This window comes from Streptomyces sp. NPDC101194 (assembly GCF_044767885.1).
Taxonomy (GTDB): Bacteria; Actinomycetota; Actinomycetes; order Streptomycetales; family Streptomycetaceae; genus Streptomyces.
Genome location: NZ_JBIWOS010000001.1, coordinates 1,357,069 through 1,457,432 on the forward strand (window position 1 = coordinate 1,357,069; position 100,364 = coordinate 1,457,432).

General features: G+C 71.1%; 98 protein-coding genes, 4 pseudogenes and 1 riboswitch. Of the genes and pseudogenes, 50 read left to right on the top strand and 52 right to left on the bottom strand.

Features of this window, described 5'->3' with window-relative positions; all coding sequences use genetic code 11:
- Positions 1-48: 48 nt before the first annotated feature.
- The 3 genes from ACIRP2_RS06010 to ACIRP2_RS06020 all read right to left on the bottom strand — a co-directional run bounded on the left by ACIRP2_RS06010 (position 49) and on the right by ACIRP2_RS06020 (position 2,847).
- Positions 49-1,500, bottom strand: a complete 1,452-nt coding sequence (locus tag ACIRP2_RS06010) for a penicillin-binding transpeptidase domain-containing protein (RefSeq protein ID WP_404246918.1) — start codon at positions 1,498-1,500, stop codon at positions 49-51.
- Between the two features lie 100 nt (positions 1,501-1,600).
- Positions 1,601-2,074, bottom strand: coding sequence for a GNAT family N-acetyltransferase (locus ACIRP2_RS06015; protein ID WP_404246920.1), 474 nt, complete (start codon positions 2,072-2,074; stop codon positions 1,601-1,603).
- 2 nt (positions 2,075-2,076) lie between these two features.
- Positions 2,077-2,847, bottom strand: a complete 771-nt coding sequence (locus ACIRP2_RS06020) for an IclR family transcriptional regulator (protein ID WP_402284590.1) — start codon at positions 2,845-2,847, stop codon at positions 2,077-2,079.
- Between the two features lie 172 nt (positions 2,848-3,019).
- Between ACIRP2_RS06020 and ACIRP2_RS06025 the strand changes: the two genes are divergently transcribed.
- From ACIRP2_RS06025 to ACIRP2_RS06040, 4 genes are all read left to right on the top strand, one after another.
- The gene (locus ACIRP2_RS06025; protein WP_404246922.1) at positions 3,020-4,534 is read left to right on the top strand and encodes an aldehyde dehydrogenase (NADP(+)); all 1,515 of its coding nucleotides are present in this window, start codon (positions 3,020-3,022) and stop codon (positions 4,532-4,534) included.
- Positions 4,531-5,142: a DUF1349 domain-containing protein gene (locus ACIRP2_RS06030; protein ID WP_404246924.1), complete on the top strand. Its 612-nt coding sequence runs from the start codon at positions 4,531-4,533 to the stop codon at positions 5,140-5,142. The genes ACIRP2_RS06025 and ACIRP2_RS06030 overlap by 4 nt, the downstream gene beginning before the upstream one ends.
- 108 nt (positions 5,143-5,250) lie before the next feature.
- Positions 5,251-5,622 carry a hypothetical protein gene (locus ACIRP2_RS06035; protein ID WP_404246926.1) on the top strand — a complete coding sequence of 124 codons (372 nt, stop codon included), beginning with the start codon at positions 5,251-5,253 and terminating at the stop codon, positions 5,620-5,622.
- A gap of 218 nt (positions 5,623-5,840) precedes the next feature.
- Positions 5,841-6,794: an immunity 49 family protein gene (locus ACIRP2_RS06040; RefSeq protein ID WP_404246928.1), complete on the top strand. Its 954-nt coding sequence runs from the start codon at positions 5,841-5,843 to the stop codon at positions 6,792-6,794.
- A 51-nt stretch (positions 6,795-6,845) separates the two neighbouring features.
- Here the strand turns inward: ACIRP2_RS06040 and ACIRP2_RS06045 are convergent, their stop codons facing one another.
- The 4 genes from ACIRP2_RS06045 to ACIRP2_RS06060 all read right to left on the bottom strand — a co-directional run bounded on the left by ACIRP2_RS06045 (position 6,846) and on the right by ACIRP2_RS06060 (position 8,576).
- Positions 6,846-7,406 carry a GNAT family N-acetyltransferase gene (locus tag ACIRP2_RS06045; protein WP_404246930.1) on the bottom strand — a complete coding sequence of 187 codons (561 nt, stop codon included), beginning with the start codon at positions 7,404-7,406 and terminating at the stop codon, positions 6,846-6,848.
- A 113-nt stretch (positions 7,407-7,519) separates the two neighbouring features.
- Complete coding sequence (locus tag ACIRP2_RS06050; protein ID WP_404246932.1) at positions 7,520-7,726, bottom strand: DUF397 domain-containing protein; 207 nt, start codon at positions 7,724-7,726, stop codon at positions 7,520-7,522.
- Positions 7,723-8,295 carry a DUF5753 domain-containing protein gene (locus ACIRP2_RS06055; protein WP_404246934.1) on the bottom strand — a complete coding sequence of 191 codons (573 nt, stop codon included), beginning with the start codon at positions 8,293-8,295 and terminating at the stop codon, positions 7,723-7,725. The genes ACIRP2_RS06050 and ACIRP2_RS06055 overlap by 4 nt, the downstream gene beginning before the upstream one ends.
- Positions 8,292-8,576 (bottom strand): multiprotein-bridging factor 1 family protein, encoded by a 285-nt coding sequence (locus ACIRP2_RS06060; RefSeq protein ID WP_404246936.1) that lies wholly within the window; start codon positions 8,574-8,576, stop codon positions 8,292-8,294. The genes ACIRP2_RS06055 and ACIRP2_RS06060 overlap by 4 nt, the downstream gene beginning before the upstream one ends.
- Positions 8,577-8,727: 151 nt before the next feature.
- Here ACIRP2_RS06060 and ACIRP2_RS06065 point away from each other — a divergent pair, with 151 nt between their 5' ends.
- The 5 genes from ACIRP2_RS06065 to ACIRP2_RS06085 all read left to right on the top strand — a co-directional run bounded on the left by ACIRP2_RS06065 (position 8,728) and on the right by ACIRP2_RS06085 (position 12,528).
- Positions 8,728-9,216, top strand: coding sequence for an ATP-binding protein (locus ACIRP2_RS06065; protein WP_404246938.1), 489 nt, complete (start codon positions 8,728-8,730; stop codon positions 9,214-9,216).
- A gap of 125 nt (positions 9,217-9,341) precedes the next feature.
- Positions 9,342-9,971: an exonuclease domain-containing protein gene (locus ACIRP2_RS06070; protein WP_404246940.1), complete on the top strand. Its 630-nt coding sequence runs from the start codon at positions 9,342-9,344 to the stop codon at positions 9,969-9,971.
- Positions 9,972-10,275: 304 nt separating this feature from the next.
- Positions 10,276-11,007 (top strand): hypothetical protein, encoded by a 732-nt coding sequence (locus ACIRP2_RS06075; protein WP_404246942.1) that lies wholly within the window; start codon positions 10,276-10,278, stop codon positions 11,005-11,007.
- Between the two features lie 284 nt (positions 11,008-11,291).
- On the top strand, positions 11,292-12,074 hold the full coding sequence (locus ACIRP2_RS06080) for a class I SAM-dependent methyltransferase (protein ID WP_404246944.1): 783 nt from the start codon (positions 11,292-11,294) through the stop codon (positions 12,072-12,074).
- Between the two features lie 76 nt (positions 12,075-12,150).
- On the top strand, positions 12,151-12,528 hold the full coding sequence (locus tag ACIRP2_RS06085; RefSeq protein WP_404246946.1) for a nuclear transport factor 2 family protein: 378 nt from the start codon (positions 12,151-12,153) through the stop codon (positions 12,526-12,528).
- A gap of 183 nt (positions 12,529-12,711) precedes the next feature.
- On the opposite strand, the pseudogene ACIRP2_RS06090 reads toward ACIRP2_RS06085, so the two are convergent.
- From ACIRP2_RS06090 to ACIRP2_RS06100, 3 genes and pseudogenes are all read right to left on the bottom strand, one after another.
- Positions 12,712-13,697, bottom strand: a pseudogene (locus tag ACIRP2_RS06090) (IS630 family transposase).
- A gap of 170 nt (positions 13,698-13,867) precedes the next feature.
- The gene (locus ACIRP2_RS06095; RefSeq protein ID WP_404246948.1) at positions 13,868-14,167 is read right to left on the bottom strand and encodes a DUF6342 family protein; all 300 of its coding nucleotides are present in this window, start codon (positions 14,165-14,167) and stop codon (positions 13,868-13,870) included.
- 233 nt (positions 14,168-14,400) lie between these two features.
- Positions 14,401-14,574: pseudogene (locus ACIRP2_RS06100) on the bottom strand (IS5/IS1182 family transposase); the annotation flags it as partial.
- A 372-nt stretch (positions 14,575-14,946) separates the two neighbouring features.
- Between ACIRP2_RS06100 and ACIRP2_RS06105 the strand changes: the two are divergent.
- The 4 genes from ACIRP2_RS06105 (at position 14,947) to ACIRP2_RS06120 (ending at position 17,756) form a co-directional block, all read left to right on the top strand.
- Positions 14,947-15,090, top strand: coding sequence for a hypothetical protein (locus tag ACIRP2_RS06105; RefSeq protein ID WP_404246950.1), 144 nt, complete (start codon positions 14,947-14,949; stop codon positions 15,088-15,090).
- Complete coding sequence (locus ACIRP2_RS06110) at positions 15,087-15,638, top strand: hypothetical protein (RefSeq protein ID WP_404246952.1); 552 nt, start codon at positions 15,087-15,089, stop codon at positions 15,636-15,638. Before ACIRP2_RS06105 ends, ACIRP2_RS06110 begins: the two co-directional genes overlap by 4 nt.
- A gap of 91 nt (positions 15,639-15,729) precedes the next feature.
- Entirely contained in the window at positions 15,730-16,449 is a 720-nt protein-coding gene (locus ACIRP2_RS06115) for a DsbA family oxidoreductase (RefSeq protein ID WP_404246954.1), read from the top strand.
- Between the two features lie 245 nt (positions 16,450-16,694).
- Positions 16,695-17,756 (top strand): aminotransferase class V-fold PLP-dependent enzyme, encoded by a 1,062-nt coding sequence (locus ACIRP2_RS06120; RefSeq protein ID WP_404246956.1) that lies wholly within the window; start codon positions 16,695-16,697, stop codon positions 17,754-17,756.
- A gap of 21 nt (positions 17,757-17,777) precedes the next feature.
- On the opposite strand, the gene ACIRP2_RS06125 is transcribed toward ACIRP2_RS06120, so the two are convergent.
- Positions 17,778-18,263, bottom strand: a complete 486-nt coding sequence (locus ACIRP2_RS06125; protein ID WP_404246957.1) for a MarR family winged helix-turn-helix transcriptional regulator — start codon at positions 18,261-18,263, stop codon at positions 17,778-17,780.
- 169 nt (positions 18,264-18,432) lie between these two features.
- Here ACIRP2_RS06125 and ACIRP2_RS06130 point away from each other — a divergent pair, with 169 nt between their 5' ends.
- Positions 18,433-19,509, top strand: coding sequence for an alkene reductase (locus tag ACIRP2_RS06130; protein WP_404246959.1), 1,077 nt, complete (start codon positions 18,433-18,435; stop codon positions 19,507-19,509).
- Positions 19,510-19,590: 81 nt separating this feature from the next.
- On the opposite strand, the gene ACIRP2_RS06135 is transcribed toward ACIRP2_RS06130, so the two are convergent.
- The 6 genes from ACIRP2_RS06135 to ACIRP2_RS06160 all read right to left on the bottom strand — a co-directional run bounded on the left by ACIRP2_RS06135 (position 19,591) and on the right by ACIRP2_RS06160 (position 25,486).
- Positions 19,591-20,616, bottom strand: coding sequence for a VOC family protein (locus tag ACIRP2_RS06135; RefSeq protein ID WP_404246961.1), 1,026 nt, complete (start codon positions 20,614-20,616; stop codon positions 19,591-19,593).
- Positions 20,617-20,744: 128 nt separating this feature from the next.
- Positions 20,745-21,638, bottom strand: coding sequence for an ectoine hydroxylase (thpD, locus tag ACIRP2_RS06140; RefSeq protein ID WP_404246963.1), 894 nt, complete (start codon positions 21,636-21,638; stop codon positions 20,745-20,747).
- A 3-nt stretch (positions 21,639-21,641) separates the two neighbouring features.
- Positions 21,642-22,040 (bottom strand): ectoine synthase, encoded by a 399-nt coding sequence (locus ACIRP2_RS06145; RefSeq protein ID WP_404246965.1) that lies wholly within the window; start codon positions 22,038-22,040, stop codon positions 21,642-21,644.
- Between the two features lie 77 nt (positions 22,041-22,117).
- The gene (ectB, locus tag ACIRP2_RS06150; RefSeq protein WP_404246967.1) at positions 22,118-23,386 is read right to left on the bottom strand and encodes a diaminobutyrate--2-oxoglutarate transaminase; all 1,269 of its coding nucleotides are present in this window, start codon (positions 23,384-23,386) and stop codon (positions 22,118-22,120) included.
- Positions 23,387-23,509: 123 nt separating this feature from the next.
- Positions 23,510-23,974 (bottom strand): diaminobutyrate acetyltransferase, encoded by a 465-nt coding sequence (ectA, locus tag ACIRP2_RS06155; RefSeq protein ID WP_404247199.1) that lies wholly within the window; start codon positions 23,972-23,974, stop codon positions 23,510-23,512.
- A 405-nt stretch (positions 23,975-24,379) separates the two neighbouring features.
- A complete protein-coding gene (locus ACIRP2_RS06160; RefSeq protein ID WP_404246969.1) occupies positions 24,380-25,486 on the bottom strand; it encodes a pyridoxal-phosphate-dependent aminotransferase family protein in 1,107 nt (368 codons plus the stop codon).
- A gap of 133 nt (positions 25,487-25,619) precedes the next feature.
- Between ACIRP2_RS06160 and ACIRP2_RS06165 the strand changes: the two genes are divergently transcribed.
- Positions 25,620-26,696, top strand: coding sequence for an amidohydrolase family protein (locus tag ACIRP2_RS06165; RefSeq protein WP_404247201.1), 1,077 nt, complete (start codon positions 25,620-25,622; stop codon positions 26,694-26,696).
- A 332-nt stretch (positions 26,697-27,028) separates the two neighbouring features.
- The gene (locus tag ACIRP2_RS06170; protein ID WP_404246971.1) at positions 27,029-28,066 is read left to right on the top strand and encodes an SCO1860 family LAETG-anchored protein; all 1,038 of its coding nucleotides are present in this window, start codon (positions 27,029-27,031) and stop codon (positions 28,064-28,066) included.
- Positions 28,067-28,167: 101 nt separating this feature from the next.
- On the opposite strand, the pseudogene cobC reads toward ACIRP2_RS06170, so the two are convergent.
- The 6 genes and pseudogenes from cobC to cobM form a co-directional block, all read right to left on the bottom strand.
- Positions 28,168-29,316 (bottom strand): annotated as a pseudogene (gene cobC, locus ACIRP2_RS06175) (Rv2231c family pyridoxal phosphate-dependent protein CobC); the annotation flags it as partial.
- Positions 29,246-30,157, bottom strand: coding sequence for a sirohydrochlorin chelatase (locus ACIRP2_RS06180; protein WP_404246973.1), 912 nt, complete (start codon positions 30,155-30,157; stop codon positions 29,246-29,248). The gene ACIRP2_RS06180 and the pseudogene cobC, both read right to left, overlap by 71 nt.
- Entirely contained in the window at positions 30,154-30,762 is a 609-nt protein-coding gene (locus ACIRP2_RS06185; RefSeq protein WP_404246975.1) for a precorrin-8X methylmutase, read from the bottom strand. Before ACIRP2_RS06185 ends, ACIRP2_RS06180 begins: the two co-directional genes overlap by 4 nt.
- Positions 30,759-32,483: a precorrin-3B C(17)-methyltransferase gene (gene cobJ / locus ACIRP2_RS06190; protein WP_404246977.1), complete on the bottom strand. Its 1,725-nt coding sequence runs from the start codon at positions 32,481-32,483 to the stop codon at positions 30,759-30,761. Before cobJ ends, ACIRP2_RS06185 begins: the two co-directional genes overlap by 4 nt.
- Complete coding sequence (gene cbiE, locus ACIRP2_RS06195; protein ID WP_404246979.1) at positions 32,480-33,739, bottom strand: precorrin-6y C5,15-methyltransferase (decarboxylating) subunit CbiE; 1,260 nt, start codon at positions 33,737-33,739, stop codon at positions 32,480-32,482. Before cbiE ends, cobJ begins: the two co-directional genes overlap by 4 nt.
- On the bottom strand, positions 33,736-34,584 hold the full coding sequence (gene cobM / locus ACIRP2_RS06200; RefSeq protein WP_404246981.1) for a precorrin-4 C(11)-methyltransferase: 849 nt from the start codon (positions 34,582-34,584) through the stop codon (positions 33,736-33,738). The genes cbiE and cobM overlap by 4 nt, the downstream gene beginning before the upstream one ends.
- 112 nt (positions 34,585-34,696) lie before the next feature.
- On the opposite strand from cobM, the gene ACIRP2_RS06205 reads away from it, so the two are divergent.
- Complete coding sequence (locus ACIRP2_RS06205) at positions 34,697-35,419, top strand: ZIP family metal transporter (protein WP_404246983.1); 723 nt, start codon at positions 34,697-34,699, stop codon at positions 35,417-35,419.
- Positions 35,420-35,442: 23 nt separating this feature from the next.
- On the opposite strand, the gene cobI is transcribed toward ACIRP2_RS06205, so the two are convergent.
- The 9 genes from cobI to ACIRP2_RS06250 all read right to left on the bottom strand — a co-directional run bounded on the left by cobI (position 35,443) and on the right by ACIRP2_RS06250 (position 48,462).
- Positions 35,443-36,189 carry a precorrin-2 C(20)-methyltransferase gene (gene cobI / locus ACIRP2_RS06210; RefSeq protein WP_404246985.1) on the bottom strand — a complete coding sequence of 249 codons (747 nt, stop codon included), beginning with the start codon at positions 36,187-36,189 and terminating at the stop codon, positions 35,443-35,445.
- Positions 36,186-37,544 (bottom strand): cobyrinate a,c-diamide synthase, encoded by a 1,359-nt coding sequence (locus ACIRP2_RS06215; protein WP_404246987.1) that lies wholly within the window; start codon positions 37,542-37,544, stop codon positions 36,186-36,188. Before ACIRP2_RS06215 ends, cobI begins: the two co-directional genes overlap by 4 nt.
- A gap of 10 nt (positions 37,545-37,554) precedes the next feature.
- Complete coding sequence (cobO, locus tag ACIRP2_RS06220) at positions 37,555-38,154, bottom strand: cob(I)yrinic acid a,c-diamide adenosyltransferase (RefSeq protein ID WP_404246989.1); 600 nt, start codon at positions 38,152-38,154, stop codon at positions 37,555-37,557.
- Entirely contained in the window at positions 38,154-40,169 is a 2,016-nt protein-coding gene (locus ACIRP2_RS06225; protein ID WP_404246991.1) for a putative cobaltochelatase, read from the bottom strand. Before ACIRP2_RS06225 ends, cobO begins: the two co-directional genes overlap by 1 nt.
- Positions 40,170-40,269: 100 nt before the next feature.
- The gene (gene cobN, locus ACIRP2_RS06230) at positions 40,270-43,947 is read right to left on the bottom strand and encodes a cobaltochelatase subunit CobN (RefSeq protein WP_404246993.1); all 3,678 of its coding nucleotides are present in this window, start codon (positions 43,945-43,947) and stop codon (positions 40,270-40,272) included.
- Positions 43,944-45,485, bottom strand: coding sequence for a cobyric acid synthase (locus ACIRP2_RS06235; RefSeq protein WP_404246995.1), 1,542 nt, complete (start codon positions 45,483-45,485; stop codon positions 43,944-43,946). Before ACIRP2_RS06235 ends, cobN begins: the two co-directional genes overlap by 4 nt.
- Positions 45,482-46,495: a cobalamin biosynthesis protein gene (locus ACIRP2_RS06240; RefSeq protein WP_404246997.1), complete on the bottom strand. Its 1,014-nt coding sequence runs from the start codon at positions 46,493-46,495 to the stop codon at positions 45,482-45,484. Before ACIRP2_RS06240 ends, ACIRP2_RS06235 begins: the two co-directional genes overlap by 4 nt.
- Before the next feature lie 144 nt (positions 46,496-46,639).
- Positions 46,640-46,771, bottom strand: a riboswitch (cobalamin riboswitch).
- Between the two features lie 172 nt (positions 46,772-46,943).
- Positions 46,944-47,174 (bottom strand): hypothetical protein, encoded by a 231-nt coding sequence (locus tag ACIRP2_RS06245; protein WP_404246999.1) that lies wholly within the window; start codon positions 47,172-47,174, stop codon positions 46,944-46,946.
- A 22-nt stretch (positions 47,175-47,196) separates the two neighbouring features.
- Positions 47,197-48,462, bottom strand: coding sequence for an anion permease (locus ACIRP2_RS06250; protein ID WP_404247001.1), 1,266 nt, complete (start codon positions 48,460-48,462; stop codon positions 47,197-47,199).
- 263 nt (positions 48,463-48,725) lie between these two features.
- Here ACIRP2_RS06250 and ACIRP2_RS06255 point away from each other — a divergent pair, with 263 nt between their 5' ends.
- The 3 genes from ACIRP2_RS06255 to ACIRP2_RS06265 all read left to right on the top strand — a co-directional run bounded on the left by ACIRP2_RS06255 (position 48,726) and on the right by ACIRP2_RS06265 (position 52,090).
- A complete protein-coding gene (locus ACIRP2_RS06255) occupies positions 48,726-49,385 on the top strand; it encodes a class II aldolase/adducin family protein (RefSeq protein ID WP_404247003.1) in 660 nt (219 codons plus the stop codon).
- Between the two features lie 81 nt (positions 49,386-49,466).
- On the top strand, positions 49,467-50,594 hold the full coding sequence (locus ACIRP2_RS06260; protein WP_404247005.1) for an alpha/beta hydrolase: 1,128 nt from the start codon (positions 49,467-49,469) through the stop codon (positions 50,592-50,594).
- Positions 50,595-50,779: 185 nt separating this feature from the next.
- Positions 50,780-52,090: a hypothetical protein gene (locus ACIRP2_RS06265; RefSeq protein WP_404247203.1), complete on the top strand. Its 1,311-nt coding sequence runs from the start codon at positions 50,780-50,782 to the stop codon at positions 52,088-52,090.
- Between the two features lie 49 nt (positions 52,091-52,139).
- On the opposite strand, the gene ACIRP2_RS06270 is transcribed toward ACIRP2_RS06265, so the two are convergent.
- Together ACIRP2_RS06270 and ACIRP2_RS06275 are read right to left on the bottom strand one after the other, a co-directional pair.
- The gene (locus ACIRP2_RS06270) at positions 52,140-52,553 is read right to left on the bottom strand and encodes a VOC family protein (RefSeq protein ID WP_404247007.1); all 414 of its coding nucleotides are present in this window, start codon (positions 52,551-52,553) and stop codon (positions 52,140-52,142) included.
- Positions 52,554-52,719: 166 nt separating this feature from the next.
- Positions 52,720-52,899, bottom strand: a pseudogene (locus ACIRP2_RS06275) (neutral zinc metallopeptidase); the annotation flags it as partial.
- A gap of 166 nt (positions 52,900-53,065) precedes the next feature.
- On the opposite strand from ACIRP2_RS06275, the gene ACIRP2_RS06280 reads away from it, so the two are divergent.
- The 3 genes from ACIRP2_RS06280 (at position 53,066) to ACIRP2_RS06290 (ending at position 56,219) form a co-directional block, all read left to right on the top strand.
- On the top strand, positions 53,066-54,664 hold the full coding sequence (locus ACIRP2_RS06280) for an ABC-F family ATP-binding cassette domain-containing protein (protein WP_376210109.1): 1,599 nt from the start codon (positions 53,066-53,068) through the stop codon (positions 54,662-54,664).
- A gap of 342 nt (positions 54,665-55,006) precedes the next feature.
- A complete protein-coding gene (locus ACIRP2_RS06285) occupies positions 55,007-55,228 on the top strand; it encodes a helix-turn-helix domain-containing protein (RefSeq protein WP_018518904.1) in 222 nt (73 codons plus the stop codon).
- A 199-nt stretch (positions 55,229-55,427) separates the two neighbouring features.
- On the top strand, positions 55,428-56,219 hold the full coding sequence (locus ACIRP2_RS06290) for an enoyl-CoA hydratase/isomerase family protein (protein ID WP_404247010.1): 792 nt from the start codon (positions 55,428-55,430) through the stop codon (positions 56,217-56,219).
- A gap of 51 nt (positions 56,220-56,270) precedes the next feature.
- Here ACIRP2_RS06290 and ACIRP2_RS06295 read toward each other — a convergent pair whose 3' ends face one another.
- Entirely contained in the window at positions 56,271-56,975 is a 705-nt protein-coding gene (locus tag ACIRP2_RS06295; protein ID WP_404247012.1) for a hypothetical protein, read from the bottom strand.
- Positions 56,976-57,067: 92 nt separating this feature from the next.
- Here ACIRP2_RS06295 and ACIRP2_RS06300 point away from each other — a divergent pair, with 92 nt between their 5' ends.
- From ACIRP2_RS06300 to amaP, 5 genes are read left to right on the top strand one after another with little or no spacing between them, the layout of a single operon-like run.
- A complete protein-coding gene (locus ACIRP2_RS06300) occupies positions 57,068-57,541 on the top strand; it encodes an Asp23/Gls24 family envelope stress response protein (protein ID WP_376220622.1) in 474 nt (157 codons plus the stop codon).
- A 32-nt stretch (positions 57,542-57,573) separates the two neighbouring features.
- Positions 57,574-57,765, top strand: a complete 192-nt coding sequence (locus tag ACIRP2_RS06305; RefSeq protein ID WP_404247014.1) for a hypothetical protein — start codon at positions 57,574-57,576, stop codon at positions 57,763-57,765.
- Between the two features lie 5 nt (positions 57,766-57,770).
- Entirely contained in the window at positions 57,771-58,124 is a 354-nt protein-coding gene (locus ACIRP2_RS06310) for a hypothetical protein (protein WP_404247016.1), read from the top strand.
- Positions 58,121-58,807, top strand: coding sequence for a DUF6286 domain-containing protein (locus ACIRP2_RS06315; RefSeq protein ID WP_404247018.1), 687 nt, complete (start codon positions 58,121-58,123; stop codon positions 58,805-58,807). The genes ACIRP2_RS06310 and ACIRP2_RS06315 overlap by 4 nt, the downstream gene beginning before the upstream one ends.
- A 5-nt stretch (positions 58,808-58,812) precedes the next feature.
- Positions 58,813-59,391 carry an alkaline shock response membrane anchor protein AmaP gene (amaP, locus tag ACIRP2_RS06320; RefSeq protein ID WP_404247020.1) on the top strand — a complete coding sequence of 193 codons (579 nt, stop codon included), beginning with the start codon at positions 58,813-58,815 and terminating at the stop codon, positions 59,389-59,391.
- 81 nt (positions 59,392-59,472) lie between these two features.
- On the opposite strand, the gene ACIRP2_RS06325 is transcribed toward amaP, so the two are convergent.
- From ACIRP2_RS06325 to ACIRP2_RS06350, 6 genes are all read right to left on the bottom strand, one after another.
- Positions 59,473-60,228 (bottom strand): SDR family oxidoreductase, encoded by a 756-nt coding sequence (locus ACIRP2_RS06325; protein WP_404247022.1) that lies wholly within the window; start codon positions 60,226-60,228, stop codon positions 59,473-59,475.
- 5 nt (positions 60,229-60,233) lie between these two features.
- On the bottom strand, positions 60,234-62,033 hold the full coding sequence (locus ACIRP2_RS06330) for a glycoside hydrolase family 15 protein (protein WP_404247024.1): 1,800 nt from the start codon (positions 62,031-62,033) through the stop codon (positions 60,234-60,236).
- A gap of 113 nt (positions 62,034-62,146) precedes the next feature.
- A complete protein-coding gene (locus ACIRP2_RS06335; RefSeq protein ID WP_404247026.1) occupies positions 62,147-62,971 on the bottom strand; it encodes an SURF1 family protein in 825 nt (274 codons plus the stop codon).
- A gap of 71 nt (positions 62,972-63,042) precedes the next feature.
- Positions 63,043-63,276 carry a hypothetical protein gene (locus ACIRP2_RS06340; protein WP_072482991.1) on the bottom strand — a complete coding sequence of 78 codons (234 nt, stop codon included), beginning with the start codon at positions 63,274-63,276 and terminating at the stop codon, positions 63,043-63,045.
- Positions 63,277-63,339: 63 nt separating this feature from the next.
- Positions 63,340-64,338: a DEDDh family exonuclease gene (locus ACIRP2_RS06345; RefSeq protein WP_404247028.1), complete on the bottom strand. Its 999-nt coding sequence runs from the start codon at positions 64,336-64,338 to the stop codon at positions 63,340-63,342.
- 29 nt (positions 64,339-64,367) lie between these two features.
- Entirely contained in the window at positions 64,368-65,042 is a 675-nt protein-coding gene (locus ACIRP2_RS06350) for a TetR/AcrR family transcriptional regulator (RefSeq protein WP_404247030.1), read from the bottom strand.
- Between the two features lie 227 nt (positions 65,043-65,269).
- On the opposite strand from ACIRP2_RS06350, the gene ACIRP2_RS06355 reads away from it, so the two are divergent.
- The 5 genes from ACIRP2_RS06355 to ACIRP2_RS06375 are packed head-to-tail and all read left to right on the top strand — an operon-like array spanning position 65,270 to position 70,213.
- Positions 65,270-66,070 (top strand): acetoacetate decarboxylase family protein, encoded by an 801-nt coding sequence (locus ACIRP2_RS06355; protein WP_404247032.1) that lies wholly within the window; start codon positions 65,270-65,272, stop codon positions 66,068-66,070.
- Positions 66,067-66,951 carry an SDR family NAD(P)-dependent oxidoreductase gene (locus tag ACIRP2_RS06360; RefSeq protein ID WP_404247034.1) on the top strand — a complete coding sequence of 295 codons (885 nt, stop codon included), beginning with the start codon at positions 66,067-66,069 and terminating at the stop codon, positions 66,949-66,951. The genes ACIRP2_RS06355 and ACIRP2_RS06360 overlap by 4 nt, the downstream gene beginning before the upstream one ends.
- A gap of 10 nt (positions 66,952-66,961) precedes the next feature.
- The gene (locus ACIRP2_RS06365) at positions 66,962-68,239 is read left to right on the top strand and encodes an amidohydrolase family protein (RefSeq protein WP_404247036.1); all 1,278 of its coding nucleotides are present in this window, start codon (positions 66,962-66,964) and stop codon (positions 68,237-68,239) included.
- Positions 68,239-69,474 carry an amidohydrolase family protein gene (locus ACIRP2_RS06370; RefSeq protein WP_404247038.1) on the top strand — a complete coding sequence of 412 codons (1,236 nt, stop codon included), beginning with the start codon at positions 68,239-68,241 and terminating at the stop codon, positions 69,472-69,474. Before ACIRP2_RS06365 ends, ACIRP2_RS06370 begins: the two co-directional genes overlap by 1 nt.
- 25 nt (positions 69,475-69,499) lie before the next feature.
- Positions 69,500-70,213, top strand: a complete 714-nt coding sequence (locus ACIRP2_RS06375; protein ID WP_404247040.1) for a VIT family protein — start codon at positions 69,500-69,502, stop codon at positions 70,211-70,213.
- A gap of 421 nt (positions 70,214-70,634) precedes the next feature.
- Here ACIRP2_RS06375 and ACIRP2_RS06380 read toward each other — a convergent pair whose 3' ends face one another.
- Positions 70,635-71,219, bottom strand: a complete 585-nt coding sequence (locus ACIRP2_RS06380) for a TerD family protein (RefSeq protein ID WP_351083685.1) — start codon at positions 71,217-71,219, stop codon at positions 70,635-70,637.
- A 359-nt stretch (positions 71,220-71,578) separates the two neighbouring features.
- Between ACIRP2_RS06380 and ACIRP2_RS06385 the strand changes: the two genes are divergently transcribed.
- Genes ACIRP2_RS06385 through ACIRP2_RS06395 form a run of 3 tightly spaced genes read left to right on the top strand, consistent with a single transcriptional unit; the run spans position 71,579 to position 74,208 of the window.
- Positions 71,579-72,457, top strand: coding sequence for a sterol desaturase family protein (locus tag ACIRP2_RS06385; RefSeq protein ID WP_404247042.1), 879 nt, complete (start codon positions 71,579-71,581; stop codon positions 72,455-72,457).
- Positions 72,454-73,143, top strand: coding sequence for a lysoplasmalogenase (locus ACIRP2_RS06390; protein WP_404247044.1), 690 nt, complete (start codon positions 72,454-72,456; stop codon positions 73,141-73,143). The genes ACIRP2_RS06385 and ACIRP2_RS06390 overlap by 4 nt, the downstream gene beginning before the upstream one ends.
- 21 nt (positions 73,144-73,164) lie before the next feature.
- The gene (locus ACIRP2_RS06395) at positions 73,165-74,208 is read left to right on the top strand and encodes a zinc-dependent alcohol dehydrogenase family protein (protein WP_404247046.1); all 1,044 of its coding nucleotides are present in this window, start codon (positions 73,165-73,167) and stop codon (positions 74,206-74,208) included.
- On the opposite strand, the gene ACIRP2_RS06400 is transcribed toward ACIRP2_RS06395, so the two are convergent.
- Both ACIRP2_RS06400 and ACIRP2_RS06405 read right to left on the bottom strand, forming a co-directional pair.
- A complete protein-coding gene (locus tag ACIRP2_RS06400; protein WP_404247048.1) occupies positions 74,198-75,616 on the bottom strand; it encodes a CoA transferase in 1,419 nt (472 codons plus the stop codon). The two genes, ACIRP2_RS06395 and ACIRP2_RS06400, sit on opposite strands and share 11 nt — an antisense overlap.
- Positions 75,617-75,739: 123 nt before the next feature.
- Positions 75,740-77,275, bottom strand: a complete 1,536-nt coding sequence (locus ACIRP2_RS06405; protein WP_404247050.1) for a S8 family peptidase — start codon at positions 77,273-77,275, stop codon at positions 75,740-75,742.
- A gap of 324 nt (positions 77,276-77,599) precedes the next feature.
- On the opposite strand from ACIRP2_RS06405, the gene ACIRP2_RS06410 reads away from it, so the two are divergent.
- The 3 genes from ACIRP2_RS06410 (at position 77,600) to moaA (ending at position 80,836) form a co-directional block, all read left to right on the top strand.
- Positions 77,600-77,965 carry a DUF485 domain-containing protein gene (locus tag ACIRP2_RS06410; protein WP_404247052.1) on the top strand — a complete coding sequence of 122 codons (366 nt, stop codon included), beginning with the start codon at positions 77,600-77,602 and terminating at the stop codon, positions 77,963-77,965.
- The gene (locus ACIRP2_RS06415) at positions 77,962-79,602 is read left to right on the top strand and encodes a cation acetate symporter (RefSeq protein WP_404247054.1); all 1,641 of its coding nucleotides are present in this window, start codon (positions 77,962-77,964) and stop codon (positions 79,600-79,602) included. Before ACIRP2_RS06410 ends, ACIRP2_RS06415 begins: the two co-directional genes overlap by 4 nt.
- A 244-nt stretch (positions 79,603-79,846) precedes the next feature.
- Positions 79,847-80,836: a GTP 3',8-cyclase MoaA gene (gene moaA, locus ACIRP2_RS06420; RefSeq protein ID WP_404247056.1), complete on the top strand. Its 990-nt coding sequence runs from the start codon at positions 79,847-79,849 to the stop codon at positions 80,834-80,836.
- A 77-nt stretch (positions 80,837-80,913) separates the two neighbouring features.
- Here the strand turns inward: moaA and ACIRP2_RS06425 are convergent, their stop codons facing one another.
- Positions 80,914-81,171 carry a hypothetical protein gene (locus ACIRP2_RS06425; protein WP_404247058.1) on the bottom strand — a complete coding sequence of 86 codons (258 nt, stop codon included), beginning with the start codon at positions 81,169-81,171 and terminating at the stop codon, positions 80,914-80,916.
- 362 nt (positions 81,172-81,533) lie between these two features.
- Positions 81,534-81,899, bottom strand: coding sequence for a DUF3099 domain-containing protein (locus ACIRP2_RS06430; RefSeq protein ID WP_404247060.1), 366 nt, complete (start codon positions 81,897-81,899; stop codon positions 81,534-81,536).
- 246 nt (positions 81,900-82,145) lie between these two features.
- On the opposite strand from ACIRP2_RS06430, the gene ACIRP2_RS06435 reads away from it, so the two are divergent.
- The gene (locus ACIRP2_RS06435) at positions 82,146-82,421 is read left to right on the top strand and encodes a GlsB/YeaQ/YmgE family stress response membrane protein (RefSeq protein WP_402284655.1); all 276 of its coding nucleotides are present in this window, start codon (positions 82,146-82,148) and stop codon (positions 82,419-82,421) included.
- A gap of 101 nt (positions 82,422-82,522) precedes the next feature.
- Here the strand turns inward: ACIRP2_RS06435 and tyrS are convergent, their stop codons facing one another.
- The 3 genes from tyrS to ACIRP2_RS06450 all read right to left on the bottom strand — a co-directional run bounded on the left by tyrS (position 82,523) and on the right by ACIRP2_RS06450 (position 86,844).
- Positions 82,523-83,788, bottom strand: coding sequence for a tyrosine--tRNA ligase (tyrS, locus tag ACIRP2_RS06440; protein ID WP_404247062.1), 1,266 nt, complete (start codon positions 83,786-83,788; stop codon positions 82,523-82,525).
- 55 nt (positions 83,789-83,843) lie between these two features.
- Positions 83,844-85,238, bottom strand: coding sequence for a metallopeptidase TldD-related protein (locus tag ACIRP2_RS06445; protein ID WP_404247064.1), 1,395 nt, complete (start codon positions 85,236-85,238; stop codon positions 83,844-83,846).
- Positions 85,239-85,320: 82 nt separating this feature from the next.
- Entirely contained in the window at positions 85,321-86,844 is a 1,524-nt protein-coding gene (locus tag ACIRP2_RS06450) for a TldD/PmbA family protein (RefSeq protein ID WP_404247066.1), read from the bottom strand.
- A 479-nt stretch (positions 86,845-87,323) separates the two neighbouring features.
- Here ACIRP2_RS06450 and fabG point away from each other — a divergent pair, with 479 nt between their 5' ends.
- The 3 genes from fabG (at position 87,324) to ACIRP2_RS06465 (ending at position 89,357) form a co-directional block, all read left to right on the top strand.
- On the top strand, positions 87,324-88,043 hold the full coding sequence (fabG, locus tag ACIRP2_RS06455) for a 3-oxoacyl-[acyl-carrier-protein] reductase (protein ID WP_351083715.1): 720 nt from the start codon (positions 87,324-87,326) through the stop codon (positions 88,041-88,043).
- A gap of 5 nt (positions 88,044-88,048) precedes the next feature.
- Positions 88,049-88,816: an enoyl-ACP reductase FabI gene (gene fabI / locus ACIRP2_RS06460; protein ID WP_351083717.1), complete on the top strand. Its 768-nt coding sequence runs from the start codon at positions 88,049-88,051 to the stop codon at positions 88,814-88,816.
- A gap of 163 nt (positions 88,817-88,979) precedes the next feature.
- Entirely contained in the window at positions 88,980-89,357 is a 378-nt protein-coding gene (locus ACIRP2_RS06465; RefSeq protein ID WP_404247069.1) for a hypothetical protein, read from the top strand.
- A 42-nt stretch (positions 89,358-89,399) separates the two neighbouring features.
- Here ACIRP2_RS06465 and ACIRP2_RS06470 read toward each other — a convergent pair whose 3' ends face one another.
- On the bottom strand, positions 89,400-90,074 hold the full coding sequence (locus ACIRP2_RS06470; protein ID WP_376275495.1) for a FadR/GntR family transcriptional regulator: 675 nt from the start codon (positions 90,072-90,074) through the stop codon (positions 89,400-89,402).
- Between the two features lie 187 nt (positions 90,075-90,261).
- Between ACIRP2_RS06470 and ACIRP2_RS06475 the strand changes: the two genes are divergently transcribed.
- The 4 genes from ACIRP2_RS06475 (at position 90,262) to ACIRP2_RS06490 (ending at position 92,650) form a co-directional block, all read left to right on the top strand.
- Positions 90,262-91,566 carry a CynX/NimT family MFS transporter gene (locus ACIRP2_RS06475; protein ID WP_404247071.1) on the top strand — a complete coding sequence of 435 codons (1,305 nt, stop codon included), beginning with the start codon at positions 90,262-90,264 and terminating at the stop codon, positions 91,564-91,566.
- A gap of 26 nt (positions 91,567-91,592) precedes the next feature.
- A complete protein-coding gene (locus ACIRP2_RS06480; RefSeq protein ID WP_361452851.1) occupies positions 91,593-91,703 on the top strand; it encodes an SGM_5486 family transporter-associated protein in 111 nt (36 codons plus the stop codon).
- A gap of 147 nt (positions 91,704-91,850) precedes the next feature.
- Positions 91,851-92,057, top strand: coding sequence for a hypothetical protein (locus ACIRP2_RS06485; protein ID WP_404247073.1), 207 nt, complete (start codon positions 91,851-91,853; stop codon positions 92,055-92,057).
- Between the two features lie 74 nt (positions 92,058-92,131).
- A complete protein-coding gene (locus ACIRP2_RS06490; protein ID WP_361452677.1) occupies positions 92,132-92,650 on the top strand; it encodes a histidine phosphatase family protein in 519 nt (172 codons plus the stop codon).
- Between the two features lie 191 nt (positions 92,651-92,841).
- Here ACIRP2_RS06490 and serB read toward each other — a convergent pair whose 3' ends face one another.
- Complete coding sequence (gene serB / locus ACIRP2_RS06495) at positions 92,842-94,098, bottom strand: phosphoserine phosphatase SerB (RefSeq protein WP_404247075.1); 1,257 nt, start codon at positions 94,096-94,098, stop codon at positions 92,842-92,844.
- Positions 94,099-94,475: 377 nt separating this feature from the next.
- Here serB and ACIRP2_RS06500 point away from each other — a divergent pair, with 377 nt between their 5' ends.
- Complete coding sequence (locus tag ACIRP2_RS06500; RefSeq protein ID WP_404247077.1) at positions 94,476-97,049, top strand: FHA domain-containing protein; 2,574 nt, start codon at positions 94,476-94,478, stop codon at positions 97,047-97,049.
- 114 nt (positions 97,050-97,163) lie between these two features.
- On the opposite strand, the gene ACIRP2_RS06505 is transcribed toward ACIRP2_RS06500, so the two are convergent.
- Positions 97,164-97,925 (bottom strand): transglycosylase SLT domain-containing protein, encoded by a 762-nt coding sequence (locus tag ACIRP2_RS06505; protein WP_404247079.1) that lies wholly within the window; start codon positions 97,923-97,925, stop codon positions 97,164-97,166.
- Positions 97,926-98,387: 462 nt separating this feature from the next.
- On the opposite strand from ACIRP2_RS06505, the gene ACIRP2_RS06510 reads away from it, so the two are divergent.
- Together ACIRP2_RS06510 and ACIRP2_RS06515 are read left to right on the top strand one after the other, a co-directional pair.
- Positions 98,388-99,533 carry a GAF domain-containing sensor histidine kinase gene (locus tag ACIRP2_RS06510; RefSeq protein ID WP_404247081.1) on the top strand — a complete coding sequence of 382 codons (1,146 nt, stop codon included), beginning with the start codon at positions 98,388-98,390 and terminating at the stop codon, positions 99,531-99,533.
- A complete protein-coding gene (locus ACIRP2_RS06515; RefSeq protein ID WP_404247083.1) occupies positions 99,526-100,170 on the top strand; it encodes a response regulator in 645 nt (214 codons plus the stop codon). The genes ACIRP2_RS06510 and ACIRP2_RS06515 overlap by 8 nt, the downstream gene beginning before the upstream one ends.
- The last annotated feature ends 194 nt before the right edge of the window (positions 100,171-100,364 follow it).

Genomic DNA, 100,364 nt, shown 5'->3' on the forward strand with positions numbered 1-100,364 from the left:
GCGGGAGCCGTGGCCGGGCCGGCCACGGCTCCCGCCCCACCCCCTCGCTCAGCCCGCCAGCGCCGCCTTCATCATCTTCTGGGCGATCGGCGCCGCCAGACCGTTGCCGCTGACCTCCGCGCGGGCCGCGCCCGAGTCCTCGACGACGACCGCCACCGCGACCTCCTTGCCGCTGGATTTGTCCTTCGCGTACGAGGTGAACCAGGCGTACGGGGTCTTGCTGTTGCCCACGCCGTTCTGCGCGGTACCCGTCTTGCCGCCCACCTCGGCCCCCGCGATCCTGGCGTTGCTGCCGGTGCCGTCCTCGACGACGGTCACCATCGCGCTGCGCAGCTGCTCCGCGGTCGACTGCGAGACGACGCGCCTGGTGTCCCCGTCCGCGAAGTCCTGCAACGTGTTGCCCTTGGAGTCCGTCACCGCGGACACCATGTGGGGTGCGGCCAGTTCGCCGCCGTTGGCGAGTGCGGCCGAGACCATGGCGATCTGCAGCGGCGTCGCGGTGACCTCGAACTGGCCGATGCCCGACAGGGCCGTCTGCGGCCTGTCCATGCCGGACGGGTAGACGCTCTCGGAGACCCGCACCGGCATGTCGAGCTTCTCGGTGTTGAAGCCGAACTTCTCCGCCATCGCCCTGACCTTGTCCTGGCCGAGGTCGACGGCGACCTTCCCGAAGACGTTGTTGCAGGAGTACTGGAGCGCGGTGCGCAGTGTGGCGTTCTCGCAGGGGGCCGAGGCGCTCTCGTTCTCCAGGTTCCGGGTGGTGTCGGGCAGCGGGTACGGATTGGGGCTGTCCGTGGGTACGTCGACCGAGCTGTACAGCCCGTCCTCCAGCGCCGCGGCCGCCACCACCAGCTTGAACGTCGAACCGGGTGCGAGCGGCTGCCGCAGCGCACGGTTGACCGTCGGCTTGTCCTTGTCGTCCAGCAGCTTCTTCCAGGCGTCGCCGTCCGTCGTCCCGCTGATCTTCGACGGGTCGTACGAGGGGGTGGAGACCACGCCCAGGACCCTGCCGGTCTTCGGATCGATCGCGACCGCCGCGCCCTTGTCGTTGCCGAGCGCCTCGTACGCCGCCTTCTGCACGGCGGGGTCGATCGTGGTCAGGACGTTGCCGGGGGCCGCCTGCTTGCCCGTCACCACGTCCATCGGGTTCTTCAGCCGGTCGTCGGTGCCGTCCAGCACATGGCTGTAGATCCCTTCGAGCTGGGTCGCGCCGTACGCCTGCGAGCTGTAGCCGGTGACGGCCGCGTAGAGCTCGCCCTGCTTGTAGGTGCGCTTGTACGCGAGGTCGCTGCCCACCGTCCTCTTCGATCCGGTGACCGGGTTCCCGGCCACGATGATGTCGCCGAGCGGCTGCGCGTACTGCGCGATGACCTTCCGGCGGTTGTGGTCGTCGTCTGCGAGCGCCTGTGCCTGGTACGCCTGCACCCAGGTCGCCCGAACCAGCAGGGCGAGGACCAGCAGCAGGCAGAAGACCGAGGTGTGCCTGATCGTCTTGTTCATCCCCTGAAGGGACGAGCCGGGTGCAATGCGGAGTTCCCGGTTGTACCCTTTCTCACCCATTCCTCATGATCGGGCGGGGCGTGGTCGACGCGGCCCCGCGTCACCCCGGCAGGGTGAACAGCAGCTCGTCGGTCTCCTCGCCGCGGACGTGCGAGAACCCGTGGTCCTCGCCGGTGACGGCGAACCCGCACTTCTCCAGCACCCGGCGCGAACCGGTGTTGTCGGCCGCGGCCCGTGCGTGCAGCGGGCGTTCCGGTACGGCGTCGAGCAGCGCGCGCAGCGCGGCCGTCGCGAGCCCGCGGCCCCAGTGCGCCCGGTCCATCCAGTAGGTGACCTCGCGGCCGCCCGGCGGCCCGTACACCCCGGCGTTGCCGACCACCACGCCGTCCTCGACCACCGTCCGCATCACGACGGACCCGTCGGCCAGGATCCTGCGCCAATGGGCGTCGAACGCATCCCGGTCGGTGGGGTCCTCGCTGGTGAAGGCCGCCGTCCTCACCGACTCCGGGTCGGACATGAAGGCGAAGAACAGCGGCAGATCCTCGTCGCGCACCTCGCGCAGCGCCACTCGCATGATCAGAGCCTCCGGGTGGCCAGCGTCAGTCGGTCCCGCGCGTCGAACAGCGCGTCCTTCACCATCTGCTCGTGCGCGGGCGTGAGCCGGGCCACCGGCACCGAGCAGCTGATGGCGTCGCGGGCGGGGGTGCGGTACGGGATGGCCACGCCGAAGCAGCGCAGACCGAGGGTGTTCTCCTCGCGGTCCACCGCGTATCCCTGCTCGCGGACGAGGTGCAGCTCCTCGATGAGCTTCTCGCGGTCGGTGATGGTGTGCTCGGTCAGCGCGGGCAGGGTCTCCGGCAGCATCTTGCGGACCTGCTCGTCGCTGTGGGTGGCCAGGAGCGCCTTGCCGAGCGAGGTGGAGTGGGCGGGCAACCGACGGCCCACGCGGGTGAAGGGGCGCAGATAGTGCTGGGACTGCCGGGTGGCGAGGTACACCACGTTCGTGCCGTCGAGGCGGGCCAGGTGGATGGTCTCCGTCGTGTCGTCGGAGAGGCGGTCCAGGGTCGGCCGGGAGGCCGCGACGACCTCGTCGCCGTCGATGTACGAGGTGCCGACCAGCAGGGCGCGTACGCCGATCCCGTACCGTGTGCCCGTCGCGTCGGTCTCCACCCAGCCCAGCTCGACCAGCGTGCGCAGTAGCATGTAGAGGCTCGACTTCGGGTAGCCGACGGCCTCCTGCACCGCCGCGAGCGAATGCATGCCGGGCCGTCCGGCGAAGTATTCGAGCAGTTCCACCGTCCGCACGGCGGATTTCACCTGTGCCCCACCAGACTCGGCAGCCGACATCGCCCTACGCCCCTTCCAACCCACTTACGAAACCCTGCGACTTCTTGACCTCGGCGACTTCTTGCCAACACTGAAGACCCGGAAATAGAGTCGCCCCATATTCACGATCGGGAACTCTGTTCAGAATACCGAACAACTTCTGATGTGTGGCAGCGGAGCGGAAGGAATCACGGTGGCAGCAGCACCAGTCTGGAGCGTCGACCCCCGCACCGGGAACCCGCGCGAGCAGGTTGCGGTGGAGGCTACAGCCGAGGAGGTCGACCGCGCGGTCCGGGCCTCCCACGCAGTACGCGCATCGCTCGCCGACCGCACTTTGCGCGCCGCGTTCCTGCGCGCCGCGGCCGATCTCCTCACGGGGGCCGGGGAGCACGTCATCGAGGCCGCCGACGCGGAGACCGCGCTCGGTCCGGCCCGGCTCACCGGAGAACTCGCCCGCACCGCAGCCCAGTTGAGAGCCTTCGCAGAGGTCGTCGACGAGGGCTCCTTCCTCGACATCCACATCGACCACGAGGACGCCACCCGTACCCCGCCCTGGCCCGACCTGCGCCGCTACAAGATCCCGCTCGGCGTCGTCGCCGTGTACGCGGCCAGCAACTTCCCGCTCGCCTTCTCCGTTCCCGGCGGCGACACCGCCAGCGCACTGGCGGCCGGCTGTCCGGTCGTCGTCAAGGCGCACCCCGACCACCCCGCCACCTCCGAACTGTGCGCCTCCCTCCTGCGCCGGGCGGCGGCGCAGGTCGGCCTGCCCGAGGACGTGCTGATCCTGGTGCACGGCTTCGAGGCGGGCGTCCAACTGATCGAGCACCCGCTCGTCGCCGCCGCCGGTTTCACCGGCTCCGTACGCGGCGGCCGCGCCCTGTTCGACGCGGCGGCGGCCCGTCCGGTACCGATCCCCTTCCACGGTGAGCTGGGCTCCCTCAACCCCGTCGTCGTCACGGAGGCGGCAGCCGCCGAACGCGGCGAGCAGATCGGCGCCGGGCTCGCCGGCTCGATGACCATGGGGGCGGGCCAGTTCTGCACCAAGCCCGGCTTCGTCCTGGCCCCGGCGGGCGAGAGGGGCGAGCGGCTGCTGAAGTCGCTGACCGACGCCGTCAGCGACACCGAGGCCGCGGTACTGCTCGACCACCGGATGCGTGACGCCTTCGTCGCGGGGGTGCGGGAGCGGGCCGAACTCCCCGGTGTGGAGGCCCCGGTCACCCCCGGCGCGGGCGGCGACCACACCGTCTCGGCCGGCTTCCTCACCGTGCCGGCGCACCTCCTCGCCGCACCGGGCCCGCACGACGCGCTTCTGGAGGAGTGCTTCGGGCCGGTCACGGTCGTGGCCCGCTACGACTCCGAGGACGAGATCACCGCCGTCCTCTCCCGGCTCCCCGGCAACCTCACCGCCACCCTCCAGATCGCCACGGACGACGCCGACGCCCCCGGACTTCTCGCGGCCCTCACGCCCCTGGCCGGCCGGGTCCTCGTCAACGGCTGGCCGACCGGCGTCGCCGTCGCCCCCGCCCAGCACCACGGCGGCCCCTACCCCGCCACCACCTCCACGTCCACCTCGGTCGGCGCCACCGCCGTGGAGCGCTGGCTGCGCCCGGTCACCTACCAGACCACCCCCGAGGCCCTGCTCCCCCCGGAGCTCCGTGAGGACAACCCCCTCGATCTGCCCCGTCGAGTGAACGGCCGCCGCGCATGACCTCGCACCTTCCCGAACTCCCCTTCCAGCTGCGCCCGTTCGGCCCCGAAGGTGACTGGACCTACGAGAACGGCACCCTGACCGGCCGGGCCGGAGCCCGCCAGGACCGGTTCGTACCCCCGGGCGGCGAGGCCCTGGATTCCGCGAGCGACGCACCCCGCCTCCTCGGCACCGCGCCACGGGGCGACTTCCAGCTGCTCGCCCGGGTCAGGGTCGACTTCGCCGCGGCCTTCGACGCGGGGGTCCTCTACCTCCACGTCGGGGAACGGGAGTGGGCCAAGATCTGCCTGGAACTCTCCCCGGACCTGCCCACCGTCTGCACGGTCGTCACCCGCGGTCACTCCGACGACGTCAACTCCTTCGTCGTGGACGGCAACAGCTGCTGGCTGCGCCTGAGTCGTACGGGCGACGCGTTCGCCTTCCACGCCTCGTCCGACGGCGAGAAGTGGACCTTCGTCCGCGTCTTCGCCCTCGGCGAGCCGGAGCGCGCGGCCGAGGCGTCGGTCGGCTTCCTGGTCCAGTCGCCGACGGGCGAGGGCTGTGAGGTGTCATTCGACCGGATCGCGTTCCGTGCGACGGGACTTGAGGATCTGCGCGACGGGAGCTGAGTTCTCCCGAACGTTCGTCGATTCGCCGAACGAATGAGCGTGCCTACTCAGCGGAAACGAGTACCGGCCCCCAACCCTCCGGCGTTCGCGGAGGGTTGGGTGGACCACATGAACGCCACACCCGCCCGTGCCGAGGTCCGCACGGCCGACACCCGACCGGTCGACCATGAACGCACGGACCGCAATGTCCGCACGGCCTCCTGGTTCGCCCTGTGCATGCTCGTTCCCGTGCTGATCGGTTGCGGCCTCTTCGTGCTGAGCACAACCCGGGCGTCCGGCTGCGTGACGTACGGCGTGGACTGCGCCCACGTCCCCCAGGGCTGGATCCCCGGGTGTCTCGTGGCGGCGATCGTGCTCGGCATCGCGGCCGTCGCGTGGCCGAGAAGGTGGCTGCCGTTCGTCCACGCACGCGCCTGGCTGTTGCTCCTGCACATCGTGGCGCAGTTCATGACGGCATTGCTGATCCTCAGCTACGCCTGACCTCCCGGTGGTCCGACAGGCCGTCCCGGCCTCGGCGGCTCCGTCCGCGCGGATGCCCGTGCGGTGCTCCGCGGCCTGTGGCCGGGCGACCTGCCGGGCGGCAGCGCCCACTCGACGCCCCTGCTGACGCTCGGATCCCGTGGCCGGAACCGGGCGTTGTCCGAGCCCGCTGGTAGCGTGCCGCGTCCAGCCGGAAGGATCACGGGAGGACGGCAGCTGTGCAGGAAGTGACGCGCCATGAGGTCGGCGGACAGTGGATGGAGCAGGCGCTCGACGACATCCGCCCGCGAACCCGGGGGCGGTGGCACGGGATGCGCTACGACGACGCGTCCCCGGAGAAGTTGCAGGAGATGCGTGACGAACTCCTCGACCACATAGCCGCCCGCACCGTGGCGGAACCGGTGCTCGACGAGCAGGCACACACGGCACTGCGGACCGCGGCGGAGTGCTCCCTGGGAGTGCTGAGCATCGGCTGTTTCCCCGACGGCGACCAGGAGATCGTCTTCCCGCTCATCGACGAGGGGCTCAGCAGCGAGTACATCGCTTTCGGCGACATCGTCGAGCACGCGCCCACGGCCGGGACATGGGTCGAAACGTTTGAGATGTGCCTGGTCAGCGGCCTGGTGCGGGAGTGGCGGCGGGTGATCGGCCTGCTGCTGCGGGACGACTACGCGCCCGCGATCCGAGAGGGAGTGCCGTACTCGAAGCTGACCTCGACGTCGGATCCGGCGGACCTCGCGGCGATGGACGCACTGTGCGGCTACCTGACCGAGTCGCGCGGGCACCTGCCCCGCGACTGGCCCACCGTGACCCTGTGCAAGCCGGACGCCGAAGTGCGCGCCGAGGCGGCCGGGAAGTTGGACGCGGCCGGCCCTTCGACACCGGACCAGCGCCTCCTTCGCGTGCTCCTCGACGACGATCAGCACGCCTTCGAGCAGGCCCTCGTGGCCCGGCTCGTCGAGCACCGGGAGAGTGTGGGTCCCGATCCCGCCCCCAGGACCCTGCTGCCGCTGGGCGCCCTTGCCCTGGCCGCCCTCGCGGTCCAGGTGCATGGGTGGGAGCTGGGCGTCCGGTCCGGCTATCTGCCGCAGGGCATGCTGGGTTCCACGAAGGCGCTGCAGCGGGCGGCGGACTCCGAGGTGAACGACCTGGGGCTCTGGACCGCCAAGTAGGACAGGACCCGGGCCTCGGCCACTCGGCCGGGGCCCCGGACGCGGCGGTGTCTAGCGAGACTGCTCCCAGGCGGTCCGGGTGAGTTCGTACTCCACCTCGCCGTGCTCGGAACCCTCGATCGCGTCCGGCCAGTCCCCGGCGAAGTTCCGGACGAAGGACAGGCCCGACTTCTCCATGACGCGGCGGGAGCGGGTGTTGACGGCCATGGTGTTCGCCGTGACCCGCTCGACCCCCAGTTCCGTGAACCCCTTGTGGATCAGGGCCCCGGAGCCCTCGGTGGCGCAGCCCCGTCCCCATGCCTCACGGTTCAGCCGGTAGCCGAGTTCGACGACGGCAGGGCTGTGCGGCTGCAGCGGCCGGAACTCGAACCAGCCCAGGAAGGTGCCGGTGGCCCTGTCCTGCGCGGCCCAGTAGCCGCGGGCCCCCCAGCAGGGGTGGTCGAGCAGGAGTCGGGGCAGGGTCCGCTCCTGGATCGCCTCACGGCTGGTGGGACGGCCGCCGTTGATGAAACGCATGACCTCGGGGTCGTTGTCCAGTGCGACCAGGTGGTCGGTGTCGGCCGCCGTGAACTCGCGCAGGACGAGCCGGTCGGTCTCCAGGAAGACGGGCATGCCGCGATCTTCACCACGGACGGGTCCGGACCGCCACCGGATTTCCTGTCGACGGGCGAGGCCCGCGGATGAACGCCCGGCGTCGTGCGGCCGGCGCCGGGCGGTCCCTGCGTTCAGGTCCCGGCCGCGTATCGCACGAAGCGCGTCCAGCCGGTGCGGTCGAGTGTCAGGTGGGGGAGAGTTGTGTCCTTGGAGTCGCGGATGCGGATTGTCTGTCCGGTGACGGAAACTTCGACGCACTCGCCGCCCTCGTTGGAGCTGTAGCTGCTCTTGAACCACGAGTTGTCTGCCGGGCTCTGAACGCGGACGTCGGGCTTCATTGGTCTTTCAGCAACCTTTCGATGAGCGCCGAGGACTTGCGCGGTGTGAGTGCTTGGGACCGGATGCATCCGTAGCGTGACGCCAGGACACGGACCTCCTCAGGGTCGGTGATCAGCCGACTGATGTTCTGCACCTCAAGGTAGCCGACCTGGGGTCTGCGCGTCGGAGTGAGGAGGATGAACGGGCCGCCCAGACCTGCGTGTTCAGGGTGGTCCAGGGGCATGACCTGAAGCTCGACGTTGCGCAGCCTGCCCAGCCTGATGAGCTCGACGAGCTGTTCCTCGTGAACGTCCCGTTCGCCGATGGGGCGCCGCAGGACAGCCTCCTCGATGACACAGTTCACCATCGGAACCGGTCGTTTCGTCAGCACCACCTGCCGTGCCAGGCGCGCCGCCACGCGTTGCTCGATCAGATCTTCGTCCAGCAGCGGCTTGCGCATGGCATACAGGGCGCGAGCATGAGCTTCGGTCTGGAACAGGCCGGGTACCGTGTGGTTGCTGTAGTACGAGAGCTCGACGGCATCCGCCTCCAGCTTCGCGTAGTCCTTGAACCACACCGGATGCTTCACCGGGCCCGCGCCTTCGCCCGTGCCACCTCCTCCTTCGCCGCCCGCAGCAGTCCGCCCGCTGCCAGCAAGTCGTCGGCCGCGTCCAGGAATTCGGGCTGCGGCGTCCGGCGCCCCCGTTCCAGCGAACGGATCAGGTCCTCGCTGTACCCGAGCCGGTCGCCCAGCTTGCGCTGGGTGAGGCCGGCCCGCTCGCGCAGCAGCCGGAGCTGGCTGCCGATCACCTGGAACAGGTCCGCGGCCTCCTCCGAGTCGTCGTCACCGATCGCACTGTCCAGCTCCATCGCTGCCCGCCTTCGTTCCATGGGGCCGACCGCGTTCATCGCCCCGGTACGGGGGACAACCGGTACCGGTCGCCGTAGGTACCGGTACACGCACGTCACGTACCGCTGTCGTTGCTGGTCGGCGTACGGTCACTCGGCCACGCTGAGTGGCGTGACAAGCGAATCCGCAGAGATCGAAAGTCAGCAACCGGCTTGCTGCGCACCGGAGTTCATTCAACTGTTCAGCTCCACCCGTCGAGGTGCCCGACTTGCTCGTCTGCTTGCCGTGGAACAACTGGCGTCGTGGGGATGGCCGCGTGACGGCGAGCGCACCGACGCGGCCGCGCTGGTCGTCGCCGAGCTGGCGGCGAACGCGGTCGTGCACGGGCGGCTGGACGGGCGGGGGTTCCGTCTCGGGCTCGCGCTCCTCCCGGCCGGGCAGTTGCGGATCGAGGTCACCGACCCGCGCGGCGAACGGCTTCTCCCCGCCGAGCGCCGGGAAGCGGTCGAAGGAGGCCGCGGGCTGGTCATCGTCGACGCACTCGCCGCGGACTGGGGCGTGCTTCCGTACCCGCCGTCCGGGAAGACGGTCTGGGCCGAGATCTCCGTGCGGTGTCCCGGTGGCCGTCAGGGAGTGTTCCCGGACCGGATCGAGGCGTGAGGTCCGGATCGAAGAAGTTGCCGGTGCCGGTGACGGTGACGGTGACGGTGACGGTGGCGGTGGCGGTGCGGGCATGCGGAAATCGGGGTGCCGGGGCCGGGCGCGCGTCCCCTACTCTCGGCCCCATGCGCCACGAATCCGCCCTGCTGAACGTCATCGATGTGGAAGCCACCTGCTGGGACGGACAGCCGCCGCCCGGCTCTGTGAACGAGATCATCGAAATCGGTCTCACCGTCGTGGACGTGTCGGAACGGCGCCGCGTGTCCCGGCACCGTGTCCTGGTCCGCCCTGCCCGGTCGGCGGTGAGTGACTTCTGCACCGAACTGACCGGACTGACGCAAGCCGAGGTGGAACGGGGCGTCACCTTCGCCGAGGCATGCCGGATCCTCGTCGAGGAGTACGAGGCCGGGGAGCGTCCCTGGGCGAGCTGGGGCGAGTACGACCGTCGGCAATTCGCTCGCCAGAGCCGGGCAGACGGGGTGGCGTACCCGTTCGGCCATCCGACGGAGCGCACCCACACCAACGCCAAGGCCGTATTCGCCGCGGCCTACGGGCTGCGCAAGAAACCCGGCATGGACCACGCCCTGCGGATCGCCGGACTGCCCCTGGAGGGACGCCATCACCGCGGCGAGGACGACGCGTGGAACATCGCCGCACTCGTCCTTGATCTGTTGGACCGTGGGGCATGGCCGGTCACGGCGGCAGTCGCCTGGGGTCTGTCCGGCGGATCAGGTGACCACCAACGTGAGTTTTAACCTCCGCGGTCTGTGGAACTGGTGGCGACACACGACGGGTCTGAGTGTCTGCGAACATTGGTGCGGCATGTCCGTTCGCCCGTGAGGTGATCTTTTGAGGAAGGTGGCACTGCGTTCCCACGCACTGTTGCCTCGGCAGTACGACCACCGGAGGGTCCTGGCGACCACGGTGGATGCCTGGGGCAGGGCTCTCTGGCTGATCTGCCCCGATGCGGAACTTGAGCCGCGATCGTACGGAAGCTCGTGTCCCAGACCCCGTAACTACCCCTACGACGCGCTTCTCGTCATCGACGACGGCGGCACCGTGCGCGAACGCACCCTGCACGACGTGAGCGTGCGGGTCAGCGACGTGGATGCCCTGCCCAACGGGCGGTTCATCCTGCTGCAAGGACGTGTATCCCGGGGAGAGCGCAACGCACAGGTATACGGCCGAGACGGCCGACGCCGACGCGCCTTTCAGATGGGGGATGCCATCGAGTTCATGCTGGCGGACCGACGGAACCATGTCTGGAGTGCCTACTTCGACGAGGGCGTCTATGCCGACCCCATCAGCGCCGCCGGCCTGGTGCGCTGGGACAGTGGCGGTCGTCAGGAATGGCGATACTCGGCTCCCGAGGGCGTCGAATACATCGACACGGTCTATGCCTTCAACGTCGACGACGGTGTGGCCTGGGCCAGCTATTACCCGACCTTCCCAGTGCTGGAAGTCCGCACGAACGGGCGAACCTACATCCGGACGTCGCCCGTGGTCGCTCCCCGTGGACTGGCCGTGCACGGGGAGGAGATCGTGATGCTCGGCGGGAACCGGCAGCACGACCGGCTCCACCGCTGCCGCATGACCGGACACGACGTCCTACTGGTCGAAGAAGCGCAGCTCACTCGCCCCGACGGCGCACCGCTCAAGCAGTACGCAAGCCTCGTTGGAAGGGGACGACATCTGTATCTGCGCGGTTCATCGACCAGGCAGTGGTTCGTGACCGACATACAGGCCGACGTTGGCCCCTTGGGTTTCGGAACACCCCCGAGCCCCGGCTGAGCGTCATCCGTGTCACGAAACCTGGGGCCGCTGGGACTGCTCGTGTCGGGGAACACGTAGGGCCTGCGTATCTGACAGCCAAGGCTCTCGGCGAAGGTGGAAAACCAAGCCAAGTGCTGTCCCGTAATCCCTGGCGGGCGCACGACGACAGCTACGGCACCTCGCCGCGTTGTCGGAACGTCCGCATACATCCAGCATGCGGACGTCCCGCCCTTGCGATGCACCGCATCCGACGCCGCGCGCTGCTCCACCAGGGACGACGGGACAGCCCTTAGGCTGCGGCGATGGAACGCGTAACCGACGTGCCCGAGAGCTTTGCCCAGTCTGCAGATCGTGACCAGGCGAACAACTACGACAGTTTCGCCGAGGCGTACTCGGCGGAGAACGAGAACAACCTCGTGAATGCTCACTACGAGCGGCCCGCAATGTTGGCTCTCGTCGGAGATGCAGTCGGTCGTCAGATCCTGGACGCCGGTTGCGGCTCGGGCCCCCTGACCGCTGCGCTTCGCGACCGAGGTGCCGTCGTCACCGGCATCGATGCCAGCGCGGAGATGGTGGAGCTGGCCAGACGGCGGCTCGGTGACAACGTGGCCCTGAGCGTGGCAGACCTGAGGTACCGCCTGCCGTTCGCCGACGGTGCGTTCGACGACGTGGTCGCATCGCTCGTGCTGCACTATCTGGAGGACTGGGGGCCGACGCTGGCCGAGTTGCGGCGAGTGCTCAGGCCCGGCGGCCGGCTGATGGTGTCAGTGGACCACCCTTTCGTGGCCTACACGCATCAGGATCCTCGGCCCAACTACTTCGTGACCACCAGCTATGGCTTCGACTGGACGTTCAACGGACAGTCCGTTCCGATGAGGCTCTGGCGCAAGCCGATGCACGCCATGGCCGAATCCTTCACCACCGCCGGTTTCCGCCTTTCCGCCATCAGTGAGCCGCAGCCCGACCCGGCCGCGCGTGAAATGTTCCCCGACGGCTTCCATGACCTTTCGAGCAAACCCTGCTTCCTCTTCTTCGTCCTTGAGGTGCCGTCGTCGGCTATCGGCTCGGACCACCTGGTGCTGTGACCGGGATGGTTCACCGTGGTCGGGAGACGGCTCACGGGACGCGCGCGGTCCGCAAGGCGCCTGGTATTACTGGTGCATGCAGGAAGAGACTGCGCGGTGCGCGATCGACACGTTCATCTCCGCGTTCAACGCCTCGGACGACAGCTATGTGACTGCGCTGCTCTCCCAGGCCCTCACCTCGGACGTGGTCTTCTGGGGGCCGTTGGGCCGCAGTGAGGGGATCGAGGCGGTCGAGCGGTTCGTGCTGGACATCCGGCGCCACCCCGCGGGGGCCGGCACGATGGTGCGCTGTTCGGCGGTGGACATGCCGGACGAGTGGGCCCGGTACCAGTGGGTCTTCACGACGCCGGATGGAGGCCCCCGCCTGGCGGGAACGGACGTCGTCCATCTGCGGCGGAGCCTCATCGACCAGGTCATCGTCTTCGCGGGGGAGATCGAGCCGTCCGCCTCCTGAGTCGTTCTCCTCCGGCGCCGTCCTTCTCCTGAACCGGCCCCGTTCGGGGCTCCGGGTCTGCCCGGCCGAGACCGTCTTCACAACGCTTCGGTCGTCCGCGCCTGGCCACGAGCGGACCGATGATGCGCTGTGGCTGTGCAAGTTCGCGGTTGGTCGGGTTGCGGTGTTGAGGGGGCGTCCGCCTCAACGGATGCCCTTCTCGCTTCGAATGCGGGCGCGTTCCTTGCGTTCGGCGGCCAGGACGTCGCGGTGGCGGGCGTTGGCGTTGCGCCAGCGTAGACAGGCGTGCAGGGCTCGTGTCTGCACGGTGTGGTTGTGGTGGTGGGAGTTGGCGGTGGTGAACTGCCTCAGCGGTCCGAAGTGGGCCTCGATGGGGTTGGCCCAAGAGGCGTAGGTCGGGGTGAAGCACAGCTCGACCTTGTGCTTTGTAGCCCAGCGGCGGATGCCGGTGCCTTTGTGGGCGGACAGGTTGTCCAGGATCACGTAGAGGGGGGCGCCGTCGGGCCGGGCGGCGCGGATCGACTTGAGCGCGGTCAGCGTGTTCGCGGCACCTCTCTTGCGGTGGTTGACGCCCCACAACCTGTCGTCGCCAACCGAGTAGCAGCCGTGGAAGTACCGGACTCCATGGGTGCGGTGGTAGGTGGCCGGCACCTGGTCGGAGTGTTTCCGTTCGGCCCAGCCCGAGCCTGCGGTGGGCCGGATCCCGAGTGGGCCGAACTCGTCGAACGCGAAGACCCGGTCGGGGAAACGGTCCAGGACGTGCTCGATCCGGTCCAGCTTCGCCTCGCGGTCGGGGTCGGTGGATTCCTTCCAGGTCTTGGTGTGCTGGAAGGTGACTCCACGGCGGGCGAGCAGGCCGCGTAACGCCTCGCGGCCGATACGGATCACTCGGCCGTGGACTGTGCTCAGGTAGGCGACGAGTTTGCGTAGCGACCAGCGAGGGAAAGGCCGGCCGAGCTTGGTGGGGCCGGTGGTGGCCGTCTGGACGGCGAAGTCCTCGTCGTCATCGCTGAGCAGGCGGGGACGGCCTCCCGCCCACCGAGGGTCCAGGCAGCCAGGCCGATCTCGTTGAACCGGTGGATCACATCGCGCACGGTGTCCTCGTCGGCCGCCACCAGCTGGGCGATCACCGGCACCCGATTCCCGCCGGCCGAGGCCGGCAGCATCATCGCGCGTCGATAGCGCACCGAGTTGGTGCTGCCCCGGCGCACGATCTGCTGCAGCCGCTGCCACTCCTGGTCGGTCAGTCTGCGCACACGGACTGACGCCGAAGACGACCTCCACTGGCCACCTCGCCGCCATCTTCATCTGGTCGGCGAGGTGACCCGAAGGGAACCGCCTAGTAGCCGAGGTCCTTCTGCTCGGTGATCAGGCGGCCGGCGATGTGCAGGTTGCCGTCGGAGTCGAGCACCGCGATGATCTTCTTCGTGGAGCCGTGGTGGGTCGTGAAGTAGATCTTGTCCGCCTCCTGCGAGGAGGAGTGGTTCGTGTTCACGGACAGCTCGATGCTCACCGGGGAGCTGATGAGCACGTCCTTCTTCGGCGAGGTCGGGTAGATCTGGTTCTGCCGCAGTTTGACGCGGCCGTGGGTGTCCCCCTCGTCCCAGTCGGACGCCACGCCGAGGTCGATGTCAGCCATGCGATTTCCCCTCCGGTTCCAGTGGACGAACTCTGCGGCCGGGCGTCACAGGACATCCCGAACCGAGCCCAGAACCTACACAGTTCGTTCACATGACGGCATCGTATCGCGGGACTATGACTGATTTTCGTCCCACTTCGTCGCGAAGTGGCATCAAGGTTCCGGAGCCACCAAAAAGCCCGAAAAGTGCCGTGACAGCTCCCCGGATGACGACATAGGCCGACTCTCTCGGATCATCTCGCTGACCAGGTGAAGATGGCTGCGAGGTGGAGTCCGGCGAGGTGGATGGTCGCGGTCTTGTCGTAGCGGGTGGCGATCCCGCGCCATTGCTTGAGCTTGTTGATGCAGCGTTCGACAGTGTTGCGCTGCTTGTAGGCCTCGCGGTCGAAGGCGGGTGGGCGGCCTCCGAGAGTGGCAGGCCGCTGGTGACGAGGGCCAGGGCGAGTGCGGTGCTGAGGCGTAGCCGCCGTTCTGGAAGGTCTGGCGTACGCCGTTGGCGATGCCGTGCCGGTGGGCGGGGACGGATCCCATGATGGAGCTGGTGCCGAGGGTCATGAACAGGCCGACTCCGGCGCCGACGGCGAGCAGGCAGGCGGCGAGGGCGGCGCTGTCCATGGACGGCGCGATGAGTGCTGCGGCCAGTGCGAACAGACCGGCCGTGGGGCAACTCGGCCACGGGAAGCGGTGCTTGGGCGAGGTGCTCCGTCGGCTTGCGCCCGGCGTGACGAGTCCCGACGTACAGTGGTGGCGCGAATGCCCTGCACCCGGAGGTTCTGGCCATGCCGCCGCCCGCGCACCGTCTTGTCGTCGTCTCGACCCCGCACGTGTCGATGTTCGGCATCGCCATCCCCGAGATGCCGTCCCACGAGCTCGCCCGCCCAGGGGGAGTGGCCGCGGCACCCGTCGAGGCGGCAGCGCTGTGACCGCACGGAGCGGTGAGACGTTCGCGACCGGCCGGGCGGTGTCCGACATCGAGGCGCTGCTCGCCGGGCCCGTACCGGCCGCGGGGCCGACGGTCGACGAGGGCGAGCCGGACACCGGGGAGTGGTCCGCGACCGAGGGCGAGGGGTTCCGGATCCTGCCGCTCTGGGAGAGCGACGACCTCGTGGGGGTGTACGGGCCCGAATGGAACGAGGCCGAGGAAGCCGCCGCAGGTCATCTGGCCTCCCTCGTGGGCGAGTTGGACCGGCGATGGGGTGGGCATCGGACGGCGGGCATGCGGGTGCCGATCTTCCGCCACCTCGCGGACGAGCCCATGCCGCCGCTGTACCGGGCACTGTGCGACCGGGACTGTCTCGGTGATCTCGCGGTATGGGGGCCGGTGGCCGGCCGGTGGGTGGCGGTGTCCCTCAACCAGAGCGACGGCGACGCACCGATGGTCGTCGTGGCCGTGGTCGCCGACCGCCCGGTCGTCGAGCTCGACGACCGGAGCGCCCCGGCGGGGGAGCCGCCGCACGCGGGCGGGGAATGAGGGAGTCCGCTCCCGCGTTGTGTCTCGGGAGCGGAGGGTGGCTCTGTGCTGCCCCGGCCGTAGTCACGAGAACACGGAGAGAAGAAGAGACATGCGCGTCGAGATCTGGAGCGACATCGCCTGCCCCTGGTGCTACATAGGCAAGGCCCGCTTCGAGAAGGGCCTGGCGGGGTTCGCCCACCGCGACGAGGTCGAGGTCGTGCACCGGTCCTTCGAGCTCGACCCGGGGCATGCCAAGGGTGACACCGCGCAGGTGATCGACATGCTGGCGCAGAAGTACGGGCGCACCCGTGAAGAGGCGCAGGCCATGGAGGCGAACGTCGCGGCCAACGCGCAGGCCGAAGGGCTCGGCTACCTCACCGAGGGCCGTGACCACGGCAACACCTTCGACATCCACCGGCTGCTCCACCTGGCCAAGGCCCGGGGCCGTCAGGACGAGCTGCTGGGCCTCGCCTACCGGGCGAACTTCGCCGAGGAGCGGTCCGTCTACGACGGTGACGTGCTGGTCGAGCTGGCCGTCGAGGCCGGGCTCGACGCCGACGAGGCACGCGCCGTTCTCGCCGACCCGGAGGTGTACGCCGCCGAGGTGCGGGCCGACGAGCGCGAGGCGTCCGAGCTGGGGGCGAACGCGGTGCCGTTCTTCGTGTTCGACCGGCGGTACGGGATCTCCGGCGGTCAGCCCGCCGAAGTCTTCGCCCAGGCGCTCGAACAGGCGTGGAAGGACCGGCCGCTGACCGTGATCGGCGGCGACGCCGCGGTCTGCGACGCCGACGGCGCCTGCGAGGTCCCGCAGACGGGAAGCGGCGCCTGAGCGGGTCTGCGGGCGGACGGCAACGACGCCCGGGCCGGGGACGGCGGCGCCCGGGCGGACGGGCGAGCGGGCGGTGACGATGCCCGCACGGCCCCGTGGGCGGGCGGTGGCGTCGCCTGCGCGGCTCGTGCACCGGTGAGCGACGTCCGGTGATCCGTCCCGAGCCGCGCACATGAGCGTTACTCGGGTGCACCCCTTGATCCGTGGTGATTGACGATGAATCAAGGGGGATCCAGGCTGGGCGCATGGAGACTACTTCGCTCAGCCGCGCGGTGGACGACGAGTTCGCGCCGGAGACCACCTACCTCAACACCTCCAGCTGCGGGCTGCTGCCCCGTCGCACGGTGGCGGCGGTCGGGGCGCTCGCCGGGGCGCTCGCCACGGGGCGCAGGGCCGGCTCCGGCGACTTCGAGGCGGTGGACGCCGCCCGTGCCGGGTTCGCCCGCCTCGCCGGAGTCGACGCCGACCGGGTCGCCACCGGCAGCTCGGTCTCCGTCCACGTCGGGCTGATCGCGGCCTCGCTGCCGCCGGGGGCCGAAGTCGTGGCGCCCGAGGGGGAGTTCAGCTCCGTCGTCAGTCCGTTCGCGGTGCGCGGCGATCTCAGGATGCGCTATGTCCCGCTGGACGGGCTGGCCGAAGCAGTAGGGCCCGGCACCGCGCTGGTCGCCTTCTCCTGCGTGCAGTCCGCCGACGGCCGGATCGCCGATCTGGACGCGGTACGCGAAGCGGCCGCCACCCACGGCGCCAGGACACTGCTCGACGCCACCCAGTCGGCCGGCTGGCTTCCGCTGGACGCCGGGGCGTACGACTACACGGTCACCGGTGGCTTCAAGTTCCTGCTCTGCCCGCGGGGCGCGTCGTTCCTCACCGTCACCGAGGAGGCCCAGCGCGGCCTGCCGGCCGTCTTCGCCGCGTGGGTCGCCTCCGACGACCCCTGGAACAGCACGTACGGCCCGGTCGGGCGGCTCGCGCCGAGCGCCCGCCGCTACGACGAGCCGCCCGCCTTCCTCTCGTACCACGGCGCCGAGCGCTCCCTCGCGCTGCTGGGCGAGGTCGGGATCGACGCCGTTCACGCCCACGCCACGGGGCTCGCCGCGCGCATGCGGGCCGGGCTGGCCGGGCTGGGGCACGAGGCGGTGCCGGGGGAGTCGGCGATCGTCGCCGTGCCCGGACTCGGCGGGCGGGCGTCGGAGCTGGCGCGGGCCGGAGTGGTGGTCTCGGACCGGGCGGGCAGTCTGCGCGCCGCCTTCCACCTGTACAACACGGAGGCGGACGTGGACCGGGCCCTGGACGTGCTCTCGGGCTGAGCCCGCCCGGATGCCGGGGGATCAGCGGAGCTCGGGGCAGTCCGCGGTCTCCTGGCAGAGGTTCGCCTCGACCTTGCCGAGCAGCCGTGCCAACTCCTCGCGCTCGGCCGGGTCCAGTCCGGCGAGGGTGTGCTCCTCCAGATTCGTCCAGGCCCGTTCGACGGCGGCGTGCAGCGCGCAGCTGTCTTCGGTGGCCTCGACCAGGACGGCCCGGCGGTCGTCCGGGTCGGGGGAGCGGCGGACGTGCCCGGTCTGTTCGAGGCGCTGGAGCATCTTGGTCACGGTGGAGGGGTCGAGGTCCACGGCCTTGATCAGCTCGGACTGGCGCACCGCACCCGCGTCCCACAGGTACATCATCAGGAACTCCTGGCCGGGGTAGAGCCCGAGCCCCTTGAGCAGCTTGCCCGCGGCGATCCGGTGCAGCCGGGCGACCCGTGAGACGGCATGGCTGACAGGGCCGCCGAGGGCGGCGCTCGGCGGGACGGTACAGGCGGGATCGGCCTTCATCAGGACTCCTCGGGACGATGCCGGGCCGACGCCCCCGGCGGTGCGGGCCGGGCCGGAAGCGCGGACACGGGCGCTTTCTGCGAACTTTACCTTGGTCGGCCAATCAATGGGTTACAGTGGCGCTCACGGAAAATAGTTGGCCGACCATATAAATTTTCTGGGAGCTCTCATGACCACCGCTTTCGACCCGATCGACCTGTCCGGCACCCAGCTCGCCAACCGCATAGCGATGGCTCCGATGACCCGCAGCCGGGCCGGTGAGGGCGGTACCGCCACGGATCTCGTCGTCGAGTACTACGCCCAGCGCGCGTCGGCGGGCCTGATCATCACGGAGGGCATCCAGCCGTCGGTGGTGGGGCAGGGCTACCCCGACACCCCGGGACTGCACAGCGCGGAGCAGGTCGCGTCGTGGCGCAAGGTCACCGACGCGGTGCACGCGGCGGGCGGCCGGATCTTCGCCCAGCTCATGCACGCGGGCCGGATCGGCCACCCGGCCCTGCTGCCGGACAGGCTCACCCCGGTCAGCGCATCCGCGGTCAAGCCCGCCGGTCAGCTCTACACCGGCGAGGGTCTGAAGGACTTCACCACCCCGCGCGAACTGACCGGCGACGAAGTGCGGCAGACCATCGCCGACTACGCGACGGCCGCCCGCAACGCGATCGACGCCGGCTTCGACGGCGTCGAACTGCACGGCGCCAACGGCTACCTCATCCACCAGTTCCTCTCGCCCAACACCAACCTGCGCGACGACGAGTGGGGCGGCTCCGAGGAGGCCCGCATCCGGTTCGCCGTCGAGGTGGTCAAGGCCGTCGCCGCCGAGATCGGCGCGGAGCGGACCGGGCTGCGCATCTCGCCCGGAAACACGTACAACGACATCGACGAACCCGTGCTGGACTCCGTCTACAGCGCGCTGGTACGGGAGATCGAGCCGCTCGGCCTCGCCTATCTGCACGTCCTGGAGGCGGTGGAGATCCGCGAGCTGACCCTCGCGCTGCGCAAGCAGTTCTCCGGCACGTTCGTCCTCAACGCGCTGACGGACGGGCCGACCGGGCCGGACGACCACTCGGTGATCGACGACGGGATCGCCGACGTCATCTCGTACGGCGCCCTGTTCATCGCCAACCCGGACCTGCCCGCCCGGCTGAAGGCCGGCGGCCCGTTCAACACCCCGGACCCGTCGACCTTCTTCGGCGGGGACGCGAAGGGGTACATCGACTACCCGGCGCTGGACGCCGACCGGTCCTGAGAAGTCCCGGAGCCGTGGTGACGCAGTGCCGAGACCGGGAGGCAGGGCCACGGAGCCCTGCCCGCCCCGGGGCGGCGGACGCTACTGCAGACCCGTCCCGTCCAGCGGTGCGCTGTGCCACTTCCACGAAGTGACCCGTGAACGACCGGGCAGCTCGGCGCGGCCGGTGGCCCAGAGCAGGACGGCCCACCGGTCGGCGTCCTTCGGGGCGTCCGGGAACAGCCGGGCCAGCACCCGGTCGCAGAGGCCGGTGGGCGGCGCCCAGGCGATGTCCAGGCTCGCGGCGAGGTCCTGCGTGTGCACGAGGGTCTCCACGATGCCCATGGCGGCGAAGCCCTCCGGGTCGGACACCCCGTAGGAGTGGTAGGAGCGGACCTCCGGCGAGGCGGTCCGCACCATCGCCGCGAGCAGCGCGCCGCTCGCCTCCAGCGTCTGGAGCAGCCCGGCGGGTCCTGCCGACCGGTCCGCGAAGATCGCGTTGGACGGACCGCCCTCCCGGGTCGCGGCCCAGTGGTACGGCACGTACGTGTCCTGCGACGGCCGGCGCGGGCCCAGCTGGGTGGCGTAGGAGAAGAGGTCGTCGCTCAGGTGCTCCGCGGTCTCCCAGCAGTTCCACTCCAACGACCCGGCCGGGACGTGCCAGTCGTCCACCGGGGACTCCCGGAGCGCGTCGACCGCGAGACGGACCGCGGTGGTCACGTCGTCCGCGGTGACCGGCAGCCGGGTTCCGGTCAGCGACGCCCGTTCCGCCGCGCTGCACTCGACGCAGAACTCGTTGCCCTCCGGATCGGCCAGTGTCGCCCAGCCCCGACCGTCGGGCTTGCGGTGGTCGGCCACGAGGGTGGCGCCCAGGCCCAGCAACCGCTCCACCTCCTCGTCGCGGGTGCGGTCCCGCGGCTGGATGTCCAGGTGCAGACGGTTCTTGGCGCCCTTGGGCTCCGGCACGGAGATGAACAGGAGTGCGGTGCCGGGGGCTTCGACGAGCGCTTCGGGATCGCCGGGGGCGTCCTCCTGGGAGAGCGCGGAGCCGAGCACCTCGGCCCAGAATCCGCCGAGCGTGTAGGCGTCGGCGCAGTCGATGGTGATGTGACGTACCAGTGAGGTCATGGGCCCCACTGTCGCCGCTGACGACCGTCCCGGTCCACCGACTTCGGGCGCGGTCCCCCCACGCGAAGAAGGGGGTGGGGCGACGGACGCCGCCCCACCCCCTTCTTCGGTCCGGTCTCTCCGGTACGTCACCCCACCGGTGTGAAGTCCCGCGCCCCGATGAACTCCGGACGTCGCGCCGGAGCCGCGAAAGGCTCCTCGGCGGCGTTCTCCACGCTGTTGAAGACGATGAAGACATTGCTGCGCGGGTAGGGAGTGATGTTGTCCCCCGAGCCGTGCATGCAGTTGCAGTCGAACCAGGTGGCCGAACCCGGCCTGCCCGTGAAGAGCTTGATGCCGTGCCGGTCGGCCAGCTTCGTCAGCGCCTCGTCGGACGGGGTGCCGGCGTCCTGCATCTTCAGGGACTTCTTGTAATTGTCCTTCGGTGTCTCGCCCGCACAGCCGAGGAACGACTTGTGCGAACCGGGCATGATCATCAGCCCGCCGTTGGTGTCGTGGTTCTCGGTCAGCGCGATCGACACGGACACCGCCCGCATGTTCGGCAGACCGTCCTCGGCGTGCCAGGTCTCGAAGTCCGAGTGCCAGTAGAAGCCCGAAGCACCGAAGCCGGGCTTGACGTTGATCCGGGACTGGTGGACGTACACGTCCGAGCCGAGGATCTGCCGGGCCCGGCCCACCACACGCTCGTCGCCGACCAGCCGGGCGAAGACCTCGCTGATCCGGTGGACCTCGAAGACCGACCGCACCTTCTGCGACTTCGGCTCCACGATCGAGCGCTCGTCGGCCCGTACCGCCGGATCCGCGATCAGCCGGTCCAGTTCGGCGTGGTAGACGGCGACCTCGTCCGGCGTGATCAGTTCGTCGACGGTGAGGAACCCGTCGCGTTCGAAGCCCTGCAGGTCCTTCACGGAGACCGGCCCCGGGGCACCGGGGGCGGACCAGATGACCGGGTCCTGGCGAGGAGTGGTCATCTCGGCCGTACCGCGTGTGGGGTACAGATCGGCGCGTACATCGGTGGTCATGGTTCAGCCCTCCTCGGTCAACAGCGGGTAGACACCGTTCTCGTCGTGCTCCTCCCGCCCGGTGACCGGAGGGTTGAAGACGCAGACGCAGCGGAAGTCGGTCTTCGGCCGCATGGTGTGGTGTTCATGGCCATCCAGCAGGTACAACGTGCCGGGGGTGATCCAGTGCTTCTCGCCGGTCTCGTCATTGGTGAGCTCGGCCTCGCCCTCGACGCACAGGACGGCCTCGATGTGGTTCGCGTACCACATCGACGTCTCGGTGCCCGCGTACATCGTGGTCTCGTGGAGCGAGAAGCCGACCTTCTCCTGGGCGAGCACGATGCGCTTGCTCTCCCAGGTTCCGGAAGCGGCCTTCACATGCCGGTCGGTGTTCTCGATGTCACTGAACGATCGGACGATCACGGTGGGTCGGTGCCTTTCTCTCTGCGGCGGTGCTCGTGGTTCGTACCTGTCCGGGACGGGAGGGCCCGGACAGGCGGTCAGGTGGTCTCGCGGACCGCGCGGGCCAGCGTCCGCAGGCCCTCGTCCAGCTCCTCGGGGGTGGTGGTCAGCGGCGGCAGCAGCTTCACGACCTCGCTCCGCGGACCGGAGGTCTCGACCAGGAGGCCCAGCTCGAAGGCGCGGGCGCAGATGGCGGCGGCGCGCGAGGTGTCGGTGAACTCCATGCCCCAGACCAGGCCGCGGCCCCGGAACCGCGCACCCAGCCGGGCGTGTTCGTCGCAGATCGCGAGCAGCGCCTGTTCGATCTGCTCGCCCCTGACCAGGGTCTGCTTCTCCATCTGCCCGTCCGCCCAGTAGGCGTCCAGCGCGGCGGCGGCCGTGACGAACGCCGGGTTGTTGCCGCGGAAGGTGCCGTTGTGCTCGCCCGGTCCCCAGATGTCCAGCTCCGGCCTGAACAGGCAGAGCGACATGGGCAGTCCGTAGCCGCTGATGGACTTCGACAGGGTGACGATGTCGGGGGTGACGCCGGCCTCCTCGAACGAGAAGAACGCCCCCGTGCGCCCGCAGCCCATCTGGATGTCGTCGACGATCAGGAGCATGTCGCGGCGGTGGCACAGATCGGCGAGCGCCCGCAGCCATTCGGGGCGCGCCACATTGATGCCGCCCTCGCCCTGCACCGTCTCGACGATCACGGCGGCGGGCTTGTTGAGACCGGATCCCTGGTCCTCCAGGAGCCGTTCGAACCAGAGGAAGTCGGGCACCCTGCCGTCGAGGTAGTTGTCGAAGGGCATCGGGGTGCCGTGCACCAGCGGGATGCCCGCCCCGGCCCGTTTGAAGGCGTTGCCGGTGACGGCCAGCGAGCCCAGCGACATGCCGTGGAAGGCGTTGGTGAACGAGACGATCGACTCGCGTCCCTTCACCTTGCGGGCCAGCTTCAGCGCCGCCTCGACGGCGTTGGTGCCGGTCGGGCCGGGGAACATCACCTTGTACGGGAGGTCGCGCGGGCGCAGCACGTTGTTCTGGAAGGACTCCAGGAAGGCGCGCTTGGCGGTGGTGGCCATGTCGAGGCCGTGGGTGATCCCGTCGCGCTCGATGTAGTCGATCAGCGCGCGTTTCAGCACGGGGTTGTTGTGGCCGTAGTTGAGAGAGCCCGCGCCGGCGAAGAAGTCGAGGTAGCTGTGGCCGTCCTCGTCGGTCAGACGGGAGCCCTGCGCACGGTCGAACACCGCGGGCCAGCCGCGGCAGTAGCTCCGTACCTCCGACTCCAGGGTCTCGAAGACACTCAGTGCGGGCGGGGTGATGGTCACAGGGAATCTCCTGCTTGAGGGGGGTGTGACGGACGACGGTGCGGAGGTGCTCGGGAACGGAGCGGCCGGGGCGGGCGGACGCGGTGGCGGCCGACGCGCCCGGAGACGGACCGGCGGACGCGCTCAGGTGTGGAACGGGCCGATGCGGTACAGCACTTCCGGCAGATGCGTTCCCTCGGGGAACAGCTCGCCCTCGAAGAGCACTTCGCGTTCCAGGGCGACGTCGTGGCGCTGCGCGTAGGAGGTGAACAGCCGGTCCGACGCGGTGTTGTCCGGGGTGACGGTCGTCTCGACCGAGGTCAGCCCCTGTGCGGCGGCGACCCGCGAGGTCAGCGCGTCCAGCAGTTTTCCCGCCAGCCCGGTCCCGCGACGGCCGTGGTCGACGGCCACCTGCCAGACGACGAGCGTCCCGGGGCGGTCCGGCCGGAGGTATCCCGTCACGAAGGCGATGGGTTCGCCGGTCTCGTCGCGGGCGACCACGGAGGTCTCCGCGAAGTCGCGGCACCACAGCAGGTAGCTGTACGAGGAGTTGAGGTCCAGGACCTCGGAGTCGCGGGCGATGCGCCAGATCGCGGCCCCGTCCTCCACTCGTGGGGTGTCGATGGTGAGGAATTCTCTTCGGGCACTTGCAAAATCTGCTGGTGCGGCGGTCATGCGAATTGAATTTACCCAGCAAATTCTGAAATTGCATCGACGCAAGGGGTTGGGCGGGGCGATTCGCCGTGTTATCACGCGGGCGCGTGCGCCGGTGCGATCCGGCTGCGTTTTCTGCCGCTTTGGGGGCTATTTATCCGGCATAACGGTCGCACTGTGGAGTCGGTCACAAGCTCGTAACTCTCGGGTGACGCAACGGAATTGTGTGGATCGGTCCCGGGTCGGACGTCAGGAAACTCGGGTGTTTAGGGATCGGGAAAGCGGGCAGAAGAATGCGGGGAGCTGCTCTGAATAAAGCAGCTCCCCGCATTTGTGGATTATTTATGTCCCGGAGTGGATCTACTCGCTCGGCCAGGTTTCCGAAACGGCCTTGCGGGCAGCTTCGAAGTCGACCTGCCGGCCCGCATCGGCCAGCGCCGCCCCCAGAGCCGCGAGCGAGGAACGCACCGCGCCCCGCGTCGCATCCACACCGTAGTGATTGACGCGGATCATCTCCTTGGACAGCGCCCCGCCGCCCGCGATCAGCGGCAGCGACGGGTCGGCCGCGAGCGCCCGCGCGACCAGTTCCGCGGCGTCGACCCCCGCGGGGGCGCGCAGCGTGGTCGCGACCGGTGCCGCCTCCTTCGCCTCGTGCACGTAGGGCGACAGCCCGCCGCCCAGCGCCACCACGCCGGCGCGGGTCGCCGCGGCGGCCGAGGCGTGCCGGGCCATCAGCGCGTCCAGACCCTCGGCCTCGATCCGCTCCACACAGGCCTCCAGGGCCAGCATCTCCAGCTGGGCGGGGGCGTGCAGCAGCGCCATGCGGCCGCCGTCGATCCAGCGCTCCTTCCAGTCCAGGAGCGAGAGGTACGAGCGGCGCGGAGCCTCGGGGTTGGCGGCGATCCGCTCCCAGGCCCGTTCGCTCACCGACACCGCCGAGACCCCGGCCGGACCGCCCATCGCCTTCTGCGCGCCGATCACACAGAGGTCGACGCCCCACACGTCCGGCAGCAGCGGTTCGGCGCCCACCGAGGCGACGGCGTCCAGCATGAACAGCGCCCCGTGCGAACGGACCACCTCGCCGATCTCGGCGACCGGATTGGTGTTGCCCGTCGCCGCCTCGGCGTGCACCAGGGAGACGAAGTCGATCTCCGGGTGCTCGGCCAGCGCTCGTGCGACCTGGTCGGCGGTGACCGCCGTGTGGAACGGAACCGCCAGATCGACCACATTGGCACCGCAGTCCCGCAGCCAGTTCCCGAAGGTCTGCCCGTACGGGCCGGTGACGACGTTCAGCGCGGTCGAGCCGGGTCGGGCGCCGCCCCGGATGCAGCCTTCGAGGGGGAGCAGCGCCTCGCCCTGCATGATGACGACGTCCTGCTCGGTGGCGAGAAGGCCGGCCACCCGCTTCTCGATGGCCGCGAAGTGCGCGGCGGTGAGCGGGGCGAGGTCGAGGAAGGGGTGCGTCACGGTGGTGCTCTCTTCGGATCGGGTCGGCGCGGCGCGGGTGCCGCGTACGGACGGGGTTTCCGTCGAAGCGTACCCAGGGGGCCGGACGCCGCCTCGTACAGTGCTGCTCATGAGTGATCACACGGCACCGCGGGTGCTGCACGTGAAGGGGCGGGTGCTCGTCGGTCCCGAGGACGTCCGGGACGAGCTCTGGGCCGTCGACGGACGGATCTCGTACGGGAGGCCGGCCGGCGCGGACGACGCGGTGACCGTCACCGGCTGGGCGCTGCCGGGCCTGGTCGACGCGCACTGCCACGTCGGGCTCGACCACCACGGCGCCGTCGACGCGGCCACCAGCGAGAAGCAGGCCCTGGCCGACCGGGAGGCGGGCGCGCTGCTGCTGCGGGACGCGGGTTCGCCGGCCGACACCCGGTGGATCGACGACCGGGAGGACCTGCCGAAGATCATCAGGGCCGGCCGTCACATCGCCAGGCCCCGCAGGTACACCCGGAACTACGCCTACGAGATCGAGCCCGACGAGCTGGTCGCGTACGTCGCGCAGGAGGCGCGCCGCGGCGACGGCTGGGTGAAGCTGGTCGGCGACTGGATCGACCGGGAGGTGGGCGACCTGACCGCCCTCTGGCCGCGTGAGGCGGTCGGGGCGGCCATCGCCGAGGCGCACCGGCTCGGTGCCCGGGTCACCGCGCACTGCTTCGCCGAGGACTCGCTGCGCGATCTCGTCGAGGCCGGCATCGACTGCATCGAGCACGCCACCGGGCTCACCGAGGACACCATTCCGCTCTTCGCCGAACGCGGTGTCGCCATCGTCCCGACCCTGGTGAACATCGCCACGTTCCCGTCTCTCGCGGCGAACGGCGACGCCAAGTTCCCCCGCTGGGCGGCCCATATGCGACGGCTGCACGAGCGGCGCTACGACACGGTGCGCGCCGCGTACGACGCCGGGATTCCGGTCTTCGTCGGGACCGACGCGGGCGGGGTGCTCGCCCACGGGCTGGTGGCGGACGAGGTCGCCGAGCTGGTGAAGGCGGGCATCCCGGCCCTGGACGCGCTGTCCGCGACCACCTGGGGCGCGCGTCGGTGGCTCGGGCGGCCGGTGCTGGAGGAGGGCGCCCCGGCGGACCTGGTGGTGTACGACGAGGATCCGCGGGCGGACGTACGGGTGCTGGCGGCGCCGCGACGGGTGGTGCTGAACGGGCGGGTGATCGGCTGAGCGGCGGATCGCCGGGCCGCTGCGGGCCGGGGCGTCGCGTTGACAGGCAGTTACCGCGTCCCTGTCGTGTCGTTGAACCATTTTCGCGCGCACTCCGGCGCAGTCGGCCTCCGAGCCCTCCACGCTCGGCGGATCGGGTGACTGCGAGGAACGAACGTACCGAGATATTCGAATACAGACGCGAAAACCCCCCTTTGGGGTGAACTCACGTCAGGTGTCTGCCAGTTCACCCTCCGTGCGTAAAGCTTTCGGGGTCGAGGTCACCGGTGCCCGCGATGTCCCCCATTGGACGGCGCCGGTGGCTCCATGTCTCATGTGGGGGTTCCACCATCTTGAACAGCAACACCTTCCGCCTGGCCGCCCTGGCGGTCGCCGTCGCTCCCGTCGCCCTGCTGGCCGCCGCCCCGGCGCACGCCACCGCCGCGACCACCACGACCACCGGCGACGGGAAGGCGAACGCGGTCGTGCTCCGTACCGCACTCGACGTCTCGCTCCTGAACAAGACGATCGATGTGCCGCTCAAGGCCACGCTCAACGAGGTGCAGGCGCCCGCCAGCGCCGACCGGACCGCGCTGAGCGTCCGGCTCGACGGGGTGGACGACGGACGGCCGTTCAGCGTCCTGAGCGCCGATGTGGCCACCGCGAGGGCCACCGTCGGCAAGCACCGGGCCGAGGGGTACAGCAATGTGGCGAAGGCCCGGGTCCATCTGCCCGGACTGCCGCTGCTCCCGCTGATCGAGGTCGAGCAGGTCACCTCCAAGGCGGTCTGCGAGGTGGGCAGGAAGCCGGTCGCCGAGTCGAACGTGCTCGGGCACGTGACGATCCTCGGCAAGCGGATCAGCCTCACAGCGGGCGGCACCACGGAGGTGAAGGTGCCGGGTGTCGGAGAGGTGACCCTCGACCTGTCGAAGACACACACCACCTCGCGCACCGCCGCGGCGGCAGCGCTCCGGCTGAAGGTCTCCGTCAATCCGCTCAAGCTCAATGTCGCCGATGTGCAGGGCGAGGTCACGCTCGCCGAGGCGACCTGCGAGACGCCGAAGGGGACGGGGCCGGGTGGCGGTGCCAACGGCGGCTCCGGCAACGGTGGTTCGACCGGCGGTGGCTCCAGTGACGGCGGCTCCGGCAACGGCGGTTCGACCAGTGGCGGCTCCGGCAACGGCGGGACCGGTGGCGCGAACACCTCCGGCAGCGGCGGCGGCACGGGCGGCGATGTGAAGCCCCAGACCGGCACCGGGCATGCTGTCGATTCCAACCTCGCGGAGACGGGCGGCAGTTCGGCGACCCCGTACATCGCGGGTGGCGCGGCCCTGCTGCTGGCTGCGGGCGCCGGTGCGATGGTCGTGGCCAGGCGGCGCGCCCAGGACTGAGCCGCTCGGCTCGGGGCCCGGGGCCCGAGGGGGTGGCCGCGGGCCAGGGGGGGCGGGGGCGGCGTTCGCGTGACGGAACGCCGCCCCCGCGGGCCGTTCGCTCAGCGCGTGACCGCGGTCAGCGTCTGCAGCGCCTGGTCGAGCGCCTGCAGGAAGCGATTGGTCGTCGCGCGGTCGCGTACCGCCAGCCGCAGCCACTGCGGACCGAGCCCCGGAAACGTATCTCCACGCCGCGCCGCGAACCCCAGTGCCCGCAACCGCTCCCGTACCTCGCCAGCCCCTTCCAGCCGGACCAGCACGAACGGCGCCTCGGCCGGTTCGGCCACCCGCACTTCGGTGAACTCCCTCAGCCCCGCGACCAGATGGGCCCGGTCCACCGCGATCCGTTCCGCCGCGGCAGCCGCCTCGGCCAGGGCCCGCGGCTCCACGCACGCCTCGGCCGCAGCCAGCGCAGGAGCCGACACCGGCCACAACGGCTGCGCCTGTGCCAGCGCGCGGATCGTCTCCGGGGCGGCCAGTACATAGCCGATCCGCAGTCCCGCGAGCCCCCAGGTCTTGGTGAGGCTGCGCAGCACCACGAGCCCGGGGACGTCCGTACGCCCGCACAGCGCCTCGCGCTCGCCCGGCACCGCGTCCATGAACGCCTCGTCGACGACCAGCGTCCGCCCGGGACGCGCCAGTTGCTCCAGCACGGCCGCCGGATGCAGGACCGACGTGGGGTTGGTCGGATTGCCGACCACCACCAGATCCGCGTCCTCGGGCACGGCCGCCGGATCCAGCCGGAAGCCGTCCTCGGCCGGCAGCAGTACCCGCCGCACCTCGTGCCCGGCGGCGCGCAGCGCCGACTCCGGCTCGGTGAACTGCGGATGGACCACGACCGGACGGCGGGCCGGCAACGCCCGTGCGATCAGCACGAACGCCTCCGCCGCCCCCGCCGTCAGGAGCACCCGCTCCGTCGGAAGCCCGTGCCGGGCCGCGACCGCCGCCCGCGCCGGACCCCCGTCCGGGTAGGCGGCGAGCGTGCCCAGCGAAGCGGCTATCCGCGCCCTCAGCCAGGCCGGGGGCGTGTCCGCCCGTACGTTGACGGCGAGATCGGTCAGATCCCGTCCCCGTCCCCGTACTTCCGCGTCACCGTGGTGCCGCAGATCGTGCGCGCCCGCGCCTGTCGCGTCGGGACTTTCAGTGGGAGTGTGCATGACCGCCGTGGGAGTGGTGGTGATGGTGGCCGTCGTCGTCGGGGTGGAAGTGCGGCTGCTGCGGCAGCCCCACCTTGTCCTCGAAGCCCGGCAGCGCGATCCGGTACACGCAAGAGTCGCAGTTCATCCGCAGATCGCCCTCGACTGCCTCCCGATAGCGCTCCATGACCAGGTCGTACAGTTCCTCGGCACCACCGATGACCTCGGCCGAGCGGACGTCCGCCGCCGGGTGGGCGGCTGCCCACTCCTCGGTCTGACGACGCACCCGGTCCGGCAGGATGCCGGTGAAGAGGAAGTACGGCAGAACGACTATGCGCCCGGCACCCAGCTTCACGCAACGGTCGAGACCGGACGGTACGTCGGGCGCCGCGAGCGAGACGAACGCCGTCTCCACCCCCGCGTAACCCCGGCCCTCCCAGAACAGCCGCGCCGCCTTGTACACCTCGGCGTTGGCGTCCGGGTCCGTCGAACCACGCCCCACCAGCAGCACCGTCACCTCGGACCGGTCGACGTCGCCGAGCACCGCGTCGACCCGGCGCTCCAGCACCCGCAGCAGCGTGGGGTGCGGGCCGAGCGGGCGGCCGTAGGTGTACGTGATACCGGGGTGGCGCTCCTTCTCACGGGCCAGCGCCGCCGGAATGTCCCCCTTGGCGTGCCCGGCCGACACCAGCATCAGCGGCACGGCGGCGAACCGCCGCACACCGCGCTCGACCAGTTCGGTCACGGCTTCGCCGAGCGGCGGCGGGGACAGCTCGATGAACCCGCCCGCCACGGGCAGCCCGGGGTGGCGCTCGCCCAGTTCGGTCACGAAGTCACGGAACGCCGCGGCCCCGCCCTCGTCCCTGGTGCCATGGCCGGCGATGAGCAGTGCGGGCTGGGTGGACGCGGTGGTCACAGGTTCTCCTCGGTGTTCGTGGGGGGTACGGGGTGGTACAGCAGGGCGTTCAGGGCGGCGGCGGCGACCGCCGAGCCACCCTTCTCGGACACGTTGCTCACGGCGGGCAGGCCGCTGTCGCGCAGCGCCGCCTTCGACTCGGTCGCGCCGACGAAACCGACCGGCAGCCCGATGACGAGCGCGGGCGCGGCGTCGAGGACGAGCAGTTCCTCCAGCGCGGTCGGCGCGTTGCCGATCACCCAGATCGCGCCGGGCCCGACCTGCTCGTACGCGAGCCGGATCGCATGTGCCGAACGGGTCAGCCCGGGACCGGACCTGGCCTCCTTCAGACGGCACACGGTCTCGCGGCGGGTGATGCCCGCCGCGACCATCTCCACGTCGGTGACGACCGGAGCGCCGGCGTGCAGCGCCGCGTGCGCGACGACGAGCGACGCCTCGTCGCAGACCAGGTCCGTCGCGTACGCCGGATCCGCCGCGGAGTGGATGACCCGCTCCACGACAGCCCGGGTCAGCGGGGGGAAGTGCGAGGTGTCCAGGCGGGCGCGCAGCCGCCGGTACGACTCCTGCTCGATGGGGTGGACCGTTCTCTCCCAGGGCCGGTTCACTCGGCTCCCTCCTGTGCGGGGGCCGCGGTGGCCGACTGCCAGCGGTAGCCGCGCGGCGTCACCATGCGGCCGGCGATCTCCCGGGTGGCGGTGTTGCCGACCGTCACGACCGTCATCATGTCCACCGTCGCCGGGTCCAGAGCCGCCAGCGAGGTCACCCGGCTGCTCTCGTCGGGGCGCGAGGCGTTGCGCACGACACCGACCGGAGTGGCCGCCTCCCGGTGCGCGGCCAGGATCGACAGGGCCTTCGGGAGCTGCCAGTCACGGCCCCGGCTGCGCGGGTTGTAGAACGTCACGATGATGTCGGCCTCGGCCGCGGCCCGTACCCGGCGCTCGATGACCTCCCACGGCGTGTGCAGATCGGAGAGGCTGATCGACACATGGTCGTGGCCCAACGGGGCGCCGAGGATCGCGGCGGCGGCCAGCGCGGCCGTCACACCCGGCACACCCACCACGTCGATGTCGGCGCCGGCCTCGGCGAGCGCGGGCGACGCCATCGCGTACACGCCCGCGTCACCGCTGCCGATCAGGGCCACCGCATGCCCCCTGCGCGCCTCGGCGACCGCGGTGCGGGCCCGTTCCTCCTCGGCGCCCAGCCCCGACTCCAGGACCGTGGTGCCGGGCCGCAGCAGGTCCCGGATCTGGTCGACGTACTGGTCGAGCCCGACCAGCACCGAGGCCCGCCGCAGCTCCTCACGGGCGCGCGGCGTCAGCAGATCACGCGCGCCGGGGCCGAGACCGACGACGGCCAGGCGCCCGCGCGGGGCCCGGCGCACCACCGCGCAGGTGGCCATCGCGGCCCGCCCCGCGGGGTTCGACTTCCGCTTCGGTACGAGGAGTTCGCCCCCCTCGGCGAGTGCGGCGGCCTCCGCGACGGAGGGCGTTCCGACGGCGGCGAGCGGCGCGCCGGACGGATGCGGCACCTCGATACGGGCCAACTCGTCGGCGGCGTACGTCCGCAGCGGAACGCCGAACTGCGAGGCCGCGGCGACGATCCCCGGTTCGTCCGACTTCGCGTCGACCGTCACCAACTCCGCGATGCTCAGCGGGGACAGCCCGGCCTCGCGCAAAGCGTCCCGGATCAGCCCGACGACCTCCTCGGCCGGCGCGTCCTTGGACGCGCCGACCCCGACGGCGAGTGACGCGGGCCGCAACACAGCGGTCCGCGCCCCGAGTTCCACGATCCGGTCGGTGACACGCAGCACCGCACCACCCCCGGCGCCGGGGGAGACATTCGCCGGCAACGGGGGCAGCGGCCACACCGCATCAGCACGCAGCTCCACCCCCGCCCCGTCGAGCATCGCGCGCGACACCCCCGCCACATCGCCCTCCACGGGCAGGCCCAGCATGTCCAGCCCCGGCACGCCTGCCGCGTCCGTCGCCGTCGTCACGACCGGCGCCGCGCCGAGTACCTCACCGACCTCCCCGGCCAGCGCGTTCGCCCCGCCGCCGTGCCCGCCGAGCAGCGCGACCGCATGGCGTCCCGCCTCGTCGACACAGACGACACCCGGGTCCGAGGACTTCTCCGTCAACAGCGGCGCGAGCAGCCGCACCACGGCCCCCGTCGCCAGGAAGCACACCAGCTGCTCGCACTCGGCGAACGCCCGCTGCACGGCCTCGCGCACCGGTCCCTCGTAGACCACGGTGCGGCCGGGCCAGGCCGCGGCCAGCCGGTCGCGGGCGACGGTGCCCGCCGCCGTGGCGGAGATCAGGCCGATCACTGGGTTGCTCCTTCACTTGCACGGACCGCGGGGCGGGTGCCCCACAGCAGAAAGACCGGGTTGGTCGCGGCGAGCCGCGTCACCTCACCGGGCAGCGGCGCCAGCCGGGACGACTGCAGCAGCACGCCCTCGGGCACGAGCCCGGCACCGGCCAGCGCCGCACGCACGTCGGGCACCCGGTCCAGTGCCGCCAGCGCCACCACCACCGAGCGCCGCGCCCGCCGGGCGCACGCCGTCACGATGGCGGGCAGCTCACGCCCGCCGCCCCCGATGAACACCGCGTCCGGGTCGCCCCCCAGACCGTCGAGCACGGCGGGCGCGGAGCCGTGCACCGCATGCACGTACACCGCGTGCGCGGCCGCGTTCGCCCTGATCCGCTCGACCCCGTCCGAGGTCTTCTCCACGGCGACGGCGGCCGCGCCGAGCCGCGCGCACTCCACCGCGACCGAACCCGAACCCGCACCGATGTCCCACACCCGGTCACCGGAGCGCGGCCCCAGCCGGGCCAGCGCCAGCGCCCGCACCTCGAACTTGGTGATCATCGAGTCGCGGTGCTCGAACTCCGTCTCGTCCAGCGCCCACCGGCCGGGCCCCGCGGGCGGCCCCGCGACGGTCCGTACCGGGGAGAGCGCCCGGGACTCGTCCAGACACAGCACCACACTCACCGGATCCGGCCAGTCGCGGGCCACCGCCTCGGCAGGGGTCAGCCGCTCGATACGCTCCCGCTCCGGATCGCCCAGCGCCGTCGCCACGACCAGGGTGCGCCCCTTCGCCCTGTTCACCAGCCCGGCCGCCAGCTCCGCGGGCCCGGTGCCGGGCCCGGTCAGGACGGCCACCTTCGGGTGCGCCAGACACGCGTTCACCGCGGTGCGCGGGTCACGGCCGTGCGCACTGACCACGACCGCGTCGTCCCAGGCCAGCCCGAGCCGGGCGAACGCGACCGCGACGGACGGCGCACCCGGCCGCACATCGAGGGCGCTCGCCCCGAAACGCTCGGCCAGCGCCCGTACGATCCCGAAGAATCCGGGGTCGCCGGAGGCCAGCACGATCACCCGCGCCCCGCCCCCGTGCGCATGCTCCGCGATCCGGTCGAGCGCGGGCGCCAGTGGGCCGAGCACGATGCGCTCGACCTGCGCCGGCAGCCCCGCGGCCTCCAGATGACGCCGGGCGCCGACCACCAACGTGGCCGCGGCCAGCGCGTCCCGGGCGTCGGAACCGAGCGGCTCGCCCGTCCCCGTGCCGAAGACCCGGATCACGAGCCGGACCGCTGGGCGCGCAGTTCGGCCCGCGCCGCCTTGTCGGCCCTGCGGAAGCCGTGGAAGTGCCCCGGATGGTAGAGGTGCGAGCGTGTCCCCGAAGCCGAAAGCGCCGGGCCGACCAGGAAGAGGGTGTGCTTCCAGAGCTTGTGCTCCTTGACCGTTTCCTCCAGGGTCCCGATCGTGCAGTGCAGTATCAGCTCCTCCGGCCAGGTCGCCTGGTACGCGATCACGACCGGCGTCGACGTCGGATAGCCGCCCTCCAGCAGCTCCTGGGTGAGCTGGCCGGACCGGGCGGCCGACAGGAACAGCGCCATCGTCGTGCCGTGGCGCGCGAATTCCCGTACTTCCTCGCCCGGCGGCATCGGCGTCTTGCCGCCACCGAGCCGGGTCAGGATCACGGACTGCGCGACCTCCGGAATCGTCAGCTCCCGCTGCGCGATCGCCGCGACGGCGGAGAACGACGACACCCCCGGCACGATCTCGACCGCGACCCCCAGGCCGGCACACCGGTCGACCTGTTCCTGCGTGCCGCCCCACAGCGCCGGATCGCCGGAGTGGATGCGGGCCACCTTCAGCCCCTCGGCCGCCGCGCGCTCGTAGACGGCGACGACCTGCTCCAGCGACATCTGCGCCGAGTCGAGGATCTCCGCGCCCTCCCGGGCGTGCTCCAGAACTTCCGCCTGCACCAGGCTCGCCGCCCAGATGACGATGTCGGCGTCCGCGATGGCCCGCGCCGCCCGGAAGGTCAGCAGATCGGCGGCGCCGGGGCCGGCACCGACGAACGTCACTCTGCCGTGGGTGGGCGCGGCGACCGGGCCGGCTGCGTCGACTGCTTCGGACATGGGGCGGGGTCCTTTCGGGAAAAGGGAAACGGGAAAAGCGGACAGAAGGGAGGAACGTACGTCAGGGCGCGGTGAGATGCGCGCACCGGGGTCGATCGGCTAGCAAGAGCCCATGGCGGTGTTCGTCGCGCTCGGCGCGTTCCTGATGACCCTGGCCGGCGGCTGGGTCGCCCAACGCGTCACCGACCGCCGCCACCTGGTGCTCGGCTTCGCCGGCGGGCTGATGCTCGGCGTGGTCGGTCTGGACCTGCTGCCGGAAGCGATCGGTGCCGCGGGCGATCCGGTCTTCGGTGTCCCGGCGGCCCTGCTGCTGTTCGTGGCCGGCTTCCTGGCCGCCCATCTGGTGGAGCGTCTGCTCGCCGTACGCCGGGCGGCACACGGCGCGGGCGAGGGCAGGGTCCCGCAGCTCGGACTCACGGCAGCGGCGGCGATGGTCGGCCACAGCCTGATGGACGGTGTCGCGCTCGGTGCGGCCTTCCAGGTGGGTGCCGGAATGGGAGCCGCCGTCGCCCTCGCCGTCGTCACGCACGACTTCGCCGACGGCTTCAACACCTACACGGTCACCAGCCTGTACGGGAACGCCCGCCGCAAGGCCGTGTTCATGCTGTTCGCGGACGCCCTGGCACCGCTCGTGGGCGCGGCGACGACGCTGCTGTTCATCCTTCCGGAGGAAGTGCTCGGCGGCTATCTCGGCTTCTTCGGCGGTGTACTGCTCTACCTCGCCGCCGCCGAGATCCTGCCCGAGGCACACCACGCACACCCGGCCCGCTCCACGCTGCTGTGCACCGTGGTGGGGGTGGGCTTCATCTGGCTGGTGGTGGGCATCGCGGACTGACCACCGCGCCGGGCCCCGGCGCCTCACAATTTCCCGCCCCGCCCGCCGTCGCGCGGCGCGGGCGCGATCAGCGTCGACAGATACGGCAACGGCCCCTCGTCCAGCTCCGCCGCCGGTCGTATCGACTCCTCGGGCAGCCCGAGCGCCGAACCCCACACCGCGTCCTCGGCGCGCCCCGTCTCCCGCAGCGCCGTGGCCACCTCCGCGGCCAGTCGCCCGAACTTGTACGCGACGACCGTGCCCGGACCCTCGAGGGCCTCCTTGAGGACCGCGGCCCCGGCGGTCACCGGCACCAGCGTCAACGGCTCCGTACCCTCCGTCAGCACCGCACCGCTGCGGGCGGCCAGATCCTGCATGGCGGTGATCCCCGGCACGGTCTCCACGCCCGTCCCCGGCAGCAACCGACCGATCGTCTGAGCGAGGTACGTGAACGTCGAGTACACATTGGGGTCGCCGATCGTCGCGAACGCCACCGAGCCGTGCGTACGCAACAGCTCCGCGACCCGCTCGCCCGCCGCGTCCCACGCCGCTTCCCGGCGCGCCCGGTCCGTCCGCTCGTTCAGCGCGAACACCACCCGCACGACCTTGTCGGCCGACACGTAGTGCAGCACGGTCGCCTCGGCGCGCCCCCGCTCACCGGTGTCCATCACCGGCACGACGACGACCGCCGCGTCACGCAGCGCGTTCACGCCCTTGACGGTCACCAGCTCCGGGTCACCGGGCCCGACACCGACGCCGACCAGCCTGCTCGTACCGTGACCGTGGTTCATCCCTTGCACCTCTCAACGAATCGGTGGGCCATACCGGGCGCCGAAGCCCCGTGCGTATGCAGATAACTCGCATGCACGCCCTGCTGTACGAACCCCTCCACCCGGCGCTCCGGCCGATGCAGACCCCACGCCGGTTCGGCCCCGGCGCCCGGCTCCAGCACGGTCCGGTGGAACTCGTGCCCGCGCACGCGCGTCCCGGGCGCCGCCAGCACGCTGTCGGAGACCGCCACGGCCTCCCGGTAGCCGAGCGTCAGCCGTTCGGACATCCGCCCCCGGGCATCGAGGACCCCGCACATCGGCAGCCCGTCGAGCGACCGCGCCAGATACAGCAGCCCCGCACACTCGGCAGCCACCGGAGCCCCGGACTCCACCAGCTCGACAACGGCCTTGCGCAGCGCCTCGTTGGCGGACAGCTCCGACGCGTACACCTCCGGAAATCCGCCACCGACGACCAGCCCCCGAGTGCCCTCGGGCAACGCCTCGTCCCGCAACGGATCGAACGGCACGACCTCGGCCCCGGCGGCCGCGAGCAGCTCGGTGTGCTCGGCGTAGGAGAACGTGAACGCGGGCCCGGCCGCGACGGCGACCCTTCCGGCCCCGGCAACGGGCCCGCCGCACCCGGCCACCGCCCCGGCCGCGTCCCACACCTCGCCCGGCACCCCGGGCGCCGACCGGGCCAACGCCATGAGCGCGTCCAGGTCGCACCCCGCCCGCACCCGGTCCGCCATCGCAGCCACGGCGGCCGACGCGTCGGCCCGTCGCTCGGCCACCGGCACCAGCCCCAGATGCCGCGACGGCACGGCCACCCGCTCCGTCCGCCGCAGCACACCCAGCACCGGCACGCCCGACTCGTCCAACGCTTCCCGCAACAGCGCCTCGTGCCGCGGGGAGCCGACCTTGTTCAGGATCACCCCGCCGATCCGCACCTGCGGATCCCACGAGGCGAAGCCGTGCACCAGCGCGGCCACGGACCGCGACTGCGACGACGCGTCGACGACCAGCACCACGGGCGCCCGCAGCAGCTTCGCGACCTGGGCGGTGGACGCCAGCTCGCCTTCCCCCGACGCCCCGTCGTACAGCCCCATCACACCTTCGACGACCGCCAGGTCGCAGCCCAGCGCCCCGTGCGCGAACAGCGGGGCGATCAGCTCGGGCCCGCACATGTACGCGTCGAGATTGCGCCCCGGGCGTCCCGTGGCCAGCGCGTGGTACCCGGGATCGATGTAGTCGGGCCCGACCTTGTGCGCGGACACGGCGAGACCCCGGCCCGCGAAGGCCGCCATCAGCCCGGTGGCCACGGTGGTCTTGCCGCTCCCCGAGGAGGGCGCGGCGATCACCAGACGCGGAACGTTCACCGCGGGTTCCTCACCATTCGATGCCCCGCTGACCCTTCTGACCGGCGTCCATCGGGTGCTTGACCTTCGACATGTCGGTCACCAGGTCGGCGGCCGCCACCAGCTTCTCGGGCGCGTTGCGCCCGGTGATGACCACATGCTGCGTACCGGGGCGGTTTTGCAGCACCTCGATCACCTCGTCGGTGTCGACCCAGCCCCAGTGCATCGGGTACGCGAACTCGTCGAGGACGTAGAGCCGGTACGTCTCGGCGGCCAGGTCGCGCTTGACCTGCTCCCAGCCCTCGCGCGCCGCCTCCTCGTTGTCGAACTGCTCGTCGCGCTGCACCCACGACCAGCCCTCGCCCATCTTGTGCCAGGTGACGGACCCGCCCTCGCCGCTGGCCCCGAGGACCTTCAGCGCGTTCTCCTCGCCGACCTTCCACTTCGCCGACTTGACGAACTGGAAGACGCCGATCGGCCACCCCTGATTCCAGGCGCGCAGGGCCAGCCCGAAGGCCGCCGTCGACTTGCCCTTCCCGATGCCGGTGTGCACCACCAGCAGCGGGCGGTTGCGGCGCTGACGGGTGGTGAGCCCGTCGTCCGGCACGGTGGTCGGCTGTCCCTGCGGCATTACGCGGCCCTCCTGCTGGTTCCCTGAACGTCCTTGACGAGCCCGGCGATCGAGTCGGCCCGCAGTTCGTCGAGCGTGACGGCGGTGCCCCCCAGATCGCGCGCGAGGCTTCCCGCGAGACCGAGCCGTACGGGCCCCGACTCGCAGTCCACGACGACGCAGGCGGTGCCCTCGGCCCCGTGCAGCCGCGCCGCCCGTGACGCCAGCGCCACCGGCTCGGGCCCCCCGGTCGCCCGGCCGTCGGTCACCACGACCAGCAATGGCCGCCGCGACGGATCACGCAGCCGCTCCACGCGCAGCACGTCATGGGCCTTCAACAGCCCGGCCGCCACGGGGGTGCGTCCCCCGGTCGGCAGCATCTCCAGCCGCGCCGCGGCCGCGTCCACCGACGACGTCGGGGGCAGTACCACCTCGGCGCCCTTGCCCCGGAAGGTGATGAGCCCGACCTTGTCCCGCCGCTGATACGCGTCCAGCAGCAGCGAAAGGACCGCACCCTTCACGGCGCTCATCCGCTGCCGGGCGGCCATCGACCCGGAGGCGTCCACCACGAACAGCACGAGGTTCCCCTCGCGCCCCTCCCGCGTCGCCTGCCGCAGATCGTCCCGCCGGACCACCAGTCCGCGCCCCGACCGCCCACGTGCCCGCTGATGCGGGGCGGCGGCCTGCACGGTCGCCGCCAGATGCAGCTTGGTCAGGGTGCCCTGCGGACGCCGCGCGCCGGTCGTGCGGCCGTGCTCGGTACGCGCCCGGGACCGCCGCCCCGCCGCACCCTCGCCCAGACCGGGCACGCTCAGCATCTTCGTGCGGAACGGCTCGGCGGCGCGTACGGGCTGCTGCTCACCGCCGCCGGAAGACTGCTGCCCCTGCCCCTGCCCCTGCTCGGGCACGGACTGCGCGGGCGTGTCGCCGGCCTCGCCCTCGGGCTGCGGCGGCGTGTCGGGCCCGTCGCCCCGCGGGGGACGGCCGCCGCCACCGGGGCCGTCCGGATCCGGGTCGTCGTCCTCGCCGCTGTTCTGCTCCAGCGTGTCGTCGAGCTTGTCCTCGTCCAGGCCCGGCGCGTCGAAGGGGTTGCGCCGACGCCGGTGCGGGAGCGCGAGCAGAGCGGCCTGCCGCACGTCCTCGGCCAGCACATCCGTACGGCCCGCCCAGGCGGCCAGCGCCGTGGCGGTCCGGGCCATCACGATGTCCGCGCGCATCCCGTCGACCTCGAAGGCCGCGCAGGTGGCCGCGATCTGCCGCAACGCCCCGTCTCCGAGGCGCACTTCGGGGAGCAGGGCCCGCGCGGCGACGATCCGGGCGCGCAACGCGCCCTCCTCGTCGGCCCACAGGGCGGCGAACCCCGCCGGATCGTCGTCGTACGCCAGGCGCCGCCGCACGACCTCGACCCGCTGATCGGTCTCGCGGGACGCGGCGACCTCGACGGTCAGCCCGAACCGGTCGAGCAACTGCGGTCGCAGTTCCCCCTCTTCGGGGTTCATCGTCCCGACGAGCAGGAAACGTGCTGCGTGCCGTACGGAGACACCTTCGCGCTCCACGTACGAGGCGCCCATGGCGGCCGCGTCCAGCAGCAGGTCCACGAGATGGTCGTGGAGGAGATTGACCTCGTCGACGTAGAGAATCCCGCGATGCGCGTCGGCGAGCAGCCCCGGCTCGAACGCCTTCACGCCCTCGGCGAGCGCCCGCTCGATGTCGAGCGCGCCGACGAGCCGGTCCTCGGACGCGCCGACGGGCAGTTCGACCGTGCGCGCGTTCCGCGACACGCCCGTCCCGGGTTCGTGGGGGCCGTCGGGACACGCCGGATCGGGCGACGCGGGATCGCACGAGAACCGGCAGCCGGAGACGACGGAGACCTCCGGCATGAGTGCGGCGAGGGCGCGCACGGCCGTGGACTTGGCGGTGCCCTTCTCGCCGCGCACCAGCACTCCGCCGACGGCGGGAGAGACCGCGTTCAGCAGCAGCCCGAGCCGGAGATCGTCCTGTCCGACGAGAGCGGTGAAGGGGTACGGCGCACTCACGATGCCTCCTTGGGGGTACGGCGGGGTGTCAGCCCCGCCGGCGTCCGGCGGGCGGATGTCCGGCGGCGGAGCCCCCGGTGGACAGGCGTGGACGGACCGCTCACTCGTCCCCCTCCAGATCGCCTTCGAGCTCCAGATACGTGGCCCGCAGCCGCTCCAGCGTCTCTGCGTCCGGCTCGGCCCACAGGCCCCGCTCGGCCGCTTCCAGCAGACGCTCCGAAATCCCGCGCAGCGCCCAGGGGTTGGACTTCTTCATGAAGTCCCGGTTGGTCTCGTCGAAGACGTACTCCGCCGACAGCCTCTCGTACATCCAGTCGTCCACGACTCCCGCCGTGGCGTCGTACCCGAACAGGTAGTCCACGGTCGCGGCCATCTCGAAGGCGCCCTTGTACCCGTGTCGGCGCATGGCCGCCATCCATCGAGGGTTCACCACCCGCGCCCGGAACACCCGGTGCGTCTCCTCGCCCAGAGTGCGCGTCTTCACCTGGTCGGGCGTGGCGCTGTCGCCGACGTACGCCTCGGGCGACTCGCCGGTCAGATGCCGCACCATGGCGACCATGCCGCCGTGGTACTGGAAGTAGTCGTCCGCGTCGACCAGGTCGTGCTCGCGCGTGTCGACGTTCTTCGCCGCCACCGCGATCCGCCGGAACGCCGTCTCCATGTCGCCGCGCGCCGCCCGCCCGTCGAGCCCGCGCCCGTAGGCGTAACCGCCCCAGACCGCGTACACCTCGGCCAGGTCCGCGTCGCTGCGCCAGTTCCGTGCGTCGATCAGCGGCAGCAGCCCCGCCCCGTACGCCCCCGGCTTGGACCCGAAGATGCGTGCCGTGGCCCGCCGCCGGTCGCCGTGGACCGCCGTGTCCTCGTCCGCGTGCGCCCGGACATGGTTGGCGTCGGCCGGCTCGTCCAGCTCCGCCACCGTCCGGACCGCGTCGTCGATCAGCCCCACCACATGCGGGAACGCGTCGCGGAAGAACCCGGAGATCCGCACCGTCACGTCGATGCGCGGGCGCCCCAGCTCGCTCACCGGCACGACCTCGAACCCGGTCACCCGCCGCGAGGCGTCGTCCCACACCGGCCGGCAGCCGAGCAGCGCCAGGATCTCCGCGATGTCGTCGCCCTGCGTACGCATGGCGGAGGTGCCCCACACGGTCAGGCCGACCGACCTCGGGTAGTCGCCCGTGTCGGCGAGATACCGGGCGATCAGGGAGTCGGCGAGCGACTGACCGACCTCCCACGAGAGCCGCGACGGAATCGCCTTCGGGTCCACGGAGTAGAAGTTGCGTCCCGTCGGCAGCACATTGACGAGCCCGCGGGTGGGGGAGCCCGAGGGACCCGCCGGTACGAAGCCGCCGTCCAGGGCCCGCAGGATGTGGTCGATCTCGTCCGTCGTCCGGGCCAGCCGCGGCACGACCTCCTCGCACGCGAAGCCCAGTACGGCGACCGCATCCGGGAGTTCGAAGCCCAGCACGTCCCGTACCAGCCCCGCGGCGGCGGCGATGTCCCAGCCGCGCTCCTCCATGCCCTCCGCGAGCCGGCGGCACAGCCGCTCCAGCAGATCGATCGCGTCGGATCCGGTGCGCGCCGGACCGTCGACCAGCTCGGTCAGCTCGACCGGCACCTTCACCGCGGCGCCGGGCTCGGCCAGCAACTCCTTCTCACTGAGCCCGAAGTGCCCGGCGATCGAGGCCCGCAGTCCCGGCAGCGCGTTCGCCGTGCCGCCCCACACCTGGGAGGCGCGCAGCACGGCCAGCACCAGGTTGACCCGCGCCTCGTCGACCGGGCCGCCACCGAGGACGTGCAGGCCGTCGCGGATCTGGACGTCCTTGATCTCGCAGAGGTAGCCGTCGATGTGCATGACGAACGAGTCGAAGTCGTCGTCGCCCGGCTGTTCGTCGACATGGAGGTCGTGGTGCAGCTCGGCGGCCTTCACCAGCGTCCAGATCTGCGCCCGCACCGAGGGTGCCTTGGCCGGGTCGAGGTCACTGACCAGCGCGTACTCGTCGAGCAGTTGCTCCAGCTTGGCCAGGTCGCCGTAGGTGTCGGCGCGCGCCATCGGCGGCACCAGATGGTCCACCACGGTGGCGTGTCCGCGTCGCTTGGCCTGGGTGCCCTCGCCCGGGTCGTTGACGATGAACGGGTAGATCAGCGGCAGTTCGCCGAGCACGGCGTCGGGGCCGCAGCCGGCGGACAGACCGAGGCCCTTGCCCGGCAGCCACTCCATCGTTCCGTGCTTGCCCATGTGGACGACGGCGTCCGCGCCGAAGCCCCCCTCCGATGCCGCGGCCTCCAGCCAGCGGTACGTCGCCATGTAGTGGTGCGACGGCGGCATGTCCGGGTCGTGGTAGATCGCGATCGGGTTCTCGCCGAAGCCGCGCGGCGGCTGGATCAGCACCACCACGTTCCCGAACCGGAGCGAGGCGAGGACGATCTCGTCCCCGTCCACGTACAGCGAACCCGGCGGCTCGCCCCAGTGCTCCAGCATCGAGTCGCGCAGCCCCGGTTCCAGCGTGTCGAACCAGGCCCGGTAGTCGGCGAGGGACACGCGCGCGGGGGCGGCCGCGAGCTGATCCTCGGTCAACCACTCGACGTCGTGCCCACCCGCCTCGATCAGACGGTGGATGAGCTCGTCGCCGTTGTCCGGGTAGCCGTCGACCGCGTAACCGGCGTTCCGCAGGGCGTCCAGGACCCGTACCGCCGACGCGGGCGTGTCCAGGCCGACGGCGTTGCCGACGCGGGAGTGCTTGGTCGGATAGGCGGTGAAGACGAGCGCGAGCTTCTTCTCCGCGTTCGCCTTGTGCTTGAGGACGGCGTGGCGCACCGCGACACCGGCGACACGCGCGGCGCGCTCGGGGTCGGCGCGGTACACCGGTACGTCGTCGGGTCCCTGCTCCTTGAAGGAGAACGGGACGGTGATCAGCCGGCCGTCGAACTCCGGGATCGCGACCTGCATCGCGGCGTCCATGGGGGAGAGCGCGGCGTCCGACGCCTCCCACGCGGCACGCGAGGAGGTCAGGCACAGGCCCTGGAGCACCGGGACGTCCAGATCGGCCAGCGCGCCGATGTCCCAGGCCTCGTCGTCGCCCCCGGCGGAGGCGTCCGAGGCGCGGGTGCCGCCCGCCGCGAGGACCGTGGCGACCAGGGCGTCCGCCCTGCCGAGCAGTTCGTAGAGACCGGCGTCCGCGCCGCGCAGCGAACCGCAGTACACCGGCAGGGCGTTGGCGCCACGGGCCTCGACCGCGTCGCAGAGGACGTCCACGAACGAGGTGTTCCCGGACAGCTGGTGCGCCCGGTAGAAGAGCACGCCGACGGTCGGGCGGCCCTCGGTGAACGCGCGGTCGCCGTGCAGGCCCCACTCGGGCATCTTCTGCGGCTCGGCGAAGCCGTGACCGGTCAGCAGGACGGTGTCGGAGAGGAAACGGGCCAGCTCCACGAGGTTTCCGGGGCCGCCCTCCACGAGGTAGCGCAGGGCCTCTGCGACGACACCGGCCGGTACGGACGACTCGGCCATCAGCTCCGCGTCCGGCACGGCCTCGCCGCCGAGCAGCACGGTGGGGACACCGGACGCCTTGAGGACGGCCAGCCCGTCCTCCCAGGCGCGTTTGCCGCCCAGGAGACGGACGACGGCGACGGCGGCACCCTCGATCAGCGCGGGGAGTTCCTCGTGGACGTCGATGCGCGTGGGGTTGCCGATCCGGTACGGCGCGCCGGAGGCGCGGGCGGCGAGGAGGTCCGTGTCGGCGGTCGACAGCAACAGCACGGTGCTCGTAGGGGCGTTCATGCGCGTGCTCCAGGTGCTCCGGGGGCGATGAAGGGAAGTCCCGAGGGCGCGCCCGACTCGATGAGCCGGAGCAGCGCGTCGGTGTCCGCGTGTTCTTCGACGAGGTCGCCGAGGCGGTCGAGCTGTTCCTCGCGCAGGGTGGCGAAGGCGGTGTCGGGGGCGGGGACGAAGCGCCGGCCGGCGGCCCGTGCGACCTCGGCCAGGAAGCGGCGGCGGAATTCGTCGCTCTCCAGCGAGCCGTGCCAGTGGGTGCCCCACACGGCACCGACCCGGCAGCCGTCGAGGCTGCGTCCTCGGTCATCGGACATGAATGCTTGCCCGCCGCGCACGTCGGCGACGCCGTGGTGGATCTCGTACCCCTCCACGGGGGCGCCGAGCGCCTCGCCCGAGGGGCGGGCGAGGGTCTTCTCGCGGTCGAAGCGGATGCGTACGGGCAGCAGGCCGAGGCCGTCGACGTGCCCGGCCCGTGACTCGACCTCGTCCTCGATGTGTTCGCCGAGGATCTGGAAGCCGCCGCAGATGCCGAGGACCGGTCTGCCCTCGACGGCACGCCGGACCAGGGCGTCGGCGAGACCGCGCTCGCGCAGCCAGGCCAGCGCCTTCACGGTGCCTCGGGTGCCCGGCACGACGACGAGGTCGGCGTCGGCCAGTTCCTCGGCGCGGTCCACGAACCGGACGACGACGCCCGGTTCGGCGGCCAGCGCGTCCACATCGGTGAAGTTCGACATCAGGGGCACGGCGCACACCGCGACGCGCAGCACGTCGTCGCCGTGCGGCGGCGCGACGACCGATTCGCGGACGGTCCCGCGCAACGAGACCCGCAGACCGTCCTCCTCGTCGATGCCGAGACCGTGGGCGAAGGGCAGCACCCCATAGGTCTGTCGTCCGGTGATGCCGCGCAGCATCTCCAGGCCCGGCTCCAGCAGCGACACGTCACCGCGGAACTTGTTGACGAGGTAGCCGGCGATGAGCGACTGGTCCTCGGCGTCGAGCAGCGCCGTCGTACCGAAGAAGGAGGCGAAGACGCCGCCGCGGTCGATGTCGCCGACGACCACCACCGGGAAGCGGGCCGCCCGTGCGATGCCCATGTTCACGATGTCCGTGCGCCGCAGATTGATCTCGGCCGGACTGCCCGCCCCCTCGCAGATCACCGCGTCGTACGTGCCCCGAAGCCGTTCCAGACAGTCCACGACCGTGGAGAGGAGCGCTTCCTGCCGCCCCCCGTGGTAGCCGCGTGCGCTCATCTCGCCCACCGGTCTGCCCATCAGGACGACCTGGCTGGAGCGGTCGCCCCCGGGCTTGAGCAGGACCGGGTTCATCAGCGCGGACGGCTCCACCCGGGCGGCCTGGGCCTGCATGGCCTGGGCGCGCCCGATCTCGGCGCCCTCACGGGTGACGAACGAGTTCAGCGACATGTTCTGCGCCTTGAACGGCGCCACCTTCACGCCCTGGCGCACCAGCCAGCGGCAGATGCCGGCGGTGACGACGCTCTTGCCCGCGTCCGAGGTGGTCCCGGCGACCAGCAGTCCGCCGCTCATGTACGTCTCCGTCCTGCGATCCGGGTTACCGCCGCGGCGGCTCCCGCGGTCCGGCGCCCCGCGACGCGTCGTGCGGCGAGGCTCGCGCCCAGCCGTCCCGCCACGCACACGCCCAGGGCGAGCGCGCTCACCCGGCGCGACAGCCGCACCGCACGTTCGATGTCCTCGGTCTCCACCGCCCGGCCCGTCGCCCCGCCCAGGACGGGGCGGTGCTCGACCCGCCCGCCGTACGCGAGGGTCCCGCCGAGCCGCACGCCGAGCGCGCCCGCGAACGCGGCCTCCACCGGGCCCGCGTTGGGGCTCGGGTGCTTGGCCGCGTCGGCCCGCCAGGCCCGCACCGCGTCTCCCGGCCGCCCCCCGGCGGCCACGGCGAGCAGGGCCGTGAGCCGGGCACCGGGCCAGCCCGCGACGTCGTCGAGGCGGGCGGAGGCCCAGCCGTAGCGCCGGTGGCGGGGCGACTTGTGGCCGACCATGGCGTCGAGGGTGTTGACGGCCCGGAAGCCGACGAGCCCCGGCACCCCGGCCAGCGCGCCCCACACCAGGGCGCCGACCACGGCGTCCGAGGTGTTCTCGGCCACGGACTCCACCACGGCGCGGGCGATCTGCGGTCCGTCGAGCGAATACGGGTCGCGTCCGCACAGATGCGGCAGACGCTCGCGGGCCGACTCGACGTCACCGGCGGCCAGGGCGCCGCCGATCGCCCGGGCCTCACGCCCCAGGGACGTACCCCCGACGACGGACCACGTGGCGGCCGCGGTCAGCGCGACGGAGGCGGCGGGACGGCCGCGCAGGGCACGGGTGATCAGCGCGGCTCCACCCGCGGCGCCCCCGGCCAGGACAAGGGTGTGCAGCGCGCCCCACCCGCGGTGGTCGCGCCACAGACCGCGTTCGACAGCCGCCGCGGCCCGCCCGAAGGCGGCGACCGGATGCCCCCTGCGGGGGTCACCGAGCAGCAGGTCGCCGATCAGGCCGGCCGTGGCGCCGTACGCGAAAATGCGATCGGCACGCACGGCTCAACCGGCCGACGCGCCTCGAAGGACCTTCGTACAGGCGGCTCTCGACGAGAGCGCCACAGCAACGGACGCACGGCAGCCAGGCATGGCGATATGTCCTCACTCAGGGTCCGCGCCCTGGTTCGACGTGACCGGCGACGAGAGTCTCCTGGCTCCCGGATCCGCAGTTCCCCCGGCCTTCCAGCCCGCTCGCGCGCGCCGTGACTTCCGGTGTGGGGGACTGCTCCCCGGTGACAGTGGCGGGACCGCGCCGGATTCGCACCGGCTTCCTCTGCTGTCGCCGTAATTGGCTCCGGCAGTCCACCACGCTCCGCGAACGCCCGTCAACCTGCCGTTGACCTGCGACGGCGCAGTGTGCTGAGACCCACATCGGGCGGGGCACGCCGGACCGGGCCGGCCACATGAGGTGTGTCCGGCCCGGTCGGGGGAGTGTGCGGGGGAGGGCTCAGGCGACGATCAGATAGATCCCGTACGCGACCGCCGCCGCGCACAGCCCGAAGCAGACGTACGCGCCGGCGCGGGCCAGCAGCAGGGAGCCGCCGGAGCCGCCCTGCGCCGCCGGTTCGGGCTGCTTGGAGAGACCGACGATGCCCAGGGTGAAGAGACCCACCAGCGCGACGGTGACGACGAGGGAGACGCCGAATACGGAGCCGAGGGCTGCCCAGTCGATTTTCATGCTGAATCCTTAGACGGCTGGCCTAGACGGTGGCGGGTCGCGCCGGGTCCTGGGGGGTTCCGGCCGGGGCCGGAATGGTGGTCTTGAGGTCCTGGGTCGCCGCCTGGGCCGCGGTGGGCGGCGGGCTGACGGCGGCGATGGCCGTGGTGACGACGCCCGCGGGCTCGGTCACGCCGTCCGCCGGCGCGACATCGCCGTGGCCGACCGGCTTGCGGCGCGACACCAGCCAGATCGAGCCGGAGCCCGCGACCAGCAGCGCCGCGACGACGACGACACCCCAGGTGCCCTGCTTGGTGAGGAGTTCCGCGCCCGCGCCGACCAGGCCCGCGGCCGGCAGCGTCAGACCCCAGGCGACGAACATCCGGGTGGCGGTGGACCAGCGGACCACACCGCCCTGACGGCCGAGGCCCGCGCCCATCACGGCGCCGGAGCAGGACTGGGTGGTGGAGAGGGAGAAGCCGAGGTGCGAGGAGGCCAGGATGACCGTGGCCGCGCTGGTCTGGGCGGCGAAGCCCTGCGGCGGCCTGAGGTCGGTGAGGCCGCTGCCCATGGTGCGGATGATGCGCCAGCCGCCCAGATAGGTGCCGAGCGCGATGGCCGTACCGGCCGCGACGATGACCCAGACCGGCGGGTTGGCGCCGGGGTGCAGGACGCCGCCGGTGACCAGGGCCAGGGTGATGATGCCCATGGTCTTCTGCGCGTCGTTGGTGCCGTGGGCGAGGGAGACCAGTCCGGCCGAGGCGATCTGACCGGCGCGGTAGCCCTTGGCGGTGGCCTTCTCCTGGGCGTCGTTGCGGATCTTCCCGCCGATCCGGTACGTCAGCCGGGTGGCCAGCAGCGCGGCCAGGCCGGCGACGATCGGGGCGGCGACCGCGGGGAGCAGCACCTTGGTGACGACCGTGCCGCCGTTGACCGAGGACCAGCCCGCCGACATCACGGCGGCACCGATCAGGCCGCCGAACAGGGCGTGCGAGGAGCTGGACGGCAGTCCGACCAGCCAGGTCAGCAGATTCCAGAGAATGGCGCCGACGAGTGCCGCGAAGATGACCTCCGTCCGCAGCCCGTCCTCGTTGATGATCCCGCCGGAGATCGTCTTGGCGACCTCCACGGACAGGAACGCGCCGACGAGGTTGAGAACGGCGGACATGGCCACCGCTGTCTTCGGTCTGAGCGCACCGGTCGAGATGGTCGTCGCCATCGCGTTGGCGGTGTCGTGGAAACCGTTCGTGAAATCGAACACTAGAGCTGTCACGATCACAATCGCGAGGAGCAGCGTGATGTGTTCCATTTACCCAGGCAATCGTTCGACGTCATTGGCACGTGGACCGTAGGCAACCTGGGTGAACGGAAGATGAACTGGGAAGGGCACTGTGGTGACTGCAAACGGAGTCAGGTCACTCGGTTTGTCCTCCCCGGTGTCGTGCGCGCCGGGGGAGGGGCCTCAAGGGGGCTGATTTCGGCCCCCGGCACCCCTTTTGCGAACTTCACCGGTTTGTGACTTCTGTGATCGATCGCATGTCCGTTCGGCATCCGGGCTGACAGGATCTCCGCATGAGCGATCAGCAGCGGGACGCGATCGGACGGGCCTGGGACGCAGTCGTCGCCACCGCCCGCAGGACGGCCGCCGACGGCCTCGTCGTGGGAACCTCGGGAAACGTGTCGGCCCGGGTCGGCGGGACGATCCTGGTCACCCCCAGCGGAGTGCCGTACGAGAGGCTCGGTCCCGAGGACGCCGTCGGCGTCGATCCGGAGGGCAACCAGGTCCTCGGCAAACTGGCCCCGACCAGCGAACTCCCGCTCCATCTCGCGGTTTACCGGAACAGTGAGGCCGCCGCTGTCGTGCACACCCACGCGGTGCATGCCACGGCCGTCTCCACTCTCGTCCCCGAGGTGCCCCCGATCCACTACGCCGCCGCCGTGCTCGGCGGCACCGTCCGGGTCGCGGCCTACGCGCGCTACGGAACCGAGGAACTGGCCGAGAACATGCTGGCCGCCCTGCGGGACCGCACGGGCTGCCTGCTCCAGAACCACGGGACCGTCACCCACGGAGCCACCCTCGAAGAGGCGTACGACCGGACCGCCCAGCTGGAATGGCTCTGCCGGCTCTGGCTCGCCGCGAGCTCCGTACCCGGTCGGACCCCGAACCTCCTCTCCACGGCCCAGCTGCGCGACGTGCAGGAGGCGCTGAAGGGGTACGGACAGCCGGGCTGAACCGGCGGTCCCGCCCCCTGCCGGGCCACCGGACGGCCTCTTCCGCTGGCAGGGTGCGGAACGCCCCACGACACTGGAGCCGTGCGCCCGGCAACAGTCACGGCAGCAGCCGTCACCACGATCCTCGGCGTCGGTGCGGCAGCGGTCGCCGCCGGCCGGTACGCCAGCGACGCCGCCCTCAGGGCGCCGTCCGGAAGGCCGCTCCCCACCGATCGCGGACTCACCGTGCACGCCACGGCCGCCGGGCAGATCACCCTGACCCGTTCCTTCGCCGCCCTGCGGCCCGGTACGTACGGACTGGTGGGCGACGACCTCCACGCCGTGGTCGGCCCGGTGATCGAACACGCCCACCACGCCCCCGACACCGTCGTCCGCAGACTGGAACGCGTCGACCGAGGCAGCCTGGAACCCGGCACCAAGGTCCGGATCACCCCGCAGCTGCACAGCGGCGACCCCTCCTCGGCCCTCGGCCTCGACCACGAGGAGGTCGGGATCCCCGGTGAACTCGGCACCCTGCCCGCCTGGTTCCTGCCCGGCCCCCGCGACACCTGGGTGATCACCGTGCACGGCCTCGGGACCACCAGGGAACACCCCATGAACGTCATGGGGTTCCTGCACGATCTGCGCCTGCCCGTGCTCGATCTCGCCTACCGCGGTGACGCCGGGGCCCCGCGTTCCCCCGACGGCCTCGCCCATCTCGGCGAATCCGAATGGCGCGACCTGGACGCGGCGATCCGTTTCGCCGTGCGGTACGGGGCCGAGAAGGTCGTCCTGCACGGCTGGTCCACCGGCGCCTCGATGGCGCTGCACGCGGCCGTCAACTCCGCGCTGCGCGACCGGATCGGCGGTCTCGTCCTCGACTCGCCGGTCCTGGACTGGGTCGCCACGCTGCGCGCCCTGGCCGTCGCCCGCGGTGTCCCCGCCGCGTTGCTGCCGCTCGCCGTCCGGGCCGCGCAGGGGCAGACCGGGCTGCACGGTGCCCGGCTCCTGGACGGCTCCCTCGCACCGGCGCTGCGTGCCCCGACCCTGATCTTCCACGGCCCGGACGACACCCTGGCTCCCTGGCAGCCCTCCCGCGATCTCGCGGCCCGCCGCCCGGAACTCGTGGCGCTGCATGCCGTACCGCAGGCTCCGCATGCGGCGATGTGGAATGCCGATCCGGTCCACTACGAAGAGATCCTGCGCCGCTTCCTCACGCCCCTGATGTGAGCTGATGCGCGGGATCGGCCGGTTGCCGCCGGAGCCGGCCCGGCACCCCTTTGCCCGCGAATTCAGGTTCCGTTTGGGCTTTCGGGCCGTCAGGGGCAAGACTGCTCCCCGTGACGTCCCGTACTCCGCGCGACTCCAGGCTGCGACTTGTCCGCCCGCGACCCCTTGCCACCGCTCGCAACGCCGTGACCACCCGGCGCACCAGGCCGGCCCCGCGCCCCCCGGAGGGCACCCCGCCCCGGGCGGAACTGGCCCGCCAGGCCAGGACGGCCCTCGCCGACGCCGTACGGATCGCCCGCTGGGCGGCGGACGGCGCGATCCCCGGCGCTCCGCCGCCGGCCGCCCATGCTCTCGAACGGGCCGCGACGGCCCTGGAGTTGTCCCCGGCCCAGGTGCGCTCCGGCTGGGACCGGGCCCGCCTCGCCGGACTCGTCGAACTGCACGGGGGCACCGCACGTCCCGGCTGGCGGCTGCGCGCCTGGGACCGCGACGACTCCGCCGTGCTGCGCGGCTGGGTGGCGCTCTTCGACGCCTGGTCGCTCGTCCACCCCGCGCCCGACGGCATCGAGTCGACCGCGGTCGCCGAGGCCGTCGAGGCCGTGCCGCAGGTGCTCTCCCTCCTCCAGCTCTCGGCCGGCCCGGTCACCGTGCCCGCCCTCCTGGACCTTCTCGGCCAGCGCGTCGCGGAACTCCACGAGGAGCGCTGCGAGGTGCCGTACGGGCCGGAGGCGACGCCCGGACCGGCCGAAGCCGCCCCCGCGGCACACCCCGCCGCCCTGGTCGCCCTGCTTCTGGACTGGGCCCTGGAGGGTCTGGCCGCCGTCGGTGCGCTCACCCTGGGCGCCGGGCACGCCACCCTCACCCCGCTCGGCAACTGGGCGGTCTGGGTCAAGCTGGAACAGATCTGCGTGGCGGCCCAGAGCCCGGCCGGGAACATCGAGCAGTCCGCCGCCGACATGCTCCTCGGCTGCGCCCGGCTCACCCCCGGCCCCGCCCGTGACGAGTACCGCGCCTGGCTCGCCGCCCGCCCCGTCGGCAGCGCCGTCGCCGAACTCCTCGCCGTCGCCCGGGGCGAGGACGCGCTGCTGCGCGGGCTCGCCTTCGAGGCGCTCCGGGTCGTGGGCGCCCCCGCCGAACCCGAGGTGCGCTCCGTCGCCGACGACCCCTCGCTGCGCCCCTACGCACTGCTGTGGCTGGCCGAGTACGAGGGAACCGACCCCGAGGACGCCCAGGACGTCCTCAGCCGGGAGGAGGCCACCTGGCTCTGGGTGGACACCGCCGCGGCCGTCGCCGACCACGGGGAGACCGGGCTGCTGGTCCGCCATCTCGACTCGGCCGTCCAGGGCACCGTCCCGGCGCTGCTGGACGAGGTCCGGGCCGTCGGGCACCCCCGCACCGTGCAGGTCCTGGTCGCCCTGGCCGCCGCGCACCCGGACCCCGCGCTGGCCAAAGCGGTGCGCCGGGCCGCGTTCCAGGTGCACACGGGCGGCGCGTAGCACGGGTGTTTCCGCGTCGGACGGGCCCGGTCCCGGGCCCGTCCGACCGTCAGCCGGCCGACCCCGGTGCGTACGTCCCGAAGCTCCACACGTTGCCCTCCGCGTCCCGCGCCATGTAGTCGCGCGAGCCGTAGTCCTGGTCCGTGGGCGGCATCAGGATCTCCACCCCGTGCTCCACGGCACGGGCATGATGCGCGTCGACCTCGTCCACCACGACGTAGACACCGGCCGGGCCCGCGTCCCGCATCGCCTTGGCGAAGGGACCCTCACGCCCCTTGGACCCCAGCATCACCCTGCCGTTGCCGCAGGACAGCTCCGCGTGGAGCACCTGGCCGTTCTCACCCTCGTACACCGCTTCCTGGGTGAAGCCGAGGCCCTCCGTCAGCGTCTTGATCGCGGCCTTCGCGTCGTCGTACAGAATCGTCGGATAGATCGTCGGAACGCCGGCCGGTGCGCCTGCCATGGCGATCACCTCTTCCCGTACTCGATGAACCGGTCCCCTGATTTCTGCGATCTGCTGAATTCTGTGATCTGCGTCTCGGATCTGGTCCCAGTCTTCCATCGGTCACCGACAACGGCCCGGCCCGGCAGGGAAACCGCCCCGCGGCCGGGTGGGCGAAGGGCCGGGTTCAGTGGAAGGTGTTGCGGTCGGCCATGTCGCCGCGGCCGAACCCGGCGGTGAACCACTGCTGCCGCTGCGCGGAGGAACCGTGCATCCGGGACCCGGGCGTGACCCGGCCCTGGAACCTCTACCGGATCCGGTCGTCCCCGACCGCGGCGGACGCGTCGAGCCCGTCGACGACGGCGGCACCGGCCGGGCGAGCCCCGGCCGGCGCCGCGAACTCATGCGGAAAACCAGTTGCACACCGCCAGTAGACTGACCCCTATGGCAAATCTCCCTGTGCATGAGTAACGGCGTCGAGTCGAACTCAGTAATCGTCCCGTCCGCCGTCCACACCGCCCTGGAGTTTTACCGTGATCACCGCTTCCGGCATCGAGCTGCGCGCCGGCGCCCGCATCCTCATCGAGTCCGCCTCCTTCCGCATCTCCAAGGGTGACCGGATCGGCCTCGTCGGCCGCAACGGAGCGGGCAAGACCACCCTCACCAAGTGCCTGGCGGGCGAGGGCAACCCCGCGGGCGGCAGCATCACGCGCTCCGGCGAGGTCGGCTATCTCCCGCAGGACCCGCGCACCGGTGACCTCGACGTGCTCGCCCGGGACCGCATCCTCTCCGCCCGCGGCCTCGACGAGATCCTGCGCAAGATGCGCGAGAACGAGGAACGGATGGCGAACGGCAAGGGCGCCACCCGTGAGAAGGCGATGAAGAAGTACGAGCGCCTGGAGACGGAGTTCCTCACCAAGGGCGGTTACGCCGCCGAGGCCGAGGCCGCCACCATCGCCGCCGCGCTCAGCCTGCCCGACCGGGTGCTCGGACAGCCGCTCCACACGCTCTCCGGCGGTCAGCGCCGTCGCGTCGAGCTGGCCCGCATCCTGTTCTCGGACGCCGACATCCTGCTGCTCGACGAGCCGACCAACCACCTCGACGCCGACTCGATCGTCTGGCTGCGCGACTACCTCAAGACCTACCGCGGCGGCTTCATCGTGATCTCCCACGATGTCGAGCTCGTCGAGACGGTCGTCAACAAGGTCTTCTACCTCGACGCCAACCGCTCGCAGATCGACATCTACAACATGGGCTGGAAGCTCTACCAGCAGCAGCGCGAGGCGGACGAGAAGCGCCGCAAGCGCGAGCGGCAGAACGCCGAGAAGAAGGCCGCGGCCCTCAACTCGCAGGCCGACAAGATGCGCGCCAAGGCCACCAAGACCGTCGCCGCGCAGAACATGGCCAAGCGTGCCGAGCGGCTGCTCTCCGGCCTGGAGGCCGTCCGGGTCTCCGACAAGGTCGCCAAACTGCGCTTCCCCGAGCCCGCTCCGTGCGGCAGGACCCCTCTGATGGCGGAGGGGCTGTCCAAGTCGTACGGCTCGCTCGAAATCTTCACCGATGTGGACCTCGCCATCGACAAGGGCTCCCGGGTCGTCATCCTCGGACTCAACGGCGCGGGCAAGACCACGCTGCTCCGGCTCCTCGGTGGCGCCGAGAAGCCCGACACCGGCCAGGTCATCGAGGGGCACGGACTCAAGCTCGGCTACTACGCCCAGGAGCACGAGACCCTCGACCCGGACCGCTCCGTGCTGGAGAACATGCGTTCCGCGGCGCCCGACCTCGACCTCGTCGACGTCCGCAAGACGCTGGGCTCGTTCCTCTTCTCCGGCGACGACGTCGACAAGCCCGCCGGAGTCCTCTCCGGCGGCGAGAAGACCCGTCTCGCGCTGGCGACCCTGGTGGTCTCCTCCGCCAACGTGCTGCTGCTGGACGAGCCGACGAACAACCTCGACCCGGCCAGCCGCGAGGAGATCCTCGGCGCGTTGCGCACCTACAAGGGCGCCGTCGTCCTCGTCACGCACGACGAGGGGGCGGTCGAGGCCCTCCAGCCGGAGCGCATCATCCTGCTGCCGGACGGGGTCGAGGACCTGTGGGGTGCGGACTATCAGGACCTGGTCGCCCTGGCCTGATCCCCGTCCGGACACTGTCTGATCCACTCCGAATGGATCATTCGGCCTACGCGTGATCCATCATCTGCGTGAGTACGTCTCGTACCTCGGCGTGGTGCCCGGCAGATGGCTGCCGGGCGCACCCGTTCGGGGCCGGTGAACCCCGTGTGGCCCTGACCTGGCGGTTCATCCCGGACCTGCCCCCACCCCTCTCCACAGCCCCACGGAATGCGGGATTCCGGTCGTGTAGGCCCTTTCCTCGGGCGGTAATCCGGTTGCATGGACCTTGCCGAATGGGTGGCCAGGAAGCCCCCGAGGGGTGATCATGAGAGTCCAGAGCGCACTTCCCATGAGGAGGCACGGGTGGCCGAGACTCTGAAGAAGGGCAGCCGGGTTACCGGCGCCGCGCGCGACAAGCTCGCGGCAGACCTGAAGAAGAAGTACGACTCCGGTGCGAGCATCCGGGCGTTGGCCGAAGAGACCGGCCGCTCCTATGGATTCGTCCACCGGATGCTCAGTGAGTCCGGAGTCACGCTGCGTGGACGCGGCGGAGCGACACGAGGCAAGAAGGCCGCCACGGCCTGACGGCCCTCGGCGGATCGGGGCAGGGTCGTCAGGCCCGTCCCGGGGCTCACCGGTTTTCGGTGGCCACCCGGTCGATCGTGATGTCGATCGGGTGGTTACTGTTCAGTCACTTAGGGTCTTTCGTTTGGATCGGGCCCGGCCTGATCCGAACGAGAAATCCTGGCTCGACCTGCTGACTGACCCGAACCGGAGGCGCTCCATGACCTCGCTCGACTCTGTGCTCGACCAGGACGGCGTACGACTCACCGTCGATGACGCGGTTGCCACGGTGACCCTCACCAATCCGGCCAAGCGCAACGCTCAGTCCCCCGCTCTGTGGCGGGCGTTGACGGAGGCCGGACGGGCTCTGCCCGGCAGTGTGCGGGTCGTCGTGCTCCGTGGCGAGGGCAAGTCCTTCTCCGCGGGTCTCGACCGGCAGGCGTTCACCCCCGAGGGGTTCGACGGCGAGCCGTCCTTCCTCGACATGGCGCGCGGCCCGGAGTCCGAGCTCGACGCGACCATCGCCGAGTACCAGGAGGCGTTCACCTGGTGGCGCCGCAACGACATCGTGTCGATCGCGGCCGTCCAGGGGCATGCGATCGGTGCCGGCTTCCAGCTCGCTCTCGCCTGCGATCTGCGGATCGTCGCCGAGGACGTGCAGTTCGCCATGCGTGAGACCAGCCTCGGTCTCGTCCCCGACCTCACCGGCACCCACCCCCTGGTGCACCTGGTGGGGTTCGCCCGCGCGCTCGAAATCTGTGCCACGGGCCGCTTCGTGCACGCCGAGGAGGCCGAGCGCACCGGACTGGCCAACCTCGTGGTCCCCGGCGACGAGCTGGACTCCGCGGCTCGCGACCTGGCCGGCGCGCTGCTGGCCGCCCCGCGTGACGCGGTCGTGGAGACCAAGGCGCTGCTGAGCGGCGCCGTCTCCCGTGGTTACGAGGAGCAGCGCACCGCCGAACGTGCCGCGCAGGGCCGACGACTGCGCGATCTGGCGGGCATCACCGACTGAGCACCGACGACCGCCGTCGCTGGCGGGCCCGGTCCCGGGCCCGCCCGGCGATCAGTCCCGCCCCACCACCGCCGTGACCAGCACCGCGACCGAGGGGTGCCCGTCCACCGCGGCCGCCACCGCGCCGCGCACCGCACGTGCCACGTCGAGCGCCCGATGGTCCGGATCCGTCGCCAGCTCGATCCGCACATGACCGGGCCCGGTGTGCACGGCATCGCCCAGCACCCGGGTCAGCGTCACGACACCGGGAACAGCCGCGGCCGCGATCCCCGCCGGCCCCTGCGCTCTCGCCGTGGGCACCTCGGTCGGCGCGGGTGCCCGCACCGGCCGGCCCGGGGCGTCCAGCAGTTCCGTCACCCGGAGATCGGCGCCGGCGACCACCAGACCCAGCCGCTGCCCGGCCGCCGTCAGCAACGCCGAGCGCAGCGCCGACGCCGCCGCGGGCAGCGGCCGGTCGGACATCGCCGACATGGTCGCCTCCATCCACAGTGGCCCCGGCGGCAGCGCGCTGGGCGGCGGTTCCACCTCCGGGGCCGGGGCCCCGTCAGGGTCCGCCACCCGGATCCTGAGCTCCCCGAGCACCGGACCGGGTCCCGGTCCGCCCACCGCTTCACGCAGCACCGCCACCGCGGCCCGCTCCGAGATCCATGCCCCGTCGGCCGGACCGCCCAAGGGGAGCAGCCGACCCGGTCCGAGCCGCCGCCGAACCGCCGCCGTCCACCCGTCGGCCCTGTCCGAGCTGTCAGCCGTCGTCATTTCCCCAGCCTGCCGCATCCATGGCGCGTTGCGGGGCAAGCGCACCTAGTGTGGGCAACGAGGTCCAACCTGCCCCGAAGGGAAGAGTGGCGATGACCGACACCCCACAGCGGAACCGTCCCGACAGCCCCGACAAGGAGCCGAGCACCCTCATCAAGCGCGGCGGCGGAGATCCGGCCACCCGTGGCCGCACGACCATCGCCGACGGTGTCGTGGAGAAGATCGCGGGAATGGCGGCGCGCGACGTGGTCGGCGTCCACGCGATGGGCAGCGGTCTCTCGCGCACGTTCGGCGCGGTGCGCGACCGGGTGCCCGGTGGCGGCAGGTCCGTCACCCGCGGGGTGAAGGCGGAGGTCGGTGAATCACAGACCGCGCTCGACCTGGAGATCGTCGTCGACTACGGCGTCTCGATCGGCGACGTCGCCCGCGACGTACGGGAGAACGTGATCGCGGCGGTCGAGCGGATGACCGGCCTGGAGGTCGTCGAGGTCAATATCGCGGTGAGCGATGTGAAGCTGCCCGACGAGCCCGACGACGAGGACCAGCCCGAGCCACGTCTCCAGTAGGCCTCCCATCGGGGGCAGTTGAGGAGCACACGATGAGCATGGCGGTGGTCGGCATGGTGGCCGGCATGGCGCTCGGATTCGCCGGGTACTTCGGCGGATTCGGGGCCTTTCTCCTGGTGGCGGCGTTGGGGGCGATCGGCTTCGTCGCCGGTCGCTTCATGGAGGGCGACCTGGATCCCGGCGACTTCTTCCGGAGTCGCGAGCGCGGCGACCGACGGCGGTGACGGCGTTGTCGGGGGTGAGCGGCCGGGTGGCCGCGGGTGAGCGCGGGGAGACCAGGATCGCCGACCGGGTGGTCGCGAAGATCGCCGCACAGGCGGCGAAGGAGGCGATCGACGAGCCGCCGGAGGAGGGTGCCTCGCCGCGCGCCACGGTCACGGTGCACCGGGACATCGCCCGGGTGCGGGTGATCCTGGAGCTCGGATACCCCATCGACATCGGTCGCCAGTGCGGCGGGGTGCGGCGACATGTCGTCGAGCGGGTGAGGGCGTTGGCCGGGATGGAGGTGCCCGAGGTCGCGGTACAGGTCGAGCGTCTGTATCCGACGGGAGCGGGTGCCGCGGCACGGGGGAGGGTCCGATGACGGAGCCCCAGGACCCGGAAGACGGCACACGACGGCCGCCCACCGCCCGGCCCGTCGAACAAGGAGACGTGCTCGAACTCGACCAGTCCGCCTCCTCCTCCGCGTACGACCCGGTGCCCGCAGGCAAGGACGGCGACGGCAGGGCGGGCCGCTTCTGGTCCGCGCGCCGCGTCCCCGCGGCGGTCCTCGCCCTGGTGGGCCTCGGTGCCACCGGTCTGCTGCTCTACGACGTGGCGGCGGTACGGGCCGACCGTCCCGCGATGAAGTGGCGCCGCACGCTGGCCGACGAACTCGCCCACCGGCCGCTGGACGACGTCTGGGTGCTCGCCGGCGCGGCGGCCGCCGTGGCGATCGGGCTGTGGCTGCTGGTGCTCGCCGTCACTCCGGGACTCCGCGCCGTGCTGCCGATGCGCCGCGACCGGCCCGGTGTACGGGCGGGACTCGACCGGCCCGCCGCGGCTCTGGCCCTGCGCGACCGGGCCGTCGAGATCTCCGGAGTGCAGTCGGCACGGGTCCGGTTGACCCGGACCCGTGCCGTGGTGCGCGCGGTGTCGCACTTCCGTGAGCTCGACGACGTACGGGCCGATCTGGACACCGTGCTCGCGACCGGCATCAAGGAGCTGGGGCTGGCCAGGCCGCCGAGCCTGTCCGTGCATGTCCGCCGTCCCACGAGAAAGGGGTGAGCCCGTTGCTCAGGACCGTCAACCGGGTGCTGCTCGGCCTGACCGCGGTGGTGCTGGTCTGCGTCGGAGGCGCGGTGCTCGCCGCCGGGCTCGGCCTCTCCGTGCCGTCCTGGTGGCCCTGGTACGGCAGGAGCGATGTGCTGCTCAGCGAGGCCGACCGGGACCGCTGGCGCGGCGAGGGCTGGTGGTGGCCGGCGGTGATCGCGGCCCTGGCGATCGTGGTCGTCCTCGCCCTGTGGTGGCTGCTGGCCCAGCTGCGCCGGGCCCGCCTCGCCGAGGTGCTGGTGGACAGCGGTGACGGAGAGGGGGCGCTGCTCAGGGGGCGGGCCCTGGAAGGTGTGCTCGCCGACGAGGCGGGCAACCTGGACGGCGTGGCCCGCGCCCAGGTGGTGCTGACCGGTCGGCGCAGTTCGCCGCACGCCGGGATCCGTCTGCTGATGGAACCGCACGCGGCGCCGGAGGAGACACTCGGCCGCCTCACCGACGAGGCGCTGGCCCATGCACGGGATTCCGCGGGGCTGGCGCAACTGCCGGCCGAGGTGCGGTTGAGGGCGGTCAGGCACCGCGCGGAGAGGGTGAGCTGACCGTCCTCACGACGGCCGTGCGCGATGACCGGACGGGGGCGAGGAAAGTGCCTCGTCCGGTCATCGGCGCAGCGGCCCGGTTCAGAAGCCGTGCCGGGAGCCGCCGTCGATCGGCAGCATGACACCCGTCAGATACGACGCCGCGGGCGAGAGCAGGAACGCCGTCGTCCGGCCGAACTCCTCCGGGGTCCCGTAACGCCGCAGCGGAATACGCGCCTCGTTGGCCGCACGGGACGCCTCCGCGTCGCCCGAGAGCGCATCCAGCTCACGTACCCGGTCCGTGTCGATCCGGGACGGCAGCACGCCCACCACCCGGATGCCCCGGGGGCCGAGCTCATCGGCCAGGGACTTGGCGAACCCGGCCAGACCGGGGCGCAGACCGTTGGAGATCGTCAGCCCGGCGATCGGCTCGTACACGGAGCCGGAGAGCACGAAACCGATGACGCCGCCCTCGCCGAGCGTGGCCGCCGCGGCCCTGGCGAGGCGCACCGCGCCCAGGAACACCGACTCGAAGGCCGACTGCCACTGCTCGTCGGTGTTGTCGGCGACGAAGCCGGGCGCCGGTCCGCCGACGCTGATCAGAATGCCGTCGAGCCGTCCGAAGCGCTCGTGCGCGCCGTCCACCAGGCGCTGCGCGGAGGTGGGGTCGCCGTTGTCGGCGGCGACCCCGACGGCGTCCGGTCCCAGCTCGGCGGCCGCCGCCTCGGCGCGCTTCCCGTCCCGACCGGTGATGATCACCCTCGCGCCGTCCTCGGCCAGTGCCCGAGCGGTGGCGTTGCCCAGCCCCCGGGTCGCTCCGGTGACGATGTACACACGGTCCTTCAGTCCCAGATCCATGGGCCCTATCCTGCCGTGCCGCCCTCCAGCGTGTCCTCCCCGGCCAGTGCCATGGCCGTGCCCACCAGTCCGATGTGGCTGAACGCCTGCGGGAAGTTGCCGAGCTGCCGGCGCCCGGCGATGTCGTACTCCTCGGCGAGCAGCCCCACATCGTTGCGGAGTGCCAGGAGCTGCTCGAAGAGTTCTCCGGCCTCCTTGGCGCGCCCGGTCAGGAGCAGGGCGTCGGCCAGCCAGAACGAGCACGCCAGAAAGGCTCCTTCGCTGCCGGGCAGCCCGTCGATCGAGGAGCCGTCCGTGCTGTAGCGGCGGACCAGGCAGCCGCTGCCCAGCTCGTCCCGGACCGCGTCGACCGTCCCGATCATCCGGGGGTCGTCCGGCGGCAGGAAACCGGTCCGGACGATCAGCAGCGTCGCCGCGTCCAGATTCCGGGAGCCGTAGGACTGGGTGAAGGTGTTCCGTACCGGGTCGAACCCCTTCTCGCACACCTCCCGGTGCACGGCGTCCCGCATCGTCCGCCACCGGTCCGCGTCGCCGGCCAGCGCGGGGTTCTTCTCCAGGGTGCGCACGGCGCGGTCGGCGGCGACCCACGCCATCACCTTGGAGTGCACGAAGTGGCGGCGCTGGCCACGGATCTCCCACAGGCCCTCGTCCGGCTCGCGCCAGGCCGACTCCAGGAAGCCGAGCAGGCTGAGCTGCAGGTTCCAGGCGTGCGGCTTGTCGTCCAGACCCGCCTCGCGCGCGAGCCGCAAGGAGTCCATGACCTCGCCGTACACATCGAGCTGGCGCTGGCGGACCGCGGCGTTGCCGATCCGGACCGGACTGGAGTTCTCGTATCCGCTCAGCCACGGCAGCTCCGACTCGGGCAGTCGGCGCTCGCCCGCCAGGCCGTACATGATCTGCAGATCGGCCGGGTCCCCGGCAACGGCCCGCAGCAGCCAGTCCCGCCAGGCGGCGGCCTCCTCCAGGTAACCGGCCGAGATGAGGGCGTCGAGGGTGAGCGTGGAGTCCCGCAGCCAGCAGTAGCGGTAGTCCCAGTTCCGTACACCGCCGATCTCCTCGGGCAGCGAGGTGGTGGGAGCCGCCACGATGCCGCCGGTCGGGGCGAAGGTGAGCGCCTTCAGCGTGATCAGCGAGCGCATCACCGCCTCCCGGTACGGGCCCCGGTACTTGCACCGTTCGGACCACTCGGCCCAGTCGGACAGGGTGCTCTCCAGGGCTTCGAACGGGTCGACGAGTTCGGGACGGGGCGAGTGCGAGGGGTGCCAGGTCAGGACGAAGGCGACCCGTTCGCCGGTGGAGACGGTGAACGACGAGCAGGTGGAGAACTGCTGGCCCCAGGTCTTGACCGGTGGTTCGCTGCGCAGCCAGGCGGAATCCGGTCCCGCGACCGCCACCCGGTGCCCCTGCGAGCGGCGCACCCACGGCACCACCGTGCCGAAGTCGAAGCGCAGCCGGATCACGGAGGTCATGTCGACGGTGCCGCTGATGCCCTCGACGATCCGCATGAGATCGGGTTCCTGGTCGCGCTGCGGCATGAAGTCGATGACCTTGACCGTGCCGGTACGGGTCACCCAGTACGTCTCCAGGACGAGGGAGTCACCCGCATAGCGGCGCCGGGTGCAGGAGTCGGCGCCCTTCGGGGCGATCCGCCAGTGGCCGTTGTCCTCGTCGCCGAGGAGGGCCGCGAAACAGGCGCCCGAGTCGAATCGGGGCAGACAGAGCCAGTCCACAGAACCGTTCCTGCCGACCAGGGCGGCTGTCTGCAGATCGCCGATGAGGGCGTAGTCCTCGATGCGTGGGGTCACGTTCTGGCGTGTTCCCGAACCTGGGCCCCGTTAAGCAGGTCCTGTCCCACGAGAGGCGTGGGGCGCGCCGACGCGGAGCCCGGACGGCCCGGCCGCCACCCGGAGGGCCGGGCTCAGGCTGTCGCGGCCTCCGACGGCTCCGGCTGCTGCGGGCCGGGCGTCTCCCGCTCCCCGGCGACGGCCTTGGCCGCGGCCTGGGTCCGGTCGCGCTTCTCCCTGCGGGCGAGGACCACGAAGCCGACCGGAACACCGGCGGCGAACAGCCACCACTGCACGGCGTACGCCATGTGCGGGCCGATCGAGCTGTCGTCGGGGGAGGCGATCAGTTCCGGGGAGTCGCCGGCCGGCTCGGGGCCGGTCTGCTCGATGTACCCGCCGAGCACCGGCCGGGAGAGCCTCTTGGCCTCCTGGGAGCTGCTGATCAGCATCACCTGGCGGTCCGGCAGATTCGAGATGTCCTTGATGCCACTGGCACTCGTCGTCTCGTCGGCCTTGAGCCGTCCGGTGACGGTCACCTCGCCCCCGGGTACGGCGGGCACCTCGGGGAAGGCGCGCTGACTCTCGGCGGAGGGCACCCATCCGCGGTTGACCAGGACCGTGCCGCCGCCCTTGAGGTCGAGCGGGATCAGGACGTGGACACCGATCCGGCCGTCGGTGGAGGTCCTGCGGCGTACGACCACCTCGTGCGCGGTGTCGTACGTACCCGTGGCGGTCACCGTGCGCCAGTAGTCGGAGCGCCGGACCGTGTGGCCCGGGGAGGTGAGCGAGGCGACCGGAACCGGTTTCGCCTTGAGGTTGCGGGAGATCAGGGCGTTCTGCGCGACCTTGTGCTCATGCCGGTGCAGCTGCCAGAAGCCCAGCTCGACCATCGTGGGAATCAGCACGAGGGAGAGGAGGGCGAGGATCAGCCACTGCCGGGTCAACAGGAAGCGGTACACCCCATGACGGTACAACCGCGTCATGGGGTGCATCGCGCAGGGGTGGGGGAAGGGGGTGCGGCGGGCGGTGGTCAGACTTTGTCGATGATGCCCACCTTCCCCTCGGCGCGGGCGCAGTGACCGCCGCAGAACCAGTGCCCGTCGACCTCGACACCCTGGCCGATGATCTGGACCCTGCAGTGTTCACAGATGGGCGCCATGCGGTGAATGGCGCAGGAGAAGCAGTCGAAGACATGCACGGCGCCCTGCGCGTGCACCTCGAAGGACATGCCGTAGTCGTTTCCGCAAACCTCGCAACGTGCCATGCGCCACAGGGTGGGACGCCGGAGCTGCGGCGGGCGAGCGGCGGGCGGGCGAGTCGCCCCGGTTCACTCCGATGACGGCGCGGCCGTCTGCGTCCGGGCCGGCGCCACATCGCGCAGCAGATGCGTGAAGGCGCTCTCGTCCAGGACCGGGGTGCCGAACGACTTCGCCTTCACCGTCTTCGACGTCGCCGAGTCCGGGTCATTGGTGACGAGCAGACTGGTCAGCCGGGACACGCTGGTCGCCACGTGGAGCCCGGCCTCCACGGCCCGGTCCTCCAACAGCTCGCGGTCGACGGAGGTGTCCCCGGAGAACGCGACCCGCATGCCCTGCATGAGGGGTTTGTCCTTCTCGTACCGTCCGGGGTTCGGATACGGGCACGCCGGACGCTTGCGCGAGGGGCGCCAGCTGTTCTGACCGTACGAAGGCTGGTACCCGATCCGGGGCGTGACCGGGGAGTCCGACCACTCGGTCAGCGGCCGGCACTCCAGCAGCGGCAGCCGCACCCCGCTCCGCGCCGCCGCGTGCAGACTCGGCCGGAACGCCTCGGCCAGCACCCTGGCGTCGTCCAGCGCGTGGTGGGCGCGCTGCTGCACGACCCCGAAGTGCGCGGCCAGCGACTCCAGCTTGTGGTTGGGCAGCGGCAGCCGCAGTTCCTTGGAGAGCGCGATGGTGCACAGCCGGTGTTCGACGGGGGCGGTGACCGAGGCCCGTGCGTACTCCCGGGCCAGCATCGACCAGTCGAAGGCCGCGTTGTGCGCGACGAGCACGCGGTCCGCGAGCCGTTCGGACAGTTCGGCGGCGATCTCCGGGAAGAGTGGAGCGCCTTCGAGGACATCGCTGGTCAGCCCGTGGATCCAGACAGGACCGGGATCACGCTGGGGGTTGACGAGGGTGTACCAGTGGTCCTCGACATCGCCCTGCGCGTCCAGGCGGTAGACGGCGGCGGACACGATCCGGTCGTCCCGTGCGAGTCCGGTGGTCTCCACGTCGACGACCGCGTACCCCTGCGGGTACGCGGTCGGCCACGGTGCTGCGGTCTGGCGGTCGTCGAGCATGGTCACAGAGAATACGGGCCGCGACTGACAGTCTCCTATTCGGCCGTCTCCCGCCTCGACGCGGAGGTTCCGGGGTGCGAGGCGTGCTGCACGGGGCCGGCCAGCAGCCCCGCCACCAGGGCCCGTACGGAGTCGGCGAACAGCCGGTCCGGATCGGCGGGCCGGGCCAGTGCGCGGGCCAGTGCCGGGTCGTCCTTCGAGGCTGCCGCGGTCCACAGATCGCCCTCACCGGGGGACTGCACGGGGGAACGCTCGCGGTTGCGTTCGACGAGCAGGAAGCCGACGGTGTGGAACTGCACCGCCCGGACCGCGGCGGCCGCCCGCGCCCCGCGCAGTCCCGCGGCGTGCACCTCGCGGACGAGGGCCTGCTGTGCGGGGAGGAACATCCGCTCGGTGAGGCCCCGTTCATGGACCATCGCGATCAGATGCGGACGGGCCCGCAGTGCGCGGCGCAGACCGCTGGCGACGGAGACGATGCGGGACGCCGGGGTCCGGCCGGTGGGGCGGAGGGTGCCCATCTCCCGCACGGTGCGCTCGACGAGGGCGTCCAGCAACGACTCGCGGTTGCCGACGTGCCAGTAGATCGATGTGACCGCCGTGCCGAGTTCGGCGGCGAGACCGCGCATGGTGAGGGACTGCGAGCCGTGCCGTCGCACCAGGGCGGCGGCCGTTTCCAGGACCTCTTCGCGGGTCAGTGACGATCGCGGCACAGTGCTCCTTGATTCCCGAACTCCGTTGGGTGCATGCCTATTTACCCTTCATCGGCGACGGTGTAACTGTGTTACAGAACCGCGCGGAAAGCCTGACCGCGAAGACACGAAGACACGAAGACACGAAGACACGAAGAGACAGAGACGAGAAGACACGGAGACACGGAGACACGGAGAACCGATTCACGGCCGACCGGTCCACGGACGGCCGAGAAGGGTGGTACGGCATGGCACGTGTACGGTACGGCGCGCGCACCGCGGCCGAGATCGCGGCGGCCCGCGCGGCCCGCTCCAAGCTCCCCGACATCTGGTCCACCGGTGTGGTGGCCCTCTGGGAGAGCGACCCCGAAGCGGTGGCGGCGGTCCTCCCGCCGCCCCTCGAACCCGCCGGACGCCCGCTGGTCCGGGCCAACATCAGCACGGTCGAACTGCCCGGCTACCCACTCGGTGCGGGCTCCGTCTCCGTCGCCGCCGTCCATGACGGACACGAGGGCTGGTATCCGCTCGTCATGCCGATGACCCATGAACGGGCGCTGATCGGCGGCCGTGAGGTGTTCGGCGAACCGAAGAAGCTCGGTGAGGTGACCGTCGAACGCGACGGTCTCGTCGTCCGCGCCGCACTCGCCCGGCACGGGATCGCGTTCGTCGAGGTGCGCGGCGCGGTCGTCGGACCGCTCCCGCTGCCCGAGCCCGCCGAGAAACTCGACTTCTACTTCAAGTTCCTGCCCGCCGTGGACGGCGAGGGCTTCGACTCCGACCCCGTCCTGATCCACTGCACCCGCCACGAGAAGGTCCGCAGGCTGGAGAGGATCTCGGGCGACGTGGTGCTGCGCGAGTCGGTGTACGACCCGGTCGCGGACCTCCCGGTACGCCGACTGGTCGAGCTCACCATCGGCGAGAAGACCAGCGACCAGCAGGGCAGGGCCGTCGCGCGGGTGAGCGCGAAGGACCTGCTGCCGTACGTCCACCAGCGCTACGACGACCCGCAGCAGATCCATGACGGCCCGCCGGAAGGGAGCGTCCGATGAAGCTGGAGGAGGGACAGGTCGCCGTCGTCACCGGCGCCGCGAGCGGCATCGGCCTCGCGATGGCCCGCAGGTTCGCCGCCGAGGGGCTGAAGGTCGTTCTCGCCGATGTGGAGGAGGGTGCGCTGGAGAGGGCGGCGGACGGACTGCGCCAGGACGGCGCGCGGGTGCTGGCCCGGGTCGTCGACGTCGGTGAGCGGGACTCCGTACAGGCCCTGGCCGAAGCGGCGTACGACACCTTCGGCGCGGTGCACGTGCTGTGCAACAACGCCGGTGTCGGCTCCGGGGCCGAGGGCCGGATGTGGGAGCACGAGCCGAACGACTGGAAGTGGGCTTTCGCCGTCAATGTGTGGGGTGTCTTCCACGGCATCCAGGCGTTCGTGCCCCGCATGATCGCGGACGGCGGCCCGGGGCACGTCGTCAACACCTCGTCCGGCGACGGCGGGATCGCCCCGCTGCCGACCGCCTCCGTGTACGCGGTCACCAAGTCCGCCGTCGTCACCATGACCGAGTCGCTGTACGCGCATCTGAAGGCGGAGGGGGCGGCGGTCGGCGCCTCGGTGCTCTTCCCCGGCCCGCACATGCTCCGCACCGGGCTGTGGGAGTCGCACCGCAACCGGCCCGAGCGGTACGCCAAGGAGCGCCCGCGCAGGACCCCGTACCGCAGCCTCGACCAGTGGGAGTCCGCCATGCGGGCGGCGGGCCACGAGGTGGAGTTCACCCCGGTCGAGGACGTCGCGCAGACCGTCGTGGACGGGATACGCGTCGACCGTTTCTGGATGCTGCCGGAGAGCGAGCACAGCGACCGGCAGATCCGAGCCAGGTCGCAGTCGATGCTCGACCGGGCCGAACCTTCGTACCTGGAGAGTTTCATACTCGACTGAGGAGCGAGCGATGACCGACGACCCGTACCTGATCATCTCCTCCGACTGCCACGCCGGACTTCCCACCGAGGAGTACCGGCCCTATCTCGACCCCCGTTTCCACCGGGACTTCGACGACTTCCTCGCCGGCCGCGATCGCCGCCGCGAGGAGATGACCCGCCTCGGTGTACGCAACGAGGCTTTCGCGGACAAGTGGTTCCATGACAACGAGGAAGGCCTGAAGGGCGGTTGGGACGCCGCCCGGCGCCTGAAGGAACTGGACGGCGACGGAGTGGCGGCCGAGGTCGTCTTCCCGGACGCGGACGCCGTCGACAGCCGGACCGCCGCCCCGTTCGGCGTGGGCCTCGGGCTCTCCGGCGACCAGGACCCGGAGCTGGGCATGGCCGGCGCGCAGGCACACAACCGCTGGCTCGCCGACTTCGTCTCGCAGAACCCCGAACGCCACTGCGGGGTCGCCCTGCTGCCCGTCACCGGCGAGGTCGACCGGGTCGTCGCGGAGATCCACCGGGCGAAGGAGTCCGGGCTCGGCGCGCTGATGATCCCGTCCATGTGGGTGGACAAGGCCCCCTACCACGACCGGCGTTACGACCCCGTGTGGGCTGCCGCCGCCGAGACGGCCATGCCGGTCGTCACGCACTCCGGAGCGGCCCCGCGCCACGAGTACGGGGACCACCTCGGCATCTATGTCTCCGAGGTCACCTGGTGGCCGTCCCGCCCGCTCTGGTTCCTGCTCTGGTCGGGAGCCTTCGAACGCCACCCGGGGCTGCGGTTCGGGGTCGCCGAGTCCGGCTGCTGGTGGCTGCCGAACCTCCTCTGGTTCATGGACCGGCTCTATCTGGGTGCCCACGGCGGAAAGAAGCTCTCGCCGTTCGCCGAACTGAAGCGGCCCCCGCACGAGTACCTCGACCGCCAGGTCTTCGTCTGCGCCACCAACACCAAACGCCGCGAACTCGCCCAGCGGTACGAGATCGGCGTCGACAACATCCTGTGGGGCAGCGACTTCCCCCACCCGGAAGGCACCTGGCCGAACACGGCTCAGTGGCTGCGCGACACCTTCCACGACATCCCCGTCGCCGAGACCCGCCGCATGCTGGGCCTCGCCGCCGCGGACGTCTTCGGCTTCGACACGGCGAAGCTCGCCCCGATCGCCGAGCGCATCGGTCCCACCCCCGGGGACCTGGGCCAGAGTCCCGACCAGACAGCGGTCGAGGCGTCCTGGGCGAGGTCGCGCGAAGTGGGCCGGCACTGGCTGACCGACCACGACTTCCCGGCCCTGGGGGCCGACTGATGGACCGCCGGACAGAGCGCTACACCGTCATCTCCGCCGACTGCCACGCCGGAGCCGACCTCCTCGACTACCGGCCGTACCTGGAGTCGAAGCACCACGACGACTTCGACGCGTGGGCGGCGGCCTACGTCAACCCGTACGAGGACCTCCTCGCCGACACCGCCGACCGCAACTGGAACTCCGCACGCCGCGTCGCGGAGCTGGAGGCGGACGGCATCGTCGCGGAGGTCGTCTTCCCCAACACCATCCCGCCCTTCTTCCCCTCCGCGGCCCTGATGGCGCCCGCGCCCTCCCGGGCCGAGTACGAACAGCGCTGGGCGGGCCTGCGCGCCCACAACCGCTGGCTCGCCGACTTCTGCGCGCAGGCGCCGGGCCGGCGCGCGGGTGTCGCACAGATCCTCCTCAACGATCCCGAGGAGGCCGTCCGGGAGGTCCGCCGCACCAAGGAGGCCGGCCTGACCGGCGGCATCCTGCTGCCCGGCGCACCGCCCGGCTCCGGCGTCCCGGAGCTGTACTCCCAGGTGTACGACCCGCTGTGGGCGGTCTGCGCGGAACTGGACGTACCGGTGAACCACCACGGCGGCTCGGCCTCCCCACCGCTCGGCGACGAACCGGCGGCCCGTGCCGTCTTCATGGTGGAGACGACCTGGTTCTCGCACCGGGCGCTGTGGCACCTGGTCTTCGGCGGGGCGTTCCGCCGCCATCCCGGACTGAAACTCGTCCTCACCGAGCAGGGATCCGGCTGGATCCCGGGCGTCGTGGAGATGCTGGACTACTACCACGGCCGACTGGTGGCGGCGGCCGGACGGGCCTCCACCGCCGAGTCCAAGTTCGGTGCGGGCCTTGCCGCTTCCATGGGTGCGAGCCCGAGCGAGGTGTGGCGCGACAACTGCTACGTCGGTGCCAGCTTCATGCGGCCGCACGAGGTGCCGCTGCGGGACCGGATCGGCCTCGACAAGATCATGTGGGGCAGCGACTACCCGCACGACGAGGGCACCCATCCGTACTCCCGGGAGGGTCTGCGGATCGCGTACGCGGGCCTGCCGCCCTCCGAGGTCGCGGCGATGACCGGCGGCAACGCCGCCCGCGTCTACGGCTTCGACCTGGCCGCCCTCGACCGCGTCGCCGCGACCGTCGGCCCGACGGTGGACGAGATCGCCGAACCCCTGAAGGAGGCCCCGCCGGACGCGACCAGCCCCGCCTTCGCACCCGGCGGGTCGGTACGCGTCTGGTGACGGGGCGGAGTGAGACCATCCCCGGGTGACGGGTACCCAGACGCATGACGAAGCACACGACAACGGCCTCGGCGCGCGGCTGAACTGGCTGCGCGCCGCGGTCCTCGGCGCGAACGACGGTGTGGTCTCGACCGCGGGCCTGGTCGTCGGCGTGGCCGGCGCCACCGGCGACCGCGGCACCCTGCTCACGGCGGGCCTGGCCGGACTGCTGGCCGGATCCATGTCGATGGCGGCGGGCGAGTACGTCTCGGTGTCCACCCAGCGCGATTCGGAACGGGCCGCGCTGGCCATGGAGAAGCGGGAGCTGGCCGACGCCCCGGAGGCCGAACTCATCGAACTCACCGGCCTGTTGGAGGACAAGGGACTGAGCCGGGAGGTCGCCCGCGAGGCCGCGCTCCAGCTGACCGAACGCGACGCTCTCCGCGCCCACGCGGAGGTGGAGCTGGGCATCGACCCGGACGAGCTGACGAACCCGTGGCACGCGGCGGGCGCGAGCTTCCTGGCCTTCACGGTGGGCGCGTTGCTGCCGCTGCTGGCGATCGTGCTGCCCCCGGCGTCGCTGCGGCTGATCGTGACCGTGGTGTCGGTACTGGCGGCGCTGGCGCTGACGGGCTGGTGGAGCGCCCGCCTGGGCGAGGCCGCGGCAGGGCCGGCGGTGCTGAGGAACATGGGCGGGGGAGCGTTGGCGATGGCGGTCACGTACGCGGCGGGGGAGTTGCTGGGGGCGGTGGGGGTCTGACGGTCCCTCGACGGGTCGGGCCCTTCCTGATCCGGACCGCTGTCGCCGCCGTCCGCGCCCCAGCCGTCGACGCCGCCGTGCTCGTTGCCGTCGCCGCCCTTCCCGAGGTTGCTGAACCAGGGACCGTCCCACCCTTTGTCGACGGCGATCGGCTCACCCCCGTTCACCGGGCGCCGGAACGACTCGGCCATGGCGCCGAGGTTCGGCTCGCTCAACGGTGTGGTCCTGCTGCCCCTTCGCAGCCCGTCGTCGGTCGACTCCACGGTCCGTGCCGGCGGATTCCACGACCGCTCGTCATAGAGTGTCCGGCTCACAACAACCCCCATACCCACACGTCCGGTTCGGCGACGCCCGCCCTCACGCGGCGCGGGCCGCGTCCCAGGGCCCGGGCGCCGCACGGACGCCGGGCCCCGGGGACGTACTACTTGCTGACGGCGAAGCGCATCAGGGCGTGCTCGTCGCCCTGCTTGATCTTCCCCGTCACGTTGATCACTTCGAGCTTCCACGTGTCGCCGAACCGCACGGCCTTGGCCACCGCGCAGCCGTTGTCCTGGGTCAGCAGGCTGGGCCATATGTCGGCGACCTGCTGCGAGCTCCCCCCGGTCGCGTCGTAGACCTTGAAACTGATGTTGCGGGCCTTCTGGAAGGAGCTGCCCTTCTTGAAGGCGGCAGCGACGAACACGATCGACGTGATGTTGCGCGGGATGCGTGCGAACTCGACCGTGACGGTCTCGTCGTCGCCGTCCCCGCGCCCGGTCTGGTTGTCGCCGCTGTGCACCAGCGAGCCGTTTCCCATGGGGTCCAGCGAGTCGAGGCCGGCCAGGCGCACCGGGTCCCCGTCCTGCGTGGCGACGGCGATCAGGTCGAGGTCCGTTCCGGCCTTGCGGCGGAGCAGACCCATGACACCGCCGCTGCTGCCGGCCGTGGGGTCCCAGGAGACGCCGATGGACAGATGGGTCACCCCGTCCAGGTCTGCGGGGCCGTCTTCCTTGGTGAGTGTGATCATGCGCGGGCCATCCTTCTGTCACGGGTACTACAACACGCAGAGTGTGCCTGGCGCCTCGGCGGTTCCGTGCGACGGGTCCCCGTGGGCGCGTGCGAGGGGCGCCGCACGCTCCGGTCGGCCCGCACGGGGCTTCGGCGCCGGCGGTGGCCGGGCGTCCGTGCCGTTCGTCGTCGTGGCCGACCGGACCCCCGCAACTGCCGGGCCCCGCAGGCCGGTTCCTCCTCCGCTCGATCGTCGGTGCAGGGATCGTCCGGGGCCCGTATTGGCAGAAGCCACCAAAGATTGCTGACAACGTGTCTCGCATACTTGTTGGTAACAACCTCTAGTCCACAGCCGACCTGCGGCTTTACGGTGCTGGCATGCCGCCGAACCTGCCCGATGTCGTGCTCTGGTCCATACCGGCCTTCGTGCTGCTCACCGTCCTCGAAATGGCACTCCATCACTTCCATCCCGATGAGGAAGCCGCCGGATACGAGGCGAAGGACGCCGCCACCAGCATCACGATGGGGCTCGGCAGCCTGGTCTTCGACCTGCTGTGGAAAGTGCCCATCGTCGCCGTCTACACCGCCGTCTACGAGTTGACCCCGCTCCGCGTCCCCGTCCTGTGGTGGACCGTCCTGCTGATGCTGCTCGCGCAGGACTTCTTCTACTACTGGTCCCACCGGGGACACCACGTCGTCCGGATCCTCTGGGCCTGCCACGTGGTCCACCACTCCAGCCGGAAGTTCAACCTCTCCACCGCGCTGCGCCAGCCCTGGACATCGCTGACCGTCTGGCCGTTCTACGTGCCGCTCATCGCCTGCGGGGTCCACCCCGCCGCGCTGGCGTTCTGCTCGTCGGCGAACCTCGTCTACCAGTTCTGGGTGCACACGGAGCGCGTCGGCAAGCTCCCCCGGCCCTTCGAGTTCGTACTGAACACGCCGTCCCACCACCGGGTGCACCACGCGTCGCAGGGCGGCTACCTGGACCGGAACTTCGGCGGCATCCTGATCGTGTGGGACCGTCTCTTCGGGTCCTTCACCGCCGAGACGGAGCGGCCCGTGTTCGGACTCACCAAGAACATCGACACGTTCAACCCGCTCCGCGTCGCCACCCACGAGTACGCCGCGATAGCCCGCGACGTGCGCGCGGCGGGCAGTTGGAGCGAGCGCGCCGGGCGGATCTTCCGCGGCCCCGGCTGGCAGCCGTCCACAGCGGCCGCACCCGCGCCGCTCCCCGCCCAGGAGCGGATCGGATGAGCGCCGACCTCGTCCCGGACCGGCGCGAACGTCTCGTACGACCGCTGCTCGTCGCCTTCCTTCTGGCCGCCGTCGTCGACCTGTTCGGCGTGCTCGCCGACGTCCCGGTCGCCCACCTCGTCGCGAAGCCCCTGCTGATGCCGCTGCTGGCCGGGTACGCCGCCGCCCGGCGCGGCCCCCGGCTGCTCATTGCGGCACTCCTGTTCGGCTGGGGCGGCGACACGCTCCTGCTGCCCGACGCCGACGTCACCTTCCTCATCGGGATGGGTTCGTTCGCCGCAGGGCACGTCTGCTACCTCCTGCTCTTCGGACGTGCCCGGAGCTCCCCGGCCGTCGGGGCGGTGTACGCGGCCGTCCTGGTCACCGTCGTCGCGCTGCTCTGGAGCGGATTGCCGGCGGACATGCGGATCCCGATGACCGGCTACAGCCTGCTGCTCACGGCCATGGCCTACCGGGCCGGCACCCGGGGCCGGTACGCGGCCGTCGGCGGGGCGCTCTTCCTGCTCTCCGACGCGCTCATCGGCACCGGCGTCGCCGACTGGCCCCAGCTGCCCGCCCCCGACTTCTGGATCATGCTCACCTACATCGCCGCGCAGTTCCTGCTGACCGCCGGAGTGCTGGCACCCGGTGCGAAGTGGGCCGGCGCCACCCCCGGGGCGTACCGTGAACGGAGTATCAGCATCTGAGATCGGCAAGGACCCCCACGCATGCGCGCCACCGTCATCCACGCCCCCCACGACATACGTGTGCAGGAAGTGCCGGACCCGTCGGTCCAGCAGCCCACCGATGTGGTCCTGCGGGTCTTGCGGGCCTGCATCTGCGGCAGCGACCTGTGGGCCTACCGCGGCGAGGCCGCCCGGCAGCCCGGCCAGCGGATCGGGCACGAGTTCCTCGGGATCGTCGAGGAGGCGGGCTCCGAGGTGGCCGGCTTCGCCGTCGGTGACCTCGTCGTCGCGCCCTTCGTCTGGTCCGACGGCACCTGCGCGTACTGCGCGGAGGGCCTGACCACCTCCTGCCCGCAGGGCGGCTTCTGGGGCTCCGTCGGCTCCGACGGCGGGCAGGGCGAGGCCGTCCGCGTCCCGTTCGCCGACGGCACGCTGGTCAAGCTCCCCGCGGCCGCGGCTTCCGACGACCGTCTGCTCACCGCGCTGCTGGCCCTGTCCGACGTGCTGGGCACCGGACACCACGCCGCCGTCGGCGCGGGCGTGAAGACCGGCAGCACGGTCGCGGTCGTCGGTGACGGAGCGGTCGGACTGTGCGGAGTCCTGGCCGCCAAGCGGCTCGGCGCCGAGCGGATCATCGCGCTCGGCCGCCACCGGGCGCGTACGGACATCGCCCGAGCCTTCGGCGCCACGGACGTCGTCGCCGAGCGCGGCGAGGCGGCCGTCGAAGCCGTACGGGAACTGCTCGGCGGCGAGGGGGCCCACGCGGTGATCGAGGCCGTCGGCACCGAGCAGTCGATGCGCACCGCCGTCGGGATCACCCGTGACGGCGGTGCCATCGGCTACGTCGGTGTACCGCACGGCAGCGGCACCGGCCTGGACCTCGGCGTCATGTTCGACCGGAACATCGCCCTGCGCGGCGGCGTCGCACCCGTGCGCGCCTACATTCCGGAGCTGCTCCCCGACGTGCTGTCCGGCACGATCGACCCGTCGCCCGTCTTCGACCTGACCATCGGTCTCGACGACGTCCCCGCCGGCTACAAGGCGATGGACGAGCGCACGGCGCTGAAGGTGCTCATCAAGCCGTGAGCCAGGCGGCCGCGTCCGCCCCCAGCGGGCCGGGCGGGCGCGACCAGTCGGTGGGCGAACCGTCGAAGGCGACCGGCGGCAGGGCGTGACGCAGCCGGCCGAGCGGGCCGGCCGTCTCCGTGAGCCATTTCTGAGGGTCGTACGACGCACCCGTGGCCCCCGCTTCCCGACGGACGGGCAGCTCGTCGAGCAGCCACGCGGCGGTACGGGCGAGCGAGAGCGTGACCAGCCGGGAGCCACCCTCGTCGTGCTGCTCGGTCAGCGCGCGCAGCACGGCGGCGGCCAGCAGATAGCCCGTGCCGTGGTCGAGTGCCTGGGCGGGCAGCGCGCCGGGCGGGTGCTCCGCTCCCGCCGCGGCCTCGACCGAGGCGATGCCGGTGGCCACCTGCACCAGACTGTCGAAGCCGCGCCGCCGGGCCCACGGACCGGGGCCCCAGGCCGAGAGCCGCCCGATCACCAGTCCCGGCCTGCGCGCGGCCAGGGATTCCGGGGTCAGACCGAACCGCTCGACCGCACCGGGCCGGTAGCCGGTGACGACGACGTCCGCCTCGGCCAGCAGCTCGTCGAACACGGCCCCGCCGGAGCGGCTGCCGAGGTCCAGGGTCACCGACCGCTTCCCGAAACCGGTGTCGCTGTGTGCGTCCTGGCTCTCCGGGAGCTGCGGTGAGTCGATCCGCAGGACGTCCGCGCCGAGCAGCGCGAGCGTGCGGGTGGCGACGGGTCCCGCGATGACCCGGGTGAGGTCCAGTACGCGCATCCCGGCGGCGGGCAGCAGTGGCGTGCCGTCCGGCACCGCCGTCCGGCGGACCGGCGCGCCGCCGATACGGTCGCCGGTCACCAGCGGGGTGCCCGCGACCGCGGCGCCCCGAGGATCGGCCGACCACTCCCCGGGCGTACGGGCCGCGACGGCCAGGCCGCCCGCGGCGTACACGGTCTGCTCGATCTCGTCGCTTCGCCGCCCGGCGAACGAGGCGGCGACGGCTGCCACGGCGAGGTCGTCCGAGGTGTTCGCCGGCAGTCCCAGCGTGGCGAGCAGCCGGGCGCGATGGTGCGGGTAGTTGGCATGTGTACGGACCCAGCCGTCCGCCGTGCGCCAGAACCGGGACATCGGGGCGAAGTTCGTCGGAGCGCGACCGTCGATCCTCAGATGGCGCTCGCTGGTGAACGCCGTGGCCACCGCGCCGTCGTCGACGTGCACCCGGGGCACCGGGCTCCCGGTGCGGCGGGCGGCCAGTTCGGCGGCGGCCAGGGAGCAGACCGCGACCGTCGAACGTGCCAGCTCCATGACGGGCAGTCGGGAGGGCAGCAGGCCCTCGGGGCCATCCGTCCCGATGCGGGCGAGGAGCGCGGGATCACCGCCGAGAGACGCCCAGGCCTGCTCCGTGCCGGACAGGTGCGCATGAGTCATGCCCGCACTATGGCACTGAGTGCCACCGTCGGAAAAGGGGGGCGCCGGGCGGGCGTGGTACGGGGCCGCGAAAGGACGGCGGGCGGGGCCGGTGACTCCGGCCCCGCCCACTGCGTCGCGTTCCTACCGGCGGACCGCGTTCAGCGCGTTCACCACACCGGCCCCGTAGAAGCCGTTGCGGTTCTTGTCGCCCTCGCAGACGGCGTCGATCTTGCCGTCGCCGTTGATGTCGTACGGAGCGCCGCACTCGGTGGCGTCGGCCTCGGCCAGCAGCAGCGCCTTCACCCGGGCCGCCGAGGCGTGCGGGTGCGTCGACTTGATCAGGGCCGCGACTCCCGCGACGTGCGGGGAGGCCATCGACGTACCGTTCTTGTAGCCGTAGTTGCCGCCCGGCAGAGTGGACAGGATCGCACCGTTCGTGGCGGGCGGTGCGGGCGCCTGGTAGACCGTCGAGTCCCCGCCCGGGGCGGCCACGTCGATGACACCGTTCCCGTAGTTCGAGTACGAGGACTTCAGTCCCTTGGCGCCGGTCGCGGAGACGGTCACGACGCCCGGCAGCATCGCCGGTATGTCGAGGCACTCGCGCGGGTCGATCGTCCGCTTCACGGCCGTGGTGTCGTTGGGGCTGGTCGTGTCGTCGATCGCGCCGGACGCCAGGTCGAATCGGCTGTTGCCGGCCGAGGCGATGTTCACGGTGCCCTTCTGCTCCGCGTACCGGGTGGCGCGGGCGACGGCCTCGACCAGGGCGCCCTGGTCGAGGTCGTCCTTGCAGTTGAACATCCACGGGTCGGTGTAATAGCTGTTGTTGGTGACGTCGACGCCGTGCTCGCCGGCCCAGACGAAGGCGCAGACGATCGACTCGGTGTAGAAGAAGCCGTCCGGGTTCGCCACCTTGATCCCGGCGACCTTCACGCCCGGGGCGACCCCCGTGACCCCGATGCCGTTCTTCGCGGCGGCGACGGTGCCCGCGACGTGCGTGCCGTGGTCGCTCTCACCGGCCTTCGGACGCCAGGAACCGTCCGTCGTGTCCGGCGCCCCGGACACGCAGTTCGCCGAGGCCGCGCGGGAGAAGTTCGGCGCGAGGTCCGGGTGGGTGTCATCGACACCCGTGTCGATGACACCGACCGTGACCTTGCTGCTGCCCAGCGTCTCCTGGTGCGCCTGGTCCGCCTTGATGGCGGGCAGGTCCCACTGCAGGGGCTCCATCGGATCCTGGTCCGCCGTCGCCTCCGCCGCAGCTCTCCGCGCCTGCTCGGCGGTGAGCGGCTGCTCGGCCCCGATGTCCGTGGTGGCCTGCGGGACGATCGGGTTGGTGCGGGTGGCCCCCGCCGAATCGACGCCCTTGACCCGGCGGATCGACTTCGCGAAGTCCGGGTTCTGGGAGTGGACGACGATGACACCGATCTGTTCGTAGGCGACCACCACCGTGCCGCCGGCCTCGGCGATCGCCTTCTTCACCTGCTTGATGGTCCCGTGGTTGCTCCACGTGTTGACCACGTACGAGAGCTTCGGGCCGTCCGCCGAAACCGTCGCCGAGGGCTGCGCGTCCACTGGTGCGGCAGAGGCGGCCCCCGTCGGCAGGAAGCCGAGCGAGGCCGTGAGTGCCAATCCGACGGGCAGCGTCAGTGCGCGCGTCCGTCTGGATCCCAGATGAGCCATGGGGTCTCCACATCATCCGTGCCGGGCGACCGGACACGGTGTGTGCCCAGTCGCGTACATGACGAGTGAAGCTATCGCTGATCATCCTTGCTGATCAATGAGTTGTCATCAATGAATTCGAAGGACTTGTTCGAAAAGGTGCGGCGTCGGGTGGGGCCGGGTGGCCGCGCAGCGGCCGGTCGGAGAAGTGCGGTTGTGCGGTGAACCGCTTCGCCGCGCCGTCCGTGCCGTTGTCAGGGGAAGCGCACCATCGTCCCCGGCCATCGAGGTTCCGCAATGAAGTCCACCGTCCCCACCACCGCACCCGCGTCGCGAGGAGATTCCGTGACTACCGATGCACCGCCGCCCGAGGTCAGTACGGACACCCGCACTGCCCAGCCCACGACCGAGGCGTTCGTCGCGACGCAGGAGAGCGCGGAATTCGGCGAACTGCGTCACGCGCACCGCTCGTTCGCCTTCCCGCTGACCATCGCCTTCGTCCTCTGGTACCTGCTGTACGTGCTGCTGTCCAACTACGCGGGCGGCTTCATGGGCACCAAGGTCTACGCCAACATCAACGTGGCCTTCGTCTTCGGCCTCGCCCAGTTCGTCACCACGTTCCTCATCGCCTGGTTCTACTCGCGCCACGCGGCCGCGAAGCTCGACCCGAGGGCCGAGGCCATCAAGTCCCGTATGGAGGCCGACGCATGAGCGCCGTGTACCACTCGCACCCCGCCCTCCAGTTGGCCGCCTCCTCGACCACCGAGCACCGGCCGCTGATCATCACGCTCTTCGCCGTGTTCGTCGCCGCGACGCTGGGCATCACCGTCTGGGCGGGCCGGCAGACCAAGAGTGCCTCCGACTTCTACGCCGGCGGCCGGCAGTTCACCGCTTTCCAGAACGGACTCGCGGTCTCCGGCGACTACATGTCGGCGGCCTCGTTCCTCGGGATCGCCGGAGCCATCGCCCTCTTCGGCTACGACGGCTTCCTGTACTCCATCGGCTTCCTCGTCGCCTGGCTGGTGGCCCTGCTGCTGGTCGCCGAGCCGCTGCGCAACTCGGGCCGCTACACGATGGGCGATGTCCTCGCCTACCGGATGCGTCAGCGCCCGATCCGTACCGCCTCGGGCGTCTCCACCATCGTGGTCTCGATCTTCTATCTGCTGGCGCAGATGGCGGGTGCGGGCGTCCTGGTCTCCCTGCTCCTCGGCATCACCAGCGACGCGGGCAAGATCCTCATCGTCGCGCTGGTCGGCGTGCTGATGATCGTGTACGTCACCATCGGTGGCATGAAGGGCACCACCTGGGTCCAGATGGTCAAGGCCGTGCTGCTCATCGCGGGTGCGCTCCTGATGACCTTCCTGGTGCTGCTGAAGTTCGACTTCAACGTCTCCGACCTGCTGGGCACGGCCGCCGCGAAGAGCGGTCACGGAGCGGCGTTCCTGGAGCCCGGACTCAAGTACGGCGCGACCGGCACCTCGAAGCTGGACTTCCTCTCCCTCGGCATCGCGCTGGTCCTCGGCACCGCCGGTCTGCCGCACATCCTGATCCGCTTCTACACGGTGCCGACCGCGAAGGCCGCCCGTAAGTCGGTCAACTGGGCCATCGGCATCATCGGCGCCTTCTACCTGATGACGATCGCGCTCGGCTTCGGCGCCGCGGCCCTGATCGGCCCGGACGAGATCAAGGCGAAGAACCCGGCCGGAAACGCGGCCGCCCCGCAGCTCGCCGAGTACCTCGGCGGGGTCGGCTCCACGGGCGGCGCCGTGCTGCTGGCCGTGATCTCGGCCGTCGCCTTCGCCACCATCCTCGCCGTCGTCGCGGGCCTCACCCTCGCCTCCTCGTCCTCCTTCGCGCACGACATCTACGCCAACGTCATCCGCAAGGGGAAGGCCACCGAGAAGGAGGAGATGCGCGCCGCCCGCTGGGCCACCGTCCTCATCGGCGCGGTCGCCATCGTCCTCGGCGCCTTCGCGCGCGACATGAACGTCGCCGGACTGGTGGCGCTCGCCTTCGCCGTCGCCGCCTCCGCGAACCTGCCGACGATCCTCTACAGCCTCTTCTGGAAGCGCTTCACCACCCAGGGCGCGCTGTGGTCGATCTACGGCGGCCTGGCCGCGTCCGTGATCCTGGTGCTGTTCTCGCCCGTCGTCTCCGGAAACCCGAAGACCTCGATGTTCAAGGGCGTCGACTTCGCCTGGTTCCCGCTGGAGAACCCGGGACTGATCTCCATCCCGCTGGGCTTCCTGCTCGGCTGGATCGGCTCCCTCCTCTCGAAGGAGGAACCGGACAAGGGCAAGTACGCCGAACTGGAGGTCAAGTCCCTCACCGGAGTCGGGGCGCACTGACCGGGGCGGAACCCGGCGCGAGGTCCGCGCCGGGGCGCACCCCGATCCGCGGCCGTGTCGTAGAGTCCTACGACACGGCCGTGCCACTCCTCGTGTCATACGGGCCCCCTCCGATGTCACCGGTCTCGCGTAGTCTCGAAAAGGTCAGCCGAAAGCCGACCGGGACATCCGACCCGGCGGGCGAGCGGGAAGACCGGACGTGCCGGACACGGCGGCCGGACAGCAACCGGGGGAGGGGGCCCACATGCTCATCGACACCTACGATCGGGTCGCCACCGACCTGCGCGTGTCGCTGACCGACCGGTGCAATCTGCGATGCACGTACTGCATGCCGGAGGAAGGCCTGCAATGGCTGGCCAAGCCCGACCTGCTGAGCGACGACGAGATCGTCCGGCTGGTGGGCATCGCCGTCACCCGGCTCGGCATCACCGACGTCCGCTTCACCGGCGGTGAGCCGCTGCTGCGTCCCGGCCTGGTCTCCATCGTCGAGCGGTGCGCGGCCCTGAGCCCACGCCCCAGGATGTCGCTCACCACCAACGGCATCGGACTGAAGCGCACGGCGGCCGCGCTCCGGGCCGCGGGCCTGGACCGGGTCAACGTCTCGCTGGACACCCTGCGCCCCGAGGTCTTCAAGACACTCACCCGCCGCGACCGCCACCACGACGTGCTGGCCGGCCTCGAAGCCGCCCACGAGGCCGGCCTCACCCCGGTCAAGGTCAACGCCGTCCTGATGCCGGGACTCAACGACGACGAGGCCCCCGACCTGCTGGCCTGGGCCGTCGAGCACGGCTACGAGCTCCGCTTCATCGAGCAGATGCCGCTCGACGCACAGCACGGCTGGAAGCGCGACGGCATGATCACGGCGGGCGACATACTCCAGTCGCTGCGCACCCGCTTCACCCTCACCGAGGAGGGCGACGACCGACGCGGTTCCGCCCCCGCCGAGCGCTGGCTCGTCGACGGCGGACCCCATCGCGTCGGTGTCATCGCCTCCGTCACCCGCCCCTTCTGCCGGGCCTGCGACCGCACCAGACTGACCGCCGACGGGCAGGTGCGCACCTGCCTGTTCGCCCGCGAGGAGACCGATCTGCGCGGCGCCCTGCGCTCCGACGCGCCGGATGAGGAGATCGCCCGGATCTGGACGCTGGCGATGTGGGGCAAGAAGGCCGGATCCGGTCTGGACGACCCGTCCTTCCTGCAGCCGGACCGGCCGATGTCGGCGATCGGAGGCTGAGAGCCTGTCGAGGGCCGGGAGGGGACGGACGGACCCGGCGAGGCCCGGGGGTGCCGGGCGCAGCCGGACCTTCCCTCCTACGGCCTGCCCGATCCCGGCCGGTCGGACTCCCACTCCGCCAGCTTCACGACATCCTTGAGGAAGCCCCGGACATCCAGGAACGAGGACAGATGCTCCCGGTGCTCCTCGCAGGCCAGCCAGGTCTTTCGACGCTCGGGGGTGTGCAGCTTCGGGTTGTTCCAGGCCAGCACCCACACGGCGTCGGTCCGGCAGCCCTTGGCGGAACAGACGGGGGCGGCGGCAGCGCTCTCGGCCGCGGATTCAGGGGAGTTCACGGCTCAATCGTAGGGTCTTTGGTTGGATCTTTCGTTCGGGGGAGACCCCGCATGATCCACACGAGAGGACCTGGGCCGGCGCCGGTTCCGGCTCCCGGCCGGCCCGCGCGGCGGATGGCCCGAACGCATCCCCGGCCGGAGAAAAAGCGACGCCGAGCAGCCACGGGGGGAGCTGCCCGGCGTCGGTCCGTCGCTCCGACGGGGGATGCGGAGCGCCTACGAAGTATGTCACGCAGACGGGGGTGCGGTGCACCGTAACTTCACGATTGATCTGAGGTTTTCACGAGCTCCGGGTGCGGTGCGGCCTCAACCGTGCTCCTGCCCGAGCCGACTCCCCGTGGCTCAGGCCGAGGGCCCGTGGCTCACGACGTCTCCCCGCCGTGACGGGCCCCGTCGGCCTCCGGGCCGGATTCGGCGGCACCGGACACGGGCGCGGCATCGAGCATCGGCCGCATCGGCGCCGGGACGAAGGTCGACGGAAGCGAAGGGGTGTTCTCCCGGCCCGCGTTGGCGATGACCACCGCCACGTAAGGAAGCAGGACCCCGAGCGCCAGTGCCACGATCGCGACGTACCGCTCCACGTTCCAGAGCACGGCGGCCAGGATCACCGAAACCGTTCGCACCGACATCGAGATCACATAGCGCCGCTGCCTGCCGCGCACGTCGTCCGCGAGTCCCTGCCGGGCCCCCGTGATCCGGAAGACCTCGCTACCGCCCTGTTTCCGCATCACGTCTCCACCACCCTTCCCCCGGCACCCGCTGGACCGGAGGGACCTCGTTCACATGCCGGACGCTCCCCGGACCGGACCGCATCCACGGTACGCCCGGCGTCCGAGGGCTTCGAGACCGGGGCGCGCCGCATTCGCGCGAATCGGCGGCGCACCGCACATACGGACGTGCCCGGCATGCGGCATACGGCCCATCGGCGGAGACTGGGCCCACATGCGCGACATCGCGTCGCACGAGGAGGCGACATGGGCTGGTTGTGGGCGATCATCGTGGGTCTGGTGCTCGGTGTGATCGCGAGGGCGATCCTGCCCGGCAAACAGAACATCCCACTCTGGTTGACGACGGTCTTCGGCATCCTGGGCAGTGTCCTCGGGAATGCCGTCGCCACCTGGATCGGCGTCAACGACACCAAGGGCATCGACTGGACGCGCCATCTGCTCCAGCTGATCGGCGCGGTGGTCGTCGTCGGTGTCGGTGACATGCTGTGGACGTCGTTCCGCGGCACCAAGCAGAGAGCCTGAGCCGAGCGGGCGCCTGGGCCACCGGGCCACGACGTACCGCCGAACGCACCGCGGCCGGACACGCGTCACGCGTGCCCGGCCGCAGTGCGTTCGCAACGGGATCAGCCGGTGACCTCGACGGCGGCGAGGTTCTTCTTGCCCCGGCGCAGCACCAGCCAGCGGCCGTGCAGCAGTTCCTCGCGGGCCGGCGCGCTCTCGCCGTCCGTGACCTTGACGTTGTTCACGTACGCGCCGCCCTCCTTCACCGTGCGGCGGGCCCCCGACTTGCTCGGCGCCAGGCCGACCTCCACGAGGAGGTCCACCAGCGGGCCGAGCTCGGTGACCTGTGCGTGGGGCACCTCGGACAGCGCGGCGCTCAGCGTCGCCTCGTCCAGCTCGCCCAGCTCACCCTGTCCGAAGAGCGCCTTCGACGCCGCGATGACCGCGGCGCACTGATCGGCGCCGTGCACCAGCGTCGTCAGTTCCTCGGCCAGCGCACGCTGCGCCGTCCGGGCCTGCGGGCGCTCCTCGGTGACCTTCTCCAGCTCCTCCAGCTCCGCGGGGCTGAGGAAGCTGAGGATGCGCATGTAGCGGGAGACGTCCCGGTCGTCCACGTTCAGCCAGAACTGGTAGAACGCGTACGGCGTCGTCATCGACGGGTCGAGCCAGACGGCACCGCTCTCGGACTTCCCGAACTTGGTCCCGTCCGCCTTCGTCATCAGCGGTGTGGCCAGCGCGTGCACCTCGGCGCCCGGCTCCAGGCGGTGGATCAGGTCGAGGCCCGCGGTGAGGTTGCCCCACTGGTCGCTGCCGCCCTGCTGGAGGGTGCAGCCGTAGCGCCGGTACAGCTCCAGGTAGTCCATGCTCTGGAGCAGCTGGTAGCTGAACTCGGTGTAGCTGATGCCCTCGTCGGACTCCAGCCGCCGGGCGATGGAGTCCTTGGTCAGCATCTTGTTGACGCGGAAGTGCTTGCCGATGTCCCGGAGGAACTCGATCGCGGACATGCCCGCGGTCCAGTCCAGGTTGTTGACCATGACCGCCGCGTTCTCGCCCTCGAAGGACAGGAACGGCTCGATCTGGGACCGCAGCCGCGACACCCAGTTGGCGACCGTCTCCGGGTCGTTCAGCGTGCGCTCGGCGGTCGGCCTCGGGTCACCGATCTGGCCGGTGGCGCCGCCCACCAGGGCGAGCGGACGCAGACCGGCTCGCTGGAGCCGGCGCATGGTGAGCACCTGCACCAGATGACCGACGTGCAGACTCGCCGCGGTGGGGTCGTAGCCGCAATAGAACGTGACGGGACCGTCCGCGAGAGCCTTGCGCAGTGCGTCCTCGTCAGTGGACTGGGCGAACAGCCCACGCCACTTCAGCTCGTCGACGATGTCCGTCACGGTTCCGTGTCTCCTCAGCTACGTGTGTCGAAAGGCAACAGTCAGTCTAGGCGGGTCACACGCCGAGGCTCACCGAGCTCATGTTGAAGTCCGGGATCCGCAGCGCGGGCATGGCGGCCCGGGTGAACCAGTCGCCCCACTCGCGCGGCAGCGTCTTCTCCGTACGGCCCGCCTCCGTGGCCCGCGACAGCAGGTCCACCGGCGACTCGTTGAACCGGAAGTTGTTCACCTCCCCGACGACCTCGCCGTCCTCGACGAGGTACACCCCGTCGCGGGTCAGCCCGGTCAGCAGCAGCGTCGCCGGATCGACCTCCCGGATGTACCACATGCAGGTCAGCAGCAGCCCGCGGCCGGTCGTCGCGGCCACCATCTCCTCCAGGGACCGCTCGCCCCCGCCTTCGAGCACCAGGTTGTCGATCGCCGGCGCCACCGGCAGCCCGGTCAGCCCCGCCGTGTGCCGGGTGGTCGTCAGATGTTCCAGCCGGCCTTCCCGGATCCACTCGGTCGACGCCAGTGGCAGACCGTTGTCGAAGACGGAGGCGCCGTCCCCGGAGGCATGGGCGATCACGAACGGCGCCGACTCCAGGCCCGGTGCGTGCGGGTCGCTGCGCAGCGACAGCGGCAGCTCGGACAAGGTCTCGCCGATCCTGGTTCCGCCGCCCGGCCTGGAGAACACCGTCCGGCCCTCCGCGGCGTCCCGCGCCGTCGACGACCACAGCTGGTAGACCAGCAGATCGGCCACGGCGGTCGGCGGCAGCAGCGTCTCGTACCGCCCGGCGGGCAGTTCGATACGGCGCTCGGCCCAGCGCAGCCGCCGCGCCAGCTCGGCGTCGAGCTCGGCGGGGTCGACGTCCTTGAAATCGCGCGTGGAGCGGCCGGCCCAGGTCGAACGGGTCCGGTCGGGGGACTTGGCGTTGAGTTCCAGTGTCCCGTTCGGCTGATCGTGTCGCAGCCGCAGCCCCGTCGAGGTACCGAGGTACGTCGAGGTCATCTGGTGGTGGGCGAAGCCGTACAGCTCCCGGCCGCCGGACCGGGCACGGGCGAAGGCGTCGCCCAGCGCCGGGGCGAACTCCGCGAAGACCTCCGAGCCCGTCCCGGCCGGCCCGTCCGTGAAATCGGGCGACGCGGGCACCCCGGTGACCAGCGGCTGCGCGTCCTCCGCCGGACCGGCCCCGCGTGCGGCGGCCTCGGCTGCCCGCACCAGCGGTTCCAGGTCGTCGGCGGTGACCGCGGACCGGGACACCACACCGGACGCGGTGCCCTGCGCACCGTCGACGGTGGCGATGACGGTCAGGGTCCGCCCCCGTGTCACCCCGTTCGTCGTGAGCGCGTTGCCGGCCCAGCGCAGATTCGCGGACGACTCCTCGTCGGCGATGACCACGCAGCCGTCTGCGGTGGACAGTTCGAGCGCCCGCTCGACGATCTCGTGCGGCTTGCTGACGCGGCTCATCGTCCGGCCTCCTGCGTCGTGTTGAGACTGTGCTGTCCCGGGGGGCGACCCCCGGACCCCCAGCCGGTTTCGTGGTGACCGCTCATCGCCCGGCCTCCTGCGTCGTGTTGAGGATGTTCACGCCCCGGAAGAGGGCAGTGGGGCAGCCGTGCGAGACGGCCGCGACCTGGCCCGGCTGGGCCTTGCCGCAGTTGAAGGCGCCGCCCAGGACGTACGTCTGCGGGCCGCCGACCTTCTCCATCGAGCCCCAGAAGTCCGTCGTCGTCGCCTGGTACGCGACATCGCGCAGCTGACCCGCCAGCCTGCCGTTCTCGATGCGGAAGAACCGCTGCCCGGTGAACTGGAAGTTGTAGCGCTGCATGTCGATCGACCACGACCGGTCGCCGACCACGTAGATCCCGCGCTCCACCCCGCCGATCAGATCCTCCGTGGACAGCCCGCCCGGATCCGGCCGCAGCGACACGTTGGCCATCCGCTGCACGGGGACATGGCCCGGCGAGTCCGCGTACGCGCAGCCGTTGGAACGGCCCAGCCCCGTCAGCTTCGCGATCCGCCGGTCCAGCTGGTACCCGACCAGTGTCCCGTCCTTGATCAGGTCCCAGGACTGCGCCTCGACGCCCTCGTCGTCGTACCCGATGGTCGCGAGCCCGTGCTCGGCGGTGCGGTCGCCCGTCACATTCATCACGGGGGAGCCGTACGCCAGCTTCCCCAGCTGGTCGAAGGTGGCGAACGAGGTCCCGGCGTACGCCGCCTCGTACCCCAGCGCCCGGTCCAGCTCGGTGGCGTGGCCGATCGACTCGTGGATGGTCAGCCAGAGGTTGGACGGGTCGACGACCAGGTCGTACGTCCCCGCCTCGACGCTCGGCGCCCGCATCTTCTCGGCCAGCAGCCCGGGAATCCGCTCCAGCTCGTCGTCCCAGTCCCAGCCGGTCCCGGTCAGGTACTCCCAGCCGCGGCCCACCGGCGGGGCGATCGTCCGCATCGAGTCGAACTCACCGGTGGTCCCGTCCACGGCGGTCGCGGTGAGCTGCGGATGCAGCCGTACCCGCTGCTGAGTGGTGACGGTGCCCGCCGTGTCCGCGTAGAACTTGTTCTCGTGGACGGTCATCAGGGAGGCGTCCACATGCGCGACACCCTCGGCACCCAGGAGCCGGCTGCTCCACTCGGCGAGCAGCCCCGCCTTCTCCTCGTCCGGTACGTCGAAGGGATCGATGTCGTAGGCGGAGACCCAGGTCCGCTCACCGTGCACCGGCTCGTCCGCCAGTTCCACCCGCTCGTCGGACCCGGCCGCCGCGATCACCTTCGCCGACAGCTTCGCCATGGCGACGGCCTGCGAGGCCACCTTCGCCGCGGCGTCCATCGTCAGATCCACGCCGGACGCGAACCCCCACGCCCCGCCGTGCACCACGCGCACCGCGTACCCGAGATCGGTGGTGTCCGAGGTCCCGGCGGGCCGGGCGTCCCGCAACCGCCAGGACGCGCTGCGCACCCGTTCGAAACGGAAGTCGGCGTGCACGGCCCCCAGCGCACGCGCGCGGGCGAGCGCCGCGTCGGCGAGGGCCCGCAGGGGCAGGGCGAGAAACGACTGATCGACCTGATGAGCCATGTAGAACTCCGTCTTTTCGGCATGTGTCCGCAGTGAACAATGCCGTGCGCCGACGCCGATCGGCCACAGGTTTCGCCGGACGCGCACACACGGCCGCGCGGCTCGGCGTGGCGGAGCCCGCCGGGAACACCGTCCGGGCTCCCGCGGGTCTGTACGCACCGGGTGCCGGCGATCGTGCGCCTGCGTCCGTCGGCCCCTCCGCCGGTCCTCCGGTCGTCCCGTCCGTCCGAGCCGCGCGGCGCGGGGCGCGGCATCCGCCCTGTCGGACGGGGTGCGGACCCGCCGGGAGCTTCGGGCCGTCCGCCGGGCGCGCCTGGCCTCCCGCTGACGCGGCGCTGACACGAAACGTTCGTCCAAAGCGGACACTGTGGGGTTCCTACAGTGCCCGGCGTGAGGCGCTGTCAGGGGCCGATTGCTCTCGGAGCGGGTGGTACCGATAGGTTTTCGAGGTACCAGACCGCTATCGAAAGGGTGATCCGTTGAGCCGCTCGGTTCTCGTCACCGGAGGAAACCGGGGCATCGGCCTCGCCATCGCCCGCGCTTTCGCCGACAACGGCGACAAGGTCGCGATCACGTACCGCTCGGGCGAGCCTCCCCAGATCCTCACCGAGGCGGGCGTTCTGGCCGTCCGCTGCGACATCACGGACGCCGAACAGGTGGAGCAGGCCTACAAGGAGATCGAGGAGAAGCACGGTCCCGTCGAGGTGCTGGTCGCCAACGCCGGTATCACCAAGGACCAGTTGCTGATGCGGATGTCCGAGGAGGACTTCACGTCCGTACTCGACACCAACCTCACCGGCACCTTCCGGGTCGTCAAGCGCGCCAACCGCGGCATGCTGCGCGCCAAGAAGGGCCGCGTGGTCCTCATCTCCTCCGTCGTCGGGCTCCTCGGCTCGGCCGGGCAGGCGAACTACGCCGCCTCCAAGGCCGGTCTGGTCGGCTTCGCCCGGTCGCTGGCCCGTGAGCTCGGCTCGCGGAACATCACCTTCAACGTCGTCGCACCCGGTTTCGTCGACACCGACATGACCCAGGTGCTCACCGAGGAGCAGCGCAAGGGCATCGTGTCCCAGGTGCCGCTGGGCCGCTACGCGCAGCCCGAGGAGATCGCCGCCGCGGTGCGCTTCCTCGCTTCCGACGACGCGTCGTACATCACTGGAGCCGTCATCCCCGTTGACGGCGGATTGGGCATGGGTCACTGATCACCATGAGCGGAATTCTCGACGGCAAGCGCATCCTGATCACCGGTGTGCTGATGGAGTCGTCCATCGCCTTCCACACCGCCAAGGTGGCCCAGGAGCAGGGTGCCGAGATCATCCTGACCGCCTTCCCCCGACCCACGCTGACGGAGCGCATCGCCAAGAAGCTGCCGAAGCCGGCCAAGGTCATCGAGCTGGACGTCACCGACAGTGAGCACCTGGACCGCCTCGCGGGCCTGGTCCGGGACGAGCTCGGTTCGCTCGACGGCGTCGTGCACTCCATCGGCTTCGCGCCGCAGGACGCGCTCGGCGGCAACTTCCTGAACACCCCGTTCGAGTCCGTGTCCACCGCGATGCACGTCTCGGCGTTCTCGCTGAAGTCGCTCGCCATGGCCTGCAAGCCGCTGATGAGCGAGGGCGGCTCGATCGTCGGCCTCACCTTCGACGCGCAGTTCGCCTGGCCGCAGTACGACTGGATGGGCCCGGCCAAGGCCGCGCTGGAGGCCACCTCCCGTTACCTCGCCCGCGACCTGGGCAAGGACGACATCCGCTGCAACCTGATCTCGGCCGGACCGATCGGTTCCATGGCCGCGAAGTCCATCCCGGGCTTCTCCGAGCTCGCGGACGTGTGGAACACCCGCTCCCCGCTGTCCTGGAACATGGCGGACCCGGAGCCGGCCGGCCGCGGTGTCGTCGCCCTGCTCTCGGACTTCTTCCCGAAGACCACGGGCGAGATCATCCACGTCGACGGCGGCGTGCACATGATGGGCGCCTGATCGCGCACCACAGGCTCTGACACGGCCGCGTACCGCTTCCGAGGAGGCGGTACGCGGCCGTCGTGCGTCCGTACCCGGCCCCGCTCAAGTCGAAAAGATGGTCGATCCACCGCAGAATGTGGTGGAACCGGACTTCTTGTCAGGCTGCGGGGAGGAGGTCGCTGTGCACTCCACACGTCGCCGCACCCGGATTCTGCTGGCCGGCTCGGTGGCCGCCGCCGCGCTCGCCGCCCCGGTGGGCATATCCGTGGCGGGGCGGTCAGGAGCCGGCGCGCGCGCACCCGCCGCACCCACCCCGGAACCCTCCGGCGCCGAGTGCCGTACCTCGGTCCAGGGCTCCCGGGTCGTCGCCCACTGCCACAACCCGTACCCCTCCACCGACCGCGTGCAGCTGCACACCGAGTGCCGCCGCTGGTGGGACGTGGACGCGGACGCACCCCCGGTCGACGTGGGACCGGGGCAGACGGTACGGATCGACGACCGCTGCTGGAAGGAGATAGGCACCGTCTGGGTCACACACCGGGTCCAGGGTTCCGTCTGATGCCTTCTGCGACGTTCTCTCCGCACGTTCGGACGTGACGCCTCACACCCGGTCCACCAGACAGCTCAGCGCATGACTCGCGGCCTCGGCCGCCGCCGTCTCCGCGTCCCCCGCCCGGATCGCCTCGACCAGCCGGCCGTGGTCCATGAGGCTCTCCGGCCCCAGCTCATGGCCGACGTCGTCCCTGAGGTAGTCGCGCAGCAGATCGCCCAGGTCGGCGTAGAGCCCGGTCAGCACATCGTTGTGGGAGGCCGCGACCACGGCCAGATGCAGCGTCGCGTCGGCCGCGACGAACGCCTCGGCGTCACCCGCGGCCCAGGTCTCCTCCCGGCGCGCCATGAGCGCGTCCATCTGCTTCAGATCCCGCTCGGTGCGCCGTGCGGCGGCCAGTCGCGCGGCCGACGACTCCAGGGTGGAGCGCAGCTCGGCGACATGGCGCGGATCGGCAGTGGCGAAGCGGCGGTGCATCACCCCGGCCAGTTCGCTGGTGGCGACGACATAGGTGCCCGAACCCTGCCGGATGTCGAGCAGGCCGTTGTGCGCGAGCGCGCGGACGGCCTCGCGGACGGTGTTACGGGCCACCCCCAGCTGCTCCACCAGCTCGGGCTCGGTGGGAATGCGTGAACCCACGGGCCACTCGCCCGAGGTGATCTGATTCCTCAGCTGGGCAATCACCTGGTCGGCGAGTGCCGAACGCCGCGGTGACGTCAGCGCCATGGTGCTCCTTGCTCGGGTCGCCGGGTCATGACTCGGCTCACTGGGTGATGAGGGGTGCTCGGTGTGACGGTGCTCGGTGCGTCGGGAGGGGGGAGGGGTTGCCGGGGATTCCGCCGGGAGTGCATGGTCTCAGAGCGGAGCGCGAAGGATTGGACAATCAATCATCCCATGATTCTATGATGACCCCATGCCCGACGACGAGACCCGGCCGCAGACCCGGACCCTGAGCCCCGCCATCGCAGTGGACGCCCCCACGAACACCCCGGCCCCGCACACCGCACAGGCCGTGCGGAGCGCCCCCGAGGCCTCGCCGTGGCTGCTCCGGCTGGTCGTCGTCGGGCTGGTGCTCGCCGCGCTCAATCTCCGCCCCGCCATCACCAGCCTCGGCGCCCTCCTCGAAGAGGTGCAGAGCGGCCTGCACATGAGTGGCAGCGTCGCCGGCGTCCTCACCTCCGTACCGCCGCTCTGTTTCGCGGTCTTCGGCGTCATGGCGCCGCGCCTCGCCCGCCGCTTCGGCCCGGGTGCGATCGTCTGCGCCGGCATGATCGCCATCACGGCGGGTCTGGTGATCCGGCCGCTCGTCGGCGGTACGGCCGGCTTCCTCGCCGCGAGCGCCCTCGCGCTCATGGGCATCGCCGTCAGCAATGTCCTGATGCCGGTGATCGTCAAGCGCTGGTTCCCGGACCGGGTCGGCTCCATGACCGGGCTCTACTCGATGTCCCTGGCCCTCGGCACCTCGCTCGCCGCCGCCCTGACCGTGCCCATGACCCACGCGCTGGGGGGCAGCTGGAGGGCGGGCCTCGGCATCTGGGCCGTGCTCGCCGCCGCCGCGGTCCTGCCGTGGATCCCGCTGGTACGGGACCGGCGCCGGGCCGCGGGACGGACCGCCGCCCACCATCAGGAAGCCCCGGCACTCAAGATCGTCCGTAGTCGTACCGCGTGGGGCCTCGCCTGCTTCTTCGGCCTGCAGGCCACCGCCGCGTACATCACCATGGGATGGATGCCGCAGATCTTCCGCGACGCCGGGGTCTCGGCCGGCACCGCGGGCGTCCTGCTCGCCGTGACCATGGCGATGGGTGTGCCGCTCGCCTTCGTCATCCCCCGGGCCGCCGCCCGCATGAAGAACCAGGGCCCGATCGTCGTCCTCCTCGGCTCCTGCGGCCTCATCGGATACGCGGGCCTGTACCTCGCACCCGCCGGCGGGGCCTGGGCCTGGGCACTGCTGCTGGGCATTTCGAACTGCGCCTTCCCGCTCGCCCTGACCATGATCGGCATGCGGTCCCGCAGTGGCGCCGGAGTGGTCCGGCTGTCCGCTTTCGCGCAGTCCACCGGCTATCTGATCTCGATTCCGGGGCCACTGCTCGTCGGCGTGCTCCACCAGCACAGCGGCGGCTGGGGGCTGCCGATCGCGCTGATGGCGGGCCTCATGGTGCCGCAGATGGTGGCCGGAATCCTGGCAGGGCGGGACCGGACGATCGAGGACGAATGCTGAGATGCGAGACTGAGCCCATGTCTCCTGTGCTCGACCCGAATCCGCAGAACGGTCAGAAGAAGCTCCTCCTCGTACTCGGGGCGATGCTGCTGGTCACCGTGATCATCTCGGTGATCGCCACGGTCGCGTCCCCCTGACCCGCGCCCGGCGGCCGATGGTGGGGCTGGCCCCACCATCCCCTAGGGGGCCAGGGTCAGGGTGAAGTGGGTGGGTCACCGGATGGGACCGGCGGCGCCGCGACCGTAGGTTCGAGGTATCAGAACCGATGACCCACGGAGGCGGACATGCCGGCCGGTACCCACACCCGGACCACCCACCCGGCCACGGGCAGCGTCGAGGTCCGGCTGCCGTGGTGGGCCGTCGCGCTGCCCGCGATCGGGTTCGCCGCGCTGCTGTTGATGATCGTGGGATCCGGCGAGGCCCACGCGGCGACGACCGACCCTGCGGTCGGCCGGTTGCTTGAGCGAATCGTGGCCTTCGTGACCCGCTGACGGCGCTCCCGCCCACCGCCCGAGCCCTTCAACACCCTGCGACGGGCGGCGCGTTTCGTGCGAAGCTGAGGTGTATGAGCGTCGATACACCTCGCAGGATCGTCCTTCTCAGACATGCAAAGGCGGAATGGTCGCAGGACTCGGACCATGAGCGGCCACTCGCGGAGCGCGGCCGCAAGGACGCCCCCGTCGCGGGACGCAAGCTCGTCGACTCCGGGATCGTCCTCGATCTGGCTCTCTGCTCGACGGCGGCCAGGACGCGAGAGACGTGGAAGCTGGCGGTGCACGAGATGCCGCACCGACCCAGGACCGTGTACGAGGAGCGACTGTACGAGGCGTCCCTCGGCGAGCTGATCGCCCTGATCAACGAGACCCCCGACGATGTGCGCGATCTCCTCGTCATCGGCCACAACCCCGGCATGCACGCCGTCGCCGACGCCCTCTCGGAATCGGCCGAGGGCGACGCCCTGTCCCGGATGAACCGCGGAGGGTTCCCGACCGCGGCCTTCGCCGTCGTCGAGTTCTCCGGCTCCTGGAAGGGCGTGGAGCACGGGGTGGGCAAGCTGGTCGAGTACTGGACGCCCAACGACTGATCCCGCTGCGGCACGGCCCGCGCCGCCGAACGGTTTCGCCGTCGCCCGCCTGCCGTGCCGTACGAGCGGGGCCACGGCCCGTGCTGCCGTACGGCTGCCTTTGTCGTGTGTACGAGCAGGGCCCCGGTGCGCAAACCACCGGGGCCCTGCCGCTGCGTGAGTACGCGGGTGCCCGAGCCCGCGGATACGCGTCAGTCGACGAGACCGTCGGCGGCCTCGACCTCCTCGCGGGTGATGCCCAGCAGATACAGCACGGTGTCCAGGAACGGCACGTTCACCGCGGTGTGCGCGGCCTCGCGGACCACCGGCTTGGCGTTGAAGGCCACCCCGAGCCCGGCGGTGTTCAGCATGTCCAGGTCGTTCGCACCGTCACCGATCGCCACGGTCTGTGCCAGCGGCACCCCTGCCTGCGCGGCGAAACTGCGCAGCAGCCGGGCCTTCCCGGCCCGGTCGACGATGTCACCGACGACCCGTCCGGTGAGCTTGCCGTCGACCACTTCCAAGGTGTTGGCAGAGGCGAAGTCGAGCCCGAGCCGTTCCTTCAGATCGTCGGTGACCTGGGTGAACCCACCCGAAACCACGCCCACTTGGTAGCCGAGTCGCTTCAGCGTACGGATCAGGGTGCGGGCGCCCGGCGTCAGCCGCACCTCGGCGCGCACCTTGTCCACCACCGACACATCGAGCCCCGCCAGCAGCGCCACCCGTGCGTGCAGCGACTGCTCGAAGTCGAGCTCGCCGCGCATCGCCTGCTCGGTCACCTCGGCGACCTTGTCCTCGCAGCCGGCGTGGGCGGCGAAGAGCTCGATGACCTCGTCCTGGATGAGCGTCGAGTCGACGTCCATGACGACCAGTCGCTGCGCCCGGCGGCTCAGCCCGGCCGACACCACCGCCACATCGACACCGATCCCGGCGGACTCCGTCGCCAGCGCCGTCCGCAGCTCCTCGGTCCCGGCACCGGACACCGCGAACTCGACCGCGGTGACCGGATACTTCGCGAGCCGGAAGATACGGTCGATGTTGCCGCCGGTCGAGGTGATCGTGGCCGCTATGGCGGCGGTCGACTCCGCGGTCAGCGGGTGTCCGAGCACCGTCACATGGGAACGTCCGTAGCCGCGCGGCCGGTTGTCACCCGTACCGGAGATGATCTCGGCCTGCAGCTTCAGCGAATCGGCCCAGCTGTGCACGGTGGCCCGCAGGTCGCCCGCGGTGGTGCCGCCCGCGGTCGGGGTCGTGATCAGCGCGCACAGGACGATGCGGCCACGGGTGACGACCTGTTCGATGTCGACGACATCGACCGAGTAGGCGGCGAGGGTGTCGAAGAGCCCGGCGGTGATCCCGGGGCGGTCCTTCCCGAAGATCTTCACGAGAAGGGTGGGTGTGTCCGACCCCTGACGGTACTCAGGGGGCTCAGGAGACGGAGAGGACTGAGGTGGCTGAGATGCGCTCATGGTGCTCCCACCGTATCGGTCCGACTCGTGGCACCGGCGGTCCGTCCCGAGGGTCGGACAGCGTGCCGCCGGCCGGGCCCGGCCCTGAGCCTGCGGGCGGGAACGGACGGCACGCACGCGGGCACGTCCGGCGACCGGGTCCCGGCCGGGCAGGATGGTACGTCCCGTAATGCACCGTTCACCCATGGTTCATATCGAGTCATGGTCGCTTAGCACTCTCCGTTCCCGTTCCTCCCGGGCGACGGCACGACTCCGCAGGTCTCGGCGGGGTCTTCCCCCCGCCCGACTTTCGTATCCGGGAGTGCTCCTGGAATAGTTCCCCACGATGTTCAGCATCCCTAGACTCCCTGCAACGGGGGTAACACGGGGGACAACTAGTGGGGCGCGGAGTGCCAGAACTCGTACTGGAATTGAATGGCAGGACCTGGACGCTCGATCCGTCCAGGTCGTACACCTTGGGCCGCGATCCGCAGGGGGACCTGACGATCGACGACGCCCGGGTGTCGTGGCGGCATGCCACGATCAGCTGGGGCGGCCAGAGTTGGTTCATCGAGGACCACGGCAGCACCAATGGCACCTATGTGCAGGGGCGGCGCATCCAGCAGCTGGAAATAGGGCCCGGCTCCGCCGTGCACCTGGGCAATGCCACTGACGGACCGCGGCTGAGCATCGGTGCCGCCGCGGGTGCCGATGCGTACAACGGGCAGGGTGCGGGTGGGCCGCAGGCCCCCGCCCAACAGGCCCAGCAGGGTGGCGCCGGCTGGCCCGGCCGACAGGCTCCTGTCCCGCAGCAACAGCAGCCGCAGCAGGGCTGGCAGCAGCCCCCTCAGGGGCAGCCGCAGCAGCCCGCGCAGCCCCATGTTCCGCACCAGCAGGGCAGGACGAACACGCCCGGCGTCGGCGGGCCCGGCGGTGCCGCGGGGGCCCCGTCGGTCTACGGCGACCGCAGCCCGACCACGTTCCACCAGTTCTCCCTCGGCCGTGTCATGCGCATCGGTCGTGCGCTGGAGAACGAACTGGTCGTCTCCGACCTCCAGGTCTCGCGCCACCACGCCGAGTTCCACGCGACCCCCGACGGCCGTTTCGAGATCCGTGACCTCGGATCCCACAACGGCACCTACGTCAACGGTCAGCCGCTCTCGAAGTCCGGTTCCGCGCTCATCGGCCCGAACGACATCGTCGGCGTCGGTCACTCGACGTTCCGCCTGGTCGGCGACCGGCTGGAGGAGTTCGTCGACACCGGCGAGGTCTCCTTCTCCGCCCGCCACCTCACGGTGACGGTCGACGGCGGGAAGCAGATCCTCAAGGACGTGTCCTTCGGCGTCCCGGAGAAGTCGCTCATCGCGGTCATCGGCCCGTCGGGCTCCGGGAAGTCCACGCTGCTCAAGGCGCTCACCGGCTACCGGCCGGCCAACCAGGGCGACGTCCTCTACGACAACCGGAACCTGTACAAGCAGTTCGCCGAGCTGCGTCAGCGCATCGGTCTGGTCCCGCAGGACGACATCCTGCACAAGGAACTCACCGTCACCAAGGCCCTCAAGTACGCGGCCAAGCTCCGCTTCCCCGCGGACACCACCGAGGCCGAGCGCGAGGCCCGGATCCACGAAGTCCTCGCAGAGCTCAAGCTCGACATCCACAAGGACAAGAAGGTCACCTCGCTCTCCGGAGGCCAGCGCAAGCGTGTCTCCGTGGCCCTGGAGCTGCTCACCAAGCCGTCGCTGATCTTCCTGGACGAGCCGACCTCCGGCCTCGACCCGGGCATGGACCGCGACGTCATGCAACTGCTGCGCGGCCTGGCCGACGACGGCCGTACGGTCCTCGTCGTCACCCACTCCGTGGCCGAGCTGGCGATCTGCGACAAGCTGCTCGTCATGGCGCCGGGCGGTTCCGTCGCCTACTTCGGTCCGCCGGAGGAAGCGCTCAACTTCTTCGGCTACACCACGTGGGCCGATGTCTTCTCCGCGTTCGAGAACTACCGCGACTACGACTGGGCGGGCCGCTGGCGCGGTTCGCAGCACTACCAGATGTACGCCGCGGACATCGACGCCGTCGCCGTGCAGTCCGTACACATGCCGCCCCCGCAGCAGATGCGCACGCGCAAGCCGCAGAGCTGGACGGCTCAGCTGTTCACACTGATGCGCCGCTACATCTCGGTGATCGCGTCCGACAAGGGCTTCATGGGCCTGATGGTGATCCTGCCCGCCGTGCTCGGCATCGTCAGCGTGGTCATTCCGGCCAACTTCGGCCTGGCCCCGCCGAAGCCGCCGTCCCGGTTCAACGGGGCCGCCGGAACGATCATGCTGATCCTCGCGGTCGGCATGTGCTTCTCCGGCGCGGCCAACTCCGTACGAGAACTGATCAAGGAACGCGTCATCTACGAACGGGAACGGGCCACCGGTCTCTCCCGTTCGGCCTATCTGATGTCCAAGGTGATCGTCCTCGGCGTGATCACGGCCTTCCAGGGCGTGATCATCTGCGGCATCGGATTCTCCACCCGTGAGCTGCCCGCAGAGGGCCTGATCATGCCGCCGGCCGTCGAGCTCTGTCTGACGATCATCGCGCTCGGCTTCACCTCGATGATGTTCGGCCTGGTCATCTCCTCGCTGGTGAAGACCTCCGAGAAGACGATGCCGCTGCTGGTCATGTTCGCGATCGTCCAGGTCGTCTTCACCGGCATCCTCTTCCAGGTCTACGGATCGCCCGGCCTGGAACAGTTCGCCTGGCTGATGCCGTCCCGCTGGGCCATCGCCGGTGCGGGCACGACGCTCGACCTCTCCCACCTCATGGCGCCGTGGGACCCGAAGAACCCGACCGACCTCGACCCGCTGTGGGAGCACTCGGCCGGCCAGTGGGGGATGAACATCTCGGTGCTGCTGCTGCTCGGCATCATCTGCGGCATCGCGGTCGCGCGACTGCTGCGTCGCCACGAGCCGGAGGTCATGCGCAAGTAGGCGCGAGCACCGGCACGAAACGCCGGAGGGCGGCAACCCCACGTGGGGTTGCCGCCCTCCGGCGTCGGCGTGTGCCGTTCGACGCACGGATCGTCCGAGGACGTCCGGAGCCGGTCAGTACGCGCTGTTGACGTTGTCGATCGAGCCGTACCGGTCGGCGGCGTAGTTGGCCGCGGCGGTGATGTTGGCGACCGGGTCGTAGATGTTCGTCGAGGTGCCGGAGACGTGGTACGCGTTGAACGTCGGCCGGATGACCTGCAGCAGCCCGCAGGACGGGGTGCCGTTCTTGGCGTTGATGTCCCAGCCGTTGATGGCGTTGGGGTTGCCGGTGGACTCCCGCATGATGTTGCGGTGCAGACCGTCGTACGAACCGGGGATGCCGTGGGCCCGCATGATGTCCAGGGACTGCCTGATCCAGCCGTCCAGGTTGTTGGCGTAGACCGGGGTGCGCGTCTCGGAGCGGCTCGCGGCCTGCGTCCCGTTGCGCTTCTCGGCGGCCTTGGCCTTCGCCTCGGCCTCGGCCCTGACCTTGGCAGCGGCGGCGGCCTTGGCCTTCGCGGCGGCCTCGGCCTTCGCCTTCACGGCGGCGGCCTCCTCGGCCCTGGCGAGGTCTGCGGCCTTGATCAGATTCGCGGCGGTGGAGTGCTGCTCGATGAGGCTGGCCTGCAGTGCCTTGGCCTGCGGATTACCGACGGCCGACGCGAGAACCACGGGGGCGGCGGACGTGGGGGTCTGCGCCTCGGGCTTGGATTCCGCGTTGGCGGGGACGAGCGAGAACGAGAGCGAGGCGACGGCAACGGCGGAGATGCCCGCGACGGAGAGCTTCTGGGTCTTGTTCAGGCGACGACAACTGCCGGGGATGCTGGACAGGGACATACAGACGTACCTCTTCGAATCGCGGGAGTCCTCACGGAGGACGAAGACGGGAAGCTTTCGCATCTCCGTCGGGGACGGGTGCAATTCTTAGCGCCAGCAAAATCTGGTGGCAAAGGTGTGACGTACGAACCCGGATAGTGGATCGGTGCCCCGCTCGAACGCGATGCCCCGCGCTCATGACTGTTGATGTGGCACTTACGTCTCCACTAGCGAGCTTCGTAAGTGATGTGGGTCCTATGCCCGGCCTCACACCGGTCGGGCGGCAAACTCACCAACCGTTGCTCAAGCAATCCAGAGGGTTAGGTTCCGCATCGGAGAACGGTAGTTGGGCCTTCCTGGGCCTGCCGGACCCGTAGGGGATCACCGCACCCCACGTCGTCGACGGACCTAGTCCCTGCGTCCCCGTCGACGGCCTTCCACGGGCTGATACGCCACGTCCGCCCCCGCCGGTACCGTGAGGCCATGAGTCATCGCCCACCGTCGGGCCTCGCAGCGGTGAGTGCCGCGCTGCTCGCCATGAGCCGGCACCTCGAAGTGCGGGACGTCCTCAAGACGATCGTCGCCTCGGCCCGTGAGCTGCTGGACGCCGAGTACGCGGCCCTGGGCGTCCCCGACGACCACGGCGGCTTCGCCCAGTTCGTCGTCGACGGCGTCAGCGACGAGCAGTGGAAGGCCATCGGCCCCCTGCCCCGGCAGCACGGCATCCTCGCCGCGATGCTCCACGAGGCGAAGCCCGAGCGCCTCGCGGACGTCCGAAGGGATCCCCGCTTCGAGGGCTGGCCCGCCGCGCACCCCGACATGTCCGACTTCCTCGGCCTCCCCGTCCGGGACGGCGACGAGATCATCGGCGCACTCTTCCTCGCCAACAAGCGCTGCCCCAAGCCGGAAGGCAGCTGCGGGTTCACCGGGGAGGACGAGGAACTGCTGTCGATCCTCGCCCAGCACGCGGCGATCGCCCTCACCAACGCCCGGCTGTACGAGCGGAGCCGCGAACTCACCATCGCCGAGGAGCGGTCCCGGCTCGCCCATGAGCTGCACGACGCGGTCAGTCAGAAGCTGTTCTCGCTGCGGCTCACGGCACAGGCCGCCACCGCCCTGATCGACCGCGACCCGGCCCGCGCCAAGGGCGAGCTGCAGCAGGTCGCCGCGCTCGCCGCGGAAGCAGTGGACGAGCTGCGCGCCGCCGTCATCGAACTGCGCCCCGCCGCTCTCGACGAGGACGGTCTCGTCGCCACGCTCCGTACCCAGATCCAGGTCCTGGACCGGGCCCACACGGCCCGGGTCACCTTCGAGAGCCTGGGCGTACGGGCCCTGCCCGCCGCTCAGGAGGAGGCGCTGCTCCGGGTCTCCCAGGAGGCCCTGCACAACGCACTGCGCCATTCCGGCGCCGAGCACGTCACCGTCACGCTGGCCCGGCACGGCGGCGGCACGCTGCTCCGGATCACCGACGACGGCGGCGGATTCGAACCCGCGGCGACCCGGCAGGCAGGCCGGCACCTGGGCCTGGTGTCCATGCGGGACCGCGCGAGCGGGGTCGGCGGAAGACTCATCGTTGAATCGGCGCCCGGCAAGGGCACCACGATCGAGATGGAGGTACCCGGTGGCTGACAGGATCATCAGGGTGCTGCTGGTCGACGACCACCAGGTGGTCCGCCGCGGTCTGCGTACGTTCCTGGAGGTCCAGGACGACATCGAAGTGGTCGGCGAGGCGTCCGACGGCGCCGAAGGAGTGGCCAGGACGGAGGAGCTCCGCCCCGATGTCGTCCTGATGGACATCAAGATGCCCGGCACCGACGGGATCGAGGCCCTGCGCAAGCTCCGCGAGCTGGAGAACCCGGCCAAGGTCCTCATCGTCACCAGCTTCACCGAGCAGCGCACCGTGGTCCCCGCCCTGCGTGCCGGAGCCTCCGGTTACGTGTACAAGGACGTCGACCCGGACGCCCTGGCCGGCGCCATCCGCTCGGTGCACGCGGGCCACGTCCTGCTCCAGCCGGAGGTCGCGGGAGCCCTCCTCGCCCAGGACGACGCGGGCGGCGGTACGGGCCGTGGGAGCTCCCTCACCGAACGTGAGCGGGAAGTGCTGGGCCTGATCGCCGACGGCCGTTCCAACCGGGAGATCGCGCGAGCACTGGTCCTCTCCGAGAAGACCGTGAAGACACACGTCTCGAACATCCTGATGAAGCTCGATCTCTCGGACCGGACGCAGGCCGCCCTCTGGGCCGTCCGGCACGGGGCGGCGGGCTGAGCGGCACCGGGACGGACCGCCTTCCTCCGGTCCGAGATTCATACTGTCGGGTGTATGTCGCCCACACGGCGCAACCTGTTCGACTCCGAGGCGTGGTGGACGGGGGGGGGGGCGCCCCCCGCCCCCCCCGGGGGTGACCCGCCGGGGGGGCCGCGATGTAGAAACGGAAAGATGTGGCCGCCGCGCCCCCCCCC

What these genes read in the sequence shown, in the direction of transcription:
- ACIRP2_RS06010 (WP_404246918.1), bottom strand. Translation starts at nt 1,500, where the DNA reads ATGAACAAGACGATCAGGCACACCTCGGTCTTCTGCCTGCTGCTGGTC.
- ACIRP2_RS06015 (WP_404246920.1), bottom strand. Translation starts at nt 2,074, where the DNA reads ATGCGAGTGGCGCTGCGCGAGGTGCGCGACGAGGATCTGCCGCTGTTC.
- ACIRP2_RS06020 (WP_402284590.1), bottom strand. Translation starts at nt 2,847, where the DNA reads ATGTCGGCTGCCGAGTCTGGTGGGGCACAGGTGAAATCCGCCGTGCGG.
- ACIRP2_RS06030 (WP_404246924.1), top strand. Translation starts at nt 4,531, where the DNA reads ATGACCTCGCACCTTCCCGAACTCCCCTTCCAGCTGCGCCCGTTCGGC.
- ACIRP2_RS06035 (WP_404246926.1), top strand. Translation starts at nt 5,251, where the DNA reads ATGAACGCCACACCCGCCCGTGCCGAGGTCCGCACGGCCGACACCCGA.
- ACIRP2_RS06045 (WP_404246930.1), bottom strand. Translation starts at nt 7,406, where the DNA reads ATGCCCGTCTTCCTGGAGACCGACCGGCTCGTCCTGCGCGAGTTCACG.
- ACIRP2_RS06050 (WP_404246932.1), bottom strand. Translation starts at nt 7,726, where the DNA reads ATGAAGCCCGACGTCCGCGTTCAGAGCCCGGCAGACAACTCGTGGTTC.
- ACIRP2_RS06060 (WP_404246936.1), bottom strand. Translation starts at nt 8,576, where the DNA reads ATGGAGCTGGACAGTGCGATCGGTGACGACGACTCGGAGGAGGCCGCG.
- ACIRP2_RS06070 (WP_404246940.1), top strand. Translation starts at nt 9,342, where the DNA reads ATGCGCCACGAATCCGCCCTGCTGAACGTCATCGATGTGGAAGCCACC.
- ACIRP2_RS06080 (WP_404246944.1), top strand. Translation starts at nt 11,292, where the DNA reads ATGGAACGCGTAACCGACGTGCCCGAGAGCTTTGCCCAGTCTGCAGAT.
- ACIRP2_RS06085 (WP_404246946.1), top strand. Translation starts at nt 12,151, where the DNA reads ATGCAGGAAGAGACTGCGCGGTGCGCGATCGACACGTTCATCTCCGCG.
- ACIRP2_RS06095 (WP_404246948.1), bottom strand. Translation starts at nt 14,167, where the DNA reads ATGGCTGACATCGACCTCGGCGTGGCGTCCGACTGGGACGAGGGGGAC.
- ACIRP2_RS06105 (WP_404246950.1), top strand. Translation starts at nt 14,947, where the DNA reads ATGCCGCCGCCCGCGCACCGTCTTGTCGTCGTCTCGACCCCGCACGTG.
- ACIRP2_RS06115 (WP_404246954.1), top strand. Translation starts at nt 15,730, where the DNA reads ATGCGCGTCGAGATCTGGAGCGACATCGCCTGCCCCTGGTGCTACATA.
- ACIRP2_RS06120 (WP_404246956.1), top strand. Translation starts at nt 16,695, where the DNA reads ATGGAGACTACTTCGCTCAGCCGCGCGGTGGACGACGAGTTCGCGCCG.
- ACIRP2_RS06125 (WP_404246957.1), bottom strand. Translation starts at nt 18,263, where the DNA reads ATGAAGGCCGATCCCGCCTGTACCGTCCCGCCGAGCGCCGCCCTCGGC.
- ACIRP2_RS06130 (WP_404246959.1), top strand. Translation starts at nt 18,433, where the DNA reads ATGACCACCGCTTTCGACCCGATCGACCTGTCCGGCACCCAGCTCGCC.
- ACIRP2_RS06135 (WP_404246961.1), bottom strand. Translation starts at nt 20,616, where the DNA reads ATGACCTCACTGGTACGTCACATCACCATCGACTGCGCCGACGCCTAC.
- thpD (WP_404246963.1), bottom strand. Translation starts at nt 21,638, where the DNA reads ATGACCACCGATGTACGCGCCGATCTGTACCCCACACGCGGTACGGCC.
- cobM (WP_404246981.1), bottom strand. Translation starts at nt 34,584, where the DNA reads ATGTCCGAAGCAGTCGACGCAGCCGGCCCGGTCGCCGCGCCCACCCAC.
- ACIRP2_RS06205 (WP_404246983.1), top strand. Translation starts at nt 34,697, where the DNA reads ATGGCGGTGTTCGTCGCGCTCGGCGCGTTCCTGATGACCCTGGCCGGC.
- cobI (WP_404246985.1), bottom strand. Translation starts at nt 36,189, where the DNA reads ATGAACCACGGTCACGGTACGAGCAGGCTGGTCGGCGTCGGTGTCGGG.
- cobO (WP_404246989.1), bottom strand. Translation starts at nt 38,154, where the DNA reads ATGCCGCAGGGACAGCCGACCACCGTGCCGGACGACGGGCTCACCACC.
- cobN (WP_404246993.1), bottom strand. Translation starts at nt 43,947, where the DNA reads ATGAACGCCCCTACGAGCACCGTGCTGTTGCTGTCGACCGCCGACACG.
- ACIRP2_RS06235 (WP_404246995.1), bottom strand. Translation starts at nt 45,485, where the DNA reads ATGAGCGGCGGACTGCTGGTCGCCGGGACCACCTCGGACGCGGGCAAG.
- ACIRP2_RS06245 (WP_404246999.1), bottom strand. Translation starts at nt 47,174, where the DNA reads ATGAAAATCGACTGGGCAGCCCTCGGCTCCGTATTCGGCGTCTCCCTC.
- ACIRP2_RS06250 (WP_404247001.1), bottom strand. Translation starts at nt 48,462, where the DNA reads ATGGAACACATCACGCTGCTCCTCGCGATTGTGATCGTGACAGCTCTA.
- ACIRP2_RS06255 (WP_404247003.1), top strand. Translation starts at nt 48,726, where the DNA reads ATGAGCGATCAGCAGCGGGACGCGATCGGACGGGCCTGGGACGCAGTC.
- ACIRP2_RS06270 (WP_404247007.1), bottom strand. Translation starts at nt 52,553, where the DNA reads ATGGCAGGCGCACCGGCCGGCGTTCCGACGATCTATCCGACGATTCTG.
- ACIRP2_RS06290 (WP_404247010.1), top strand. Translation starts at nt 55,428, where the DNA reads ATGACCTCGCTCGACTCTGTGCTCGACCAGGACGGCGTACGACTCACC.
- ACIRP2_RS06295 (WP_404247012.1), bottom strand. Translation starts at nt 56,975, where the DNA reads ATGACGACGGCTGACAGCTCGGACAGGGCCGACGGGTGGACGGCGGCG.
- ACIRP2_RS06300 (WP_376220622.1), top strand. Translation starts at nt 57,068, where the DNA reads ATGACCGACACCCCACAGCGGAACCGTCCCGACAGCCCCGACAAGGAG.
- ACIRP2_RS06305 (WP_404247014.1), top strand. Translation starts at nt 57,574, where the DNA reads ATGAGCATGGCGGTGGTCGGCATGGTGGCCGGCATGGCGCTCGGATTC.
- ACIRP2_RS06315 (WP_404247018.1), top strand. Translation starts at nt 58,121, where the DNA reads ATGACGGAGCCCCAGGACCCGGAAGACGGCACACGACGGCCGCCCACC.
- ACIRP2_RS06325 (WP_404247022.1), bottom strand. Translation starts at nt 60,228, where the DNA reads ATGGATCTGGGACTGAAGGACCGTGTGTACATCGTCACCGGAGCGACC.
- ACIRP2_RS06340 (WP_072482991.1), bottom strand. Translation starts at nt 63,276, where the DNA reads ATGGCACGTTGCGAGGTTTGCGGAAACGACTACGGCATGTCCTTCGAG.
- ACIRP2_RS06355 (WP_404247032.1), top strand. Translation starts at nt 65,270, where the DNA reads ATGGCACGTGTACGGTACGGCGCGCGCACCGCGGCCGAGATCGCGGCG.
- ACIRP2_RS06360 (WP_404247034.1), top strand. Translation starts at nt 66,067, where the DNA reads ATGAAGCTGGAGGAGGGACAGGTCGCCGTCGTCACCGGCGCCGCGAGC.
- ACIRP2_RS06365 (WP_404247036.1), top strand. Translation starts at nt 66,962, where the DNA reads ATGACCGACGACCCGTACCTGATCATCTCCTCCGACTGCCACGCCGGA.
- ACIRP2_RS06370 (WP_404247038.1), top strand. Translation starts at nt 68,239, where the DNA reads ATGGACCGCCGGACAGAGCGCTACACCGTCATCTCCGCCGACTGCCAC.
- ACIRP2_RS06380 (WP_351083685.1), bottom strand. Translation starts at nt 71,219, where the DNA reads ATGATCACACTCACCAAGGAAGACGGCCCCGCAGACCTGGACGGGGTG.
- ACIRP2_RS06385 (WP_404247042.1), top strand. Translation starts at nt 71,579, where the DNA reads ATGCCGCCGAACCTGCCCGATGTCGTGCTCTGGTCCATACCGGCCTTC.
- ACIRP2_RS06390 (WP_404247044.1), top strand. Translation starts at nt 72,454, where the DNA reads ATGAGCGCCGACCTCGTCCCGGACCGGCGCGAACGTCTCGTACGACCG.
- ACIRP2_RS06395 (WP_404247046.1), top strand. Translation starts at nt 73,165, where the DNA reads ATGCGCGCCACCGTCATCCACGCCCCCCACGACATACGTGTGCAGGAA.
- ACIRP2_RS06400 (WP_404247048.1), bottom strand. Translation starts at nt 75,616, where the DNA reads ATGACTCATGCGCACCTGTCCGGCACGGAGCAGGCCTGGGCGTCTCTC.
- ACIRP2_RS06405 (WP_404247050.1), bottom strand. Translation starts at nt 77,275, where the DNA reads ATGGCTCATCTGGGATCCAGACGGACGCGCGCACTGACGCTGCCCGTC.
- ACIRP2_RS06415 (WP_404247054.1), top strand. Translation starts at nt 77,962, where the DNA reads ATGAGCGCCGTGTACCACTCGCACCCCGCCCTCCAGTTGGCCGCCTCC.
- moaA (WP_404247056.1), top strand. Translation starts at nt 79,847, where the DNA reads ATGCTCATCGACACCTACGATCGGGTCGCCACCGACCTGCGCGTGTCG.
- ACIRP2_RS06430 (WP_404247060.1), bottom strand. Translation starts at nt 81,899, where the DNA reads ATGCGGAAACAGGGCGGTAGCGAGGTCTTCCGGATCACGGGGGCCCGG.
- ACIRP2_RS06435 (WP_402284655.1), top strand. Translation starts at nt 82,146, where the DNA reads ATGGGCTGGTTGTGGGCGATCATCGTGGGTCTGGTGCTCGGTGTGATC.
- ACIRP2_RS06445 (WP_404247064.1), bottom strand. Translation starts at nt 85,238, where the DNA reads ATGAGCCGCGTCAGCAAGCCGCACGAGATCGTCGAGCGGGCGCTCGAA.
- ACIRP2_RS06450 (WP_404247066.1), bottom strand. Translation starts at nt 86,844, where the DNA reads ATGGCTCATCAGGTCGATCAGTCGTTTCTCGCCCTGCCCCTGCGGGCC.
- fabI (WP_351083717.1), top strand. Translation starts at nt 88,049, where the DNA reads ATGAGCGGAATTCTCGACGGCAAGCGCATCCTGATCACCGGTGTGCTG.
- ACIRP2_RS06470 (WP_376275495.1), bottom strand. Translation starts at nt 90,074, where the DNA reads ATGGCGCTGACGTCACCGCGGCGTTCGGCACTCGCCGACCAGGTGATT.
- ACIRP2_RS06475 (WP_404247071.1), top strand. Translation starts at nt 90,262, where the DNA reads ATGCCCGACGACGAGACCCGGCCGCAGACCCGGACCCTGAGCCCCGCC.
- ACIRP2_RS06485 (WP_404247073.1), top strand. Translation starts at nt 91,851, where the DNA reads ATGCCGGCCGGTACCCACACCCGGACCACCCACCCGGCCACGGGCAGC.
- ACIRP2_RS06490 (WP_361452677.1), top strand. Translation starts at nt 92,132, where the DNA reads ATGAGCGTCGATACACCTCGCAGGATCGTCCTTCTCAGACATGCAAAG.
- serB (WP_404247075.1), bottom strand. Translation starts at nt 94,098, where the DNA reads ATGAGCGCATCTCAGCCACCTCAGTCCTCTCCGTCTCCTGAGCCCCCT.
- ACIRP2_RS06505 (WP_404247079.1), bottom strand. Translation starts at nt 97,925, where the DNA reads ATGTCCCTGTCCAGCATCCCCGGCAGTTGTCGTCGCCTGAACAAGACC.
- ACIRP2_RS06510 (WP_404247081.1), top strand. Translation starts at nt 98,388, where the DNA reads ATGAGTCATCGCCCACCGTCGGGCCTCGCAGCGGTGAGTGCCGCGCTG.